Annotated in this window: 94 protein-coding genes and 1 pseudogene (2 of these 95 only partly in view); 49 read left to right on the top strand and 46 right to left on the bottom strand. The window is 74.5% G+C overall.

Annotated elements, in window-relative coordinates:
* Positions 1-1,701 carry the 5' portion of an alpha/beta fold hydrolase gene (locus ACZ4XJ_RS02390; RefSeq protein ID WP_468494995.1) on the bottom strand. The gene continues 1,014 nt to the left of window position 1, outside the view, so the window shows 1,701 of its 2,715 coding nt (coding positions 1-1,701); it begins with the start codon at positions 1,699-1,701; its stop codon lies off the left edge, out of view.
* 164 nt (positions 1,702-1,865) lie between these two features.
* On the opposite strand from ACZ4XJ_RS02390, the gene ACZ4XJ_RS02385 reads away from it, so the two are divergent.
* The 3 genes from ACZ4XJ_RS02385 (at position 1,866) to ACZ4XJ_RS02375 (ending at position 4,591) form a co-directional block, all read left to right on the top strand.
* Positions 1,866-3,449, top strand: a complete 1,584-nt coding sequence (locus ACZ4XJ_RS02385; protein ID WP_468494994.1) for an ATP-dependent DNA ligase — start codon at positions 1,866-1,868, stop codon at positions 3,447-3,449.
* Positions 3,450-3,507: 58 nt separating this feature from the next.
* Positions 3,508-4,206 (top strand): helix-turn-helix domain-containing protein, encoded by a 699-nt coding sequence (locus tag ACZ4XJ_RS02380; protein WP_468494993.1) that lies wholly within the window; start codon positions 3,508-3,510, stop codon positions 4,204-4,206.
* Positions 4,207-4,324: 118 nt separating this feature from the next.
* Positions 4,325-4,591 carry a DUF6126 family protein gene (locus ACZ4XJ_RS02375; protein ID WP_468494992.1) on the top strand — a complete coding sequence of 89 codons (267 nt, stop codon included), beginning with the start codon at positions 4,325-4,327 and terminating at the stop codon, positions 4,589-4,591.
* Positions 4,592-4,879: 288 nt separating this feature from the next.
* On the opposite strand, the gene ACZ4XJ_RS02370 is transcribed toward ACZ4XJ_RS02375, so the two are convergent.
* Positions 4,880-6,364, bottom strand: coding sequence for an MFS transporter (locus ACZ4XJ_RS02370; protein ID WP_468494991.1), 1,485 nt, complete (start codon positions 6,362-6,364; stop codon positions 4,880-4,882).
* A 191-nt stretch (positions 6,365-6,555) separates the two neighbouring features.
* On the opposite strand from ACZ4XJ_RS02370, the gene ACZ4XJ_RS02365 reads away from it, so the two are divergent.
* From ACZ4XJ_RS02365 to ACZ4XJ_RS02345, 5 genes are all read left to right on the top strand, one after another.
* Positions 6,556-10,119, top strand: a complete 3,564-nt coding sequence (locus ACZ4XJ_RS02365) for a S8 family serine peptidase (RefSeq protein WP_468494990.1) — start codon at positions 6,556-6,558, stop codon at positions 10,117-10,119.
* 149 nt (positions 10,120-10,268) lie between these two features.
* Positions 10,269-11,018 carry a serine hydrolase domain-containing protein gene (locus ACZ4XJ_RS02360; RefSeq protein WP_468494989.1) on the top strand — a complete coding sequence of 250 codons (750 nt, stop codon included), beginning with the start codon at positions 10,269-10,271 and terminating at the stop codon, positions 11,016-11,018.
* A gap of 24 nt (positions 11,019-11,042) precedes the next feature.
* Complete coding sequence (locus ACZ4XJ_RS02355) at positions 11,043-11,558, top strand: protein-tyrosine phosphatase family protein (protein ID WP_383998410.1); 516 nt, start codon at positions 11,043-11,045, stop codon at positions 11,556-11,558.
* Between the two features lie 125 nt (positions 11,559-11,683).
* A complete protein-coding gene (locus ACZ4XJ_RS02350) occupies positions 11,684-12,817 on the top strand; it encodes a hypothetical protein (protein WP_362876273.1) in 1,134 nt (377 codons plus the stop codon).
* Between the two features lie 43 nt (positions 12,818-12,860).
* A complete protein-coding gene (locus ACZ4XJ_RS02345; RefSeq protein ID WP_362876274.1) occupies positions 12,861-13,112 on the top strand; it encodes a hypothetical protein in 252 nt (83 codons plus the stop codon).
* Positions 13,113-13,151: 39 nt separating this feature from the next.
* Here ACZ4XJ_RS02345 and ACZ4XJ_RS02340 read toward each other — a convergent pair whose 3' ends face one another.
* Positions 13,152-14,549, bottom strand: a complete 1,398-nt coding sequence (locus ACZ4XJ_RS02340; protein ID WP_362876275.1) for a GntT/GntP/DsdX family permease — start codon at positions 14,547-14,549, stop codon at positions 13,152-13,154.
* On the bottom strand, positions 14,546-15,121 hold the full coding sequence (locus tag ACZ4XJ_RS02335; protein ID WP_468495438.1) for a gluconokinase: 576 nt from the start codon (positions 15,119-15,121) through the stop codon (positions 14,546-14,548). Before ACZ4XJ_RS02335 ends, ACZ4XJ_RS02340 begins: the two co-directional genes overlap by 4 nt.
* Before the next feature lie 105 nt (positions 15,122-15,226).
* Between ACZ4XJ_RS02335 and ACZ4XJ_RS02330 the strand changes: the two genes are divergently transcribed.
* Entirely contained in the window at positions 15,227-15,937 is a 711-nt protein-coding gene (locus ACZ4XJ_RS02330) for a FadR/GntR family transcriptional regulator (protein ID WP_362876277.1), read from the top strand.
* 355 nt (positions 15,938-16,292) lie between these two features.
* Here ACZ4XJ_RS02330 and ACZ4XJ_RS02325 read toward each other — a convergent pair whose 3' ends face one another.
* Both ACZ4XJ_RS02325 and ACZ4XJ_RS02320 read right to left on the bottom strand, forming a co-directional pair.
* Positions 16,293-16,949 (bottom strand): hypothetical protein, encoded by a 657-nt coding sequence (locus tag ACZ4XJ_RS02325; RefSeq protein ID WP_468494988.1) that lies wholly within the window; start codon positions 16,947-16,949, stop codon positions 16,293-16,295.
* A gap of 254 nt (positions 16,950-17,203) precedes the next feature.
* A complete protein-coding gene (locus tag ACZ4XJ_RS02320; protein WP_468494987.1) occupies positions 17,204-18,262 on the bottom strand; it encodes a DNA polymerase III subunit beta family protein in 1,059 nt (352 codons plus the stop codon).
* Between the two features lie 247 nt (positions 18,263-18,509).
* Between ACZ4XJ_RS02320 and ACZ4XJ_RS02315 the strand changes: the two genes are divergently transcribed.
* Genes ACZ4XJ_RS02315 through ACZ4XJ_RS02300 form a run of 4 tightly spaced genes read left to right on the top strand, consistent with a single transcriptional unit; the run spans position 18,510 to position 25,355 of the window.
* The gene (locus ACZ4XJ_RS02315) at positions 18,510-19,994 is read left to right on the top strand and encodes a hypothetical protein (RefSeq protein ID WP_468494986.1); all 1,485 of its coding nucleotides are present in this window, start codon (positions 18,510-18,512) and stop codon (positions 19,992-19,994) included.
* A gap of 5 nt (positions 19,995-19,999) precedes the next feature.
* Entirely contained in the window at positions 20,000-20,647 is a 648-nt protein-coding gene (locus tag ACZ4XJ_RS02310; RefSeq protein WP_468494985.1) for a hypothetical protein, read from the top strand.
* A 5-nt stretch (positions 20,648-20,652) separates the two neighbouring features.
* A complete protein-coding gene (locus tag ACZ4XJ_RS02305) occupies positions 20,653-21,306 on the top strand; it encodes an RES family NAD+ phosphorylase (protein WP_362876282.1) in 654 nt (217 codons plus the stop codon).
* Between the two features lie 14 nt (positions 21,307-21,320).
* Complete coding sequence (locus ACZ4XJ_RS02300; protein ID WP_468494984.1) at positions 21,321-25,355, top strand: CHAT domain-containing protein; 4,035 nt, start codon at positions 21,321-21,323, stop codon at positions 25,353-25,355.
* Here the strand turns inward: ACZ4XJ_RS02300 and ACZ4XJ_RS02295 are convergent.
* Positions 25,336-27,291 (bottom strand): caspase family protein, encoded by a 1,956-nt coding sequence (locus ACZ4XJ_RS02295; protein WP_468494983.1) that lies wholly within the window; start codon positions 27,289-27,291, stop codon positions 25,336-25,338. The two genes, ACZ4XJ_RS02300 and ACZ4XJ_RS02295, sit on opposite strands and share 20 nt — an antisense overlap.
* Positions 27,292-27,448: 157 nt before the next feature.
* Between ACZ4XJ_RS02295 and ACZ4XJ_RS02290 the strand changes: the two genes are divergently transcribed.
* From ACZ4XJ_RS02290 to ACZ4XJ_RS02270, 5 genes are read left to right on the top strand one after another with little or no spacing between them, the layout of a single operon-like run.
* Positions 27,449-27,946, top strand: a complete 498-nt coding sequence (locus tag ACZ4XJ_RS02290) for a hypothetical protein (RefSeq protein WP_362876285.1) — start codon at positions 27,449-27,451, stop codon at positions 27,944-27,946.
* Positions 27,943-29,715, top strand: a complete 1,773-nt coding sequence (locus ACZ4XJ_RS02285; protein WP_468494982.1) for a hypothetical protein — start codon at positions 27,943-27,945, stop codon at positions 29,713-29,715. Before ACZ4XJ_RS02290 ends, ACZ4XJ_RS02285 begins: the two co-directional genes overlap by 4 nt.
* Positions 29,712-29,897 (top strand): hypothetical protein, encoded by a 186-nt coding sequence (locus tag ACZ4XJ_RS02280; RefSeq protein ID WP_362876287.1) that lies wholly within the window; start codon positions 29,712-29,714, stop codon positions 29,895-29,897. Before ACZ4XJ_RS02285 ends, ACZ4XJ_RS02280 begins: the two co-directional genes overlap by 4 nt.
* 2 nt (positions 29,898-29,899) lie before the next feature.
* Positions 29,900-30,493 carry a hypothetical protein gene (locus ACZ4XJ_RS02275; protein WP_468494981.1) on the top strand — a complete coding sequence of 198 codons (594 nt, stop codon included), beginning with the start codon at positions 29,900-29,902 and terminating at the stop codon, positions 30,491-30,493.
* Positions 30,494-30,510: 17 nt separating this feature from the next.
* On the top strand, positions 30,511-32,076 hold the full coding sequence (locus ACZ4XJ_RS02270) for an AAA family ATPase (RefSeq protein WP_468494980.1): 1,566 nt from the start codon (positions 30,511-30,513) through the stop codon (positions 32,074-32,076).
* Positions 32,077-32,135: 59 nt separating this feature from the next.
* Here the strand turns inward: ACZ4XJ_RS02270 and ACZ4XJ_RS02265 are convergent, their stop codons facing one another.
* Entirely contained in the window at positions 32,136-32,516 is a 381-nt protein-coding gene (locus tag ACZ4XJ_RS02265) for a VOC family protein (protein ID WP_468494979.1), read from the bottom strand.
* Between the two features lie 47 nt (positions 32,517-32,563).
* Positions 32,564-34,465 (bottom strand): ABC transporter ATP-binding protein, encoded by a 1,902-nt coding sequence (locus ACZ4XJ_RS02260; RefSeq protein WP_468494978.1) that lies wholly within the window; start codon positions 34,463-34,465, stop codon positions 32,564-32,566.
* Positions 34,466-34,615: 150 nt separating this feature from the next.
* On the opposite strand from ACZ4XJ_RS02260, the gene ACZ4XJ_RS02255 reads away from it, so the two are divergent.
* Entirely contained in the window at positions 34,616-36,685 is a 2,070-nt protein-coding gene (locus ACZ4XJ_RS02255; RefSeq protein ID WP_468494977.1) for an AMP-binding protein, read from the top strand.
* Here the strand turns inward: ACZ4XJ_RS02255 and ACZ4XJ_RS02250 are convergent.
* Complete coding sequence (locus tag ACZ4XJ_RS02250; RefSeq protein ID WP_468494976.1) at positions 36,640-38,490, bottom strand: GNAT family N-acetyltransferase; 1,851 nt, start codon at positions 38,488-38,490, stop codon at positions 36,640-36,642. The genes ACZ4XJ_RS02255 and ACZ4XJ_RS02250 overlap by 46 nt on opposite strands.
* 108 nt (positions 38,491-38,598) lie before the next feature.
* On the opposite strand from ACZ4XJ_RS02250, the gene ACZ4XJ_RS02245 reads away from it, so the two are divergent.
* Positions 38,599-39,021: a DUF350 domain-containing protein gene (locus tag ACZ4XJ_RS02245; RefSeq protein ID WP_281205358.1), complete on the top strand. Its 423-nt coding sequence runs from the start codon at positions 38,599-38,601 to the stop codon at positions 39,019-39,021.
* Between the two features lie 73 nt (positions 39,022-39,094).
* Here the strand turns inward: ACZ4XJ_RS02245 and ACZ4XJ_RS02240 are convergent, their stop codons facing one another.
* The 4 genes from ACZ4XJ_RS02240 to ACZ4XJ_RS02225 form a co-directional block, all read right to left on the bottom strand.
* On the bottom strand, positions 39,095-40,306 hold the full coding sequence (locus ACZ4XJ_RS02240) for an acyltransferase family protein (RefSeq protein ID WP_468495437.1): 1,212 nt from the start codon (positions 40,304-40,306) through the stop codon (positions 39,095-39,097).
* A gap of 5 nt (positions 40,307-40,311) precedes the next feature.
* Positions 40,312-41,355, bottom strand: coding sequence for an alpha/beta hydrolase (locus ACZ4XJ_RS02235; RefSeq protein WP_468494975.1), 1,044 nt, complete (start codon positions 41,353-41,355; stop codon positions 40,312-40,314).
* Between the two features lie 172 nt (positions 41,356-41,527).
* Positions 41,528-42,208, bottom strand: a complete 681-nt coding sequence (locus ACZ4XJ_RS02230) for a response regulator (RefSeq protein WP_468494974.1) — start codon at positions 42,206-42,208, stop codon at positions 41,528-41,530.
* Positions 42,205-43,593, bottom strand: coding sequence for a sensor histidine kinase (locus ACZ4XJ_RS02225; protein WP_468494973.1), 1,389 nt, complete (start codon positions 43,591-43,593; stop codon positions 42,205-42,207). Before ACZ4XJ_RS02225 ends, ACZ4XJ_RS02230 begins: the two co-directional genes overlap by 4 nt.
* 434 nt (positions 43,594-44,027) lie before the next feature.
* Here ACZ4XJ_RS02225 and ACZ4XJ_RS02220 point away from each other — a divergent pair, with 434 nt between their 5' ends.
* A complete protein-coding gene (locus tag ACZ4XJ_RS02220) occupies positions 44,028-44,543 on the top strand; it encodes a hypothetical protein (protein WP_468494972.1) in 516 nt (171 codons plus the stop codon).
* Here ACZ4XJ_RS02220 and ACZ4XJ_RS02215 read toward each other — a convergent pair.
* The 4 genes from ACZ4XJ_RS02215 to ACZ4XJ_RS02200 form a co-directional block, all read right to left on the bottom strand.
* Positions 44,497-46,230 (bottom strand): serine protease family protein, encoded by a 1,734-nt coding sequence (locus ACZ4XJ_RS02215; protein WP_468494971.1) that lies wholly within the window; start codon positions 46,228-46,230, stop codon positions 44,497-44,499. The two genes, ACZ4XJ_RS02220 and ACZ4XJ_RS02215, sit on opposite strands and share 47 nt — an antisense overlap.
* Before the next feature lie 28 nt (positions 46,231-46,258).
* Entirely contained in the window at positions 46,259-47,767 is a 1,509-nt protein-coding gene (locus ACZ4XJ_RS02210) for an FAD-binding oxidoreductase (protein ID WP_468494970.1), read from the bottom strand.
* 185 nt (positions 47,768-47,952) lie between these two features.
* Positions 47,953-48,612, bottom strand: coding sequence for a class I SAM-dependent methyltransferase (locus tag ACZ4XJ_RS02205; RefSeq protein WP_362876301.1), 660 nt, complete (start codon positions 48,610-48,612; stop codon positions 47,953-47,955).
* Positions 48,613-48,643: 31 nt separating this feature from the next.
* Positions 48,644-50,155, bottom strand: a complete 1,512-nt coding sequence (locus tag ACZ4XJ_RS02200; RefSeq protein WP_468495436.1) for an IucA/IucC family protein — start codon at positions 50,153-50,155, stop codon at positions 48,644-48,646.
* Positions 50,156-50,367: 212 nt separating this feature from the next.
* Between ACZ4XJ_RS02200 and ACZ4XJ_RS02195 the strand changes: the two genes are divergently transcribed.
* Both ACZ4XJ_RS02195 and ACZ4XJ_RS02190 read left to right on the top strand, forming a co-directional pair.
* Entirely contained in the window at positions 50,368-51,915 is a 1,548-nt protein-coding gene (locus tag ACZ4XJ_RS02195) for an IucA/IucC family protein (RefSeq protein ID WP_468494969.1), read from the top strand.
* Positions 51,916-52,049: 134 nt separating this feature from the next.
* Positions 52,050-52,841 carry a GntR family transcriptional regulator gene (locus ACZ4XJ_RS02190; protein WP_468494968.1) on the top strand — a complete coding sequence of 264 codons (792 nt, stop codon included), beginning with the start codon at positions 52,050-52,052 and terminating at the stop codon, positions 52,839-52,841.
* A 64-nt stretch (positions 52,842-52,905) separates the two neighbouring features.
* Here the strand turns inward: ACZ4XJ_RS02190 and ACZ4XJ_RS02185 are convergent, their stop codons facing one another.
* Positions 52,906-53,274 (bottom strand): hypothetical protein, encoded by a 369-nt coding sequence (locus ACZ4XJ_RS02185; RefSeq protein WP_468494967.1) that lies wholly within the window; start codon positions 53,272-53,274, stop codon positions 52,906-52,908.
* Positions 53,275-53,524: 250 nt separating this feature from the next.
* Between ACZ4XJ_RS02185 and ACZ4XJ_RS02180 the strand changes: the two genes are divergently transcribed.
* The 3 genes from ACZ4XJ_RS02180 to ACZ4XJ_RS02170 all read left to right on the top strand — a co-directional run bounded on the left by ACZ4XJ_RS02180 (position 53,525) and on the right by ACZ4XJ_RS02170 (position 57,839).
* Positions 53,525-54,484, top strand: a complete 960-nt coding sequence (locus ACZ4XJ_RS02180; protein WP_362876305.1) for a SigB/SigF/SigG family RNA polymerase sigma factor — start codon at positions 53,525-53,527, stop codon at positions 54,482-54,484.
* Positions 54,485-54,984: 500 nt separating this feature from the next.
* On the top strand, positions 54,985-56,046 hold the full coding sequence (locus ACZ4XJ_RS02175) for a quaternary amine ABC transporter ATP-binding protein (RefSeq protein WP_362876315.1): 1,062 nt from the start codon (positions 54,985-54,987) through the stop codon (positions 56,044-56,046).
* A complete protein-coding gene (locus ACZ4XJ_RS02170; protein ID WP_468494966.1) occupies positions 56,046-57,839 on the top strand; it encodes an ABC transporter permease/substrate binding protein in 1,794 nt (597 codons plus the stop codon). The genes ACZ4XJ_RS02175 and ACZ4XJ_RS02170 overlap by 1 nt, the downstream gene beginning before the upstream one ends.
* A 73-nt stretch (positions 57,840-57,912) precedes the next feature.
* Here the strand turns inward: ACZ4XJ_RS02170 and ACZ4XJ_RS02165 are convergent, their stop codons facing one another.
* Positions 57,913-60,108 carry an MMPL family transporter gene (locus ACZ4XJ_RS02165; protein ID WP_362880087.1) on the bottom strand — a complete coding sequence of 732 codons (2,196 nt, stop codon included), beginning with the start codon at positions 60,106-60,108 and terminating at the stop codon, positions 57,913-57,915.
* 277 nt (positions 60,109-60,385) lie between these two features.
* On the opposite strand from ACZ4XJ_RS02165, the gene ACZ4XJ_RS02160 reads away from it, so the two are divergent.
* The 3 genes from ACZ4XJ_RS02160 to ACZ4XJ_RS02150 all read left to right on the top strand — a co-directional run bounded on the left by ACZ4XJ_RS02160 (position 60,386) and on the right by ACZ4XJ_RS02150 (position 62,652).
* Complete coding sequence (locus ACZ4XJ_RS02160) at positions 60,386-61,615, top strand: sensor histidine kinase (RefSeq protein ID WP_468494965.1); 1,230 nt, start codon at positions 60,386-60,388, stop codon at positions 61,613-61,615.
* Entirely contained in the window at positions 61,612-62,280 is a 669-nt protein-coding gene (locus tag ACZ4XJ_RS02155; RefSeq protein ID WP_362880085.1) for a response regulator transcription factor, read from the top strand. Before ACZ4XJ_RS02160 ends, ACZ4XJ_RS02155 begins: the two co-directional genes overlap by 4 nt.
* A gap of 141 nt (positions 62,281-62,421) precedes the next feature.
* Positions 62,422-62,652 (top strand): hypothetical protein, encoded by a 231-nt coding sequence (locus ACZ4XJ_RS02150; protein ID WP_362880083.1) that lies wholly within the window; start codon positions 62,422-62,424, stop codon positions 62,650-62,652.
* Here the strand turns inward: ACZ4XJ_RS02150 and ACZ4XJ_RS02145 are convergent.
* A complete protein-coding gene (locus tag ACZ4XJ_RS02145) occupies positions 62,642-62,941 on the bottom strand; it encodes a hypothetical protein (RefSeq protein ID WP_362880081.1) in 300 nt (99 codons plus the stop codon). The genes ACZ4XJ_RS02150 and ACZ4XJ_RS02145 overlap by 11 nt on opposite strands.
* A 144-nt stretch (positions 62,942-63,085) precedes the next feature.
* On the opposite strand from ACZ4XJ_RS02145, the gene ACZ4XJ_RS02140 reads away from it, so the two are divergent.
* On the top strand, positions 63,086-63,427 hold the full coding sequence (locus tag ACZ4XJ_RS02140; protein ID WP_362880079.1) for a hypothetical protein: 342 nt from the start codon (positions 63,086-63,088) through the stop codon (positions 63,425-63,427).
* A 74-nt stretch (positions 63,428-63,501) separates the two neighbouring features.
* Here the strand turns inward: ACZ4XJ_RS02140 and ACZ4XJ_RS02135 are convergent, their stop codons facing one another.
* Positions 63,502-64,239 (bottom strand): hypothetical protein, encoded by a 738-nt coding sequence (locus tag ACZ4XJ_RS02135; RefSeq protein WP_362880078.1) that lies wholly within the window; start codon positions 64,237-64,239, stop codon positions 63,502-63,504.
* A gap of 208 nt (positions 64,240-64,447) precedes the next feature.
* On the opposite strand from ACZ4XJ_RS02135, the gene ACZ4XJ_RS02130 reads away from it, so the two are divergent.
* Entirely contained in the window at positions 64,448-67,852 is a 3,405-nt protein-coding gene (locus ACZ4XJ_RS02130; protein WP_468494964.1) for a CARDB domain-containing protein, read from the top strand.
* Between the two features lie 23 nt (positions 67,853-67,875).
* Here ACZ4XJ_RS02130 and ACZ4XJ_RS02125 read toward each other — a convergent pair whose 3' ends face one another.
* On the bottom strand, positions 67,876-69,225 hold the full coding sequence (locus ACZ4XJ_RS02125) for an MFS transporter (RefSeq protein WP_468494963.1): 1,350 nt from the start codon (positions 69,223-69,225) through the stop codon (positions 67,876-67,878).
* Between the two features lie 70 nt (positions 69,226-69,295).
* Between ACZ4XJ_RS02125 and ACZ4XJ_RS02120 the strand changes: the two genes are divergently transcribed.
* Both ACZ4XJ_RS02120 and ACZ4XJ_RS02115 read left to right on the top strand, forming a co-directional pair.
* On the top strand, positions 69,296-70,366 hold the full coding sequence (locus tag ACZ4XJ_RS02120) for an AI-2E family transporter (RefSeq protein WP_468494962.1): 1,071 nt from the start codon (positions 69,296-69,298) through the stop codon (positions 70,364-70,366).
* Positions 70,367-70,431: 65 nt separating this feature from the next.
* A complete protein-coding gene (locus tag ACZ4XJ_RS02115) occupies positions 70,432-70,674 on the top strand; it encodes a DUF6158 family protein (RefSeq protein ID WP_362880072.1) in 243 nt (80 codons plus the stop codon).
* 123 nt (positions 70,675-70,797) lie between these two features.
* Here ACZ4XJ_RS02115 and ACZ4XJ_RS02110 read toward each other — a convergent pair whose 3' ends face one another.
* Positions 70,798-71,940 carry a CobW family GTP-binding protein gene (locus tag ACZ4XJ_RS02110; RefSeq protein WP_468494961.1) on the bottom strand — a complete coding sequence of 381 codons (1,143 nt, stop codon included), beginning with the start codon at positions 71,938-71,940 and terminating at the stop codon, positions 70,798-70,800.
* Between the two features lie 117 nt (positions 71,941-72,057).
* On the bottom strand, positions 72,058-72,222 hold the full coding sequence (rpmG, locus tag ACZ4XJ_RS02105; protein ID WP_362880068.1) for a 50S ribosomal protein L33: 165 nt from the start codon (positions 72,220-72,222) through the stop codon (positions 72,058-72,060).
* Between the two features lie 129 nt (positions 72,223-72,351).
* Here rpmG and ACZ4XJ_RS02100 point away from each other — a divergent pair, with 129 nt between their 5' ends.
* Positions 72,352-74,046 carry an MFS transporter gene (locus tag ACZ4XJ_RS02100; RefSeq protein WP_468494960.1) on the top strand — a complete coding sequence of 565 codons (1,695 nt, stop codon included), beginning with the start codon at positions 72,352-72,354 and terminating at the stop codon, positions 74,044-74,046.
* A gap of 36 nt (positions 74,047-74,082) precedes the next feature.
* Here the strand turns inward: ACZ4XJ_RS02100 and ACZ4XJ_RS02095 are convergent, their stop codons facing one another.
* Complete coding sequence (locus ACZ4XJ_RS02095; RefSeq protein WP_468494959.1) at positions 74,083-75,501, bottom strand: helix-turn-helix domain-containing protein; 1,419 nt, start codon at positions 75,499-75,501, stop codon at positions 74,083-74,085.
* A 151-nt stretch (positions 75,502-75,652) separates the two neighbouring features.
* Between ACZ4XJ_RS02095 and ACZ4XJ_RS02090 the strand changes: the two genes are divergently transcribed.
* Positions 75,653-76,999 (top strand): M64 family metallopeptidase, encoded by a 1,347-nt coding sequence (locus ACZ4XJ_RS02090; RefSeq protein WP_468494958.1) that lies wholly within the window; start codon positions 75,653-75,655, stop codon positions 76,997-76,999.
* Positions 77,000-77,015: 16 nt separating this feature from the next.
* Here ACZ4XJ_RS02090 and ACZ4XJ_RS02085 read toward each other — a convergent pair whose 3' ends face one another.
* Together ACZ4XJ_RS02085 and ACZ4XJ_RS02080 are read right to left on the bottom strand one after the other, a co-directional pair.
* On the bottom strand, positions 77,016-77,174 hold the full coding sequence (locus tag ACZ4XJ_RS02085; protein WP_468494957.1) for a hypothetical protein: 159 nt from the start codon (positions 77,172-77,174) through the stop codon (positions 77,016-77,018).
* 250 nt (positions 77,175-77,424) lie between these two features.
* Entirely contained in the window at positions 77,425-79,146 is a 1,722-nt protein-coding gene (locus ACZ4XJ_RS02080) for a carboxylesterase/lipase family protein (RefSeq protein WP_468494956.1), read from the bottom strand.
* Positions 79,147-79,375: 229 nt separating this feature from the next.
* On the opposite strand from ACZ4XJ_RS02080, the gene ACZ4XJ_RS02075 reads away from it, so the two are divergent.
* On the top strand, positions 79,376-80,710 hold the full coding sequence (locus ACZ4XJ_RS02075; protein WP_468494955.1) for a hypothetical protein: 1,335 nt from the start codon (positions 79,376-79,378) through the stop codon (positions 80,708-80,710).
* 81 nt (positions 80,711-80,791) lie between these two features.
* Here the strand turns inward: ACZ4XJ_RS02075 and ACZ4XJ_RS02070 are convergent, their stop codons facing one another.
* From ACZ4XJ_RS02070 to ACZ4XJ_RS02060, 3 genes are read right to left on the bottom strand one after another with little or no spacing between them, the layout of a single operon-like run.
* A complete protein-coding gene (locus ACZ4XJ_RS02070) occupies positions 80,792-81,820 on the bottom strand; it encodes an NAD(P)/FAD-dependent oxidoreductase (protein ID WP_468494954.1) in 1,029 nt (342 codons plus the stop codon).
* Positions 81,817-82,365 (bottom strand): isoprenylcysteine carboxyl methyltransferase family protein, encoded by a 549-nt coding sequence (locus ACZ4XJ_RS02065; RefSeq protein ID WP_468494953.1) that lies wholly within the window; start codon positions 82,363-82,365, stop codon positions 81,817-81,819. Before ACZ4XJ_RS02065 ends, ACZ4XJ_RS02070 begins: the two co-directional genes overlap by 4 nt.
* Before the next feature lie 13 nt (positions 82,366-82,378).
* The gene (locus ACZ4XJ_RS02060; RefSeq protein WP_468494952.1) at positions 82,379-83,440 is read right to left on the bottom strand and encodes a type III polyketide synthase; all 1,062 of its coding nucleotides are present in this window, start codon (positions 83,438-83,440) and stop codon (positions 82,379-82,381) included.
* Between the two features lie 88 nt (positions 83,441-83,528).
* Here ACZ4XJ_RS02060 and ACZ4XJ_RS02055 point away from each other — a divergent pair, with 88 nt between their 5' ends.
* Positions 83,529-84,458 carry a UbiA family prenyltransferase gene (locus ACZ4XJ_RS02055; RefSeq protein WP_468494951.1) on the top strand — a complete coding sequence of 310 codons (930 nt, stop codon included), beginning with the start codon at positions 83,529-83,531 and terminating at the stop codon, positions 84,456-84,458.
* Positions 84,459-84,480: 22 nt separating this feature from the next.
* On the opposite strand, the gene ACZ4XJ_RS02050 is transcribed toward ACZ4XJ_RS02055, so the two are convergent.
* Positions 84,481-85,518, bottom strand: a complete 1,038-nt coding sequence (locus ACZ4XJ_RS02050) for a PHP domain-containing protein (RefSeq protein WP_362880054.1) — start codon at positions 85,516-85,518, stop codon at positions 84,481-84,483.
* A gap of 119 nt (positions 85,519-85,637) precedes the next feature.
* Here ACZ4XJ_RS02050 and ACZ4XJ_RS02045 point away from each other — a divergent pair, with 119 nt between their 5' ends.
* Positions 85,638-86,477 carry a class II glutamine amidotransferase gene (locus ACZ4XJ_RS02045; protein ID WP_362880052.1) on the top strand — a complete coding sequence of 280 codons (840 nt, stop codon included), beginning with the start codon at positions 85,638-85,640 and terminating at the stop codon, positions 86,475-86,477.
* A 40-nt stretch (positions 86,478-86,517) separates the two neighbouring features.
* Here ACZ4XJ_RS02045 and ACZ4XJ_RS02040 read toward each other — a convergent pair whose 3' ends face one another.
* The 3 genes and pseudogenes from ACZ4XJ_RS02040 to ACZ4XJ_RS02030 form a co-directional block, all read right to left on the bottom strand.
* Positions 86,518-87,306, bottom strand: coding sequence for a VOC family protein (locus ACZ4XJ_RS02040; protein WP_468494950.1), 789 nt, complete (start codon positions 87,304-87,306; stop codon positions 86,518-86,520).
* A gap of 95 nt (positions 87,307-87,401) precedes the next feature.
* Complete coding sequence (locus tag ACZ4XJ_RS02035) at positions 87,402-87,596, bottom strand: hypothetical protein (RefSeq protein ID WP_362880050.1); 195 nt, start codon at positions 87,594-87,596, stop codon at positions 87,402-87,404.
* A 201-nt stretch (positions 87,597-87,797) separates the two neighbouring features.
* Positions 87,798-88,109: pseudogene (locus tag ACZ4XJ_RS02030) on the bottom strand (sulfite oxidase); the annotation flags it as partial.
* Positions 88,110-88,330: 221 nt separating this feature from the next.
* Between ACZ4XJ_RS02030 and ACZ4XJ_RS02025 the strand changes: the two are divergent.
* From ACZ4XJ_RS02025 to ACZ4XJ_RS01980, 10 genes are all read left to right on the top strand, one after another.
* Entirely contained in the window at positions 88,331-88,864 is a 534-nt protein-coding gene (locus tag ACZ4XJ_RS02025) for a GNAT family N-acetyltransferase (protein WP_362880048.1), read from the top strand.
* 160 nt (positions 88,865-89,024) lie between these two features.
* A complete protein-coding gene (locus ACZ4XJ_RS02020) occupies positions 89,025-89,666 on the top strand; it encodes an ankyrin repeat domain-containing protein (protein ID WP_468494949.1) in 642 nt (213 codons plus the stop codon).
* A complete protein-coding gene (locus ACZ4XJ_RS02015) occupies positions 89,663-90,805 on the top strand; it encodes a YncE family protein (RefSeq protein WP_468494948.1) in 1,143 nt (380 codons plus the stop codon). Before ACZ4XJ_RS02020 ends, ACZ4XJ_RS02015 begins: the two co-directional genes overlap by 4 nt.
* 165 nt (positions 90,806-90,970) lie before the next feature.
* Positions 90,971-92,332 carry an FAD-dependent oxidoreductase gene (locus ACZ4XJ_RS02010; protein WP_362880043.1) on the top strand — a complete coding sequence of 454 codons (1,362 nt, stop codon included), beginning with the start codon at positions 90,971-90,973 and terminating at the stop codon, positions 92,330-92,332.
* 246 nt (positions 92,333-92,578) lie between these two features.
* Complete coding sequence (locus tag ACZ4XJ_RS02005) at positions 92,579-93,241, top strand: NADPH-dependent F420 reductase (protein ID WP_468494947.1); 663 nt, start codon at positions 92,579-92,581, stop codon at positions 93,239-93,241.
* 243 nt (positions 93,242-93,484) lie between these two features.
* Positions 93,485-93,688: a cold-shock protein gene (locus ACZ4XJ_RS02000; RefSeq protein ID WP_030228921.1), complete on the top strand. Its 204-nt coding sequence runs from the start codon at positions 93,485-93,487 to the stop codon at positions 93,686-93,688.
* 143 nt (positions 93,689-93,831) lie between these two features.
* The gene (locus ACZ4XJ_RS01995; protein WP_362880040.1) at positions 93,832-95,265 is read left to right on the top strand and encodes a VWA domain-containing protein; all 1,434 of its coding nucleotides are present in this window, start codon (positions 93,832-93,834) and stop codon (positions 95,263-95,265) included.
* A gap of 36 nt (positions 95,266-95,301) precedes the next feature.
* Entirely contained in the window at positions 95,302-95,910 is a 609-nt protein-coding gene (locus tag ACZ4XJ_RS01990; RefSeq protein WP_468494946.1) for a HutD/Ves family protein, read from the top strand.
* A 52-nt stretch (positions 95,911-95,962) separates the two neighbouring features.
* A complete protein-coding gene (locus ACZ4XJ_RS01985; protein ID WP_468494945.1) occupies positions 95,963-96,853 on the top strand; it encodes an RNA polymerase sigma-70 factor in 891 nt (296 codons plus the stop codon).
* A gap of 345 nt (positions 96,854-97,198) precedes the next feature.
* Positions 97,199-97,438, top strand: a complete 240-nt coding sequence (locus ACZ4XJ_RS01980; protein ID WP_362880035.1) for a DUF6296 family protein — start codon at positions 97,199-97,201, stop codon at positions 97,436-97,438.
* Between the two features lie 218 nt (positions 97,439-97,656).
* Here the strand turns inward: ACZ4XJ_RS01980 and ACZ4XJ_RS01975 are convergent, their stop codons facing one another.
* A complete protein-coding gene (locus tag ACZ4XJ_RS01975; RefSeq protein ID WP_468494944.1) occupies positions 97,657-98,916 on the bottom strand; it encodes an amidohydrolase in 1,260 nt (419 codons plus the stop codon).
* Between the two features lie 176 nt (positions 98,917-99,092).
* On the opposite strand from ACZ4XJ_RS01975, the gene ACZ4XJ_RS01970 reads away from it, so the two are divergent.
* A complete protein-coding gene (locus ACZ4XJ_RS01970; protein WP_037917023.1) occupies positions 99,093-99,266 on the top strand; it encodes a thiazolylpeptide-type bacteriocin in 174 nt (57 codons plus the stop codon).
* A 68-nt stretch (positions 99,267-99,334) separates the two neighbouring features.
* Here the strand turns inward: ACZ4XJ_RS01970 and ACZ4XJ_RS01965 are convergent, their stop codons facing one another.
* The 10 genes from ACZ4XJ_RS01965 to ACZ4XJ_RS01920 form a co-directional block, all read right to left on the bottom strand.
* Complete coding sequence (locus ACZ4XJ_RS01965) at positions 99,335-101,293, bottom strand: TOMM precursor leader peptide-binding protein (RefSeq protein ID WP_468494943.1); 1,959 nt, start codon at positions 101,291-101,293, stop codon at positions 99,335-99,337.
* Entirely contained in the window at positions 101,290-102,045 is a 756-nt protein-coding gene (locus tag ACZ4XJ_RS01960) for an ABC transporter permease (RefSeq protein WP_468494942.1), read from the bottom strand. The genes ACZ4XJ_RS01965 and ACZ4XJ_RS01960 overlap by 4 nt, the downstream gene beginning before the upstream one ends.
* Complete coding sequence (locus ACZ4XJ_RS01955; protein ID WP_468494941.1) at positions 102,042-103,004, bottom strand: ABC transporter ATP-binding protein; 963 nt, start codon at positions 103,002-103,004, stop codon at positions 102,042-102,044. The genes ACZ4XJ_RS01960 and ACZ4XJ_RS01955 overlap by 4 nt, the downstream gene beginning before the upstream one ends.
* Positions 103,005-103,143: 139 nt before the next feature.
* Positions 103,144-104,241, bottom strand: coding sequence for a peptidase M50 (locus ACZ4XJ_RS01950; protein WP_468495435.1), 1,098 nt, complete (start codon positions 104,239-104,241; stop codon positions 103,144-103,146).
* Positions 104,242-104,267: 26 nt separating this feature from the next.
* A complete protein-coding gene (locus ACZ4XJ_RS01945; protein ID WP_362880026.1) occupies positions 104,268-105,350 on the bottom strand; it encodes a lantibiotic dehydratase C-terminal domain-containing protein in 1,083 nt (360 codons plus the stop codon).
* The gene (locus ACZ4XJ_RS01940) at positions 105,338-108,139 is read right to left on the bottom strand and encodes a lantibiotic dehydratase (RefSeq protein WP_468494940.1); all 2,802 of its coding nucleotides are present in this window, start codon (positions 108,137-108,139) and stop codon (positions 105,338-105,340) included. Before ACZ4XJ_RS01940 ends, ACZ4XJ_RS01945 begins: the two co-directional genes overlap by 13 nt.
* A 30-nt stretch (positions 108,140-108,169) precedes the next feature.
* Entirely contained in the window at positions 108,170-109,729 is a 1,560-nt protein-coding gene (locus tag ACZ4XJ_RS01935) for a SagB family peptide dehydrogenase (protein WP_468494939.1), read from the bottom strand.
* A 40-nt stretch (positions 109,730-109,769) separates the two neighbouring features.
* Positions 109,770-111,737, bottom strand: coding sequence for a TOMM precursor leader peptide-binding protein (locus ACZ4XJ_RS01930; RefSeq protein ID WP_468494938.1), 1,968 nt, complete (start codon positions 111,735-111,737; stop codon positions 109,770-109,772).
* The gene (locus tag ACZ4XJ_RS01925; protein ID WP_362880019.1) at positions 111,727-113,928 is read right to left on the bottom strand and encodes a TOMM precursor leader peptide-binding protein; all 2,202 of its coding nucleotides are present in this window, start codon (positions 113,926-113,928) and stop codon (positions 111,727-111,729) included. The genes ACZ4XJ_RS01930 and ACZ4XJ_RS01925 overlap by 11 nt, the downstream gene beginning before the upstream one ends.
* Positions 113,929-114,038: 110 nt before the next feature.
* Positions 114,039-114,307, bottom strand: partial view of an AfsR/SARP family transcriptional regulator gene (locus tag ACZ4XJ_RS01920; RefSeq protein ID WP_468494937.1) — the 3' portion only. The gene runs 1,462 nt beyond the window's last position; the window shows 269 of its 1,731 coding nt (coding positions 1,463-1,731); its start codon lies off the right edge, out of view; its stop codon occupies positions 114,039-114,041.

Genomic DNA, 114,307 nt, shown 5'->3' with positions numbered 1-114,307 from the left:
GCCGAGCGGCAGCCACCAGGTCCAGGCGGGCAGGTCGGTCGCGGCTGTGGCGACCCCGGCCGCGACGGGCACGGCCAGCGGCCCCTCCGCCGAGACGGTGTACGCGGCCGGGGCGGCCGGGGACGCGTAGCCGAGGTCGGTGGCGGCGACCACCAGCCGCAGCCGGTGTCCGGCCCGGACGGCGTGGTCGATGGCCGGGAGCCGCAGCCGTACGGTCGCGCTCTCCCGGGCGTCCTCCACCCGCACCGGGGCGACCAACTGGTTCGGCAGCACCTGTTGGCGCCCGTCGGGGCCCACGTCGTACACCTTGCCGAACAGGACGGCCGCACCGTCGGCAGCCGTCGACCTCACCTTCAGGGTCACAGCCGGGGTCCCGGTGATCCGTACGTCCTCGGTCAGCGGCTCCGATTCGAAGCGGGCGTTCTGCCCGGGGAAGTCGAGCGCGACGCCGGTCCCGAGCGCGGCGAGCTGCCCGCCGATGCCCGGCAGGGCCGACAGCGCGGGCGGTGTCCCGCCGGCCGGATTGGCGAAGGTCTGCTCCCGGCCCGACAGGGCGAACTCGCGCGGCGCGGAGCCGAGTCCCGGGTAGGTGTCGCCGGTCGCGCCGCGGAGTTTGACCTGCCCGTCGGTGGAGTCGATGCCGCCGGAGCGCGAGACCCGGAAGGCCGGGCCGGTGTCCACGCCCTCGTCGCCCTTCAGGTAACGGTCGAACCAGGCCGAGGTCCGGGCCTCGATCCGGGCGGATTCGCGCATGCCGCCGTCGTGACCGCCCGCCGCCCAGTCGACGGCGACGGGCGCGCCGTTCGCCGCGATGGCCTTGGCCATGGCGTCGGCCTGGTCGAGGGGGAAGAGGGAGTCGTCCTGACCCTGCACGATCAGCGCCGGAACCTTGATCCGGTCGCCCACGGCGGACGGACTGCGCTTCTCCAGCAGCTCCCGGGCCTCGGCGTCGGGCTTGCCCGCCACCGCGACCCGCTCGTACATGGCACACAGCTGCGGCTCGAACCGGCCGCAGCCCGCAGCCGCGGGCGGACCCGCGGGGGTGGCGGCCGGGGCCTGCGGACCGGCCTGGAGGCCGCCCGCCGCGCCGGTGGTGAAGAAGATCCCGGTCCACAGCTTCTTGAACACGCCCTGCGGGAACAGGGCGTCGGCCAGGTTCCAGTACGTGATCTGCGGGGCGATCGCGTCGACCCGCCGGTCGTACCCCGCGGCCAACAACGAGACCGCGCCGCCGTACGAGGCGCCCGCGACGCCCACCCGGGGGTCACCGGCGGCGTCCAGGCGCACCTCGGGGCGCTTCGCCAGCCAGTCGACGAGCGCGGAGACGTCCTTGACCTCGTGCTCGGGATCGTTCAGCCCGATCAGGCCGCCGGAGCGGCCGAATCCGCGCGCCGACCAGGTCATGACGGCGTATCCGTCGCGCGCCAACCGTTCGGCCTGCGCGCGGACGTCGTCCTTGCGGCCGCCGAAGCCGTGGCCCAGCAGGACCGCGGGCCGCTTCCCGTCCCCGCCGCCGGCCGTGAAGTAGGAGGTGTCGATCCCGGCACCTGGCAGGGCCAGGACCTGGTCCTGGCGGCGCACGGCCGGCGCGTCCCCGGACGCGGCGGCCGCGGTCCAGGTACCGGCGCCGGCCAGGACGGCGAACGCGGTGACACCGGAGAGCAGGCGGTCTCGGCGGCGCCGTGGCAGTCGGAGCTTCATACCGGAACCCTAAAGCCCCTGGTCTCCCCACCCGAGCTCCTCCAGGCGTAGCCCCCCACCTTCTCCAGGACTACACCCGGTCACCGCCGTACCGCGCCTGCGGTACACGGCCCCGCCGGCACGTCGGGCTGCGCCGCGGAGCCGTCGGCGGCAGGATGGACCCCATGCTGCTCTCCGAGGTCGCGCGCGTGTCCCTGGAGGTGGCCGAAACCTCCGCCAGGTCCCGGAAGACCGCCCTGCTGGCCGAGCTGTTCGCCGCCGCGCCGCCCGAGGAGGCGGCCCTGGTCGTCTCCTACCTCGCCGGGCGGCTCCCGCAGGGCCGCCCGGGCGTCGGGTGGCGCACCCTCGGCCGGACGAGCGAAGCCGCCCCCGAGCCGTCCCTCACCGTGTCGGGGGTCGACGCCGCCGTCACCGACCTCGCCGCCGTCGCCGGACCCGGCGCGCAGGCCGAGCGCGCCCGGATCGTCGACACCCTGATGGGCTCCGCGACCGGGCCCGAACAGCGGTTCCTGCGCAGCCTGCTGTCCGGGGAGGTCCGCCAGGGCGCCCTGGACGCCGTGGCCCTGGACGGGGTGGCCGCCGCGGCCGGGGTGCCCGCGGTGGCCCTGCGCCGGGCCGTGATGCTCGACGGGTCGCTGTCCCGGGTCGCCGCCGCCGTCCTGGCCGAGGGCGCCGTCGCGCTGGAGCGGGTGACGCTGCGGGTCGGGCGGCCCGTCCAACCCATGCTGGCCGGCACCGCCCCGTCGGTGGCCGCCGCCCTGAGCGCGCTCGGCCCCTGCGCGGTCGAGGAGAAGCTCGACGGGATCCGCGTGCAGGTGCACCGGGACGGGGACGACGTACGGATCCACACCCGCTCCCTCGACGAGATCACCGACCGGCTCCCGGAAGTGGCCGAACTGGTCCGCACCTTCCCCGGGGAGCGGTTCATCCTGGACGGCGAGGTCATCGGACAGGCCCCCGACGGCCGCCCGGTGCCCTTCCAGGAGATCGCGAGCCGGGTCGGCTCCCGGTTGGACGTGGCCGCCGCCCGCCGGACGCTCCCGGTGACCCCGTACTTCTTCGACCTGCTCCTCTCCGGCGACCGGGTCCTGCTCGACCTGCCCGTGCGCGAGCGGTACGCGGAACTCGCCGCGCTGGTCCCCGAGGCGCACCGGGTGCGCCGGCTGGTGGCGCAGGACCCGGCGACGGCGACGGCCGGGGCCGAGGAGTTCTGGACGCGGACCCTGGGCCGGGGCCACGAAGGGGTCGTGGTCAAGGCGCTCGACTCCGGCTACGCGGCCGGCCGGCGCGGCAAGCAGTGGCTCAAGGTGAAACCCGTGCACACCCTCGACCTGGTCGTGCTCGCCGTGGAACGCGGCAACGGGCGCCGCACCGGCCTGCTGTCGAACCTGCACCTCGGCGCCCGGGCCGCCGACGGCACCTACGCCATGCTCGGCAAGACGTTCAAGGGCCTCACCGACGCCATGCTGGCCTGGCAGACGGAGCGGTTGACGGAGCTGGCGGTCGAGGACGACGGGTACACCATCCGGGTCCGCCCGGAACTGGTCGTCGAGATCGCCTACGACGGCCTCCAGCGCTCCACGCGCTACCCGGCGGGAGTGGCGCTGCGCTTCGCCCGCGTCCTGCGCCACCGCCCGGACAAGACGGCCGAGGAGGCGGATACGGTGGAGGCCGTCCTCGCCCAGGGCGCCACCGCCCCGTCTTCCGAGGGGTCCGCAGTGGGGGAGGCGGAGGCCGGGGACGGGTGATTTTGCCCCGGAGGCAAGGGAGATTGCCAGAAAGGCAAGTCTCTGGCTCAATCGGGGTATGACTCCCGCCCCCGGTGTCGGTTCCGTCGACGCGGTCGACCCCGAGACCGCCCCGGACCCCGACACGCCCGACGGCCTCGTCGCCGAGCTGCCCACCGTGGCCCCACAACTGCGCGACCTGCGCCGACGCGCCGGACTGACGCTGGAGGCGGCCGCCGCGCGGGCGCGGCTCTCGCCCGCGCACCTGTCCCGCCTGGAGACCGGTCGCCGTCAGCCCTCGCTCCCGCTGCTGCTCGGACTCGCCCGGACCTACGGGACGACCGTCTCCGAGTTGCTGGGTGAAACACCGGCCACGGCCGATCCCATCGTACGGGCCGGCGGTCCGGGGGCCCGCGAGGCCGACGGGTGGACGTACTGGCAGGCCGGCGGCTCCGGCCGCGGCATGCAGGCGCTACGGGTACACGTCCCCGCGCCGGCCCCCGTCGGCAAGGGGGCGCGGGAACGCGGGCAGGGCGAACTGGTCCGCGTCCATCCCGGGGAGGAGTGGCTGTACGTCCTCGGGGGGCGGCTGCGGCTGCACCTGGGGGAGAGCGAGCACTTCCTGGAGCCGGGCGACAGCGCGCACTTCGACTCGCTCACCCCGCACCGGATCGCCGCGGCCACGGCTGACGGAGTCGACCTGCTGTTCGTCCACACCCTGCTGCAGAGCAGCCTCGCGGGGCTGTGCCTCGGCGGCGCCGAGCACCACCCCCGCTGACCGAGGAGCCGCATCCGTGTCGTCGTCGCAGCCCCACTCGCAGAGCCGGCCCCCGTCGCCGGCCCGGCCGCAGTCACCGGCCCCGTCGAAGAACCCGTCACAGTCCGAGGGAGAGAACGTGCCGCACGTCACCGGGACCACCGCGAGGACCGAGAGCGCCACCCCGGCGGGGGCCGCCACCCCGGCAGGGGCCGCCGCAGCCGCGAACGTCGCCGCACCCGCGGAGGTCGCCGCGCAGTCGACGGGTGCGCCGACCCTGATCAGCCGCATCGAGTCCAAGTTCCCCCGCGGCCTGATCATCCGACTGATCGCCTACCTCTTCGTGGGCCACCTCTTCGCCTTCTTCGTCTACCTGCTCTTCGTGCTGGGCGCCGAGAACCAGTAGGCGCAGCGCGGCGACGGGCAGGTCACGGGGCGGCCGCACGCGCGCCAGGCACACCACCCCGACGCCGGAGACAAGCGTGCCCGCCGTGAGGTCCGCCGCCGCGCTCCAGCACACGGAGTCAGCCGCCGGTGGGAGTCGGCGTCAGCGGTGCGCGGGTCACGGCGCCCCCGATCGGCCGTGGACCGCGTCCGGCAGCCACCGCCGCGGCGTACGGTCCGGGCGGGCGACGCCGAGGCCGCGGGCGCCGCGGGCCGGCGCCGGCGCGGACGGCCCCCGCCCGGCTCCCCTTCATCGGGGCGGACCCGTCCGCACGGTTCCCGGGGGCTCCAGCGGTGGCGCGGTCATCCCGCACTGGGTGCGGCACTGCGGGTGGGGGGCGCCGGGCGCGGGGGAGCGTACGGTGGCCCAGGCCAGCGCGGATCCGGCCACCAACACCCCGGCGCACCAGGGCATGGCGCGCCGGAACGCGCCGTCGAAGGCCTCGGCGGACAGGTACGCGTCCGGGCCCATCCCCGCCAGCAGCGGCAGTGCGGCGACGGCCAGCAGACCGGCGGCGCGGGCGGCGGCGTTGTTGATGCCGCTGGCCAGGCCCGCCCGCCCGGGGTCCACCGAGGCCAGCACGGTCGCCGTCAGCGGGGCCACCAGGGTCACCATGCCGGCGCCCAGGATGAGCAGGGCGGGCAGCACGTCCCGTACGTAGGACGCGTCGGGTCCGGCCCGCATCGTGAGCAGCATGCCGGCCGCGCACAGCAGCGGGCCCACCGTCAGCGGGATCCGGGGTCCGATGCGTTCCCCGAGCTCTCCGGAGCGGGCCGACAGCAGCAGCATCAGGGCGGTGGTCGGCAGCAGGGCGGCCCCCGCGGCCAGCGCCGAGTACCCGGAGACGACCTGGAGCTGGAGCACGATGAGGAAGAAGAACCCGCCGAAGGCCGCGTACACGCAGACGGTGACCAGGTTGACCGCGGTGAACTGGCGGGAGGCGAAGATGGCGGGCGGCACCATCGGATCGGCCCGCCGTCGCTCGACCGTCACGAACGCCCCAACCAGGACGAGCCCGCCCACGGCCGCCGCGACGACGAACGGGGATCCGGACCGGGCCTCGATCAGCGCGTAGGTGATCAGCGCCAGCGCCGCCGCGCCCAGTACCGCGCCGAGCACGTCGAACCGCCCGTGCGCCTGCGGATCCCTCGACTCCGGTACGTGTCTCAGGGCGACGGGCACGCACAGCGCGGCCAGCGGCACGTTCAGCAGGAACACCCACCGCCAGCCCGGCCCGTCCACCAGCCAGCCGCCGAGGAAGGGCCCCACCGCCGCGCCGACACCCCCGAGGCCCGACCACAGGCCGACCGCCCGCCCCCGGTCCTCCGCCCGGATGGAGCCCTGGATGAGCGCGAGGGAGCCGGGGGTCAGCAGCGCGCCCCCGACCCCCTGGAGGGCGCGGGCGGCGATCAGCACGCCGGCGTTGGGCGCCAGCCCGCACAGCAGGGATCCGGCCGCGAACCACACCACGCCGAGCACGAAGATCCGACGCCGTCCGAACCGGTCACCGAGCGCCCCGCCGACCAGGATCAGCCCCGCCAGGGTCAGCAGGTAGGCGTTCACCGTCCACTGCAGGACGGCCAGGTCGGCGTCGAGATCCCGCCCGATGCGCGGCAGCGCCACGTTCACCACGGTCGAGTCCAGCATGGCCATGGCCGATCCGAGGACGGTGGTGAACAGGATCCACCGGCCCCGAGCGGAAGCGAGGCGGACGTCGGGCGCGGGTGAGGTCATGACCCCAGGCTGGCGCGCGCGGTGGCGGAAGGCCACCCGGCGAACGCGCGCGCCACCAGGCCGCGAGGCCCTCCGGGACGGCTCATAAGGCCCTCTTGTAATGAGCATGGCATCTCATTCAGCATGACCCGCGCACGTCACATGCGCACGTTCCGCACAACCTGTCCACAAGGCGTACGAGGAGACCCCACGTGGCCCAACGCAACAGACGATCCTTACGCACGGCGCTCGCCGCGCTCACCTCGGTCCTGCTCCTGCCCGTCGGCGCGGGTGTCGCCGCCGCCGCGCCGGAACCCGGCCCCGTACCGAGCGCGGCCGAGCGCAAGATCGAGCCCGAGCTCCGCACCCAGCTCGACGAGTCGGCCAAAGCCGTCTTCTGGGTCTATCTCGACAGCGCCGCCGACCTGACCGCCGCGGGGAAACAGCAGACCCGCGCCGCCAAGGCAGAAACGGTTCTGCGCCTGAAGAAGGACCACGCCGCCCGCAGTCAGGCGGAGGTGGTCAAGGCCCTGGCCGGAGCGAAGGCCGAGTACACCTCGTACTGGATCGTCAACGCGGTGCGCGTCGTGGGCAGCCAAAAGCTCGCCGGGACGCTCGCACAGCGACCCGAGGTCTCCCGCATCGACGCCGACGACAAGGTCACCCTCCCCGAGCCCGCCGAGGGCCACCGGGAGAAGGCCCTGGCCGACGCCGTCGAGTGGAACATCGACCGGATCAAGGCCCCCCAGGTGTGGGAGCAGACCGGAGTGCGCGGGGAGGGCATCGTCGTCGCGAACATCGACAGCGGCGTGGACCACACCCACCCGGCCGTGAACAACCAGTACCGCGGCAAGAACGCGGACGGGTCCTACGACCACGCCTACAACTGGTTCGACCCGGCGGGCGTCTGCGACACCGCCGCGCCCTGCGACAACAACGACCACGGCACCCACACGATGGGCACCATGGTCGGCGACGACGGCGGCGCCAACAAGATCGGCGTGGCCCCCGGGGCCAAGTGGATCGCCGCCAAGGGCTGCGAGTCCAACTCCTGCTCCGAGGCCTCCCTGCTCGCCTCCGGCCAGTGGATCGTCGCCCCGACCGACCTGAACGGCCAGAACCCGCGTCCCGACCTGGCCCCGCACGTCGTCAACAACTCCTGGGGCGGCTCGGGCGGCGACACCTGGTACCAGGAGATCGTCAACACCTGGCGCGCCGCCGGAATCTTCCCGGCCTTCTCCAACGGCAACGCCGGACCGGGCTGCTCCACCAGTGGCTCCCCGGGCGACTACGCGAGTTCCTACAGCTCCGGCGCCTTCGACATCAACAACACGATCGCGTCCTTCTCCTCGCGCGGCGCCGGCCCCGGCGGCATCGTCAAGCCGAACATCGCCGCGCCCGGCGTGAACGTCCGGTCCTCCGTCCCGGGCGGCGCCTACGAGGCCTTCTCCGGCACCTCCATGGCCTCCCCGCACACCGCGGCCACCGTGGCGCTGCTCTGGTCCGCGGCCCCCGCCCTCGAAGGGGACGTCGCGCAGACCGAGTCCCTCCTCGACGGCACCGCGGCGGACACCGACAACGGCCAGTGCGGCGGCAGCGCGGTCGACAACAACGTCTTCGGCGAGGGCCGGCTCGACGCCCTCGCCGCCCTGAACGCCGCCCCGCGCGGCGCCATCGGCGCGCTCGGCGGCACCGTCCGCACCGCCGGCGGCGAGCCCGTCGCCGGTGTCAAGGTCACCGCCGACGGCCCGATCGACCGTACGGCCACCACGGCCGCCGACGGCAGCTACCGGTTCACCGCCCTGTCCGTCGGCGCGTACGCGCTGACCGCGTCCAAGTTCGGCTACGGACAGCGGACCGCGACGGCCACGGTGACCGAGAACGCCACCGCCACCGGCGACTTCACCCTCGTCCAGGCCGCCTCCGGCAAGCTCACCGGTACCGTCTCCTCGGCCGCCGGGCCCGCCGCCGGCGCGACCGTCACCGTCGCGGACACCCCCGTGAGCGCCACCACGGACGCCCAGGGCCGCTTCGAGGTCACCCTGCCGCACGGCACGTACGACGTGAACGCCGCGCACCCCTCCCGCTGCGTCACCGCGGGTACGGCGAAGGTCACCGTCGGCGGGGACACCACCACCGCCATCGACCTCCCCGAACGCACCGACGGCTACGGCTACGCCTGCGCCGCCGCCGGGGACCGCCCGTACCCCGCCGGGAACCGGCAGCTCGCGCTGACCGGTGACAACACCACCGAGCGCGTCGACCTCCCCTTCCCGCTGCCGCTGTACGGAAAGACGTACGCCCAGGCCTGGATCGGGACGAACGGCACCGTCAGCTTCGGCGGCAACCACACCGGCGACATCAACGGTGACCTGCCGAGCACGGCCACGCCCAACGCGGCCCTGTACCCCTTCTGGGACGATCTCGTCGTCGGCGCGGCGGGCAGCGGCTCGGGCGTCTTCACCGCGGTCACCGGCACCGCCCCGCACCGCAGCTACGTGATCGAGTGGCGCGAGGTGTCCCACTGGTCGGCGCAGACGGAGAAGTTCTCCTTCGCGGCGGCCATCGGTGAGGACGGCGCCGTGACCTACTCCTACAAGGGCACGGGCGGCACCGGCATCAAGGGCGGCTCGACCGCCACCGTCGGCCTGGAGAACGCGACCGGCACCGACGCCTTCAAGTACTCCTTCAACACCCCGGTCATCACCGACGGCCTGTCCATCGGCTTCCGCACCACCAAGAGCGGCGTGGTGGCCGGCCGGGTCCTCGACGCCAACGACGGCAACGGCGTCGGCGGCGCCACCGTGACCGTCGGCAGCGGAGACGGCGCCGTCTCCGCCGTCACCGCGGCGGACGGCGGCTACGTCGTCCAGAGCCCGTCCGGGAACCGGCCGCTCTCCCTGACGGCCCCGTCCTACGAGTCCGCCCAGGCGCCCGTCGACGTCAAGCCGGCCGACGTCACGACCGTGACGCGGACCCTGCGCACCGGCAAGGTCACCGCCGCCAAGAACGCGGTGGAGATCGTCCTGCCCGCCGGCCAGAAGCGCACCCGCACCCTCGACCTCACCAACCCCGGCCTCGGCACCGCGTTCACGGTGGCCGAGGACGCCGCGTGGCTGACCGTCACCCCGGCCGAGGGCAACCTGCCGACCGGCGGCAAGGCGGCGCTCAGCCTCGCGGTGGACACCGGGGGCCTGGCCGCCGGCACGGTACTGACCGCCGACCTGAGGATCAACTCGGCCAGTGGCCGCAGCCCGGTCCTCACCGTCCCGGTCAAGATCGTGATCCCGCGCTACCAGCTCGCCCTGGACGCGGGCTCCGACTACCCCGCCACGGACGCCGCCGGTGACGCCTGGTCCCCGGACCGCAAGTACACCCCCGGCTCCTACGGCTACCAGGGCAACGCCACCGTCCAGTCCACCGGCCGAGCCATCGCCGGTACGGACGACCAGCGGCTGTTCCGAAACGCCCGCGAGGGCATGTACGAGTACCGCTTCGACAACGTGCCGAACGGCACCTACACGGTGGAACTGGGCTTCGCGGAGCTCTCCGCCGCCAAGCCGAACAAGCGCGTCTTCGACGTCCTGGCCGAGGGCGCGCAGGTCCTGCCCTCCCTGGACATCTCGCTGGAGGCCGGCACCTACGCCGCCCTGACCAAGAGCTACACGGTCACCGTCATGGACGGGGTGCTCAACCTCCGCTTCGTCACGCACAGCGGGTTCGGCAAACCCCTGCTGAACACGCTGCGGGTGACCGACCGCCCCGACCGGGGCTGACGCCCACCCGCTGGACGGGCCGGAACGGAAAGCGGGCGGGGCGTCCGGGCGGTTGCCCGGGCGCCCCGCCCCCGGCATTCGGGTGGCGGACGGCGACTTCGCCACCACCTGCCCGGCGCTCCGCGCGGGGCGACGTAGCGTGGCCGACCATGACCACCCCGCACAGCGAGCAGGGCGCCCGGATCGAGGCCCTGGTGCGCCGCGCCGACCCGGACGCGGTCTGGGCGGTCGGCTCGGCGGAGCCCGACCCCGCGGCCGCGGACGGCGAGGACGAGAGCCCCTTCGACGCCGGCGCCCTGACGGGCGTACTGGCCGTGTGGCCCGTGCTCGGCAGCCTCGTCACCCGTGGCGAGCTGGCCCTGCACACCCCCCTCGGCGTCTACGGCGGACCGGCCGCCGACGGGCTGCCCGGCGCGACCACCGCCCACCACCTGCTCACCCACGCCGACGCGCCGGCCGCCCTGGCCGCGCTCACCCGCCTCGCCGAGCACCTGTGCGGCGTCCCGCCGACCGAATTCGCCGCCACCCGCATCTGGGCCCCCCTCGGCATGACCCGTACCCGGCCCGCCGGCGGGACCCTGCACACCACCGGCGCCGACCTCGGCCGGTTCCTGCGGCACCTGCTGTCCGGCGCCGACCGGCCCATCGCCCGCGCCTGGACGGCCGAATCGCTGCGCATCCGCACCGGCGAACTCACCCCCGCCCGCGGCCTGCTCTGGCACCCCGCGCCCGCCGGGGTATGGGCCCACCACGACCCGTCCGGGACCGGGCCCGCCCTGTGGATCTCCCCCCGCCACGGCCGCTGGGCCACCCTGCGCACCACCCCGGGACCCGGCCGCGGCAGCTCCCTGCGCGCCGCGTTCCGGGGAGCCGTGTTTGGGGCAACTCCCGTTGACTGAACTGCTGTTGTACGATCCGAAAGCATGACCAAGACCAGCCGGAAGCCCTCCGACGTGCCCGACCCCAAAACCCGCTGGGACGAGATCACCCCCGGCCTGTGGATGGGCGGGCACATCTGGGCCGACGACACCGGGGGCCTGCGCACCGCCGTCGTCGCGAACGAGTTCGACCTCGTCATCAGCCTGTTCACCCTTCCGGGCCACGGACCGGGTCCGGACGCCGAGCACATCGTCGGCGAGATACCGGACGCCGCCCTCACCACCGTCCAACTGCGCGACGTCCAACACCTCGCCCGCGCCGCCGGACAGGCCCTGGACTCCGGCCGCCGCACCCTCGTGCGCTGTTACTCCGGATACAACCGATCGGGACTCGTCGTGGCCCAGTGCCTCGTCGACCGCGGCGTGCCCGCCGATGCCGCGATCGAGCTGATCCGCCGACGTCGTTCGCCCTGGGCCCTGCACAACCCCGTCTTCACCGAATACCTCACGGCGGGCCTCGACACGGCAGCCCTGCTCGGCGGGCTCGACCCACTCCCGTAGCGCAGTCGGAGCGCGCGCCCCGGGAGGGCGACGTACGGTGATCCGGAAGTCACCATCCGTGGACCGCCGACGTTGCGGGGGTCCCCGGTTGCCCCCCGCCCCCTGCGCACGACGCGAGGAACCCCATGTCCGACGCCGTGACCGTACCGGCCACCGACCCGGATGCCGAAACGCTGGACGCCCTGTGCCGGGAGCTCGCCGAAGCAGCCGACGCCGTCGGCGAGGCCGCCCGGTACGCATCCGGACTCGCTCTCGGAGCCCGGATGCCGGCGGCCGCGCTGCTGGGCCGGGGAGGCCGCCGCCGGGCCTGGCGCACCCTGCTGCGCATCCTCACCGACCCCGCCGGACTCGGTTGGGCCCCGCGCGGGCGGGGCGTGGCGAGCGCCGGTTGGCTCGCCGGGATCCTGGCCGGCCGGGAGAACCTCGCCGTGAGCACCGCCGTGTGCGGTCTGAAGGCCCGGATCCGGGTAGCCGGCCTGGACCGGCCCGAGCTGTACGCCGACCCCGACTGCGCGGCCGTCCTGCTGGCGGTGGCGCAGGACCGGCAGGCCGAGGCCACCCGCGCGTTCCGGGCCGTGGTCCGCGAGCGGGGCACCCGGTACGCCTTCACTGCGCTGGCGCCGTCCTTCGCCGACATCCTGGCCTGGCGGGCCCTGACCGATGAGAACCCCTTCAACGACCACGCGGGCTGGCAGGTCGCCACCGGCCGGGCCGTGACCGCCCGTCCCCTCCTCGGCCTGGGCGCCGCGCTGCGCGCCTTCTTCGACCCGGGCCCGGTACGGGAGGATCCGCCGGCCCCGGGGGAGGGCGCGCCGTTCGGCGCCGATACCACCGCCACCCTGGCCGGCTACGTACGCAACACCGGATTGATCGGCGGCCTCGACGCCGTGCTCGTCCAGGAGCTGACCGGTACGGACGGCACGCTGCGGCACGTGGTCCACCTCCCGGACCGGGACCGCGTGACGCCCCGCGCGGTGGCGCGGGCCGTGCGCGGCGACGTCCCCTCGGGCGCCGAACTGGCCCTCGTCGGCCGGGGTCTGGGCGCGGCCACCGCACTGGAACTGTCCCGGGACCGGGATTTCACCGCCGTCTACGCCGTCACGCACGTCGTGGCCGTCGGCCTGCCCGCCGGGGTGGCGGCGCACGCGGGTCCCCGTACCCGGCTCTGGTGCGTACCGGGGGCGGGAGCCGCGGACGCGGCGGACCTCGGCGGCGGGATCGCGCTCTCGCGGCTGGTCCCGCTGCCCGACCGTGACTGATCCCGGCCGGCTCCCCGCCGACGACACTCCCTTGGAGGAGCCCGTGAGCGACCGCCCCCGGCCGGTTCCGGGTCCGTCCGCCCCGGCCGACGGCCTGCGCACCCACTGCGCCGCCCTGCGCTCGCACGCCCGACGGTTGCGCGCGGGTGCCGCAGCGCTGGACTGGCGCGGTCCGCAGGGCGACGCGTTCCGGGCCGAGGTCACCGCGCTCGCGGACCGCCTCGCGACGGCGGCCGACGGGTTCGCGCTCGCCGCCGCGCAGTTGGACGGCGGCCGGCGCCGCCCGCGCGGCTGATTCCCGCGGGCGGCGCCGGACTTCGGTGCGGCGGAACGCTCAGAGGACGAGCGAGAGCAGCATGACGAAGCCGAGGCCGACCACCGAGATGATGGTCTCCATCACGGACCAGGTCTTCAGGGTCTGTCCGACGGTCATCCCGAAGTACTCCTTGACCAGCCAGAACCCGGCGTCGTTGACGTGGCTGAAGAACAGCGAACCCGCGCCGATGGCCAGGACCAACAGGGCGGTCCCGGTGGTGTCCATATCGGCGGCGAGGGGAGCGACCAGGCCCGCGGCGGAGATGGTGGCCACGGTCGCCGATCCCGTGGCGAGCCGAATGGTCACGGCGATGAGCCAGGCCAACAGCAGGGTCGGAACGGCCCAGTTCTCGGACAGTTCCAGGATCATCCGTCCGACGCCCGCGTCGATCAGGGTCTGCTTGAAGCCGCCGCCCGCGCCCACGATCAGCAGGATGCCCGCGATGGGCGCCAGCGACTTCTCGACGGTGGTCGAGAGCCGCTCCTTGGTGAAGCCGGCGGCCCGGCCGAGGGTGAACATCCCGACGAGCACCGCTGCCAGCAGGGCGATCAGTGGGGAGCCGGCGACGTCGGTGACCCGCTGGACGCCGTTGGCGGGGTCGTTGATGACGATGTCGACCAGCGCCTTGACCAGCATCAGCGCCACCGGCAGCAGCACGGTGAAGACGGTCGCCCCGAAGCGCGGTCGGTGTGCGGGATCCACGGAAGGGCTCTGCGGGATCATGTGCTCGGGCGCGGGAATGTCCACCCAGCGGGCCGCGTACCGGGCGAACAGCGGACCCGCGATGATCACGGTCGGGATGGCGACGAGCACACCGAGGGCGAGGGTGACGCCGAGGTTCGCGTGCAGCGCGTCGACGGCGACGAGCGGACCGGGGTGCGGCGGGATCAATCCGTGCATCACCGAGAGCCCGGCCAGTGCCGGGATGCCGATCCGCATCAGGGAGTAGTTGCCGCGCTTGGCGACCAGCAGCACGACCGGGATCAGCAGGACGATGCCGACCTCGAAGAACAGCGGCAGGCCGATCACGGAAGCGATCAGGACCATGGCCCAGGGCATGGCCCGGCCGTTCGCCCGGGCCAGGATGGTGTCCACGATCTCGTCCGCGCCGCCGGAGTCCGCCAGCAGTTTGCCGAGGATCGCGCCGAGCGCGATCAGCACGCCGACGCCCGCGACCGTGGAGCCGAGCCCGGCGGTGAAACTGGTGACCGTCTTGGCGAGCGGGGCTCCCGCGAACACGCCGAGGGCGAGCGAGCCGATGGTCAGGGCCAGGAAGGCGTGCAGCTTGAGCCGGGATATGAGCAGGACGATGACGGCGATACCCGCGAGGACGGCGAGGCCCAACTGGGTGTTCCCGGCCGAGGTGATCGGCTCGGTGGTGGCCGCTGCCAGTGTCTCGACGCTGAGACTGGTCACGGTGACGGATCCTCGAATCTCTGGGGGCGGTGCGGCAGGGGGAGCGCGGCGAGCGCGGCCACTGCCCGGGCGGTGATCTCTTCGGGGGACCCGGACACGTCGACGACGACGCCCGGCTCGTCCGCCCGGAGCGGTTCCAGCGTGGCGAACTGCGAATCGAGCAGGGCGGTGGGCATGAAGTGGCCCTGGCGCGCCGCCATCCGGCGCTCGATCAGCGGACGTTCACCGGCCAGGTGGACGAACACCGTCCCGGGAGCGGCGGCCCGCAACCGGTCGCGGTAGGCGCGCTTGAGCGCGGACGCGGCGACGACCCCGCCGGGGGTGCCGGCCCGACCGCGCATCCACTCCCCGATGGCGTCCAGCCAGGGCCACCGGTCGGCGTCCTCCAGCGGGGTGCCGGCGGACATCTTGGCGACGTTGGCCGCCGGGTGGAAGGCGTCGCCCTCGGCGTAGGCGAGACCGAGCGCGCCGGCGAGCAGCCGCCCCACGGTCGTCTTGCCCGTGCCGGCGACGCCCATCACCACAATGACGCGCTGGGAGCTCACGTAGTACCTCGCTGTCCTCGTCGACATCGGTTCGTGTGGCACCACTGAAACCTATTAAGTACTACTTATTCAAGAGTCGGAGGTAAAACATCACACCAGTCGTTCGTCCGGCCGTCACCGTACGCTTACGGCATGACCACCGACGGCAGCCCGGCGCAGGGCCTCCACTCCCTCGTGCTGGACACCCTCGGCCTCGCCATCACGGCCGGTGAGCACCCCGCGGGCAGCGTGCTGCGCACCGACGAGATCGCCGAACGCTTCGACGCCTCCCGCACCGTCGTCCGCGAGGTCGTCCGCGTCCTGGAATCGATGCGGCTCGTCGAATCCCGCCGCCGCGTCGGCGTCACCGTCCGGCCCGCCGACGAATGGAACGTCTACGACCCCCGCGTCATCCGCTGGCGCCTCGCCGGCACCGACCGGTCCCGTCAGCTCCGCTCCCTGACGGTGCTGCGCTCCGCCGTCGAACCGGTCGCCGCCGGCCTCGCCGCCGAACGGGCCACCCCCGATCAGTGCGCCCAGCTCACCGAAGCCGCCCTCGGCATGGTCCGCACCTCCCGCGGCCACCAACTGGAGGGCTACCTCCACCACGACATCGCGTTCCACCGGATCGTGCTGAACGCCTCCGGCAACGAGATGTTCGCCCGGCTGGGCGACGTCGTCGCCGAAGTCCTCACCGGCCGCACCGAGCACTCCGTGATGTTCCACGACCCCGACCCGGCCGCCGTCACCCTGCACGTACGGGTCGCCGAAGCCGTCCGTGAAGGGGACGCGGTCGCCGCCGAGGCCCTGACCCGCCGGATCGCCCTCGGCGCCCTCGACGAACTCGACGTCCTCGCGCCCTGACACCGCCGCCGACGCCGACCGCGCAGCGTACGGACACCGGTTCGGGAGACCGTTCGGGACATCCGGGCCGACGAACGGCCTCGACCTGCTGGCCGCCGCCCGCGCCGCCGCCGGCGACGAGGTGGGCGCCGCGCACGCCTACGGCGCGGGCCACGATACTGGCAGGCCGTCGACCACCCCCAACGCGGCACCCCGGAACTCCGCCCGGTGCGGGCCGAGTTCCAACGCACCGCGCGGAGCGCGCTCGGCGACCGGGCCTACGAGGAGGCCTTCGAGGAGGGCGTCCGGCACGGCCACGCCCAGCGCGGCCGCTCCCACGCCACCTGACCCGGCGCCCGGCCGCGCCCGTCGGGTCCTACGCGGGGGCGGCCGGTTCGCGGGCGGCGATGACGTCGGCGAGCGCGGTCAGGTCCGGCCCGGGGAGCCCGCGTTCGGCGTGGAGCATCCGCAGGACCGTGGTGAGGCGCTCCTCGTCCCGGGGCCGGTGGAGGTTCGCGAGGTACGGGGGCAGCAGCAGGGCGAGCGAGGCGAGGTCGGCGCGGGCGCACAGCCGATCCAGCAGCGGCCCCAACGGATCGGGGCCGTCGGCCGGCCGGGGATCCGTCGCGCGCAGGCCGTCGGCGATGCGCAGGCGCAGCCAATCGGCGTAGGGGCCGGCGGGCAGGTCGTCGAGGCGGGCCGCCCCCGCCTCGAACTGGGCGCGTGCTTCGGCCCGTTCCCCGAGTTCGAGGAGGACGCGACCCAGCGCGCCGTGCAGCGACGGGTAGAAGGGGCGGACGCGTGCGTCGCCCACCCGGTCGGCGAGCTCCAGGCACGCGCGGTTCCAGCGCAGGGTGTCCTCGGGGGTGGACTGGTGTCGGGCCAGGTAGTGGGCGGCGACGCAGGACTCGTAGTCGTCGGAGGCCGCCTCCCAGGCCCGACGGAAGAGGGCGTGTGCCTCGTCGCCCCGACCGGCGGCCTCGGCGGTCATCCCCTCGGTGCACAGGCGGACGACGGTGTTGCGGGGGTCCATGGAATCTCCTTCGGGGGGCCGGTCGGGTGCTCGGGCGGGGCGGGCCCGGGCGGATCGGTAGGGCGGTCGGGCAGTCGGGGGGTCCGGCGGGACGCGGGCGGATCGGTAGGGCGGTCGGGCGGCCCGGCGGGGCCCGGGCGGATCGGTAGGGCGGTCGGGGGGTCCGGCGGGGCCCGGGCGGATCGGTAGGGCGGTCGGGCGGTCGGGCGGGGCCCGGGCGGATCGGCATGGCGGTCGGGCGGGACGTGGGCGGGTCAGGCGTCGGGGAGGGCGACGGGCATGACCAGGGTGGTGAAGCTGCCCTGGTCGGCGGAGCGCACCAGTACGGGCAGGGTCGGTCCCGAGACCTCCAGCAGCACGTCCGGCCCGACCCCGGCCTCCAGCGCCGCCGCCAGCACCGCCGGGTCGAAGGCGAGCCGCACCGCCTCGGACTCCTCGCGTACGGCGGCCAGTGCGACCCGCCCCACCAACAGCCGGTCCCGCCCCAGCTCGACGGGGACCGCCACCGCGTCGGGGCCGCTCTCCAGGGCGCCGAGCAACGCCGCCCGGTCCACGACCACCCGGTGGGCGGGCGCCGCCAACGCCGCGAGCACCTCGCGGTAGGCGGGGTAGGCCCCGGCCTCGACGGCCACCTCGCGCTCGCCGCCCGGATGCCGTACGAGCAGCGGTCTCCCGGCGGACCCCACCGACAGCACCACCTCGGCGGCGCGCGCGGCCCAGGCCCCCAGCGCCACCAGGGCCTGCGCCCCGATCAGCACCTGCCCCGGCGGCCCGCTCACGGCGGCGGGCCGCAGGGTGCGCACCGAGAGCCGGTAGCGGTCGGTGGCTACCAAGCGGACCTCGTCCTCCTCGAACTCCACCAGCACGCAGCCGAGCATCGGGTACGCGGGATCCCGCCCGGCGGCCGGGGCCACCTGCCGGGCCGCACTGGCCAGTTCGGCGCCGCCCAGGGTGAACTCGGTCCGGCCGGAGCCCCCGGGGAGGCCGTCCAGGACGGCGCGGATCGCCGCGTCGGCGGCCCGCCCGTTCTCCCGTACCACCGTACGGTGCCGCTCCAGTACCGCCCGGGCGCCGTCGGGGGGACCGTCGAGCACGGTCACCACGTCCGGCAGGGCCAGGCCGGCCGCGCGCAGGGACCGCAGGAGCACGGCCCGGTCCTGCTGCGCGGCGGAGTAGGAGCGGTATCCGGTCACTCCGTCGACCTGGGCGGGGTGCAGGACGCCGCAGTCGTCGTAGAAGCGCAGGGCGCTCGGCGCGAGCCCGACCCGCCGGGCGAACGCGCTGATGCTCATCAGTTCAGGGGTGCCGTCCATGACGTTGATTGTCGACTTTCATGCCGCTTGAAGGTCAAACGACGCCCGGTGGGGCGGTGACCGACGGCGCCGGGGGAACCGCGCACCGGGTTGTCGCGGTCTCCGTCCCCCGGGTCCGTGATCCGCCCCGAATGCGACCGGACGCGCCCACCGGACGCCCCGTCCGCGACCGGCCCGCCCCCCACGATGGAAGGAGAGGGCCGGAACCGGCTTGTAGGCGTGCGCGCGGCGGTGCGATCCTTCCGCCATGTCGCACACACAACTGCCGGACTACGGGGCGGTCCTCGCGGAGGTGAGGGAAGTGCGGCGGGCCGGCATCGTCCGATTGCGTGAGCTCGGCATACCCGTGCTCACCGGCCTGTCGGCCGGACCGGGGGAGGGGGAGCCCGGAGGGCCGCACTTCCCCGCCGTCGAACGACTCCTGCGCACGGCCGTCGCCTCGATGGGCGGCGGCACGCTCCAGGAGGCGGCCGAGTACAGCCTCGGCCTGGCCCGCGGCACCCGGGACTGGCCGCCGGCCGACCGGCGCAGGCGGGCCGCCCAGGTCTACGGGGTCAGCGTGGAGCGCTTCCGCAAGCACCACGAGCTGATGGTCCTCGGGCAGGTCGCCGAACAGATCGTCCGACGCGCGACCGACACCGACCCGTCCGAGCAGCCGGCGGAGGGACGGGCCCCGCACGGGTCGGACGCGGCCTCCGACGCCAGGAGCGCGGGCCGCCAACTGCCCGCCGGACACCACCGGATAGCCGTCCGGATCGGTGGCCGGGACCACGGGATCACCCTGCACGTGCACGCCGTGGACCTGCTGCGCGACATCGACGTCGTGGTGTCCTCGTCGAACACCCACTTCGCGCTGCCCGAGCCCTACAAGTCCTCCGTGGCGGCCTCGCTGCGCCGCACCGCCGCCCTGCGGGATCCCGCGGGACGCATCGTCGGGGAGCCGGTGCGCGACGAACTCCGGGCCTGGACGGACCGGTACGCGCCGCAGGGCCTGCCGGTCGCGCCCGGCACGGTGGCCGTCACCGGCGCGGGAGCCCTCGAACGCCAGGGCGTCCGGTACATCCACCACGCGGCGGTGGCCGTCCCGCGGCCCGGCACCAACGACTACGACGTCCAGTCCGTGGACGTCACCCGCGCCGTCACCCGCGTCTTCGCCCTGCTCGGCGAGGCCCGCGCGGAGGCGGAGGCCCTGGCCGGGACCGGGACCGGAACGGGCGCCCGCGCCGGAGGCGCCGCGTCGGGGACTGCGTCCAGGGCCGCGTCCGGGACCGTGCCTGGGACCGCGTCCGGGACCGCGTCCGGGACCGTGCCTGGGACTGCGTCCGGGACCGTGCCTGGGACTGCGTCCGGTCCCGGTCCCGGCCCAGGCCCCGGTCCCGACGCGGGGGCCGGGGGCGCCACCGGCGCCGGCGCCGTATCCGGAGTCGGCTCCGGCCCGAATTCCGGATCCGCCGCCGACGCCGCGATCCCCGCGCGTCCCGCGCGTCCCGCGCGCCCCGCGCCCCCCACCTCCGTCTGTCTGCCGCTGCTCGGCGCCGGTCGGGGCGGGCTCTCCGCGGCCGGGAGCCTGGCCGCCGTGTGGGCCGCCGTCGAGGCGGAGCTGGCCCGGGGCGCCGACTGGGACGTCCACCTCGTGGTCCGCAGCCCCGAACGAGCCTTACTGGTAAGGGAGTTACTCGGCTCCACCGTTGTCGACACCGCAGCGGTGGACGACCCCACCAGGGGGGCGTGATCGCGATGACCGACCCCTTGACCCGGCTGGCCGCCGCGGCCGCCGACTGGGACGCGCTCGCCCCCCGGCTGACCCCGGACGACCTGCACCGGCTCGCGCTCCGGCTCGGCGAGTGGCGTGCCTCGACCGGAGCCGCCGCCCGGGACGCCGCCTTCCGCGCGGCCCGCCTGCTGGGCGAGTTGCTGCCCGACCGGTTCCCCGCCGGCAGCCGGCTCGTCAGCACGCCCGACGCCCCCGCCGGCGGCCACCTGGGTTTCCGGGCCGAGGACCTGGCCGTGCTGCTCCTCGACGGCCACCGGATGGTCGGCCCCGTCCTCGGGGAGGTACGGGACCGGTTGCTGGCCGCGCCCTCCCTCGGCGACGAGGAGGTCCTCCTGGCCGGCTGCGACCCGTACGCCCCCGCCCTGATCCGGCTGCCCGCGACCGGCGGCCCGATCCGGCTGCCCGCCTTCCAGTTCGCCCCGGACGGCCGCCTCCGGGACACGGTCCGCGAGGTCAACCTGTTGCTGGACGCCGACGATGACCCCTGGGCCGCCGCCGACTGGTGGCTCTCCCCGAACGCCTGGTTGGACGCGGAACCCGCCCGGCTGCTCGGGACCGCCGACGAACCGCGCCTGCCCGACACCGCCCGGCTCCTCACGGAAGGGGAGTAGCGGACGTGCCCCACTACCGCCCGCCCGCCGCACCGCGGGCCACCCCCGTCAAGGCGACCCTCCCCGCGGGCACCGCGCTCTACCGGGTGCACTCGGCGCGCCGCGACGGCGCGACCTTCAACCCCGTGCCCTCCCACTGCCTATACGGCGGCGGCCGCTTCGACTCGACCTCCTGCGACCCGTACGGCTACCTCTACGCCGGACTGACCCCGGCGGCGGCCGTCGGCGAGAGCGTCCTGCACTCGCTTCCCTTCGACCCCTCGGGCGCGGCCCGGCTCGTGCCCCGGGTGGCAGTCACCGGACGCCGGCTCTCCGCGCTGCGGCTGACGACCTCCGTGGACGTGGTCGCCCTGGTCACGGGGCAGGATCTGGCCGCCGTCCACCAGGACAGCTGGCTGGTCCAGACGGAGGCCCGCGACTACCCGTACACCAGGGACTGGGCCCACTGGATCCGCCGGCACACCGACCCGTGGGCGCAGGGCTTCCTGTGGTCCTCCAAACGCGAACCCGGCGAGCGGGCCCTGGTCCTGTTCTCGGACCGCTGCCCGCCGGGACTGCTCGCCCCCACCGGGGAGGACCCGGTCGACTTCGCCACCCCGGAGGGCCGGCACTGGCTGGATCGGATCCTGCAGCCGTACCACGCGCGTCTCGCCCCCTGACTCCTGGAGCCGTCGTGTCCGCATCCGTGCCCAACGCCCGCGCCGAGCACGAGGAGGTCATGGCCGAACTCGCCGCCCTCCCGGCGGGTGACCCGAGGGCGCCCGAGCTGTGCGGGCGGGCCGGGGAACTGAGCTACCTGGCCCACAACCAGCTCGACGACCCCGGAGCCCCCCACGTCGAGGACCACGAGGACCTCGACCTCGCCGCCGAGGCCTTCGCGCACGCCTTCCGCCGTCCCGCGCACGCCTTCCGCCGTCCCGCGACCGGACCGACCTGGACACTGTGGCGGATCATGTACGGCCACGTCCTGGCCCTGCAGTACGACCTGCGGCCCGACGCCGACCTCGCCGCCCGGGCCCACGCCCTGCTCGCGGAGGGACTCGCGGAGCTGCCCGACACACCGCAGTTCCGGGACACGGCCGTCCTGGCCCGCCGGCTCCTCGCCAACCTCACCAAGATCCGGATCCAGGAGGGGGACTCCGACCCCGCCCTCCTCGACGAGGCCCTGCGGCGCGGCTCGGCCGCCCTCGAAGACCAGGACGGACGGGACGCCGACCTCCAGGAGGCGCTCGGCTACCTGTGGCAACAGCACGGAGTCCGCGCCGACCGACCCGACTCGTACGCCCGCTCCGCCGGCTACTACGCCCAGGTCCTGGCGGCCGGCGACCCCGACCGGGACCTGCCGCTGGTCCGCCAGTCCCGGGGCATGTCCCTCACCCTGCAGGGCTACCACACGGCCGACCGGGCCGTCCTGGAGGAGGCCCGCGACGAAACCCTGCGCGCACTGGCCGAAGCGCCCGGCATGCCCGTCTGGGAACGCGATGCACGGCTGCGCGTCGCGTTCGCCCGGGTGGTGCTCGCCGGGACCTGGCAGGACGAGGAGCAGGGTGCGTCGGCCGAGGCGGAACTGACCGCACTCCTCGGCAGCGAGGCGGAGATCGACGCGCTTCCCCATCTCTACCTCGACGTGTTCGGCCGGCTGCTGTTCGCACGGGGTCAGCCCAGGCTGGACGTGGACCTCCTCGACCTGTCCATCGCGCTCCTCACCCGGGCCGTCGACCGCCGGCAGGCGGCGGGCGCGGGCTCGATCACCATGGCGGCCTGGGCGCTCGCCGCGGGTCAACACACCCGGCACGAGATGGACGGGGACCGGCGAAGGCTGTCGGAGGTGGAACGGGCGGCCCTGCTGGCCCTGGACGACCCCGACATCGCGGCGGAGCTGCGCGACGCCGCGCGGCTCATGCTGGCCGACGTCCAACGCCAACTGGGCCCCGAGCATCCGCAGTCGGTGTCCGGAGAGGAACTGGAGCGCCTCTTCCATGAGCTCATGCGTCGGTTCGGCGACGAGATCCCCGCGGAGTTCGGTGACGACCACATCCTGCTCGGCGACACCGAGGAGGCGAGGCTGCGCTGGGAGCGCCGCTTCGCCCGCGAGTTCGAGGAATGGCGCACCGCGGAGCCGGGCAGCCGTCCGCACGCCGAGCGGGCCGCGATGCTGGTGTCCCTGCTGCCCGTACTCGACCCCCACCGCGACCGCGTGGGTCCGCAGCGCGAGGCGGAACTCGTCGACGCGGTGCTGCGCTACGCCGAAGCACACTCCGGCTGGTGGGGGACCGCCCACCTGGCGCTCGCCAAGCTGCGCCTCCACCAGGGCATGGGCGGAGACCCGGGCCGCCTGACCGAGGCGCTGGAGCACCTCGAAGGGGCGCGTCGGGCGGGTGTGGACTCCCCGTGGCTGGACTTCAGCGTCATGTTGGTCTCCGTCACGCTCGCCCAGGAACACGGCATCACGGCCGGTGTGTCCCCGGGCCCCGAGCAGTGGGATCGCATGGTGCGGGAACTGGGTCTCTCCCCCCGCCTGGCGTTGATCGCGCGGGCGCAGGAGGCGACCGGCCGGGGGATCACCGCCGCCAGGCGCGGTGATCTGATCGGCGCCGACCGGGCCGTGGAAGCGGCGGCCGAGGCCGTCGCCGGACTCGCCCCCGACGACGTCTCCCGCATCGAGTGCTGGGTGCAGCTGGAGACCGTGCGACTGGCCCGGGAGGACCTCGCGCACCGGCTCGGCGCGCCGCCCCTGCCGCCGCTCACCGGCCGCCCCTCCCTCACCGAACTTCGGCGCATGGCCTCCCGGTTGCCCCGTGACGCCCGGGCTGGGGTGCTGGGCAACATGGCCCTGGCGTGGGTGCGCGACGCGCTCCGGGGCCTGGACCTGCCGCGCGTCCGCGAGTGCCTGGCCCTGTTCGAGGAAGCCATCTCCCTGGCCGAGGAGGGGAGCGCGGACTGGATCCGGTTCGCCTCCGAGGCCGGAAGCCTCTCCTACGGGCTCGCGCTGGCCGGCGGGAACCTCCGTTCCGCCGCGGGGGCCCGCGACCTGGAGCGCGCCGTCACCCTCCTCGAAGGCGCCGCCTCGGCCGCGGGCGGGCCCGAGCACCGGTTGTGGGCCTTCACCGCGCACGCCCTCGCGGCCGTCTACCGGGACCGCGGCAGCCTGGCCCGCCGCGACCGCGACCGCGAGCGCGGTCGACGGCTCGGCCTGGAGGCGATGCGCGGCTTCGTCTGGTCCGCGCTCCTCCAGTCCGGCACCCAGGACGTCGCCGAGGCGGCCCGGTTGGCCGAGCAGCTCTCCACGGACCTCGTCGGCTGGTGCCTGGCCGACCGGGCCCCGCAGGACGCCGTACGGGCGCTCGACGCCTGTCGCGGCCTGATCCTGCACACGGCCACCACCAGTCGCTCGGTACCCGAACTCCTGGCCGCCGCCGGACACGCCGCGCTGGCCGCCGAGTGGGGGGCGGCCGGCGGCGACCCCGACGACGTGCCGAGTGACCTGCGCCGCCGCGTGGTGCAGGCCCTCACCGGGGAGGGCACCCGCCTGCTCGACCCGCCGGACCCCGCCGAGATCGGCGCGGCCCTGCGGGCCCAGGGCAAGGACGCCCTCGTCTACCTGGTGCCCGCCGGCGAGTCCTGCCCGGGCACCGCCCTCCTCGTCACCGCCACCGGACAGGTGCACGCGGTCCCGCTGCCCCGACTGCGCGAGGACGCGGCCCCGCTGCGGGACTACCGCCCGGCAGCGGGTGGCGGGCCTCGCAACATGGAACCCGCCCCGGGCCACACGACCTTCGGCCCGCCTCCCGCCCCGCCGCTGCGCGACCAGCTCGACCGGCTCTGCGCCTGGGCCTGGCGGGCCGCGGTCCAGCCGCTCCTGGAGGTGATGGACGTCCCCGCGCGGCCGGGCCGGGTGCCCCGCCTCGTCCTCGTCCCGATGGGCGCCCTCGGGCTCGTCCCCTGGCACGCGGCCTACGCCGAGCAGGGACGGGGCCGCCGCTACGCCATCGAACGGGCCGAGTTTTCGTACGCCGCCTCCGCGCGCCTGCTCTGCGAGGTCGGCGCCCGCCCGCCGGCCCCGCACACCGGCACCGCGCTGATCGTCGGCAACCCCACCGGGGACCTGCCCTACGCGGGGGAGGAGGCCGACGCCCTCCAGCGGCTCTTCTACCCCCACGGCCAGTACCTCGGCCTGCGCACGGGGGACGGCGAACCCGGTCAGGTCGCCGCCTGGCTGCGGGAGCGGGCCGACGAGGGCGCCGTCCTGCACCTGGCCTGCCACGGCACGGTCGAGGAGAACCGGCCCCGCAGCTCCTACCTCTCCCTCAAGGGCGGCGAGTTGACCGCGGAGGAGCTGGCGGGGGCCGTGCACGGCCGGTTGGGGCTCGTCGTCCTCGCCGCCTGCCGCAGCCAGGTCTCGGGGCGCGGCCACAACGAGGCGTACAGCCTGTCCACCGCCTTCCTGGTGGCGGGCAGCCGTTCGGTGATCGGTTCGTTGTGGCCGGTGCCGGACGACACGACGTCCGTCCTGATGTTCCTGACCCACCACTTCCTGCGCCGCGAACAGGAGCCACCCGCGCGGGCCCTGCGCCGGGCCCAGCTGTGGGTGCTGGACCCGGCGCGGACGGCTCCCACCGGGCTGCCCCCGGCCCTGGCCGCCCGGCTGGCGACACTCGACCCGCACGACCTCACGGCCTGGGCCGGGTTCACCCACCTCGGACAGTGAAGTCCTCGCCGGCGGGAAGCGCGGGCACCACCGTGCGCAGGGCGACGCTGCTCGCCGCCCACTGCCCGGGCGCGAACGGCCGGGCGGGCAGCATGTCCCGCCCGCCCGCCGGCGCGGGGGCCGCCCCGGCCAGCCGCAGCAGGCCTTCCGGGAGCGGGTTCGCCGTCGTTCCCCAGCGGTTGGTGATCGGGTCCCAGGCGGTCAGGTGGAACGGCACCGTATTGAGTTCCCCCTCGGCCACGATGAGCGTCAGCCAGTCCCGCGCCGAGGCCCCGGGCCGCACCGGCCGGGACGCGGGCAGCACCATCCGCACCTGCGCCCCGTCGAGTGCGTATCCGGTCATCCCGGGCCCGATGAACTGGCCGGGGAAGAGCGCCGACCCGGCGCCGAACTGGTCGTTGAGGTTGACGAGCACGCACCACAGCGGCCGGGGCCCGGAGTTGCGGATCCTGATGGCGACCAACGGCTCCTGCCCGTCCTCGTAGGAGAGGACGATCTCCCCGTTCCCGTCGGGGCGCAGAGGTTCCCCGTCCTGGTGCTCCCAGGGCAGCACCTGCACCCGGACGTGCCCGGTGAGCGGGGACAGGCCGGCGCTGAGGTCGCGGAGGCGGTGCCAGTGGGTCAGGCCGGTCAGGCAGTCGACGAGCCGTCGGGCGTCGGCGGGACCCGCCAGCGGCAGCGGCGGAACGTACGGGGACCCGTCACGGCGCAGGACGCGGGCCCGACCGCCCCGTACGTCGACGCGGAACAGCAACCCCGCCCCGGCCTCCTCCGGCGAGCCGTCCGCGACCTCGCGCAGCAGCGGCGAAGGGGGCAGCGCGGCGGCGTCCCCGGTCAGCACCACGGCCGCCGGGGGCAGCGCCAGCGCCGACAGGGTCACCGCGTGCACCGACCCCGGGTCCGGGATCCAGCCGTCCGGGTCGACGAGCGCCCGGTCGGTCCGCACCTCCGTGACCCGTACGGGGCCGCCCGCCGCCGTGAACTCCGTACCCGCACCCCCGCTCAGGCCGTGCACCCGCCCGCAGTCCACCTCCCAGCCCTGCGGCCCCTCCCGCAGCAGGTGGGCGCTGACCGGGCCCTCCCGCGGCAGGTCGCCGCGGAGCGCCGCGCTGAGCAGCGGCCGGTCCGCGAGCCCGCCCGGATCGGCGGGGAACAGGACGGGCTGCTGCCCGGACACCAGTCGCCGCACCCCGGCGTCCGCCTCCGCGAGCAGTTCCCGCGCGGTGGTCCTCGGACCGGCCCGGCGCAGGGCGCGGGCCAAGGAGTACGAGAACACGCCGCGGACGGGCAAGTCGTCGGACCATGCCGGGCCGTCCGGGTCGGTGCGACCGTCCGCGTCGTCGACGGGACGTTCGAAGGAGGGTTGTCCGAGCCGGCTCGCCGCCAACAGCAGGTGCCGCGGCGCGGTGTCGGGCCCGGTCAGGTCCCGGGAGCCGACGGTCGGCCGCCAGTGCGGCAGCGGGCGCGACGAACGGGGCACGTCCCCCTCACGGCTCGCACCGCCCGAGAAGCAGCAGTCGAGCACCGCGACGACCCGGCCACCGGCCGCCGCGGCCCCGTCGAGCAGCGCGCCCAGCAGTTTGTCGGGCAGCGGCCCGTCCGCGCAGACCAGTGCCTGGCAGCGGCCCGTCGGTTCCAGCAGCAGTTCCTGCGGGGTGCTCGCCGCGTACTCGGTCCCGTGCCCGCTGAACCACAGCAGCGCCGTATCCCCCTCCTCGGCCCGGTACAGGTGACCGCGGATGGCCTCCTCCACGGCGCGGGCCGTGGCCTCACCGTTGAGCAGCACCCGTGCGTCGAGCCGGCCCGGCGCCGACGCCTCCAACGCGGCGCGGGCATCGGCCACGTCGGCCACGCACCCGCGCAGATCGGCCAAGCCGTGCCGGACGGCCGTGCGGTACTCGTTGATGCCCACGAGCAGGGCGTACACCTTCGCCATGACCCAAGTCTGGCGCAGCCGTCGGGGCGGCCACTGGCTGAAAACCGGTCGCATCGAGGTCACTTGCGGGGTGTTGGTGGCGCAAATCCCTTTTGGGGTCGCACGATCGACGCAACGTCATTAGCCTGCGTGCTCCACGCGTCATTACGGGGAGACCATGGGTTACATCGAGCGTCCACGCCGTGTCGTAGGACCCGCACAGGACCTCCACCAGCACACCGGCCGGGCGGCCGCCGCGACCGGCGCCGCCAACGCGCCCGGACTCCAGGCCGATCGGCTGCGCAGCCGATCGCCCGAGCTGCTCGAAGCCGTGGCCCGGCTCGACGCGGGACTCGACGCCGCCGCCGGGCGCCGGCTCGCCGACTGGATCCGCGAACAGTACGAGGTCCAGCACCACAACGCGCCCATCGGGTTCCTCGCCCGCTGCCACCTCGGCCCGCCGTACGTGGACCACATCCTCAACCTCTTCGGCGCGATCCTCACCCACTACGCACCGGGTGACGTACTGCCCGATCCCTACGGCGCGGCCCGGATGCTGGCGCGCAACCCCAGTTACGCCTGGGTGGAGGTCTACTCCGACGGGCTGGTCCTGCCCGTACTGGAGAACGGTTCGGTGGTGCGGCCCAGCGGGCCGCGATCGGGGGAGGGCAAGTGACGGAAATCGACCACGGGCTGCACCGCAAGGTCGCCGAGATCAACCGACTGGTGGCCGGCGTCGCCGAACAGGTCGGCCACGTCTCGGGGCAGGTCAACTCCGTCGAGGCGAAGCAGCAGCAGACCCGCAGCGAACTCCAGCAACTGCGCGACGAGTTCCAGGCGTTCGCGGCGCAGGCACAGCTCGTGGCGGCGCTCCAGCGGGCGGAGACCCGCGTCGGCGTCATCCAGGACCGGATCGACCACGAGTTCGGCCACCACAAGGTGGTCCGGCGCACCGCCGTCGGCATGCTCCAGGCCTTCGACATCGGCCTCGTCGCCGAGGACACCGTCCGGATGGTCGGCGACCAGCTGATGCTCCAGAGCCCCCGGTACTGGCTCGCACCGGCGCTCGTGGCCCTCGCCGCCTGGTCGGCCGACGACCCCACCCTGTGCGAACGGGCCGTCCAGGAATCCTTCCGCCGCTCCCCGGACCGCACCTCGCTGTTCTTCGCCCTGGTCCTGCGCCGCCAGGGCCGGCACGCCGAATCGGCGCGCTGGCTGCGCCACTACCTGCTGGCCCAGGACCCGGCCGCCCTCGGCCGCGAGTTCGCCGTCATCCTGGAATCCGTGGCCCAAGGAGCCTTCGGCCCGGCCGGCCGGGCCATGCTCCGCGAGGCCCTGGACGAATGGCACGAGCTGCTCGGCAGCGACACGGCCGCCCAGGACGCCCAGATCGACCGCTGGCGGGCCGAGATCGGCTCCCTGTGCCCGACGGTGACCGGCGCCGAGTTCCCCTTCCTGCACCAGGTCTCGCCGCAGTGGCCGCAACTCGGCCAAGTGCTCTCCGCCGCCCGCACGCAGCAGGTCGTCCTCGACAAGTACACGGCCCTCCTGAACATCGAACCCGCCCCGACGCACCGCATCGAGGACGCCGTCGACGACATCCTGGACCGGCTCGTCTCCGAGTACGACAACGAGGAACTGCCCCTGCGCCGCGACCTCGCCTACCAGGAGGCCGTCGTCGCGCACGACGGCGACACCACCCGGGCGCGGGTCGACGCCGACGCCGACTCGGCCTCCTACGACGTGACCCTTGACTACCTCACCGTCCAGAGCACCGCCGCCCTCAACCCCGGCGCCATCGGCCTGTCCGAAGCCACCCGGCGGCTCGCCGTCGCCGCCTGCCGGGACTGGTTCCACCACGCCCACCAGGGCTTCTCCCGGGACTACCGGGCCGCCCTGCCGCAGGACGTCCAGGCCCGCTTCGAAGCGACCCACCCGGTGGCCGGACAGCACTTCGTCCTGCCCGTCTGGACGGGCTCGTACCACACCCCGCTGCCCGAACTGGAGCAGCAGCTCGGTGACCACTGGGACCGGCACACCGCCCCCTTCGTGGCCGCCCTCGGCTACAAGTACCCCGCGAAGGTGATCGCGCTCCTCGCCGCCGCCGTGATCGGCCTGTTCATCGGCAACGCGATCAGCCCCGCCGCGGCCGCCGTGATCCCCCTGCTCATCGGCGGCATCGGCTGGCTCCTGATCCACCAGGGCGCCTCCCGGACCCGCCAGGCGCAGGACTCCGCCAAGCTCCTGCTCGGCGAGGCCCGCCGCGACGCCCTGCACCGGCTCGTCGGCGCCGCCGCCGACCTCACCAACTGGCAACAGGCCTACCAGGAGGCCGACGCCGGCGAGAGCGGGGTCCGCGAGCTGATCGCCTCACTGGCCACCGCCACCGAGGGGAACTCCCCCTTCACCGGCCGTACCGTCACCCCGGAAGGGCGACCCTCATGACCACATCCGACTCCGAAGCCCCCCAGCCCCGCCGCAGGCTGTGGGCCGCCGGCGCCGAACCGGCCGAGGAGCGCACCACCGCCCGGCTGCGCCGCGTCGTCGAGGGCCTGCCCGCATGGTCCCCGCTGCCACCCGGGGAACAACTGGTCCGCCGCCCCGGCGCCCGACGGGACCAGCCCTGACCATGAGCAGCCTGTGGGGCCACGGCGGCGCCTACCAGCCATGGACGCGGTACCTGCGGGACTGGAGCGCGGGCGGGGCCGCCGCCACCGCCGAGGCGGCCGGCCGGCTCCCGCGACTGCGCCCCGACGACTACCACCAGGACACCTGGGCGCTCTTCTCCCAGCACCTCACCGACGCCTTCGACCGGCGCCTGCGCGACTGGGCGACCTCCCTGACCGCCGCCCTGGAGGCCGCCCGCGACGAGTTCGACGCGGGCCGCGCCCTGGTCCAGGCACGCACCGGCCTCGACGCCGTCCGCGCCCTCGCCGCGCACCAGTCCCTGCCCGAGGACCTGCGCGAACGACTGTCGGAGCTGGTCGAGGGCCAGATCACCGGCTTCCAGGAACAGTTGGAAGCCTCCCTGGACCGGGCCGCGCGCGGCGGCTCGGACCCGCGGTTCCTGGAGGACCGCCGCCGCACCCTGCGCGAGAACCCGCTGACCACGCCCGGCTCCGGCGCCCCCGGACCCGGGGCGGGCCGGCCGGGACCGGCGCCGGGCCAGGGCTGGTCGTACGACCCCGCGGCCCCCGCCCGCCGCCGCATCATCACCGACTGACGGAGACCGGTACCCCCATGTCCAACCACGCCGAATGCCATCGCGATCTCGACAGCTACATCTCCGCCCGGGTCCCGGTCATCTGCATCCGCACCATCGAACAACAGCGGGCGCTGCGCCTCGTACGCACGGCCGCCACCCACGCCCGGCGCGGCACCATGCCGTTCTGGATCTACACCAGGGCCACCGGGCTGCGCGACCTGCGGACCAACGCGCCCCTGATGGACGACCGTTCCCTCACCGGGGCCATGGAGTTCGCCGCGTCCCAGTTCACCTCACGCCCCAACGCCACCCTGGTCCTCGTCGAACCGGACGACCTGGACGCCGACACCCCGCTGACCCGGCACGTCGCCGAACTCGCGCGGCTCGCCGACACCAACATGGGCAGCATCATCCTGATCACCGACAGTCCGGTCTGGAGCGGCCTGCAACGCCTGGGCATGGGGCTCCAGTTGGACCCGCCCGACGCCGACGAGATGTACGCGACGATCTCCGCCTTCCTCGACGACCACCGGGGTCACATCCCTATCGCCTGGGACGAACGCGACACCCGGCGCGCCGCCGAGTTCCTGGTGGGGGTCACCGAGGGCGAGGCGATCAACCTGATGGCCACGGTCGCCGCGAAGGGATCCGTGGAGGCGGGGGACGTCGTGGTCCTCGCCCAGTCCAAGGACCGCATCTTCAACGACCTGACGGGCCTGCAGAAGGTGCCCCTGAAGGACGCCGACTACACGGTGGGCGGCCTGTCCAACCTCCGGGACTGGCTCAGGCGCCGGGGCCGGCTGCTCCAGGCCGACCTGCGCGACACCGACCTGCGGCCCCCGCGCGGCGTCCTGCTGGTGGGCGTTCCCGGCTGCGGCAAGTCCCTCTCGGCCAAGGCGATCGCCGCGCAGTGGCAACTGCCCCTGTACCGCCTCGACATGGGCTCCATCCACGGAAAGTACCTGGGTGAGTCGGAGGGCCGCTTCCGGGAGGCGATGGAGACCGCCGACCGGGTGGCGCCCTGTGTGCTGTGGATCGACGAGATCGAGAAGGGGCTGGCCGGCGCGGGCGACGGGACGGGGGTCCCGCAGCGGATCATCGGCCAGTTCCTGTTCTGGCTCCAGGAGTCCCAGTCGCGGACCTTCGTCGTGGCCACCGCCAACGACGTCCGCAGCCTGCCGCCCGAACTGCTCCGCAAGGGCCGCTTCGACGAACTCTTCTTCGTCGACTTGCCCGACGCGCAGGACCGCGAGGAGATCATCGGCATCTACTACCGCCGCTACCTGAAGACCGAACCCGACCCCGAACAGCTGGCCCGGCTGGTGGAGTTGTCGGACGGGTTCGCCGGCTCCGACATCGAGGCGGCGCTGCACGACGTCGGCGCCGAGGTCTACCTGGGCGGCGGCCCGCAGCACATGCGACCCGCGTTCGTCCTGGACACCTTCGCCAACACGGTGCCGCTCAGCCGCAACAACCCGGAGCAGATCGAGGAGATCCGCGCCTGGGGCCGCGAGCGGGCCGTCCCCGCCGGCCGGTTCACGGCGACGGCCGCCCAGGGCCCCTCCGGGCCGACCCGGCGCATCGTCTTCCTCGACGACTGACGAGGGCAGGGGGCGCCGCGGGACGGAGCGGGGACGGATCGACGCGGACGGCCGCGCGCTCAGCCGGTGGCGGCCGGGCGCGGCTTCGTCTGCTGGACGGCCCAGCCGTTGCCGTCGGGGTCGGAGAAGTAGACGAACGACCCCCATGGCATGTCCTGGATCTCGGTCACCTCGATGCCCCGGCCCCGCAGGTCCGCGTAGGCCTCCTCGATGTCGCCGACCACGACCTGCAGGTTGTCCAGCGACCCCGGGATCATCCGGGTGAGGCCCTTGCCCAGGGCGATCGAGCAGGCCGATCCGGGCGGGGTGAGCTGGACGAAGCGGATCTCCTCGCTGACCGTCACGTCGTGATCGGCGTGGAAGCCGACCCGCTCGTAGAAGGCCTTGGCGCGGTCCACGTCGGTGACGGGGACGGCGACCAGCTCCAGCTTGATGTCCATCACGCACTCCCGGATCGGTGACGGCCCGCGTCGGGGCCCCGCCGCCATCATGCTCCGGAGGCCGCCACGGCGCCGCCCGGCGCACGGCCCGTGGGCGCGAACTGGGTCCGGTGGAGCTCCTGGTACCGGCCGCCCGCGGCCAGCAGCTCGTCGTGCGTCCCGCGTTCGACGATCCGCCCGTCCTCCACCACCAGGATCAGGTCGGCGGCCCGTACGGTGGACAGCCGGTGCGCGATCACCAGGGCGGTCCGCCCGCTCAAGGCCTCCGCCAGGGCTTCCTGCACGGCGGCTTCGGAGGTGTTGTCCAGGTGGGCGGTGGCCTCGTCGAGGATCACCACCCGCTGGCGGGCCAGCAGCAACCGGGCGATGGTCAGCCGCTGGCGTTCCCCGCCGGAGAGCCGGTAGCCGCGCTCACCGACGACGGTGTCCAGGCCGTCCGGGAGCGAGGCGACGAGCCCGTCCAGGCGGGAGCGGCGCAGGGCCTCCCAGATCTCCTCCTCCGTGGCCGTCGGCCGGGCCAGCAGCAGGTTGGCCCGTACGGACTCGTGGAACAGGTGGCCGTCCTGGGTGACCATGCCGAGGGTGTCGCGGATCGAGTCGGCCGTGAGGTCCCGTACGTCGATCCCGCCGAGGCGCACCGCGCCCGCGTCGGTGTCGTACAGGCGCGGCAGCAGTTGGGCGATGGTGGACTTGCCGGCGCCGGAGGAGCCGACGAGGGCGACCATCTGGCCGGGCTCCGCCCGGAAGGACACCTCGTGCAGGACTTCGCTGCCGCCCCGGGTGTCGAGGGTGGCGACCTCCTCCAGGGAGGCCAGGGACACCTTGTCGGCCGACGGGTAGCCGAAGGAGACCGCGTCGAACTCCACCGACACCGGCCCCTCGGGCACCTGGCGGGCGTCCGGCTTCTGCGCGATCAGCGGCTTCAGGTCGAGGATCTCGAAGACCCGCTCGAAGCTGACCATGGCGCTCATCACCTCGACGCGGGCCCCGGCCAGGGCCGTCAGCGGGGCGTACAGCCGGGTCAGGAGCAGGGCGAGGGCGACGACGGAACCGGCGTCCAGGGTGCCGCGCAGCGCGTAGTAGCCGCCCAGGCCGTACACCAGGGCGAGGGCGAGGGCGGAGACCAGGGTCAGGGCGGTGATGAAGGCCGACTGGGCCATCGCCGTACGGATCCCGATGTCCCGGACCCGCGCCGCACGGGCCGCGAACTCCGCGGACTCGTCCGCCGGGCGGCCGAAGAGCTTGACGAGGGTGGCGCCGGGCGCGGAGAAGCGTTCCGTCATCTGCGTGCCCATGGCGGCGTTCAGCTCCGAGGCCTCCCGCTGCATGCCCGCCATCCGTACGCCCATCCGCCGGGCCGGCAGCACGAACACCGGCAGCAGCACCAGGGCCAGCAGGGTGATCTGCCAGGAGATGCTCAGCATCACGACCAGGGTCAGCGCCAGCGTCACCGTGTTGGCGACCACCCCCGACAGGGTGTTGCTGAAGGCCCGCTGGGCGCCGATGACGTCGTTGTTGAGGCGGCTGACGAGGGCTCCCGTCCGGGTACGGGTGAAGAAGGCGACCGGCATCCGTTGGACGTGGTCGAACACCGCCGTCCGCAGGTCGAGGATCAGCCCCTCGCCCAGCGTGGCGGACAGCTTGCGGGTCAGCAGGCCGAGGGCCGCCTCGGCGATGGCGATCACCGCGATGAGCAGGGCCAGCCGGGTGACCACCCCGCCGTCCCCGCCCTTGACGATGGCGTCCACGATCCGGCTGGCCAGGAGCGGGGTGGCCACCGCGAGCAGGGCGCCCAGCACGCTGAGCAGGAGGAAGAGGAGGAGCCCGCGGCGGTGCGGACCGGCGAAGGCCCCGATACGACGAAGGCTCGTCCGGTTGAAGGGGCGTCGGTCCTGCTGGGCGTTGATCGCGCTGTGGAGCGAGGTCCACGCGGTGACTTCCATGTCCATGGCGTCCACGGTAAAACCTCAACATTGGTTCAGGTCAAGGTGTCGGGGTCGAACCCACCCGTACGCGCCGCCAACTCCCGCCCGTACGAACGTCTTTCGGAGTCGCCCCGGCTCCTCGTGCCGCCCGGCCCGCGGTGCCATCATCAGGGGATGACGCAGGCACCGAAGTCCGCCCGCCCCGGCCGGCCCGCCCTCGACACGGTCCTGGAGCGGTTCGAACGGTGGGCCCGGGACACCCCCGACGCCCCCGCCCTCCTCGCCGGCCCGGACGGCCTCACGTACGCGGAGCTCGACGCGCGGGCCAACCGGCTGGCCCACCACCTCCTGGCGGCGGGCCTGCCCGCCCACCCCCTGATAGCCGTCGCCGGCGCCGCCCGGCCCGACCTGCTCGTCGCCGTACTCGCCGTCCTCAAGGCCGGCGGTACGTACGCCCTCCTCGACACCGGCGACCCGCACACGGCCGAGCACCTGCTCGCCGCCCTCGACCCCGACCTGCTGCTCACCCACACCCCGCACCACGCCCGCCTCGACCGGATCGACGGCCCGCGCACCCTGCTGCTCGACGCGGAATCCGCCCGGATCGCCGAACGGCCCGCCGATCCACCGGCCCGCCCCGTACCGGACGCCGCCCCGGCACCGCACGGAGCCGCGGCCGGCCCGCCCGCCGCCGTCCTGTTCACCGGGTCGGCCGCACCCCGCCCGGTCCGCACCGGCCACGCGCTGCTGCTCGCCGCCCACGAGGGCTGGGCCGAGACCGCCCGGCTGACCCCCGAGGACCGCCACCTGTTCACCTGCGGGCCCGACGCCACCGCCTTCGCCGCGGGCTGGACCCGTGCCCTGTGCTCCGGCGGCGCCCTCGTCCTGCCCCGGGACCCCGTGCGGCAGGCCGAGGAACCCGGGCGGCACGCCGAGGACCTGCTGCGGACCATCGCCGACGAACGGGTCAGCGTGCTGCACACCGACCCCGCCGGCGCCCTCGCCCTGCTGCCCGACCCCGCCAGGACGTCCCTGCCCGCGCAGTCCCGCCGCGACGCCGACCCCGGAACCGCAACGCTGCGGCTCGTCGCCGTCACCGGCGACCGGCTCCACCTCGACGAACAATCCGCCCTCCAGGCCGCCCTGCGCCCCGGCGCCCGCGTGCTCAACGTCTACGGTCTCGCCGAGTGCGCGGGCAACGGCACCTGGTTCGAACTCCCGCAGCTGCCCCGACCGCTCGACGACCCCGAGCGGCTCTGCCTGCTGGGCGCCCCGCACCCCGGCTGCCGGGCCGACGTGCACGACGGGGAGATCCACCTCGTCCCGCCCGGCGGCGGCGACGCCGTCCCCACCGGCGACCTCGGCCGGCTCCGCCCCGACGGGCTGTTGGAGTTCGGGGGACGGCTCCGCGACCGCTTCACCCTCGCCGGCCGGCCCGTCGACCCCCACCCCCTGGAAGCGGCGATCCGCACCCACCCCCGCATCGGCGCGGCCATCGTGGCCGCCGTCCCCTCGGGCAAGGGGGAGGACCGCCTCGTCGCCTACGTCGCCCCGCCGCACGACGACCCGCCCCGGACCCCGGGCACGACCCTCCCCGAAACCTGGGAACTCCGCGCCCACCTCGCCGAGAAGGTGCCCGCCGGCCTGGCCCCCCGCGCCGTGATCCGGCTGCGCACCCTGCCCCGCACCCGCGGCGGCCAGGAGGACCGGAAGCGGGTACCGCAGCCGCCGCTCCTCCTCGCCCCCACCCCGCCCGGGTACGGCACGCGCCCCGGCGCGACCAAGTACGGCGGCGCGAGCACCGGCGAGGGCTCGCTGTCGTGCGCCGTCGCCTGCGGCGCACTCGCCGTCGGGCTCTTCGCCCGTATCGTCACGAACCTGCTGTGGCCCGGATCGACCGACCTCACCGGCATCCCCTTCACCTGGGCGGTCCTCTTCGGCCTCCTGCACGCGCTCGAATGCGTGGCCTTCGGGCTGGGGGTGATGTTCCTGTTCAACGGCCGCCGCCGGATGCTCGCCCAACGGCGCGGCCGGCGCATCACCACGGCCGCGCACCTCGCGATCGTGTACCTGCTGGTCTCCTGGTGGCCGCAGGACAACCTCTACCGGCTGGCCGCCAAACAGGACTGGCCCCGCCAAGCCGCCCTCGTCTACGCCTTCAACGTCCCCCTGATGATCGCCGCCGGCCTCCTCGCCTTCTACGTCACCCGCAGACCGACGAGCCCGTTCGACTTCGACGACTGAACCCCGGCCGGTGCGAAGCCCTCGCCGACGGCGAGGGCCCGCGCCCGCACCAGTTCTTCGGCCGCGTCCAGCACCCCGGCCTCGCGCGCGGCGACCAGCATCCCGAACCACGGCGCCGGATCGAAGGCCGCCGTGGGGACGGACGGCACGAACACCGCGCCCAGCTCCGCGCAGGCCCGCGCCAGGCCCGCGCACAGCTCGTCCCACTGCGCCTGCGGCAGCCGGGCGCCGAGCTCCACCCGGTCAACGATCCGTACGAGGTGCCCGGCACCCCGCAGCACGTCGAGCCGCGCCGCCACCATGAACGCGACCGACGGTCCGGTCAGCCGCAGGTTGGTCTCCGTCGGCGCGAGCCGCCCCCGCCCGTCGACGACGAAGTCCACGTCGAACCAGCCCCGATAGCCGTACTCCGCCAACCCCCGGCCCACCGCCCGACCGAACGCCGACAGCGGTCCCTCCAGCGCCCCCGGCACCACCCCGGGCCCCACCGTCGCACCCCGGTAGGCGCCGTCGACCACGTCCATCACGGCCGCGCCGACCTCGTGCAGCCGGCCCGCCCCGTCCACGAAACCGTCGTAGGTGAGGTCCCGGGGGCCGGCGTCCGCCCCCGCCGGGCCCGGGACGTACTCCTCCACCAGCAGGGGCCCGCGCGGCAGGCCCCGCAGCACGGCCCGCGCCCCGCCCGCCGCCCGGACCCCGGCGGGCGTCACCACCGTGGTGCCCGAACCCCCCACGCCGTGCTCCGACTTGAGAACGGTGCTCTCGCCCGCCCGGGCCCGCCCAGCCAGCAGGCGTACCGCGGTCCGACGGGTACCCGCCCGCCACTGCCCGGGCAGCACGATCAGCGGATGCCCGCCGCCCGCCAGGATCCGGCCGAACAGTTCGTGCGCCGCCGACTTCGACTCGTGGCGCAACTCCCGCGGCCGCCACGGCAGGCCCGCCAGCTCGCTGAACGCCGCGGTCCGCCCCCACGGTACGAGGGGCAGCCCGCGCCCCGTGACCCGCCCGGCCAGCGCCGGCCGGGCCCGTACGGCGTCCGACAGCCCGGGATCCCGCTCCGCGACCCCGTCGTACACCTCCACCTCCGGCCCCCACCCCAACTGTCGGCCCAGCAGCCGGATCCAGCCCGGCGGCACCGCCCGGGGCAGGACCAGGACGGCGGGGGAGGGGCTGTAGAAGGCGGCGAGGCAGGCGTAGTGGTGCGCGGCGTGCTGCCGGTCGTCCAAGGAGGGGTCCTGGAACTGGGCGTTGAACTCCGCCACGTTGCCCAGGTGCACGGCCGCGACGCCGCCCGTCCAGGCCAGCGCCCAGCCGGCCGGCGGCACCGGAGCCACCTCGAAGCGGAACAGCCCGTCCGGCGACCTGCCCGAGGGCGCCGCGCCCATCGCCCGGTAGAAGCCCGCCGCGTGCGGATCGGAGTCGATGAGCAGCCGGCCGACCCCCAGGGCGGCGGCCCGGCGCACCGCGTCCCGGTACAGCAGCCGGCCGATGCCCCGCCCGATGGCGTCCGGCTCCACGAAGAGCAGCCCGAGCCGCGCCACCCGACCGCCCCGGGACTCCTCGGAGCCGGCCGGTTCCGCGCGCTCCCACGACCCCTCCAGGGAGGCGAGACCCAACACCCGCCCGTCGCCCTCGTCCTGCGCCACCACGATCCGCCGGGCCGCCACCTGCGCGCCCGCGATCCGCAACTGCGGGGCGCAGGCGGCGAGGAACTCCGCGTCGTACCCCCAGTACGCCTTGGACCGCAGGACCAGCGCCGTCAGCTCCGCCGCCTCCGCGGGCCGTGCGGTTCTGACCTTTGCCATTTCCTGACCTCCCCATGGTCCACCACCGGGCCGTGCGATAGATTCGGCCAGCCCACGGCAGGTACGCCCACCGCCACCCTTCCTACCCACCCGGAGACAGGCTTCTCAATGAGCGACATCATCAACGGACTCGGCCGCACCAGCGCGTTCGGCGCCCTCGGCCTGGTGCTGCTGATCCTCGGCATCGTCCTGGTGGACGTGCTGACGCCCGGGAAGCTCCCGAAGCAGATCTGGGAGGAGCGAAACCGCAACGCCGCCCTCCTGCTCAGCTCCGCGCTCCTCGGCATCGGCGGCATCGTCTTCACCTCGATCTGGACCACGTACGAGGACTTCGGCAAGGGCCTGTTGTCCACCGCGGCCTTCGGCCTGCTCGGCCTGATCCTGATGGCGGTGGCCTTCCTCGTGCTGGACCTCGTCACCCCGGGCAAGCTCGGCGCCATCGTCGTCGACCCGGAGCCGCACCCGGCCGTCTGGGTCACCGCGTGCTGCAACCTCGCCGTCGCCGCCATCGTGGCGGCCTCCATCGCCTGACCCGGCGCCCGCACGGCACCCACGAGAGCGCCGCTCCCCATCGGGAGCGGCGCTCTCGCCTTGTCCGCGGCTGCTATGCCAGACCCAGGGCGAACACCGCGAACCCCGCCGCGAGCAGCCCCGCCACGGCCCTGCGCGCCACCGAAGACCGCCGGCCGGCCGCGGGCGGCGCCTCGAAGCGGCGCGCGTACCGGGCGATGACCACCAGCAGCAGCGCGAACACCGGCAGCCACGCGGCCCGCGCCGCGATCCACCCCGCGGTCACGGGCGCCGTCGTCAGACCGGCCACCTCACCCACCAGGGAGGCGGGGACGGCCGCCAGCAGCATCGCGCTCTGGTGCCAGCACAGGATCGTCATCGCGCACAGGTTGACCACGACCACCGGCGCCCACAGCAGCGGCCGCGCCAGCAGCCCCGCCAACCGGTCCCGCAGCAGGATCGCCGCCCCCGACTGCGCCGAGGCCAGCGCCACCACCAGCAGCGACGGCGGGTGCGAGTTCGTCCGCGCCTCACCCGGCACCCCGACCATCGACGCCGGGTAGTGGAACACCACCAGCAGTACGGCGAACAGCGCGGCCCCGCCCGCCAGCAGCAGCCACGCCCCGCGCCGCCCGATCCGCCCCTCACCCCACGACACGCCCAGCTGGTACGCGAATAGCCAGCCCGGCAGCACGTTCAGCACCGGCAGCCAGGACGGCACGGCCTCCGCGAACGGCCCGTAGCGCAGGAGGTCCACCACCGCGACGGACACGAGCAGCGGAGCCGCCGCCCATCCGCCGAGCCGCCGCGCCGCCCGCACGCAGTACGGGGTCAGCGCCGTGACCACCACGTACACCCCGACGAACCACAGCGGCTGGACCACCAGCGTGGCCCCGGTCCGCAGGGTGACCTCCGGCACCCCCGCCGCGTACAACACCGGTGCGACCAGCGCCCACACGGCCGTCACCCCGAGCACCGGCCGCCCCAGCCGGACGATCCGCGCCTTCAGCCAGGCCCCGGTGGAGCCCGGGCGACGCCGGAAGGACAGCACCGAGGCGTAACCGCCGACCAGGAAGAAGACGCCGAGCATCTGGAGCACCCAGCTCGCCGGGGCGAGGCCCCCGAAGGCGGCGAGCGGGCTGGCGTTGTGCAGGCCGCCGTCGGCGTCCAGGGTGAAGCCGCCGAGCAGCCAGTGCCCGGTCGGCACCGCGAGCAGGGCGAGGGCCCGCAGCCCGTCGACGGCCCGGTCACGGTGCGACGGGGTCCGCCGCTCGATCCGTTCGGCCGCCCCGCGCACGAGGGACATCGCGCTCATCGGGACTCTCCCCGCGCGATCGAGGCGAACGCGGTCAGGGTGCGCGTGCCGGGGGCGAAGTAGCCGGTATGGCCCTCGACGTCGCCCGCGGGGATCCGGCGGGCGCCGAACCCCGCGGAGGCGGGGTCGGCGCCGTGCCCGATCCCGCCGACCTCCACGTTCGGTACGTCGGCGATCCAGTCGGAGGGGCCGCGGGCGGCCCAGACGCGGGCGCCGGTCCGCAGCGCGCCGACGTGGCCCGCCCGCATCCCCGGCGAGCCGAACACGACGATGTCACGGGCATCGGTGTGCCGGGCCGCCAGTCCGCAGACCACCGAGCCGTAGCTGTGGCAGAAGAGCACCGGATCCGGGGCGCCGACCGCGTCGAGGCCCGCCGTGAACCGGGCCAGCCGGACCGCGCCGGCCTCGGCGAGCCGGCCGGACGCCGCGTCCACGCCGACCCCGACCGGCGTCGTGTAACCGCTCCACGCGATGACGGCGCTCCGCCCGCCCGCCGCCGCCCGCAACGCGCGGGCCGTGCCCGCCGGGCCGGTGGCCGGCCTGCGCGGGGCGTCGTGGGACACGGCGTCGTTGTCCGCCCCGGGCACGATCACCGAGACGTGCACGGCCTGCTCCAGATCCCCGAACACCTCGACGACCTGACCCCGCCCCCGGGGGTCGAAGGCCAGGATCTGCCGGCCCGGAGCGGCGAGGGAGGCGTAGCGCGCCTCACCCGTGGCGGTGATGGCCAGCCGGTTGGCCTCGTACCGCAGGGGGAGAGGAGTCCCCTCCAGGTTGCCCACCACCAACGGGTGGCCGCGCAGCAACTCCCGCTCGCGGTCGGTGTCCAGTCCGCCGAAGAACCGGGCGACCTCGGCCGGCGTCGCCGTCCACGGATCGGGCAACGGCCGCTCCGCCGTGCCGGCGGCCCGCCATGCGGCGGTACCCGGTGGCGGCCCGGTGACCACGACCTGGCTGTCCCCCGCGGCCCAACCGGCGGTTCCCGCGACGACGGCCACGGCCAGCACGGCCGCCCCCATGGTCCTTGCGAAGCGGCGCATGCCCCTTCTCCTCTCCTCGTGACGAGGAGGAAGGTAAGAAGGAGGTACCGCCAGGCACGTCCCACCGGGGAGCCAACCCGAGGGTCATACCCCAGTAGGGGGTGGAGGAGACGACGCCGGTTCGGGTCCGGTGGCGGACCCGTTCGGACCCGGGTCGAAGGGCGTCCGCCGGTCAGGCGGAGTCGCCGGGGCGGACCAGACCGGCCTCGTACGCGAAGATGACCGCCTGCGCCCGGTCGCGCAGGTCCAACTTGCCCAGCACCCGACCGATGTGGGTCTTCACCGTCTGTTCCGCGAGGACCAGATGGGCGGCGATCTCCTGGTTCGACAGCCCCCGCGCGATGAGTTCCAACACCTCGGTCTCACGCGGCGTCAGCCCGTTCAACCGCAGCGCGGGATACTTGCGCGGCGCCGGCCGCTGCCGGACGAAGTCCGCGATGAGGCGCCGGGTCACGGACGGCGCCAGCAGCGCCTCGCCCGAGGCGACGATCCGAACCGCGGCGATCAGGTCCGCCGGCGGGGCGTCCTTCAGCAGGAACCCGGACGCGCCCGCGCGCAGGGCCTCGTACACGTAGTCGTCGATGTCGAAGGTCGTCAGCATCAGCACCTTCGGCCGGTGCACCACCCCGGGCGGCGGATCGAGCAGCTCGCGGGCCGCCGAGAGCCCGTCGAGTTCGGGCATCCGTACGTCCATCAACACCACGTCGGGGTGCACGGTCCGCGACACCAGCACGCCCTGGCGCCCGTCGGCGGCCTCGCCCACCACGTCGATGTCGGCCTGCGCCGACAGCAGCGCGGCGAACCCCGCGCGCACCATGGCCTGGTCGTCGACGATGATCACGCGGATGGTCAACTGCTGTCCTCGTTCGTCTCGGCGGACCCGTCCCCGCCGTGCAGCGGGAGGCGGGCGGCGACCCGGAAGCCCCCGTCGGGCAGCGGCCCGGTGTCCAGGGTCCCGCCGGTCAACCGTACGCGCTCGCGCATCCCCACCAGACCGTGGCCCGTACCCGAACCCTCCAGCTCCACCACGGCGTCCCGCGCCGGGCCGTTGACCACCAACACCAGCACCTCCCCGGCATCCCGGGTCACCGACACCCGGGTCCGCGCGCCCGGCGCGTGCCGCACCACGTTCGCCAGGGCCTCCTGCACGATCCGGTACGCCGACAGGTCCACCGCGGGCGGCACCCCCTCAGCCGCGCCGGCCGCCAGCGACAACTCCACCGGCTGCCCGGCCCGTACGATCGCCTCCACCAACTGCTGGAGCCGGTCCATCCCCGGCTGCGGGGCCCGTTCGCCGTCACCCGTCCCGTCACCGCGCAGCACCGTCAGCAACCGCCGCATCTCGCCCAGGGATTCACGCGCGCCGGCGGCGATCGCCTCGAACTCCGCACGCACCGGTTCCGCCATGCCGGGCAGCCGGTACGGCGCCGAATCGGCCTGCACCGTGATCACCGACATGTGGTGGGCCACCACGTCGTGCAACTCCCGCGCGATCCGCGCCCGTTCCTCCAGCAACGTCCGTCGCGACCGCTCCGCCTCGCTGATGCTCTCCTGCTCGGCGACGCGTTGCTGCGCGTCACCCAGCCCGCGCAGCACCCCGGTCACCGCCAACAGCGCACCGGCCAACACGAACAGCAACGCGCCGGTGTTGGTCACCCCGCCCGGTTGGAGGAAGCCGCCGAGCACCACCCCGACCGCGCCCGTGGCCAGCCACACCTGGACCAGCGTCCGGATCGACTCGCGCAGTCCCAGACAGGCCATCAGCACCAGGTACCCGACGATGACCATCGGGGGCCACGGCCAAGACCCTCCGGCCACCCGGTCGGCGCCCATCAGCAGCAGGGCCCCCACGACGTCCGCGAGGAGCACCATGCCCCACGCGGCCACCGGCCGGGTCACCGCGAGCAGCAGCGGCACCGTCTGCGCCACGCCCAGCGCACCCGCCCAGCCGCCGCCCAGACCGTAGTCGTTGATCAGCACGGCGATCGTCACCGGGATCAGCGTCACGACGAAGATGCCGACGACCACGTACGGCAGCATCCGCTGCCACCGCGCCGGCGCCCGCGCGAACAGCGGCTCGCCCGGCCGGGCGGGGGCCCGCAGCAGGACGGAGACCCGCGCCCGCGCGCCGGCCTCCCCCCGCCCGGTACGAGAACTCCTGGCGGCACGCTCGACCCCGACGGCGCGAGCCGCGTCGGGGGCGGCGCCGCGGGCACGGAACCGGTCTCTGAGACTCATGATCGGACCACCCTATGCGCCGGGGGCCCGCGCGGACGCGGGGAGAAGGGCCCGGTGTGGCGGAGGGCACGGACCCGCACGCGGCAGTGCCGGGCTCGGTACGACGCCAGGGGCGGCGGCCCGCCGTTCCCGTGGCCCGTCGTTCCCGTGGACCGCCGGTCCCCTGGCCCGGTTGTGCCGAGGCCCGAGCTGACCGGCGCTCGCCCGTCGGCTTCCGCCGGACCGCTTCCCGGGTACGGGGCCGTGTCCGGCCGGGAACCGCCCCGTCATCGTGCCCGGACCACTTCCGCGACCGGGGCGCGCTCCGCCGGTTCGATGAGGCGCAGGTCGTCCGACCCCGCGGCGAACCCCGGACGCGAACTCGGGGCGCGAACTCGGGGCGGATGCGACGCCCCGGGCTCGTTCCCCCGGCGGGTCCCGCTCGTTGAGCGGGCATGGAGCTGCTGCCGACCATCGCGGCGCCGGGCGTCGCAGAACGGGCCGACGCCGCGGCCGACGCCGCCTGTCACCTCTACGACGCCGTCCGGCTCTGGGGCGACGGCGGGCCCGGCGGGTGGAGCCGGACCGCCGCCGAGGACGCCGCCGAGACGATCGAGACGACCGCGCACGCCCTCGCCCTCATCGACCCCGGCGCCGAGGTCGCCCTCGCGCCGGTGCACGCGGCCCTCGCGGACCTGCGCCGCCGGCTCACCCTCGCGCCGGCCGACCCGCTGACCGCCGAGGGCGTACCGGCCACCCCGCGTTCGGTGGGCAACCCGCGCCGGACCCGCCGGGTACGGGGCCTGACCCCGCCCGTGCCCACCCCACGCGTGCTCACGCCACGCGTGCTCCCGCCACGCGTGCTCCCGCCACGCGTGCTCCCGCCACGCGTGCTCGGTCCACTCGTGCTCCCCCCGCCCGTGTTCAGCCCACCCGCGCCCCGGAGACCGCAGCCTGATACAGCTTCCTGACCTGCGCGCCGAAGTACGAGCTGTAGGAGATGTCGGGCGTGGTCCCGCCGGTCTTCCAACCGCCGATGACCCCGACCACGTCGCCGGTTCCCGTCCGCTGGTTGTAGCGCGTCAGGAACGGGCCGCCGCTGGTGCCGCCCGGGTAGCCGGTGCAGGCGATCCGCAGGAAGGAGCCGGGGATCCTCACCTCCTTGCTGGTGAACTTCGTCGTCCGGTTGAAACAGACGCGCGGGCGCGCCGCCGACGAGGGGTAGCCGATCAGGGTGACCCGGGAGTGGCCGAACGTGGCCCCGGTGACCAGCCGGTTCCCGCCGACCGCGTTCTCCACCGCCGTCCCGCGGGAGTTCGGGCCGACCCGGGCGAAGGCGACGTCGAGGGTGGCGGCCCGGTCGGGCCCCTCGCGCCGGTAGCGCGGGTCGATCCACATCCTCGGCCGACCGCCCGCGTCGCGCAGCACCGGGAACATGCCGTACGGCTGCGGCTTCGCCTTGGTGTAGCGCGGTACGAAGGCCACCTGGCGGGAGTCGGGTCCGAGCAGGCAGTGCGCCGCGCTGAGCACCAGGTTGCGGCCGGGGGAGGAGACCACGCTCGCGGTGCAGAAGTACGCGCCGCCGCCCTTCATGACGAACATCCGCCCGACGGCCGGGCTCCCGCCGAAGTCCTTGCCCACGCCGGCCCGGGCGGACGCCGGGATCGGCGCGGCGACCGGCTTCGGCGTCGGCTTCGGAGCGGGCTGCGCGGGCCGCGGCGCCGGCGCGGGCCGGGAGGGTACGGGGCCGGTGGCGCCGGGTGCGGGTTCCGCCGAGCCGGTCGGGGTGGCGGGTGCGGGTTCCGGGAGGGAGCCGGGCGTGGGCACGGCCGGGCCGGTCGGGGTCGCCGCTTCGGACGGGCCGGCGGGAGTGCCCGGGAGGGCGGGGGCCGGGCCGGTCGGGGTCGCCGCTTCGGACGGGCCTGCGGGAGCGTCCGGGAGGGCGGGGGCCGGGCCGGTCGGGGTCGCCGCTTCGGACGGGCCTGCGGGAGCGCCCGGGAGGGCGGGGGCCGGGCTGGGCGCGGTCGCTTCGGGAACGCCGGGGACGGATCCCGTCGCGGGGGTGGCCAACGCGGGAGCGGGCGGAATCGGTTCGCCCGGCCCGCCGCCCTGCCCGGCGGCTTCGGGCGGGACCGTCGGTGCGGGTGCCGTGGGGGCCGCGGGGGCCCCACCGGTCCGGCCCGATGCCGACGCCGACGTGGGTCCCGGTTCCGGGGCGGCCCGCCCGTCGGCGGACCCGGCCGCGGTGTCGTGTCCCTTCGGAGCCGCGGTCGGCGGATCCTGCCCCGCCGGGGGTTCTCCCGCAGGGCCGGACGCGGCAGGATCCGCCGGAGCGTCGGCCGTCGGGGAGCCGTCAGGCCCCGATCCGTTCGCGACCGCGCCGTCCCCCACCGGCTCCTGCGGCTCCGGCAGCCCGCCCCCCGCCGCCGGATCCGGTACGGGGAGTGCGGCCCCCCGGACGCCGGGCGGCGCGTCAGGGACCGGGTCGGGCATCGGGAGGGCGGAGGCCATCCGTTCCGGTGTCCAGAACGCGGCGGCCTCGCGTGACGACCAGAGTCCGGCGGCCGCCTCCGCGCTGGCCGACCCGGCGGCGGGCAGCGGCCCACCGGGCAGCAGCAGTGCGGCCGCGGCCGCAACCACCGTCAACGTACGTCGCATGCCTGCTCACTCCTGTTGGTGACGGGGGTCAGACGGCCTGGGGGAAACGGAACAGCCGGCCGGGGTCGTAGGAACGCCGGACCTCCTCCAGCCGGGGCAGGTTCGGCCCGTAGTAGGCCTCCCGCCAGGCCGTCAGCTTCGGGTCGGCGTAGTTCTGGTAGGCGCGGCCGCCCGCCCACGGGCGCAGGTCCTGCCAGAGTCCGTCCAGCCAGGCCCGGTGCGCGGCCACCTCGGTGGTGGACGCCGACTCGGGCCAATGGGCGAGGTACTGGGCGAGGAACGCGCTGTCACGGTGGACGAAGGCGGTCGCGTCGGCCCGCGTCCGGTTCACCGCCCCGCCGCACACCCCGTCGAACTGGATCACCCCGCGCCCGCCGGCGGGTACGGCGCGCCCGTACCGCCGAGCGGCGTCCAGCACCGCCGCCACCGCGCCCCGGGGTAGCCCGGGCGCACGCCAGAAGTCGGAGCGGGCCGCGTAGGACTCCCGGCCCAGGCGGCCCCGGGGGTCCCGGCCGGGCAGGGTGCCCGGCAGCCGGCACTGGGCGGCGGTCCGCTCCTGGCAGCCCGCCATCGCCCGCAGGGTGTCGCCGTGGCTCCGTACGACGATCCAGCTGTCCTGCGGTCCCCGGCCCACCAGGTCGGCGAGTCGGGTCAGGTGGCGCTCCAGTTCCGCGCGCCCGTCGAGACAGACGATCCGTACGGCCGGGGCGGGCACGGGACCGGCTTCCAGGGTGAACTCCACCTGGCTCCAGAACGGATCGGGGAGCGCGCCCAGCCAGCGCTGCCAACCGTCGAGCACCGCCGCGGATCCGGCGGCCGGCCAGTGCAGTTCGGCGAACGCGGCGTCGCCGACCGGATGGGTGCGGAACCGGAACTCGGTGACGACCCCGAAGTTCCCTCCGCCGCCCCCGCGCAGCGCCCAGTACAACGACGGGTCCGCCCCGGCGTCAGTCTCCCGTACGACCCCGTCCGGGGTCACCACCCGGGCCCCGAGGAGCCGGTCGGAGGTGGTGCCGTGGGCGCGGGAGGACAGGCCCAGGCCGCCGCCGAGGGTGAGCCCGGCGATCCCGACGGACGGACACAGTCCGGCGGGGATTCCCCGGCCGCGGGCGGCGAGGTCGGCGTTCACCTCGGCGAGTCGGGCGCCCGCACCGATCCGGACCTCGTCCCCCGCGAGGGTGATCCGGGCCATCGCCCCCACGTCGATCACCAGCCCGCCGGCCACCGTGGACCACCCCGGGTAGCTGTGGCCGCCGCCGCGCGGCACCACCGGGACGCCGGAGCGGCGGGCGAATTCCAGACAGACGGCCACGTCACCGGCGTGCGCGGGGTAGGCCACGGCCGCTGGGGCGACGGTGTCGTGGCGCGGCTGGAACGACTGTCGTGCCTCGGCGTAGTCCCCGTCACCCGGCAGGACCAGTCGGCCGTCCATCGCCCGGGCGAGAGCCCCGACGTCGGGCGCAGGGCCGGCCGCCCCGACCCCGGCCAGGACTGCGGCGGCCGCACCCGCGAGGACCCGGCGGCGTTGGAGGCTCATCCCTCCTTCCTGCCACCGCCCGACCGGATCGCGGCGAAGGCGGGACCGCGAACCGGTTTTTGCCGCCCGAACGGCTTATCGCACCAAGTGGCGCCGGCGAGCCCACCGGCGGACCGACGGGAAGCCCCACCGGCGGACCGACGGGAAGCCCCACCGGCGGACCGACGGGAAGCCCGACCGGCGGATCAGCGGCCGCTCGTGGGTTTGCGGAACAACAGGAAGGCCCGTACCGCGTCCTCGTCGGCGTCGGGTTGCCGCACGAGACGGGCGACCTCCGTCAGTCCGGCCTCGGTCAGCAGCCCGGCGATCAGTGCGGGCGGGGTCAGGTACGCGTCGAGGTCGACCGGCCGGCCGTGGGCGCGCAGCGGCCGGCGCCGTTCGTCCCCGACCTCGAAGGCGGTGAGCGCGTAGCCGCCCGGCGCCAACACGCGGGCGAACTCCGCGAAGGTGGGCGCCAGCTGCGCCGGCGGTATGTGGCCCGTCGCGTACCAGGCCAGTACGCCCCCCAGGACCCCGTCCGCGACGTCCAGCGCCGCCATCGGCCCGACTTCGAACCGCAACCCCGGATGGTCGCGGCGGGCCGCCGCCACCATCGCGGGCGACAGGTCCACGCCGAAGACCCGCACGCCGAGCCCGTGCAGGTACGCCGTCACCCGGCCCGGACCGCAGCCCAGGTCGGCGACCGCCCCGCCCCCGGCGTCGCCGCGCACGCATGCGGCGAACGCGCCCAGCATGGCCCGGTCCAGCGGATGGCCCGCCAGGGCCGGGCCGGGCTGCCGGGCATGATCGACGGCGACGGCGTCGTAGAACGCCCGTACGGCATGGAGGTACGAGGTCTCTGTCATGCCCCGAACGTAGCCCGACCGACCCCGCGACTCACCCCCGAGCGGACCCCGGAGCGAGGCGGCTCGCCGGGTGCGGGAGCTCCGCCCACTGGTCCCCGGGCACACCCGGGCTGAGCCGCATCAGGGTCAGCGCCTTCACCGGCAGCGGCCCGGCGCGCAGCGCCTCGGTGTCGGCGGTGGGCGGGGCCCCGTCGAGGGCGACGGCCAGGTCCTCGCCGAAGGCGGCCGCGGATCCCGCCGTCGAGGCGAGGGCCCCGGCGACCAGGGACCCGAAGAGCTTGCGCCGCAGCACCGACGCGTCGTCCGTGACGAGCCGTCCCGACAGGGAGGGCACCGCCAGCCCGTGCCGGGTCAATCGCTCCGGACTGATCCGGATGTCGGCGAGGTCCCGGTAGACCAGCCGCAAGGGTTCACCGGCGGGGGAGAGGACCACCAGGAGGTTCTGCCCGTGGCCCTCCAGGGCCACCCCGAGGTCCAGGACCCGCAGGCACACCGACAGCGCGAGCCGGGCGAACGCGGCCCGCCAGGACGGCGAGCGGACCAGCGCGGTCCCCGCCAGCGCCGCCACCGGAACCACCCGCTCGCCAGGACCCGCGTACGCCTCCGGGGGTTCGCGGAGCACCGCCGCCAGGTCCGGGCTGTGCGCGGTGGCAGCGCCCAGCGTGCGGGTGATGTGCAGTTGTCCGTCGAGGCGGGCGGTCAGGGCGTGGGCGAAGGCCGACACCACGGCCGCCGTCTCGATGGAGTAGCCCGAGATGTCCCGTACGGAGGAGGTCAGCCGGGTGCTGAGCGCCGTCTTCACGTGGGGGCCGCCGTCGGCCGGGGCGAGCGTGCGCAGCGCCATCAGCGGATGCGCCGGGATGCCGGGACGCGCCGCGCCACCCGTCCCGCCGCCCGGGCGACCGTCGCCTTTCAGTACGTGTCGCGCCTGCCACGGGTGCACCGGCACCAGGATCCGCCCGCCGTCCCGCAACTCGGCCGGCCACGCCCCGGTGACCAGGCACTCCTCGGCCCGTACGGGGACCAGCCCGAGCTCGACCAGCGGCCGGTGCTCCGGGGCGTACGCCAACTGTTCGGCCACCGAGAAGCCCGGCCTGGAACGGCAGTTGGGGTGGTACGGATGTCCGTCCACCACCCGCTGTTCCCACTCCCAGCCGGTCGTCGGCTCCTCCTGCGGCCCCGCCGGCTGCCCGGCCCGGGACAGTGCGAGGGAGGCCGTGCTGTCGTCGAGTTCGGCGGCGAAGGCGGCGCCGTGCGGCACGCCCAACGCCTCGACCAGCCGGGCGGCCCGCCGGTGGACGCGACCGTCCAGCCTCAGCTCGTCGACGTGGGCGGCGGTCGCGTACGGGTCCGCCGGCGGCCCCTCCAGCCGGCGGCCGTCCGCCAGCCGCAACGTCAACGAGCCGTGGCCGTGCTCGCGGCCCACCACCCACGGCAGCGGCTCGAAGGCCAGGGCGCGCCACAGCCGGGTGAGCACGGCCGCGCGGGCCCCGTCCAGCGCGGCCTCGTACGCGGATCCGAGCCCGGGCCGTACGCCGGCCAGCGCGGCGGCGACGGCCTCCTCGGCGGGTGAGGCGGGGGTGCCCGACGGGGTGAACGAGCCCGAGGGGTCCGGTGAGCCGGGTGGGTCGGGGACGTGCGTGCTGCGGTCCAGGGTCCCGTTCCTTTCGGATCGCTTTGCCGGATGATCATGTCATCATCGCCGATACTGAAGATCACGGCCGGCGGCCCCCGTACGGGTCTCCGGCACACCGGATGGACCGAATGGAACCAGTGGACCTCAACGCCGCCGCCGACGCATACGCCGCCACTCCGCTGCTGAACTGCCTGTTGCGGGAGGTGGCCGACGCGGAGGGCGGGGAGGTCCACCGGCTGCGCGGCAGCGGCCGGCTGCTGCGGGTGCGCGGCGGACGCCGCCCCACCGCACCAGAACTGGCCACGGAGAACGGCTGGCATCCGCTCACCCACACGGAACTGGTCAAGCTCACCTCCGACGAGTTGCTCCGCTACACCGGCGTTCCCAACGACGAGCTCCCCGGCGAGATCACCGACAGCCGGGACGCCGTCGCCGCGATCCTGGCCGCGCGGGCCGATGCCGCCGCGCCGCAGGACCCGTACCTCCGTTCGGAACAGGCCCTGGTGATGGGGCATCCGCACCATCCCGCCCCCAAGGCCCGCGGCGGGGCGCCCGCCGCGAGTTGGCTGCCGTACGCGCCCGAGGCCCACGCCCGCTTCCCGCTGGTGGTGCTGGGGATCCGCGAGGACGAGGTCGCCGAGGAGGGCGGCCCGGCCGCGGCCGACGCGCTCGACGCGCTCGTCGGGATCCTCGACGGCCCGCGCCCGCCGGCCGGCTACCGGGCGCTGCCGGCGCACCCCTGGCAGCTGGACCTGGTCGCGGGCCGTCCGGCGGTGCGCGAGGCCTTCGCCGACGGCCGGCTGCTGCGGCTCGGTCCGACGAGGCTCCCGGTGTGGCCCACCGCCTCGATCAGGACCGTCCACGCACCGGACCCGGCGGCGGACCTGTTCGCGAAGTTCAGCCTCGACGTACGGATCACCAACGACGTGCGCCGGTTGTGGCGGCACGACCTGCTCGGACTCCGGCGCGTCGACGCCGCCGTCGAGGCCGGGTTCGCCGAACTGCGCACGCGCACGGGCTCGAACGCCGTCTGGCTCCGGGACCTCGGTTACCGCACCGCCGCCTTCGCCTTCGAGGAACTCGCCGTCCTGATCCGCGACGGCTTGCGCGGGGCGGTGGTCCCGGGCGCGACGCCGCTGCTGGCCGCCGCCCTCGCCGAAGACTTCCCCTGTGGCACGCCGGCGGGCGGACCGGTCGCGCCGGATGCCTGGTGGCGGGCCTATGTGGGCCACGTGGTGCCTCCCGTGCTGGACCTGTTCGCCCGGCACGGGATCGTGCTGGAGGCCCACCTGCAGAACTGCCTCGTCGCCGTGGACGACCGGGGCATGCCGGTGCAGGCCCTCTTCCGCGACGCCGAGGGGGTGAAACTCCCTCAGGACGCGCCGCGCGCAGCCGCTTGGCAGCGGCTGGTGTACTGCTTGGTCGTCAACCACCTGGCGGAGATCGCGGGCGCCCTGGCCGAACGCCATCCGGGGTTCGCGGACGCCGTGTGGCCGGCGGTGCGCGAGGAGTTCCTGCGCTACGACGCCGCGTACGGGCTCCCCGAGATCGCGGAGTTGTTGACCGCATCCGGTCTTCCGGCCAAGACGAACCTGCTGCTGAGATGGACCCGGGCCGACGGGGCCGACGCGCGCTACCTGCCGCTGCCCAACCCCCTGCGCGGCTGAGGGAACGGCCCCGCGGAGTGCGATTCGGCCAAGCTCCCGCCGGTCGGCGGCACACCCGTACCGAAAGGTATAGACCAATGCTACGTTGGTCGGGCAGACCGCGAACTTCTTGACCACCCGTCAGAGGAGAAGTCATGCCCTCCCCCTCACGGGGCGGCGGCCCGGCCGCCACGCCCAAGTACCAGCGGATCGCCGCAGCGCTGCGCGACGAACTGGACCGCACCGACCCCGCCGGCGGCGGCGCGAGGCTGCCCTCCGAGCGCAGCCTCGCCGCCCGCTACGGGGTCAACCGGCAGACCGTCCGCGCCGCCCTCCAGGAACTGCGCGCCGACGGGCTGATCGTGACGGGCCGCCGGGGAACCCGGGCGGCGGGCGCCGCACCGACGGCCCGGCGGTGCGAGCCCGCGCCGCCCGCGGCACGTTCGACGCACCTTCCCGAGCGACAGGTCCCGCCGCCGAGCCCGCCCACGAGCACCCGGCTCACCCTGGTCACGGTGCCGCCCTCGCTCGCCACGCTGCTCGGCATGAGAGGCGGGCAGCGCACCCTGGTCCACCACCACCGCACGCACGGCCCCGCCGGGGAGACGCTCCAGCACGCCGTCACGTACCTGTGCCCGCGCACGGTCGCCCGGACCCCGGAACTGGCCGGCTATCTGGACCGGGAGGGCGCGCCCCGGGACGAGGACCTGCGACCGCTGCACCGTTGGCTGGAACGGGCCGCGACGCACGGCCGCTCGGCGGAGACGATCACCATGACCCGCACCAGCCCGCCCGTGGCCACGGCCGGTTCCTGCGGCCTGTCCGTACGCCGGACCCTGCACGACCCCAGCGGTCGGCTCGTCGCCGTCACGGACCTGGCCTTCCCCACCTGGGCCCGGCTGACCTTCCACCGGGACCCGGCGACCATCGGATTCCGCGTCACCTGAGCCCGCGCGCCCCGTACGGGGAGGCCGGCGCCGGGTCGGTGCGCGGGTGCGACGCGGCGCGCGCCTATTCGGCGGCGCGGCCCGGGGTCGTGACGTGGGGGTCGGGGGCGGCGTCGGGTGCCGCGTCGTGAGGGGCCAGGAAGTCCAGCGATCCGGGCGCGGAGTCGTCGGGGCCCTCCGAGTCGTCGGGGCCGTCGGGCTCGTCAACGTCATCCGCGGAGGACTCCGGATGGTCCGGTGCGGAGGGGGCTCCGGTGAGCAGGGCGAGGAGGCCGGCCACCTGGACGCCCGCTTCCGCCGGGTGCTTGAAGACGGCGCCCGGGGAGATCTCGTAGCGGTTGCGCCGACCGTCGCGCACGCGGCGCAGGTACCCGTCCGACTCCAGGTCGGCCACGATCGTCTGTACCGTCCGCTCGGTCAGTACGCACGTCACGGCGACATCCCTGAGTCGAACGGCCGGGTCCCGGGCGATGGTCACCAGAACGCGTGCGTGATTCGTTAGGAATGTCCAGTTTTGTCGGCGCGTCATACTCCCCATGGAGTCATGATGCGCCATTTGATTCACGTGACGCAAGACGCGAAACGGTTTTCCGGTGTTTCTTGACGTACGCGTCGAAGAAGGCCAACATCTACGGCAGTCAAGGTCCCGCGCCGCAAGCCGACCAGCCCAAGGAGCGAACCCCATGCCGGTACCCGCCCCCACCACCCTTACTACCGACCACGCCATCGACACCCGCGCCACCGCCGTCCCCGGCCCCCGCCGGAGCGCCGAGGCCGCGGCCCGCAGTGCGGGCCTGCCCCGGATCGACGAGCCGCGCGAAGTGGCTCCGTCGGACGCGAGGGAGCTGTCGAAGGCGTTCTTCAAGCGTCTGCGCGAGCTTTCCGAGGGCACGCCGGAGTACCAGTACGTCCGCAACACGCTCATCGAGATGAACGCCTCACTCGTCCAGTACGCCGTGCGCCGTTTCCGCGGCCGTGGTGACGGCGGCGACATCGAGGACATCGTCCAGGTCGGCACCATCGGGCTCATCAAGGCCATCGACCGGTTCGACCCGGCCCGCGAGAACGAGTTCTCCACCCTCGCCATGCCGTACATCACGGGCGAGATCAAGCGGCACTTCCGTGACACCAGCTGGGCCGTCCGCGTCCCGCGCCGGCTCCAGGAGCTGCGCATAGACATCGCCAAGGCGAAGGAGGAGCTGACGGTCAGGCTGGACCGCTCGCCGACCGTCTCCGACCTCGCCGCCCACCTCGACCTCACGGACGAGGAGGTCGTCGAGGGCCTGGTCGCCGCCAACGGCCACACCAGCGGCTCGCTCGACGCCCCGCACACCGAGCACGGCGACGGGCCCACCGAGGGCCACACCCTCGCCGACGTCATGGGCGAGGAGGAGCCGGCGATGGAACTCGTCGAGGACATCCAGACCCTGGCCCCGCTGCTCGAACAGCTCACCGACCGCGAGCGCCGGATGCTGCAGATGCGTTTCGGCGAGGAGCTCACGCAGGCCCAGATCGGCGCGGCCCTGGGCATCTCCCAGATGCAGGTCTCCCGACTGCTGACCCGCCTCCTGGCCCACCTGCGGACGTCCATGCTGGAGGACCCGGAGACGGCGGCGCACCCCGCCCTCGTCGGTCGGTCCTGACCCCGCACCACCGAGCCCCCACCGGGCGGGCGCGAGCCGGACCACCGGCCGCCCGCCCCGGCGGCATGTCCGGGGCCGAATCCACCCCGACGCCCGCCCGCGAACGCGCCCCCGGCCGTGAGCCGCACCACCCGCGCGGCCCGGTGCCTCGCGGCCCGCACCGTCCGTCGCCGCGCCCGTGCGTCGCGGCCCGCACCGTCCGTCGCCCCGACCGTGAGCCGCGTCACGTCACGCGCCGTCCGCCGTTCCGGGCGTGACCCGCGCCATTCGTCGTCCACCGCCCCCGGGCATGAGTCGACTCACCCACCCGCCGCCCGCGGCGTGAGGTGGATCACCTCCCCGTTTGCCCGGAGTTCGCCGGGGCAAACGGGCGGCTGGAGCGGAACCATGCACTCCGGCCGGTTGGTCGCGGGCGTGGCGCACGCGGGCCGATCCCGCACCGCTCCCCGCGCCGCCGGAGCCACCGTCGGGACGGATCCGGTACGACCCCCGAGGTGCATGTGTCCACGCTCCAGGCCGAACACGTCTACAAGGTGTTCGGAAGACACCCCGACGAGACCGCGGCAGCGGTCCGCGCGCTCGACCGCGGCGCGGACCGCGACGAGCTGCGCGCCGAGGGGACGACGGCAGCCGTGATCGACGCCACCTTCCGCGTCGAACCCGGCCAGATCTTCGTCGTCATGGGCCTGTCCGGATCCGGCAAGTCCACGCTGCTGCGCATGCTCAACGGACTGCTGGAGCCCACCGCGGGTCGCATCCTCTTCGACGGCGAGGACCTCACGGCCCTCTCCCCGCGCGAGCTGCGCCACGTCCGTTCCACCAAGATCAGCATGGTCTTCCAGCACTTCGCGCTCTTCCCGCACCGCGACGTCCTCGCCAACGCGGCCTACGGTCTGGAGGTCCAGGGAGTCCCCCGGGCCGAGCGCGAACGGCGCGCCGCCGAGGCGCTGGCGCTGTGCGGGCTCGGCGGTTGGGAGTCGTCCTGGCCCGACGAGCTGTCCGGCGGCATGCAGCAGCGCGTCGGCCTGGCCCGCGCCCTCGCCACCGACGCCGACCTGCTCCTGATGGACGAGTCGTTCAGCGCCCTCGACCCGCTGATCCGCCGTGACATGCAGGACCAGCTCCTCGAACTCCAGAAGCGCCTGAAGAAGACCATCGTCTTCATCACCCACGACCTGAACGAGGCCATGCGGCTCGGCGACGGCATCGCCGTCATGCGCGACGGCCGGATCGTCCAGCAGGGCACGGCCGAGGACATCCTCACCCGCCCCGCCGACGAGTACGTCGCCTCCTTCATCCAGGACGTCGACCGCTCCCGCGTCCTGACCGCCGACGCCGTCATGGACGAGGCCCCCGCCGACGCGGACGCCTGCGCCTGTCCGACCGTCACCGCCGGCACCCCGCTCGCCGACGTCTGCGCCGTCAGCGCCCGGGTCCCGCACCCGGTCGCGGTGACCGGCGCGGACGGTTCCGTCGTCGGCACCGTGCCCCAGGACCGCCTCATCGCCTTCATGGGCGACGAACAACGGCCCCCGCTGGCCTGCACGGAGGTGGCCGCCTGATGCCCCGCCTCAACCTCGGCGCCTGGGTCGACAGCGGAGTCGACTGGCTCCAGAGCCACCTGTCCTGGCTGTTCGACGCGATCAGCTCGCTCGTCACCGGCCTCTACGACGGCATCGACGCCGTCCTGTCCGCCCCGGCCCCGCTGCTGTTCGCGGGCATCCTCGCCGTCGCCGCCTGGTGGCTGCGCGGACTCCTGGCCGGACTGCTCGCCTTCGTCGGCTTCGCGCTCGTCGACTCACTGGGCCTGTGGGACGACGCCATGTCCACCCTGTCCCTGGTCCTCGTCGCGACCCTGGTCACGCTGGCCATCGCGGTCCCGCTCGGCATCCGGGCGTCCCGATCCGACCGGGTGAGCGCCGTCCTGCGGCCCGTCCTGGACTTCATGCAGACCATGCCGGCGATGGTGTACCTGATCCCGGGCATCATCTTCTTCGGCGTCGGCGTCGTCCCCGGCATCATCGCCACGATCATCTTCTCGCTGCCGCCCGGCGTACGGATGACCGAGCTCGGCATCCGCCAGGTCGACGCGGAACTCGTCGAGGCCGCCGACGCCTTCGGCACCACCCCGCGCGACACCCTGGTACGGGTCCAGCTCCCGCTGGCACTGCCCACGATCATGGCGGGCGTCAACCAGGTCATCATGCTCGGCCTGTCCATGGTGGTCATCGCCGGCATGGTCGGCGGCGGTGGTCTCGGCGGCGCCGTCTACCGCGCCATCGGCAACGTCGACATCGGCCTAGGCTTCGAGGCCGGCCTCTCCATCGTCATCCTGGCCATGTACCTGGACCGGATGACCGGAGCGCTCGGTCGGCAGGTCTCCCCGCTCGGCCGCCGCGCCCTGGCCCGCGCCCGGGCCGCCGCGAGCGGCGCCTCGAAGCTGTGGAACCACCGCCCCCAGCCGGCCTACGCGGTCACCGCCGCCGTGGTGCTCGCCCTCGTCGCCGGCGGTCTGAGCACCTTCGGCGGCTCCACGTCCGAGGACGGGCCCGCGGGCGCCGACGACATCGGCAAGGGCCGCAAGGTCTCCCTCGGCTACATCCCGTGGGACGAGGGCATCGCCTCCACCTTCCTGTGGAAGGAACTTCTGGAGCGGCGCGGCTTCGAGGTCGACGCCCGCCAACTGGAGGCCGGCGCGCTCTACACCGGCCTCGCCGGCGGCCAGATCGACTTCCAGACCGACTCCTGGCTGCCGGTCACCCACGCCTCGTACATGGAGAAGTACGGCAACAAGCTGGAGGACCTCGGCTCCTGGTACGGCCCCACGTCGCTGGAGCTGACCGTGCCCTCGTACGTGAAGGACGTTCGTTCCCTCGCGGACCTCAAGGGCAAGGCCGGGCAGTTCAAGGGCCGCATCATCGGCATCGAGCCGAGCGCCGGCGCCATGGGGATCCTCAAGGACAAGGTCCTGAAGGAGTACGGGCTGGAGGGCGAGTACCAGGTCGTCGACGGCTCCACCCCCGGCATGCTCGCCGAGCTCAAGCGCGCCTACGACAAGAAGGAACCCGTCGTGACCGTGCTCTGGTCCCCGCACTGGGCCTACTCCTCCTACGAGCTGACCAAGCTGGAGGACCCCAAGGGCGTCTGGGGCAAGGGCGACGGCATCCACACCCTGGCCCGCAAGGGCTTCGCCGCCGACGAGCCCGAGATCGCCCGGTGGCTGCGCTCCTTCAAGCTCACCGAGGAGCAGCTCACCGGCCTGGAGGCGAAGATCCAGGGGACCGGCAAGGGCAAGGAACAGCAGGCGGTCCGCGCCTGGCTGAAGGACCACCCGGAGATCGCCGCACTGAAGTGAGCGACGGGGGCGCCGGCGCGCGGGACCGTACGGGTCCCCGCGCGCCGGCGCCTTCCGGATCGGGCCGCTGCCCTCAGCCCACCGGGACCCGCTCCACCGGAGCGGCCCCGGCGGGCCGGGCGGCGGCCCGCGGCTTCACCGGCCACCACGTGGACCGGCCCAGCAGCGCGGTCACGGCGGGCACCAGCACGATCGACAGCACGAACGCGGACAGCAGGATTCCCACCGCCGTCGCGAAGCCGATCTGCTGCGTCCCGGGCTGCGGGCTCACCGCCAGGCTTCCGAAGGACGCGGCCAGCACCAGGCCCGCCGTGGCGACGGCCGGCGCGGTGTGCCGTACGGCGCGGGCCACCGCCGCTCGGGCGGAGCCGGGCCCGTCCATCTCCTCCCGGATCCGGTCGCCGATCAGGATGTTGTAGTCGGTGCCGAGCGCCACCACGAAGAGGAACAACACCAGCGGCAGCGTGAAGTCGACGCCGGGCCGCCCCAGTCCGTGCTGGAACACCAACGTCGAGGCCCCCAGCGTGGCCGCGAAACCCAGCCCGACCGCGATCATCAGCACCACCGGCGCCAGCAGGCTCCGCAGCAGCACGAGCAGGATGATCCCGATCAGGACCGCCGCCACCGGGAAGATCACCCTGAGGTCCTCGTCCACCGCCACCGCGATGTCGGCGAAGATCGCGGCCGTGCCCCCGACGTGCGCCGCGGTACCCGCCGGCAGGTGTGCGCGCACCGTCTCCCGCACCGGTCCCGAGACCAGGTCACGAGCCTGCTGCGTGCCCGAACCGGCCGTCAGCGACAGGTCGATGCGCGCGGCGCCCCGGTCCTCGCTGAGCACGGTCGGCGCGACCCGGCCCACGCCCGGCACCTTCGCCAGCGCCCCGGCGAGGGCGGACACCCGCTCGGTGCTCAAGGGGACGCCGTCCTCGGCGGCGACGAACACGCCGGTCGGATCCGAGACCCCGGCGGGCAGGGACCGGGCGATCTCCTCCGCCGTCGCCACGGCGCCCGTACGCTCGCCGCCCGCGCCGCCCTGCCCGTAGTCCATGCGCATCCCGCTCAACCCCGCCGCGAGCGCCCCGAGCAGGGCCACCGAGGCGAGCACCAGCGCCAACGGACGCCGCGCCACCAGAGCGCCGAGCCGTCCGGCCGCGCCGACGGGGGGCTCGCGCCGCAGCGATCGGGACGGCCAGAACATCCCGCGCCCGGTGACGGCGAGCAGCGCGGGCATCAACGTCAGACTGCCCAGCAGCATCACCAGCACCGACACCGCGATCGCCGGACCCAGCACGCGGAACTGGCCGAAGGAGGCGATCCCGAGCGTGGCGAACGCGGCCACGATCGTCAGCGCCGCGGACGTCACGGCCGTCCCCACCCGGCCCGCGACCTCCCGGGCCGCGTCGCGGCCCGACTGCTCCGGGTGCGCGCGCAACCGTTCGCGGAAGCGGAACAGGAGGAAGAGGAAGTAGTCGATCCCGATGCCCACGAGCACCACGCTGATCAGCCCCGGAGTGGAAGGGGCCAGCCGGATGCCCGTCAGCAGGGAGGCGCCGACGACGACGCCCGTCGCCGCGCCACCGATGACGGCCACCGCGACCAGCGGGAGCAGCGCGGCCGCCGGGCTGCGGAACACCAGCACGTGCAGCAGCACGATCAGCCCGGTCATCACCGCCCCCACCACCGTCGTACGCGTCTTCTCCGCGTCGGCCGTGTCCACGACCGTGGCCGGCCCGCCGGTGAAGCCGGTCCGCAGGCCCGCTTCCCCGAAGGCGTCACGGGCGTGGTCCCGGAAGGCCCGGTAGGTGTCCTGCACCCCCGGGTCCGCCGGGTTGCCCGTCAACTCCACCGACACCAGCCGGAAGGCGCGGTCCGGCGCCGTCAGGCGTCCGCCGAACACGGGCACCTGCGAATGGTCCTGCGCCAAGGGCATGGTGTCCTCGGTGACGGGCATCGTGATCCGCTCGCGCGCCAGTCGGTCGGTCACCTCGTCCACGCGCCGCTCGTCGGCGGCGGAGAGGGCGGCCCCGTCACCGCGGGCCACCAGGACCGTCAGCGGGTCGGAGTCCGGGCGCACCCCGAAACTCTCCTCGGCGATCTTCAGCGCGGCCGCCGAATCGTAGTGGGCGGGCAGGAAGTCGCCGTTGCCCGTCTGGGTCGCGCGGAAGACGAACGCCTGACCCATGATGGTCAGCGCGATGCCCAGCACCGCCCACAGGGCGATCACCTTCCACGGATTCCTCGTCGAGCATCCCGTCAGGGCGCGGATCACTTGTCTCCTCCGGTCCGTGAAGACCGCGCCGGACAACCCGGTCGGTCCCTTCAAGACCATCAGCGGACGGGCCCGTCGTCGTCCGGGCGCAGGATGATCTCCGCACCGGGACCACGGTCGTGGCGCCCGCCCCGACCAGGACCGGAGTCCCGGTCGCGGACCCGACCCCGGGCCGGTGGTCGGGGCGCCGGCCGGTGCCAGAATGGATCCACGGATTCCGGGCGCGGCGGGCCCGGCACCGGCCGGGCGCCGCGGCCCGTGGGGGAGGAACCGACACATGAGCACGCGCACCGACAAGCCGGCGTGGACGCGCAACGACGCCCTGGTGGCGGTCGGGGCCGCCGCCGCCGACCTGCTGGGTTTCGCCGTCACCAGCCAGTTCGACGGCAACCCCCTCGGGATACCGGCGGCGTTCGCGCTGGTCCTCTCCGGACTGACCCTGATCCTCCGTCACCGCCGGCCGGTGCTCGTCCTCGCGGCCGTCCTCGCCCTCGGAGTCGTGGTCAACACGGCCGGGCCGGTCGCACCGCACTTCGGCCTCGGCCTGGTCATCGCCCTGTACACGGTCGCCCGGAGCTGCCGGCCCGCCGTGGTGGTCGCGGCGGGCCTGGTGGCCGTCCCGGCGCCCTCGATGGGACAGGGCGGGATGCTGCTCCCCGGCGGGTGGGGCGTGCTCGCCAACGCGGCCGCCGCCGTGATCGTCGTCGGGGCCGCCCTGGTGGTGAACCACCGGCAGCGGGAGGCCGAGGTCCACCGCGCCCTGGGTGCCGAGCGGGCCCTCGCCGAGGAACGTCGGCGCATCGCCCGGGAACTGCACGACATCGTCGCCCACCACATCACCACCATGCAGCTGATGGCCGGCGGTGCGCGGGCCAACCTCGCGCACGACCCCGAGGCCGCCCGCGAGGCCCTCGTCACGCTGGAGGGCTCCGGGCGGATGGCCCTGGGCGAGATGCGCCAACTGCTCGACGTCCTGCGGGCCGGTGAGGAACCGGAATCGGGCCTGCCCGCCCCGCAGCCGGGGGCCGACGACCTGGCCCGGATCGTCACCGAGGCCCGGCTCGCCGGCATGGACACCGAGCTCACCGTCGACGGAACCGTACGTCCGCTGCCGCCGACGGTCGGCCTCACCGTGTTCCGGGTCGTCCAGGAAGCCCTGACCAACGCCCGCAAGCACGCGGGGAACTCCCGGGCCCGGGTACGGCTGACGTACCGCCCCGACGAGGTCACCGTCGAGGTCCGCGACGGCGGCACCGGCCGGGCCGCGGGGGACGGCAGCGGTCCGGGTACGAGCCACGGCCCGGGCGCCCAGGCCGGCCGGCGCACCGCGGCTTCGCGGGCCCCGGGACGCGGCGGGTACGGTCTGATCGGAATGCGTGAACGCGTCGCCCTGCAAGGCGGCACCCTGGAGGCCGCCCCGCTGGACGGGGGCGGGTTCCGGGTCGCGGCCCGGCTCCCGGTGGCACCGGGAGCCGGCGCCGCCGAAGGAGAGGAACACCACCGATGATCCGCGTGCTCATCGCCGACGACCAACCCCTCGTGCGGCGGGGCCTGGCCCTCATCCTGGCCCCCGAACCGGACGTCGAGGTCGTGGGCGAGGCCGAGAACGGCGCCGAGGCCGTCGACCTCGCCGTTCGACTGGAGCCCGACGTGGTCGTCATGGACATCCGGATGCCGGTCCTCGACGGCGTACAGGCCACCGAACGGCTCGCCGCCGCCCGGCCCGGCTCCCGGGTCCTGGCCCTGAGCACCTTCGACATGGACGAGTACGTGGTGGCCGCGCTGCGCGCCGGCGCCTACGGCTTCCTGCCCAAGGACGTGTCCCCGGAAGAGCTGATCGCGGCCGTCCGCACCGTCCACGCGGGCGAGGCCGTCGTCGCCCCCCGCCTGCTCACCCGACTCATCTCCACCTACGTACGGGCCCCTTCGCGCGAGCCCCGACCCGTGCCGGACGCGCCCACCGGCCTCACCCCCCGTGAGCTGGAGATCTGGCGGCTGCTCGCCCGCGGCCTCGACAACGCCGCCGTGGCCGCCGAACTCGACATCAGCGTCTCCACCGTGAAGAACCACATCACCGGCATCTTCACCAAGCTGGGCGTCCGCGACCGCGCCCAGGCGGTGATCGCCGCCTACGAGTCGGGGCTGGTCGAGGCCGATCGGAGGGCCACTTGATCACCATGTGCCCCGCAGGACCCGAATCCGTCCGGCGCCCTAACCGCTGACCAGCGAAAACACTGGACGATTCGCCCGTGCGGAGGAAGGGGCCCGCATGGCACAGTGCCAGGAGCACAACCGTCGTACCAGGGAGCAGCCATGCGTGACCCGCACTCCATGCCGTCGGTCCTCACGGCCGCGCCCGAAGGCCGGACCCGGCCGAGCCCGCTGCCCGACTGCCCGGTGTGCGTCGAGGTCCCGGAGCGGATCTCCTGGCGCCAACGGCCCGGCGAACCCGTCGTCCTGGTCTTCGAGCCCTGCGGCCACCGCCACACCTCACCGGCGCCCCCCGTTCTCGCGGTGACCCCGCCCCCACCGTTCACGCGCTGAGCGCGGCGGCGCCCCGCGGCGCGAAATCCTCCTCCCCGAGGACCTCGATCCCCGCCCCCAACGGGCGAGGGGCCGACGGCCCGGCGGCCCCGTCGCCGTCCACCCGGTCGGTGTGCTCCGGATAGTGGGCCTCGTAGGCCTGGATCAGGGACACGAGCAGCTCGAAGGAGGCGTCGTCGAGCGGGGATTCGCCCGAGCCGTAGGAGGCGGCGGACACCCGGACGACCGCGGCGATGGCGTCGGCGTACTCATCACGGTCGGCCGTGTCGGGAGCGGTGGTGTGCGTCATGTCGTGATGCTGGCGCAGTGGTCTGACAATCGGCCCGCAGGCGGCCCGCGTCCGCCGCGGTGCCCCTGGTCCGTCGGGCACGCCCGGTCCTCGTATCGTGTACCCGAGCCGCTCACCGGCGCGGCAGAAGACGGAGAACCCCTGATGGACGTGCAGCACTTCGAGCGGATCACCGCGTTCATCGAGGCGCGGCTGACGCCGCTGTTCGACGCGGAGACCGGAAGTGAGCGCGGTTTCGCGATGGACGACACCTCCCGGGCCCTGCGCGCCCTGCGCAACAGCGTCCTGGAGGCCGGCGCGGTGAAGGGTCTCATCGAGAAGCGGGAGACGGCCGAGCCGCGTCTGCGCACCGTCATCGACCAGTCGGTGGAGCACCACTGGGACGTGCTGCGCGGCATCGCCCGGCAGTGGGAGGACCACACCGACTTCCGCCGCGAGTTCAAGCGGCACGCCTGGGAGCTCGACGAGGCCCCCGCGCAGGTCTGAGAGCGCGGCTACGAGGACCCCTGGACGCAGTGCGTCCGGGGGTCCCGTCATGGGATCGTCACCGGCCGGGGTCGTCACTGGCTGGGGGCGCCGCCGATCAGGTAGTCGACGCGGCGTCGCAGACCGCTCCAGCGGCGGTCGTGCCGGTACGCGCGCTTCATCGTGCGGGCCCGCGCCCTCGGCCGGCGCCGGTAGAAGCGGCGGGCCCAGGGGGACACCGGGCGGGCCAGTCGCAGCGCCGCGACCATGGCGATCAGCGGCACCACCGCGCCGAGCACGGCCATCCGGGGCTTGCCCTTGAAGAGAGCCACCACGGCGAACAGCAGGTTGAGCACCACCGTCGACACCAGCGTCATCCGGCTCTGCTTCTCGTCCGGGGTGAGCCCGTCCACGCCGAGCGGCAGGAACCCGCAGAGCAGGAACGAGGCGAGGGCCGTGGTGAGGATGACCACCTCGATGCTGATCGTGCCCTCCTTGGTCCAGTAGACGTCGCTCAGGTGCAGGATCAGCGCGAACTCGTCGAGGACGAGTCCCGTCCCCATCCCGAAGAGCACGGCGGCGAGCGCCGACCCCCAGCCCGTGCGGCCGCCGCCGATCGCGGTGAACCCGCCGACGGTCATCAGCACCACGCCGGGCACGGCGTGGTGGACGTGCATGCCGCCCGGCGTGACGTTGCGGAACGGCCCCTTCCCGGCCCGGATCATCCGGGTGATGACCCGCGTGATCGCGAACGTCAGCACGAAGGCGGACAGGGCCAGCAGCAGGGGCAGCTTGCCCGGTTCGAGGATGTTTCGGTACCACCAGTCGCCCATGCCGTCACCCTCCCGGGCGGGGTCCGCGCGCGCATCGCGGAAGCCGCCGTTCGGGCGCGCCGTGTGAGGACCGTTGACAAACCGGTGACCTGATAGAAACCTGTCACCCTGATCCACGCAAGGAATCAACGAGATCCCTCAAAATCTTGCGCAGAGATCGAGATTAGTCGGCAGGTCCTCGCCCCACCCTTCTGGAACAGAGGCCCCCATGAGATGGAAACGACACGGCCGCACGCTCGTAGGCGGCCTGCTGCTCGGCGCCCTGACCGCCCTCGGACCGACCCCCACCGGCGCCGCGGCCGGACCCGCCGCGCCCGCCGCGGGCACCGTCAACCTCGCCCTGGGGCGCCCCGCCACGGCCGGCGGCTCCCTCGGCGGCTACCCCGCGACCGCCGTCACCGACGGCAGCCAACAGACGTACTGGGAGGGGCCCACCGGCGCCTTCCCGCAGTGGCTCCAGATCGACCTCGGGGCCGGCACCACCGTGGACGAGGTGGTGCTGAAACTGCCCACCGCCTGGGAGCGCCGCACCCAGACACTGAGCCTCCAGAGCAGCGCCGACGGCGCCACCTTCACCACGCTGGCCGCCTCCGCCCCCAAGGTCTTCGACCCCGCGCAGGCGAACAAGGTGTCCCTCGGCCTCGGCTCGGCCCCCGCCCGCTACCTCCGCGTGAACGTCGCCGCCAACAGCGGCTGGAACGCCGCCCAGATATCCGAGTTCGAGATCTACGGGGCGAGCGACCCCGGTGACCCGGGCGATCCCGGCGACCCGCCCCCGACCGGCACCAACCTGGCCCGGGGCAAGCCCATCGAGGCCACCTCCACCACGCAGTCCTACGTCGCCCCGAACGCCAACGACGACAGCCCGAGCACCTACTGGGAAGCCGCCCAGCAGAGCTCGTCGCTGACCGTCCACCTCGGGGCCAACGCCGACCTCGCCGGAGTCGTCGTGCGGCTCGACCCCGACGCCGCCTGGGCGGCACGGACCCAGAACTTCGAGGTCCTCGGCCGTGAGCAGGCAGCCACGGCGTTCACCACCCTGCGCGCCCGCGCCGACCACTCCTTCAACCCCGGGACGAACGGCAACACGGTGACCGTGCCGGTCAGCGGCCGCTTCGCGGACGTCCAGCTGCGCTTCCACGGCAACACCGGCGCCCCCGGGGCCCAGGTCGCCGAACTCCAGGTCGTGGGAACGGGCGCCCCCAACCCCGACCTGACCCTCACCGACCTGACCTGGTCACCGTCGGCGCCCTCCGAGACGGACGCCGTCACGGTGAACGCCACCGTCCGCAACGCGGGCAACGCCCCCGCCGCGGCGACCACCGTACGGATCAGCCTGGAGGGCGTCGTCGCGGGCGGCGCCCCCGTCGCCGCGCTGGCGGCGGGCGCCTCCGTCACCGTGCCGGTCGCCGTCGGCAAGCGTCCCGTGGGCCGCTACACGGTGTCCGCCGCCGTCGACCCCGAGGGCACCGTCGCCGAGTCGGACGACAGCAACAACAGCCGCAGCGGCGCCGGCCCGCTGGTGGTCGGCCAAAGCCCCGGCCCCGACCTGGAAGTCACCGGGATCACCCCCGACCCCGCCACTCCGGCCGTCGGAGCCAAGGTGACCTTCACCGCGGCCGTGCACAACCGCGGCACCGCCCCGGCGCCCGCCAGCGTCACCCGGCTCACCGCCGGCGCCGTCACCCTGAACGGGAACACCCCGGCCGTGGCCGCCGGGGCCACCGTCACCGTCGCGCTCGACGGCAGCTGGACCGCGACCGGCGGCGGCGCGACCCTGACCGCCACCGCCGACGCCACGGGCGTCGTCACCGAGACCAACGAGAACAACAACGTCCACTCCCGCTCGATCGTGGCCGGCCGCGGCGCCGCCGTCCCGTACACCGAGTACGAGGCGGAGGCCGCCCGCCACACCGGGACCCTGCTGCGGAGCGACCCCGAGCGGACCTTCGGCCACACCAACTTCGCCACCGAATCCTCCGGCCGCGCCTCGGTCCGGCTCTCCGCGACCGGCCAGTACGTCGAGTTCACCTCCACCCAACAGGCCAACTCCATCGTCGTGCGCAACTCCGTGCCCGACGCCCCCGCCGGCGGCGGAGCCGCGACCACCCTCAGCCTCTACGCCGACGGCACCTTCGTCCGCAAGATCGACCTGTCCTCCAAGCACAGCTGGCTGTACGGCGCCACCGACAGCCCCGAGGGCCTCACGAACACCCCTCAGGGCGACGCCCGCCGCCTGTTCGACGAGTCCCACGCCCTGCTGGAGCGCAGCTACCCGCCGGGTACCAAGTTCCGGCTCCAGCGGGACGCCGGGGACGACGCCGCCTACCAGATCGTCGACCTGATCGACCTGGAACAGGTCGCCCCGCCGACCGCCAAGCCCGCCGAGTGCACCTCGATCACCGCCTACGGGGCCGTCCCCAACGACGGCATCGACGACACCGACGCCCTCCAGCGCGCCGTCACCGACGACCAGAACGGCCGCATCGACTGCGTGTGGATCCCGGCCGGCCAGTGGCGTCAGGAACAGAAGATCCTCACCGACGACCCGCTGAACCGGGGCCAGTTCAACCAGGTCGGCATCCGCGACGTCACCGTCCGCGGCGCCGGAATGTGGCACTCCCAGCTGTACGCGCTGACCCCGCCCCACCAGGCCGGCGGCATCAACCACCCGCACGAGGGCAACTTCGGTTTCGACATCGACGAGAACACCCGGATCTCCGACCTCGCCATCTTCGGCTCCGGCACCATCCGCGGCGGCGACGGCAACGCCGAGGGCGGCGTGGCACTCAACGGCCGCTTCGGCAAGAACACCAAGATCACGAACGTCTGGATCGAGCACGCCAACGTGGGTGCCTGGGTCGGCCGTGACTACGACAACATCCCCGAACTCTGGGGACCGGGCGACGGCGTCGAGTTCACCGGCGTCCGGATCCGCGACACGTACGCGGACGGCGTGAACTTCGCCAACGGGACGAGGAACTCCACCGTCTTCAACTCCTCGTTCCGCAACACCGGCGACGACGCCCTCGCCGTGTGGTCCAGCCGCTACGTGAAGAACACGGCCGTCGACATCGGCCACGACAACCACTTCCGCAACAACACCGTCCAACTGCCCTGGCGGGCCAACGGCATCGCCGTCTACGGCGGCTACGGCAACACGATCGAGAACAACCTGGTCTCCGACACCATGAACTACCCGGGCATCATGCTCGCCACCGACCACGACCCGCTGCCGTTCTCCGGGCAGACCCTGATCGCCAACAACGGCCTCCACCGCACGGGCGGCGCCTTCTGGGGCGAGGCCCAGGAGTTCGGCGCGATCACCCTCTTCGCCTCGGGCCAGGACATCCCCGGGGTGACCATCCGTGACACCGACATCAGCGACTCCACCTACGACGGGATCCAGTTCAAGTCCGGCGGCGGCAGCGTGCCGAACGCCGTGATCGACCACGTCCGCATCGACCGGTCGAACAACGGAGCCGGCATCCGGGCCCACGGCGGCGCCCGCGGCAGCGCCGACCTCACCGGGGTGACCATCACCGGATCGGCCGACGGCGACGTCCTGGTCGAACCGGGATCACAGTTCGTGATCCGCGGCCGAGCCGGGTAGCGGACACCCGCACGGGACCCGGGTCAGGCCCTCGCGCCGCTCGGGTCCTCCCGCCGGGCCGCCCCTTCCCGGGCGGCCCGGCGGCGCAACGCGTCCTCGTCGGTGGCGGCGTCGTACGAGATCAGCTTGGGCAGCAGCGCCGCCAGCACGGCCACGGACGCCACGCAGGCGAGGCCGCCGCTCCAGAACGCCGGCCGGGTCCCGGTCCACCCGGCCATGGTGCCCGCCCGGACCTGGCCGAGCTGCGGACCGACGCTGTACGAGAGCACTTCGATCCCGGCGAGCCGCCCCCGCAGCTCCTCGGGGATCGTCTGGTTCCAGATCGTGGCCCGGCCCAGCCCGCTGAGCATGTCGCCCGCGCCCGCCACCGCCAGGCAGGCCAGCACGATCCAGATGCCGGAGAACCAGCCGGCCGCGGCGATCGCCAGCCCCCAGACGGCGGCCCCGAAGACCACGAGGAGTCCGTGCCGGCGCACCCGGGACACCCAGCCGCTGGTCATGCCCAGCAGCAAGGAGCCCACGGCGCCGGCGGCGTACATCAGACCCAGTGCCCACACCGCGTCCAGCTCGTCCGCGAGGAAGGGGAGGATCGCGTTCGGGAAGGCGAAGAACATCGCCGCCAGGTCCACCGCGTACGTGCCGAGCAGCACCGGTCGGCTCCACGCGTACCGCGCGCCCTCCCCGATCGCCCGCAGGGACGGCCGTACGGCGCCCCCCACCGGCGGCGCCGGCCGCAACCGCAGGCACAGCAGCACCGACACGAGGAAGCCCGCCACCGTCACCGCGTACGCGGGGGCGTAACCGGCCCAGGCGACGACCACACCGGCCAACGCCGGCCCGGCGATCGCGCCGAACTGGTAGCGGAGCCCGTTGAGGGCGGCCGCCGCGGACAACTGCTCGTGCGGCACGATCCGCGCCATCAGCGAATCCAGCGCCGGCCGCTGAAGACCGGTCAGCGCCGACACACCGGCCGCCACCACGTACAGCGGCCACAGCAACGGATCCGGGAGCAGTGCGTTGACCAGCAGGATCAGCGCCAGCAACCCCAGCCCGGCCTCGGTCAGCAGGATCAGCCGCCGCCGGTCGACCGCGTCGGCCAGCGCGCCCCCGTACAGCCCGCAGACCACCAGCGGGACGAGTTCGACGGCGCCCATGGCGCCGACCGCGAGCGGCGAGTCCGTGAGGTGCTTGATCTGGAGCGGCAGCGCGATCATCGCCATGAACGAGCCGAAGAACGTGACGGTGCCCTGGTAGAAGAGCAACCGGAAGTCGCGGCTCGACCGCCAGGGGGCGAGATCGGGCAGCACGGCGCTCCAACGGGAAGTACTCACGACGGGCCATCGTCCGTGTCCCGGCGCGCCCCGGCAAGGCATTTTCTCCCCGGACGGGCGAAATCAGCCGCCGCCGCGTGGCAGGTCCCACCCGACGTGGCAGGCATGAACCATGCCGACGGTGTCCCCGCTCCTGCGTACGGTCGCGTCCTACGCCTGGCGCCTACTGGTCGTCGGCGCGGCCGTGTACGCGGTGTTCGCCCTGCTGGGCCGCTTCCACGAGATCGCCGTGGCGCTGTTCCTCGGGCTGATCCTCACCGCGCTGCTCGGTCCGCCCACCCGCGGCCTCACCCGCTTCCTGCCCGGCTCCCTCGCCGTCGCGAGCACCCTGGTCGGCACCGCGGTGCTGCTCGTGGGGGTGCTCGCGCTGGTCGGCGAGGCGGTGGCGGGGGAGAGCACCACCTTGGTCCGCGAGTTCCGCGAGGGCCTCGACAGCATCGAGGAGTGGCTGGAGCGGCCGCCGTTCCGGGTGAACCCCGAGGCGCTCTCCGACGTCCAGTCGAAGGTCGGCGCGTTCCTCTCCAGCCACCGCTCGACGCTGCTCAGCACCGCCGTCAGCGGGGCCGGCCATCTGGTGCAGGTGCTGACGGTGCTGGCCCTCGCCGCCTTCTCGTCCGTCTTCTTCCTGCACGGCGGGGACCGGCAGTGGTCCTGGTTCTGCGCGCAGCTGCCCGAGCCGGCGCGCGAGCGCGTGGGCGTCGCGGGACGCGCCGCCTGGCGCACCTTCACCGGGTACACGCACGGGATCGTGCTGGTCGCGGCGACGAACGCGGTGCTCGTCGGGGTGGCGCTGTACTTCCTCGGCGTGCCGCTGGCGGTGCCGCTCGCGCTGCTGGAGTTCTTCGCCGCGTTCGTCCCGCTCGTCGGATCCCCCGTCGCGCTGGGCGTCGCCGCCGTGGTCGCCCTGGCGGCGAAGGGCCCGTTCGTCGCGGCCCTGGTGGTCGCGCTGATCGTCGTCATCGGCCAGATCGAGGGCCACCTGCTGCACCCCCTCGTCATGAGCCGGGCGGTACGGCTGCACCCGCTGGTCGTGGCCGTCTCCGTGGTCGCCGGGGCCATCGCCGCCGGCGTGGTCGGCGCGGTGGTCGCCGTCCCGCTGGTGTCGGTGCTCTGGTCGGTGCGCACGGCCCTGCGCGCACACGCCGCGCTCAACCCGGCTCCGGTGGCGGGCACGGATGGCTGAGCGGGCGCCGGCCCGCGCGCGCGGGGGAGGAGGACTCCCTACCGTAAGACGTGGAGGTGGTCGTGATGGCCGAGCACGGTGGTGGACCCGCGGCGCGCGAGCTGGAGGACGGCAGGCTGCTGAGGGAGCTGGAGACGATCCACCGCACGCGCCACGAGACGCTGCTGCACGGGTCGGACGAGGCGCTCGCCACGCACACGCAGCGACTCAAGGAGCTGGAGGACGAGTACCTCCGCCGCCATCCGCGGCGCGCCCCGGCCGCCGCCCGCACGCGCTCGGGCGCCCGGGCCCGAGGGGCGGAGGACTGACCGGAAACTGGTCCGCCCCGCGAATGCGCGGGGCGGCGTTCGGCTTTTGCCCGTCGGCGAGCCGCCCAAACCAGGGCCCGCCCCGGAGGGAACCGCACGGGGCCGGGGGAGAACCGGCGGCGGCTACCTGACCGGGGCGAGCAGGGCGTCGAAGACGGCCGGCAGCCGCTTCCACCCCTCGCGCCCGGCGTCGTACTCGGCGTCGGTCAGCAGACAGGAGTCCAGCAGCTCGCGCAAGCCGTCCCGGTCGAGACCGGGGGACGTGAACACGAGGTGCTGACAGCGGTCGCCGTGCTCGGGATGCCAGCCGAGGGCGGCCGCCGCCCGCCGGACGGGGGGAACCAGCTCCCAGGCGGCGTCCGGGAGGGAGGCCAGCCAGGGCCCGCCGTCCTCCACGCAGAGCGCCCCGCCGGCGGCGTCCCAGGACAGCAGCGCGTCGGGCCGGTCGGCGAGCCAGAACCGGCCGCGGCTGCGGGCCGCGCCGGCGGCGAGGTCCTCCAGGGCGGCGTGGAGACGTTCCGGGTGGAAGGGTCGGCAGCGGTGCCAGACCAGGGTGGCCACCCCGGCCTCGTCCGCGTCCTGCGGCAGCAGCGCGCAGGCCGGGTGCTGCGAGGCCGCCGCCGCTTCGGTGTCGAATCCGGCGAAGGCGAGCCGGGTCAGCTCCGGTGACCCGGCGGCCACCCGCTGGGCGGTCGGGTGGAGCTGCGTCAGCAGGGCGCGGTCGGTGGGGTCGGCCGCCGGGTTGTCGACGAGGGCGAGGACGGCCGCGTACTCCAGCTGCCGGGCCCAGGTGTCACCGACGGTCCGTCGGTCGGTGGTCGAGGCGGCCAGACCCGCCTCCACCAGGTCGTCCCCGTTGGTCAGGCAGGGCAGGACCAGCGCCGGGTCGACGGCGGTCACCACGTTGGACAGCTCCAGGTGGCCCCTGCCGTGCACGGCGATCACCTCGGCCATGGCCCGGGGCTCGACCGAGTCCCACAGTTCGAGCACGGCCAGCGGGGTCGTCCCGCCGGCCGCGAGCCGGAGCAGCTCGGGAACCAAGTCCTCGCGCAGCGCGCAGCAGGCGCAGCCGTTGACCAGGGGGGTCTGCTCGCAGGTCCGGGGACCCGACGCGTCGCGCACGGTGCGCCGTACGGTGCCCCGCGCGGCGGCGGAGAGGTCGTGGTGCAGGGCGACGCTGCCGGAGACGGCGGCCAGCAACCCGTCCACCACGGCGGTGCGGGCTTCGGCGTGCAGGCCGCCGACGATCAGTACGGGCAGGCTCACGCGCCGCTCCCGTACCGACGGCGGGAGGGGGAGGGGTGGAGGGATGACGGCACGAGGTCTCCTTCGGGGTGGTCGGGCGGGGCAGGGACGGAAGGGCGGCGCGGGCGGGCGCCGGGGTCAGCGGTCCTCACGGAAGTCGACGTGTCGGCGGGCCACCGGGTCGTACTTGCGCAGGGTCAGCCGGTCCGGGTCGTTGCGGCGGTTCTTGCGGGTGACGTAGGTGAAGCCGGTCCCCGCCGTGGAGCGCAGCTTGATGACCGGGCGTACTTCGTTGCGAGCCATGGAACGAGTATATGGCAATGACAGTCGTTTTCAATAAGCCGTCTTGAGGGCTTCTTGGGAGCTCTAAAGTGAGCGCCCTTTGCATCGGATGAGACAAATTTGTATCATCCGAGTCGAAGGAGGCTCATCATGGCGAACGAAGAACGGCTACGGGAGGACGCTCCGGCGCGCTCCCGCACGGGCGAACGCACGTCCGGGCCGGGCCCCGATCCCGCCTCCCCCACCGCCCGCGGCCACACCTCGGCCCGTCACCACACCTCCACCCGCCACCGACCCGTGCACCACACCGAACGGAACCCCATGCGCACCCCCACGCCGGACCCGCGTCGCTGGATCGTCCTCGCGATCCTGTCCGGCAGTCTCCTGCTCATCTCGATGGACACCACGATCCTCAACGTGGCGTTCCCCTCGCTCGTCGCCGACCTCCAGCCCGGCGCCGTCCAGCAGCTGTGGATCATCGACATCTACGCCCTGGCGCTGTCCGGCCTGCTCGTGACCGCGGGCGCCCTCGGCGACCGCTGGGGCCGCAAACGGCTGCTCATGGCGGGGTTCGGCATCTTCTCCGTCGCCTCGCTCATCGCCGTGTTCTCCACCGAGGCCTGGCACGTCATCGCGGCCCGCGCCCTGCTCGGCATGGGCGGCGCGGCCATCATGCCGTCCACCCTGTCGATCCTGCGCAGCGTCTTCACCGACGCCAAGGAACGCGCCTTCGCCCTCGCCGTGTGGGCCGCCGTGTTCGGTGGCGGCATGGCCTTCGGGCCCGTCGTCGGCGGCTTCCTGGTCCAGGACCACGGCTGGCACTCCGCGTTCCTCCTCAACCTCCCCGTCGCCGCGCTCATCGTCGCCGCCGGACTGCGCTACCTCCCCGAATCGCGCGCCCCGCGCGGCGCCGGCCGCTGGGACTGGTGGGGCGTCGGCCAGTCGATCGTCGGCATGCTCGCCCTCGCGGGCGGCATCAAGCAGCTCGGCAAGAGCGGCGTCGCCGACCCGCTGCCCTGGGCCCTGTTGATCCTCGCCGCCGTCGCGCTCACCGTGTTCGTCCGCCGCCAGCTCCGGCTGGAGGACCCGCTGCTCCAGGTCCGGCTGTTCGCCAAGCCCGCCTTCAGCGTCGCCGCGACCGCGATCTTCCTGCCGATGGTGGGCATGGGCGCGATCCTGTTCCTCGTCACCCAGTGGTTCCAGTACGGCCAGGGCTACACCCCGCTGGAGGCCGGGCTGCGCCTGCTGCCCGCGCCCCTCGCACTGATCTGCGCCTCGATGGTGGCCCCCACGCTCATGCAGCGCTTCCCGATCCGGCACGTGCTCGGCGCCGGACTGCTGGTCCTGGCGGCCGGCATGGCCCTGCCCTGGGCCGTCCAGCAGTTCACCGCACTCGGCTACCCCGCCTTCGCGGTCGCGCTGACCGTGATGGGGCTGGGCGCGGGCATGGCGACCACCGTCGCCTCCGTCACCCTGGTCTCCGCCGCCCCCGCGGAACAGGTGTCCAGCGCCGCCGCGATCGAGGAGACCTGCTACGAACTGGGCTCCGCGATGGGCGTCGCCATCCTCGGCAGCACGGCAGCCGCCCTCTACCGGGGCAACCTGCCCACCCTCCCCCTCGACGGCCCCACCACGAGCGCCGTACGGGACTCCGTCGGCGAAGCGGCGCACGTCGCCGAGCAACTCGGCGGCTCCGTCGGCGAGGCCCTGCTCCACACGGCCTCGCAGGCCTACACCCTGGCCATCACCCCGGCGTTCCTGGTGGCCGGAGCCCTGGCCGTCGCCGCGGCCGCGACCACGTGGGCGATGATCCCGCGCGACCTGCGGCCCACCGACGACCACTGATCGGCCTCCGCGCCCCGCCCGCTCCCGTCGCCACCCTCACCGCGGCGGCGGGAGCGTCTTCGTCGAGGGCGCGTACGGGGCCACCGGTGGCGCGTACGGCGCCGACCGCGGTCGGAACGCGGGCGCGGCCGGCGCCGGACCCAGCGTGGTCGTCCCCGGCGCCGCCCGGTGCCCCAGGCCCGTGCGGTACGCGTCCAGGGCCGCCTCCGTGCGCCCCGTACGCCGCAGCAGATCGCCCAACAGTCGGCACAGATCGGCGAGGTCCCCGCCCGCGCCGCTGCGCTCCAGCAGGGCGAGCGCCCGTACGTAGTGCTCCTCCGCCTCCTCCGTCAGCCCCCGCTCCTCCGCGATCAGCCCCAGCAGCCGGTGCGCGCCGCCCGCGTGCACGCCCCCCGGGCCCGCCACCGGCCCGGCGCCCGGCCCCAGCAGGGCCGACACCAGCTCGGTGGCCTCCGCGTACCGGCCCAGCCGCCGCAGCACGTCGGCGAGCTCGACCTCCACCTGCGCCGTGTACAGGGCCGCCCGCTTGGCCGTGAGCATCTCCCGCGCCGTACGCAACTCCCGCTCGGCCGACTCCAGTTGCCCGTGCTGCGCCTGGACGTAGCCGCGCATCCAGTGGCAGTGCGCCAGATCCGTCCGCAACCGCAGCTGCCGGTAGACCGCCTGTGCCTTGGCGAGCGAGGCGTCCGCGTCGGCCACCCGCCCCTCCGCGAGGAACGTCCGAGCGACCTGCCGGTGCAGGCCCGCCACCAGCGCCGGGTCCCCGACCTGTGGGGCCAGTGCCAACGCCAACTCGGCCGCGTGCGCCGCGCGGGCATGGGCGCCCATGTCGATGTACGGCCCGATGACCGCGGCGTAGAGCAGCAGCAGCGCTTCGGGATCGGCCAGCCCCTCCGCGTTCAGCGCGTCGATGGCCGACTCCAACAGGTAGCAGGCGTAGCGCAGTTCGCCCGCCAGCAGGTGCGCGACGGCCCGGCCCCGGATCGGGCGGGCCCGGCGGGTGAGCGGCTGGTCGGCCAGCAGTGCCTCGGCCTGTTCGAAGCGGGCGATGGCCCGAGGCAGCCGGCCCGCCTCCAGCGCGCAGTCCCCGAGGCCCAGCAGCGCCTCGACCCGCTCGTCGGACAGCTCCAGTTCCTCCGCGTCGGCGAGCAGGCGCCGGAAGTGGTCGGAGGCCTCCTCGGCGGACCCGGTGGCCAGGGTCCGCTGGGCGTCGGTGAGTCCCAGCCGCAACTCCGTCGCCAGCCGGGCCGGACGCCCCGTCGCCAACTCCTCGTACGAGGTGCCCAGGCGCTCGGCGAGGAACCGCAGGGCGGTCTCCGAGGGGCGGACCTTGCCCGCCTCCAGGGTCGACACGTACGCCGGGGTGTAGGCGGGCTCCGCCAACTGCCTTTGCGTCAGCCCGCGTTCCGCGCGCAGCTGTTGCACTCGGCGTCCGATGTCGACCGGTTCATCCATGAAAACCCCCTGCTGTGCGGCGTGTCGTCGTGCGCCCACCAGTATTCAGCCGCGGTGGACCATTGCGCACGCCCCGCACGCCACCTAATTTAAGCAACCACTTCAACAGACTTACCTCTTCGTTTAACTTCCTTTTTCCGTGGAGGACTTGATGAGACCGGCCATCCGATCGACCCTGCGCGCGGCCCTCGCCGCAGCCTGCGCCGGCGCCGTCCTGCTGAGCGCCCCGACTCCCGCACTGGCCGCCGACCCGCCCCGCCCCGGCGGGCGCGTCGAGGTCGAGATACCCGGGCCCGAACACGGAGCCGAAGCCGGATCCGGCCACGTCCTCGTACCGGCGACCACACCCGCCCCGGCGTCGCCCCGCCGCTCCGCGCCGCCGCGGAGCGGCGACGGCCGGGTCACCAAGATGATCGACCACGGGCCCACCGCGGACCGGCTCGACGTGGTCGTCGTCGGCGACGGCTACACCGCCGACCAACTCGACCGGTTCCACGCCGACGCCCGGGCCAAATGGGCCGAGGTCGAGGCCGTCGAGCCCTACGCCACCTACCGGACCCTCTTCAACGTGTGGACCGTGGACGCCGTGTCCGCGGAATCGGGGGTGTCCGGCGACCCCGACCCCGGCGCCGTCCGCGACACCGCGCTCGGCAGCCACTTCTGGTGCGAGGACATCGAACGGCTGCTCTGCGTGGATCAGCCGAAGGTGGACGCGTACGTCGCCCGGGCGCCCGAGGCCGACCTGGTCATCGTCCTCGCCAACAGCGCCAAGTACGGCGGGGCCGGCTACAACGAACCGAACCCCGCCCTCGGCTACGAGGGCATCTCCACCGCCTCCGCCGGCCACCCCAAGTCGGGCCAGGTCGCCATCCACGAGACCGGCCACTCCCTCGGCAAGCTCGCCGACGAGTACTTCTACCCGGGCGTCCCCGAGTACGAGCGGTACACGGGCCGCGAGCCCACCGACCCCAACACCTCCACCCTCGACGCCGTCCGCATGAAGGACCAGGGCGCCAAGTGGCACCGCTGGCTCGGCGAGACCTCGCCCGACGGTGGCACCGTCGGCGCGTACGAGGGCGGCGGCTACTACGCCGCCGGACTCCACCGCCCCACCGACAACTCGTTGATGAGGATCCTCGGCAAACCCTTCAACCTGCCCGGCGTCGAAGCGATGATCGCCGGCTTTCACCGCCACGCCAACGTCGTCACCCCGCTCACACCGACCGGTCGCACCCTGCGCCTGGGCCACACGGCACGCGCCGCCGTGCCCGACCTGGCCACCACCGACGGCCGCCGGATCGAGGTGCGCTGGTACCTCGACGGCCGCGAACTGCGCCGCTTCGCGGGCCGCACCGAGGTCCGCGTCGCCGAGCTGTGGCTGTTCGACCTGCGCGGGCACAAGCTGTCCGTGACCGCCCGGGACCGCACCGATTCCGTCCGCGATCCCGCGATCGCCCGAACCCTGAGCTCCACCGCCACCTGGGACGTACGCCTCTGAGCCGCCGGCCCGGGCGTCAGGCGCCGGCCGCGTACCGCCCGAAGTCGCGCGATAGGGCGGGCGGGGTCGGCCCGCCCGGTTCCAGCCGGCTCAGCAGGACCGTCACCGTCCCGGAGGACGGAACGACGTGCGCGGCGGTACCCGTCCCGCCGACCCGGCCGTAGCGCCCGGGCACGTTCCACGGGTCCCGCGGTACGACGTCGACGGAGCCGCCGAAGCCCCGGCCCTGGCCCTCCAGGACAGTTCGCCGCCCGACCGTTGGGCCGGCGTGAGCCGGGGCGAGTCCCGCGCCATCGGGGTCCCGCCACCGTGCTCGGCGTCACCGACCGCGACACCTGCGGTCCGCCCCTCCCCGGCGATCAGGGCCACCGCACCCGGCGGGCCGCCGTCACCCACGTGCGCTTCCAGGACCTCACGGAGACCGGTCATCGGATCACCTCCCATCGGGGAGTTCGGGGGGTCTCGGCGGCATCGGGCCCGTCGGTTCCCTCGGGCCCGCCGAACGGAGGCAGGGAGTCCCACAGGGCGCAGTGGTGCTCGGCCCGCGCGTCCACCGTCCGGATGCCGTCCGCGCCGGCCGCCAGGGACAGTACGGACGCCGGAGCGGGGGAGGGAGCGGCCGTGAGGGGCGGCCACGCGGGCGCGTTCGGCCCGTTCGGCGAACCGGTGCGGGCGAAGCGGGTCCAGTACTCCGTCATCCGCTCGGACAGAGCCTGTTGGGGCGGTGCCAGGTCGACGACACGGAAGAGATAGGGAAGTTCGAAGCCGTGCGTCGCGCCGAACGGGAACTCCGGGGACTGCGGCAGCGGCACGAAGACCGGCGCGTCCCGGTCGCTGAACCGGTAACCGTAGGTGGGCACATGGCGGGCCAGCGCCCCGCTGTCCCGCAGCGCGGGGCAGGTGAACGAGGCGTCCGAGAGCAGGCCGGCCCAGGCGAGCGCGGCCGTCGGGTACCGGTTCGCCGGGTACGCCGCGCCGACGGCCGGCGCCGACGCCCCGAAGGACCGCACGAGCCGCTCCCGGTAGGCTCGTTCGTCGGGCACCGGGTACGAGGGCAGCACCTGGGACAGGAAGAGTCGCATCTCGTCCCGCGCAGTGCCCTGGACCACCGGCACTCGGTGGAACCGGCCCGACTCCAGCGCCCGGCGCGGGGCCAGGGGCAACGACCCGTTCCCGTACGACAGGGCCGAGAACCGCTCCATCAGCTCCGGCGTCGCCAACCGGGCGGCGTCCAGGCCGCGCAGGCAGTCGAGCGCGGTGCTCGACGGCCCGGCGCCGCAGCCCAGTTCACGCGCCGCCCCGGCGCCGGCCGCCACCGTGCGCCGCTCCGGGACGAACGGCTCGTAGACGGCGGGCGTCGGCAGCAGTGCGTACGGCGGCATCGTGGTCGAGCAGGACCCGCTCTGGGCTACCGCCCGCCCGAACAGGCCGGCCGAGGCGGGGGACACCAGGTGGGCGCAGACACTGAGGCCGCCCGCCGACACCCCGAACACCGTCACCCGGTCCGGATCGCCGCCGAAGGCGACCGCGTTCGCCCGGACCCAGCGCAGGGCGGCCTGTTGGTCGGCGAGGGCGAAGTTGGGGGCGCCGTCCAGCTCCGGATGCCCGAAGAGGCCGAAGACGCCGAGCCGGTAGTTGACCGTGACCACCACCACGTCGCCCCGCACGACGAGCGGCTCGGGCCGGTACGCGGCCCCCGAGCCGTCGCGGAAACCACCGGGGTGGAACCACACCATGACCGGCCGGCCCCGCCCCCGGCCCGCGGGGGTGGTGACGTTCAGGAACAGGCAGTCCTCCGAGCCGGTCGCCGCGGCCGGTCCGAGCGGCGGGAGCTGTACGCACGACGAACCGGGCGCCCCGGCATCGAGTACGGCCGGCCTGTGCGGCGCCGGGAGCGGCAGCCGCCAGCGCAGCGACCCGGTCGGCGGAGCGGCGTACGGGATCCCCTCGAAGGTCTCGTACGACCCGTGGGGGCGCCCCCGTACGGGCCCCTCGGAGGTGTCGACGACCGGTCGCTCCCCGCCCCGGGCCTGCGCCGCGGACGGGGCGGCCGCGGCGGCGCCGAGCAGGAACGCGGCGGCCAACAGCACGGTGGGCACCCTCGACCGGAGGGATCCCGGCGGTCGGGCGGTTCCGGGCAGCGGCATGGTCTGTCCCCTCCTGAGTGGGTGCCCCGCTCACTGTGCGCGAGCACCGTGCCCGGGTCGGGGTCGGGGGCGGCGTGTCCGGCGGGCGGTTGGCCCGACCCCCGTTTGCCCGCCCCGAATGGCGCAGTGCGCGGACGTCCGGCTGAATGTAACAAAGCGTGCGCTTCCCGTGACGCACGATGACCGGCGCGCGACGTGTAGACCCGTGCGTTGGCGAACGGAGCTTGCGATGAATGACCCCAGCACCCTCGCGACCACGGCACACGACGACCGCGACGGGCCTCCCCTCGCCCCGTACCCGACCACCGGACCGGCCGCGGCCGCGGTCCCGTCCGGGCCGCCCGATCCGGTGCCCGTGGGCATGGCGCCGCTCGAAGCGGTCACGGCGGGCCTGGCGCCGCCCGCGGTGGTGGCGGCCGGCCCGCTGCCGACGGCCCCATCGGCGCCCGCGCCCCAACCGGCCCTGACGCCCCACCCGGCGGCACCGGCCCCGGTCACACCGGTCACACCGGTCACCCCGGTCACGCCGGTCGTCCCGGTCACGCCGGTCAACCCGGTCGCGCCGGTCAACCCGGTCGCGCCGGCCACCGCGACCGCGCCGACCCCCGCGTCCACACCGACCCCCGATCGGGCGGCCCCGACGGGCCCGGCCGATTCCGTCGTGCCGAGCGGCGAACCCGCCGCATCGGACCACGACGCCCACACCGAGGCCATACGGACCCTGCTGGAGACCGCGGCCACCTGTCGTCCCGTCGAAGAGGTCATCGCGTTGGTGAACCTCCTCAAGCAGACCGGCCAACTCCCCAACCCCGGACACGAGGCGCTCCGCGCGGCCGCCGTGTCCCGGCCCGTCCACGAGGTCCGGCACCTGCTCGCCCTGCTCGGCGAGCCGACGCACGACGAGGGCGAGGCCGACATCACGCTGCGCGCGGCGGCCGTCGGCCGGTCCATCGAGGACGTGGCGCTGCTGGTCAGCATCCTCGGACCCGACGCCGAAGCCGACGCCGAGGGCGAGGCCGTCCCCCGGACGGACCGCGCGCGGGCGGCGGCCCCGCAGCCCCCGTCGGAGCGCGACCGGGCGACACCGGTGAAGCGTGAACGCAATCCGCGCCCCACCGCCCCCCGCCCCGCGCCGGTCCGGTCACCGGAGCGCCCGCAGGGGCCACTGCGGCACGTGCTGCGCTGGCCGGCCGCCGCGGCCCTGCTGCTGTGCGGCGTCGTCCACCTGCCGGGTGACCTGACGGCGGGCCGCCCCGCCCCGGCCCTCGGTGACCTGCTGCCCCTCGCGGTCTCCCTGCTCTGCCTGGGCGTCGGCGCCCTGCTGGCGGTGCGGGACACCGTCATGGCGTGGCGGGCCGCGGCCGTGACCGCGCTGGTCGTGGTCACGCTCCACGTGGTCGGGGGCGTCGTGTTCTACGACCCCCTGGAGCACGCGCTCGGCGGACCGCACGCCTGGGCCGGCGTCGCGACGGTGCTCTGCGCCGGCGCCGGAGCGGTCATCGCCGGACTGGCCCTGAGGTACCGGCCCGACCGGGCCCGCACCGAGTCGGGCGCCGGCGTCTGACCGGGAGCACACCGGGCCCCGACCGCGTTCCGACGCGGCCGGGGCCCTCCCGCGTTCGCCGCCCGCCGCCCGCCGCCCGGCTCAGCGGGCGAGCAGGTTCACCGCCCCCGTGAACACCCGGGGCAGGCGGGCCGCCGCCGGGACGATCCGGCCCGCGAGCGGGGAACGGCGCCGGGCCCACAACAGCGACCCCGTCAGGGTGCGGTAGCCGAACGACAGCCGCCGCCACGCCCTTTCGTACTCCTCGGGCCGGCCCGCGCGCACGCACCGGACGAGTTCCCGGGCCGCCGTCACCGCCAGCGTGAGCCCCTCTCCGGTCAGCGCGTCGACGTACCCGGCGGCGTCGCCCACGAGCAGGACCCGCCCGGCCACCCGCGTCCGCGCCCCCTGGCGCAACGGCCCCGCCCCGCGCACCGGTCCGGCCGGACCGGCCGCCAACCGTTCGGCCAGCAGCGGGAAGCGGGCCAGCTGGTGTTCGTACGGCCCCTGCTCCGAGGTCAGCACGGCCACCCCGATCCGGTCGGGCCCCAGCGGGGTCACATAGGCCTCCGACCCGTGCGACCAGTGCACCTCCACCAGGTCGCTCCACGGGGCCACGGCGTAGTGCCGGCGCAGCCCGTAGCGGGCCGGCGTGCCCGGGGCGGCCGGGGCGGTGAGGCCCAGGGCCCGGCGGACCGGCGAGTGCAGTCCGTCGGCCGCGACGAGGTACCGGGCCGCGAGCCCGGCCGCCCGAACCCCGTGGGTGTCCTGGTGGACCTCGCCGACGCGGCCCGCCACGGTCCGGACCCCGAGCGCCGCCGCCCGGGCCGCGAGGGCCTCCTGGAGATCGGTACGCCGGGCGCCGCGCCCGGGGCCGGACCGGAACAGCCCCTGTGCGCGCAGCCCCGTCACGGCGTCGACGTAGCCGATGCCGCGGAACTCCCGGCCGCCCACCGACACGCCCAGCTCCTCGAAGCGGCGTACGGCCCCCGGCATCAGCCCTTCCCCGCAGGCCTTGTCGACCGGGGTGGGACGCGGCTCGACGACGACGGCCTCCAGCCCGGCCAGCGCGGCGTGGATCGCGGTCGCCAGGCCGGCCGGACCACCGCCCGCGACGAGCAGGTCGATCACGGGGTCGCGCCCACGAGCCGCGTTCGCGTACGGGAGTCCGCCAGCGCCGCGTCCTCGCAGCGGATCCGCACCCTCAGCAGCACGGCGTTCGCCGCGGTGAAGGAGGCCGCCGTCCACCACGCCGAGTGCACCAGCGGCAGGGCGAGCCCCTCGACCACCACCGCCACGTAGTTGGGGTGGCGCAACAGCCGGTACGGGCCCGCGGCCACCAGCGGCAGCTCCGGCACCACGATCACCCGCGTGTTCCAACGCGGGCCGAGGGTGGTGACACACCACCAGCGCAGGCCCTGCGCGGCGAGGGCCGCCGCGAGCGCCGTCCAGCCGAGGACGGGCAGGAAGGGCCGGCCGGCCCACCACGGCTCCAGCACGCAGCCCGCCAACAGCGCCGTGTGCAGGGCCACCATGGTCGGGTAGTGGCCGCGCCCGTACTCCCGGCCGCCGCGCCCAAGGCTCCACGCGGCGTTGCGACGGGCGGTGACGAGCTCGGCGATCCGCTCGACCGCCACGAGCGCGAGGAGGATCAGGTACAGGGTGTACGCGGTCATCGGCATCAGTCCCTCACCAGCGCAGCAGGACGAGTTCGGAGGCGAAGCCCGGCCCGAAGGCCAGCATCAGGCCGACCGATCCGGGTGCGGGCGGCCCGGCGGCCTGGACGTCGCCGAGGATGTGCAGCACGGACGCGGAGGACAGGTTGCCCACGGCCGCCAGGGACCGGCGGCTCGCCGCGAAGGCGCGCTCCGGCAGGCCGAGGGCCTCGCTCAGGACGTCGAGGATCTTGGGACCGCCGGGGTGGCAGATCCAGGCGTCGACGTCCGACGGTTTGAGGTCGTGCCCGGCCAGGAACGTCTCGATCTCCTCCGCCACGTGCAGCCGGACCAGCTCCGGCAGCTCGCGGCCGAGCACCATGCGGAACCCCCAGTCGCCGATGTCCCAGCCGAGGAGGTGCTCGGTGCCCGGGTAGAGGCGGCTGCGGGAGGCGATCACCGAAGGCCCGGACGCGAAGTCGCGCAGGGGGTGTTCGGCGCCCACCGCGAGCAGGGCGCCCGCCCCGTCGCCGAAGAGCGCCCCGGCCACCAGGTTGGCCATCGAGGTGTCCTTCGGCTGGAGGGTGAGCGAACACAGCTCGGTCGACAGCAGCAGGGCCGCGTCCCCGGGGCGGCCCGTCAGGTGGTCGTGCAGCCGCCCGAGGCCGGCGGCGCCCGCCGCGCAGCCGAGTCCGAACAGCGGCACCCGCCGTACGTCGGGCCGCAGCCCGACACGGGAGGCGAGTCGGGCCTCCAGGGAGGGCGTCGCGAGTCCGGTCACGGTCGTCGACATGACCAGGTCGATGTCCCCGGCGTCGAGCGTGCTCCGGGTCAGGGCGCGGGCGACGGCCAGGGCCCCGAGGTCCAGGGCGGTGCGGACGAACCGGGCGTTGGTTTCCCCGAAGGAGGGATCCGGGCCGTAGCGCTCCAGGGGCAGCGCGAGGTGACGGGAGTCGACCCGTACCGATGCGTGGACCCGGCGCAGCAGCGCGGCGTCGGAGCCCGGCGGGAGGAATCCGGCGAGCGCCTCCGTGATCTGCGACTGCCGGTACAGGTGGGGCGGGAACACGCTGCTCACTGCCAGGACACGTGTCATTGGCCCAACATAGGGAAGAACTGACGCCGCATCACGAATGACGCGGGGTGTGCGGGCCCGACGTGCCGCCACGGCGTAGCGTGAAGTGGTGCCCGCCCGCGCCCGACATGCCCGAGCCCGCTCCGCCCTCCACGACGCCCGCCCCGAACCCCACGGGGGTCCGCCGCCCGTCGGCGCCGCGGCCGCCCGGCCGGCTGCGCGGCCCGGCGCCGTGTCGGTCGGCCTGCTGAGGGCCTGCCATCCCGCGCCGGCCGCCGCCGTGACCCTGTTCGCCGCCGCGCTGGCGGCGGCCTCCGGCCGCGGGGTCGCGGGCTCCGCCCTCACCGCCGGCGCGGTCGCCGCCGGTCAGCTCTCCGTGGGGTGGTGCAACGACCGCGCCGACCTGCGCCGTGACCTGGTGACCGGCCGCCGCGACAAGCCCCTCGTCACGGGCGCCGTGCGGCCCGCCGCGGTGACCGCCGCCGCGCTCACCGCCCTGCTCGTGTGCGTCGGGCTCTCGGCCGCCTGCGGGCCCGCCGCCGCGACGGCGCACTTGCTCGGCGTGGCTGCCGCCTGGGCGTACAACCTGCGGCTCAAGGCCACCGCCGCGTCCTGGTTCTCGTACGCCCTCGCCTTCGGTCTGCTGCCCGCCTTCGTGACGCTCGGCCTGCCCGGAGCGCCCTGGCCGCCGGTGTGGCTGATCTGCGCGGCGGCCCTGTTGGGCGCCGGGGCCCACTTCGCCAACGTTCTGCCCGACATCGCCGACGATCTCGCCACCGGCGTCCGCGGCCTGCCGCAGCGGATCGGCGCCCGGTGGTCGGCCGCGGCGGCGGCGCTGCTGGTCGGCGCGTCGACGGTGTGCCTGGTCGCGGGGCCCGCGGGGCGGATCACCGGCTACGGCTGGGGCCTGCTCGTCCTGACCGCCGCCCTGCTGCTCGGTACGGTCCGCGCGCCCGGCCGGACCCCGTTCCTGGGCACGATGGCGGTCGCCGGGGCCGACGTACTGCTGCTCCTGCTGCACGGAGCGGGGCCGCCGTGAGTCCCTCGCGCGGCGCGGCCGGCTACCCGGGCGGTCGCCGGGTCCGCGTCCAGGCGAGGAGGTCGTCCGCCGCCCAGGTGTTGATGACGCGCTCGGTCGCGACCCCGCACTCCGCGGCCCGTTCGCAACCCAGGACCTGCCAGTCGAGCTGGCCCGGGGCGTGCGCGTCGGTGTCGATCGCGAAGAACACCCCGGCCGCCACCGCCCGCCTCAGCAGTCGGCGGGGCGGGTCCAGCCGTTCCGGCCGACTGTTGATCTCCACGGCCGTCCCGGACTCCGCGCACGCCGCGAAGACGGCCTCGGCGTCGAACTCCGACTCCGGGCGGGTCCGACCGGTCACCAGCCGGCCCGTGCAGTGCCCGAGCACGTCCATCAGCGGATTGTCCACCGCCTTCAGGAGCCGCCGCGTCATCGCGGGCGACTCCATCCGCAGCTTCGAATGCACCGACCCCACGACGAGGTCGAGCTCCTCCAACAACTCCGGCTCCTGGTCCAGCGATCCGTCCGCCAGGATGTCGCACTCGATGCCGGTGAGCAGTCGGAACGGCGCCCACGCCGCGTTCAGTTCCGCCACCACCCCCAGTTGTTCGCGCAACCGCTCCGGCGAGAGCCCCCGGGCCACCGTCAGCCGCGGCGAATGGTCGGTGAGCACCGCCCACGCGTGCCCCAGCTCCGCGGCGGCCCGCCCCATGGCCTCGATCGGGCTTCCACCGTCCGACCAGTCCGAGTGCAGGTGGCAGTCCCCGCGCAGGGCCGCGCGCAACGCCACGGCGGCGGGGGAGGGCGGCGGCCCCTCAGGGAGCGCGGCGGCCTCGTCCTCCAGGGCGCTCAGGTACTGCGGAACGGCGCCGTCGAGCGCTTCCAGGACCACCTGCGCCGTCTTGGGCCCGATGCCCCTGACCGCTTCCAACGAGCCGGCCGCGGCCCGCTCGGCGACCTCCGCGGCGCCCATGCGCACGAGCGCCGCCGACGCCGTACGGAACGCCTTGACCCGGTACGTGGGCGCCTGGGCCCGCTCCAGCAGGAAGGCGATCCGGTCCAGTGCGGCCACCGGGTCCATGCGCCCACCTCCTCCCGGGCCCCCTGTCGCAGGGCCCGCGCTCAGTGTCGCAAGGCCGCCGCAGCCCGGCGACCGCGGCCGCGTTACGCTCGGTACTGGCTGTGAAAGGGATGATGCCCATGTGTCGCTGGCTTGCCTACTCCGGCTCGCCCATGCTGCTCGACGCCGTTCTCTACCGTCCCGAGCACTCGCTCATCAACCAGAGCCTGCACGCCCGCATGGGGGTGGAGTCCACCAACGGCGACGGATTCGGCATCGGCTGGTACAGCCCGGACGGCGACGGCACGCCGGCGGTCTTCCGTGACATCGGACCGGCTTGGAACAACCGCAACCTGCAGGAACTGGCCGGGCACGTCCGCTCGCCGCTGTTCTTCGCGCACGTCCGCGCCTCCACCGGGTCGGCGATCCAGCAGACCAACTGCCACCCGTTCCGGCACGGACGCTGGCTGTGGATGCACAACGGGGCGATCACCGACTTCCAGCGCCTCCAGCGCGACCTGTGCATGGCGGTCGATCCGGCGCTCTTCCCGTCCATCGAGGGCTCGACCGACTCGGAGGTGATGTTCTACCTCGCCGTCACCTTCGGCCTCGACCAGGACGTCCCGGGCGCGGTGGCCCGCATGGCGGGCCTCGTGGAGCGGCTCGGCAAGGAGCACGGGGTGACCGACCCGCTCCAGATGACCGTCGCGGTCAGCGACGGCGAACGCGTGTGGGCGTTCCGCTACTCCAGCGAGGGCAAGTCCCGCTCGCTGTTCTACAGCGCCAGGGCCGAGACCGTACGCCAGCTCCACCCGGAGATCGACTTCCTGCGCGACCTGTCGGACGCGTCCCGGCTGGTGGTCTCCGAACCCCTCGGCAACCTGCCCGGCGTGTGGAACGAACTGCCCGAGGCGAGCTACGCCGTCATCCCGTCCGATCCGGGACAGGACTACCTGCCGTTCTTCCCCGAACCGCCGTAGCGGCCCGCGGGGGCGCCGATCGTCCGCGACACGGCCGCCGTCACCCGACGGTGGTCGTGAGGGTGAACAGCGCTCCGTCCGGGTCGCGGAGGGTGACCGAACGGTCGTGGCTGGTCGAGGTGACCTCGGAGACGGCGCTCCCGCCCAGGGCGACCGCCGACGCCACGGCTTCCTCCAGCCGTGGCACGCGGAAGTGCACGTGCCAGCGGGGTCGGGTGTGCGGGGCGTAGGTGGCGGCCTCCACGGGCCCGCTATTCAAGCGGGCGACCGGCTCCCCGCCCTGCCGCAACACCACCTGGTCCTGCTCGTACGCGACCTCGCAGCAGCCCGCGCGTCCGGTCGCCCACTCCAGCACCTCCCCGTAGAACAGCGCCGCGTCGAACGCGTTGCGGGTGCGCAGCTCCAACCAGGCGGGCGCCGGTCCCACGCCGACGCGCCAGCCCGAGGAGACGGCCCCGTCCCAGATCCCGAAGACGGCGCCCTCCAGGTCGGCGACGAGCGCGGCCCGGCCACCCGAGGGGAAGGAGACGGGGCCGACGGCGACGGTGCCGCTGCGCTCGCGGATCCGGCCCGCCGCCACGTCGACGTCGTCGACGGCGAAGTACGGGGTCCAGGCGATCGCCCCTCCGAGGTCCGAGGCGGGCGCCCCGATGCCGGCCACCGGGGCACCGCCCATCACGGCCACCGAGAAGGCGTCGCCGAGGGGGGCCGGGCGGAACTTCCAGCCCACGACCGCACCGTAGAAGCGCTGCGCCGCGGCCATGTCCCGGGCCATCAGGCTCACCCAACAAGGAGCCCCGAACACGTCCTTCGTCGTCATCTCAACCATGCGTGTCGCCTCTCGTCCGCCACCGCCGCCACTGCGCCGTCCCGGACTACAAGTAGCGCCCGGGCCCCCTCGGCCGGTGCAGGCGCGCCCGCAGGTCACCACCAGTAGGCGGGGTACCTCGGGGCCTTGCGGCGGATGCGGGAGCCCGCGTACCCGGTCAGGACGAGGAGCAGGGTCGAGCCGAGGAGCAACGGTACGAAGCGGGCGGGCGCCGGGGTCTGGAGCACGGTCACGACGGCGGTGGCGACGGCCGGCGAGTGCGGGGTACGGACGGTGGTCGCCGCGCTCACGCTGTGGAAGGCGGCGGCCGCGCCGGGGCGGGCCGACGCGATCCGAACACGACTTTATCGGGCACGCGCACGAAGCCCTTGGTGGGGGTGCGACCGTGGAGGAACAAGGCACCGATCGGGCCCGGACGAAGCCCCGGGTCGGTGTAGGACTGCGAGGGCACGCGCAGTGAGCAGGGAAGGACCAGCACCCGGCCGACGCGGTCACACCACCGTCACGGGGTGGCGCACCACCGCGTCCAACAGGTAGCCCTGCGTGTTGAACGCCGCGGTCGCCGGCCGCGTACGGCCCGTGGCGTCCGTCGCCCGGGCCGGCAGGGCCGTCGGCCCCGCCGTGCGCGGGGTCCACGGCACCGACCAGCGCACCCGGCCGCCGCGGCGCGGGGCGTCGTGCAACCGGGCCCGCTGCCGGCGGGCGCCGCCGTCCGTGCTCACCTCCACCCGCTGCACAGGCGCGGCGCCCGACCAGGAACGCCCGGTGAGAAGCCGCGTCCGGTGCGCGGGGACGCTCGCGCCCACGACCCCCCACTGCCGCAGGCGCGTACGGTCGTACCGGCTCCCGTCCGAGAGGTCGAGGGACATGGGCGGGACACTCCTTCGCGACGGGTTCCCCGCGCACCGTAGGACCCCGCACCGGCCCCGTGTCGGATCGGCCGCGGATGGCCACGAACCCGCAACGTGGCCGCAATGAAGGACCCGATTACCGCTGGTCGGCCGCGTTCGGCAGGATGTGGGGCATGACCGAGATCCGCACCCCCCGCCTCATCCTCCGCCGCTGGAGCGACGACGACCTCGTCCCCCTTTCGGAGATCCACGCCGACCCGGAGGTGATGCGCTGGATCGACGACGGCTCCACGCTCGACCTGGACGGGACCGCCGAAGCCATCGAGCGCTGGGAGGACGAGTGGGACGAGGAGGGCTTCGGCCTCTTCGCCGTCGAGCTCCTCGCCTCCGGCGAGCTGATCGGGGCCGTCGGCCTGTCCGTCCCCGAACACCTGCCGAAGGTGATGCCCGCCGTCGAGATCACCTGGCGCCTCGGACGCTCCTACTGGGGCCAGGGCTACGCCTCCGAGGCCGCCCAGGCCACCCTCGAATTCGCCCTCCAGGACCGCGGCCTCGACCGGGTGATCTGCGTCAACCGCGCGGGCAACGAGGACTCGGAGAACGTGATCCGCAAGCTCGGCATGGCCGACGACGGCACCCTCAACCACCCCGAGTCCGGCGCCCTCCTCACCCTCCACAGCATCGACCTCACCGAGTACGAGGCCTGAGCCCACCCGGCGGCGCATCGACCGATCGGATGACCCGGGGGTCCACCGGAGAGCCGGGAGGCCGCCTCCAGGGGGCGGACCGCCGCACCGGGGGAGCGGGACCAGCATGGAACCGGGGAACGGGCACGAGCACCCCCCGCCCCGGAGCCGGAAGGACACCATGAACCCGCACGACCGACCGTTGCTGGACGCCGCCGCCCGAGGTGACGGGCCCGCGGTGAGCGCCGCCCTCGCCGCCGGAGCCGCCGTGGACGCGCGGGACGACCACCTGCGCACCGCGCTGCTCCTCGCCGTGACCGGCGACCACCTCGAAGCGGCCCGCCTCCTGCTCGCGGCCGGGGCCGACCCGGACGCCCCCGACGCCCGAGCGGACAGCCCGTGGCTGGTCACCGGAGTCACCGGCAGCGTGCGGATGATGCGGCTGCTCCTGACGGCCGACCCCGACCTGAAGCAGCCCAACCGCTTCGGCGGGATCTCCCTCATCCCGGCCGCCGAACGCGGGCACACCGGCTACGTACGGGCCCTGCTGGCGGAGACCGCCATCGACGTGGACCACGTCAACCGGCTCGGCTGGACCGCCCTGCTGGAGGCGGTCATCCTCGGCGACGGCGGCCCGCGCCACGAGGAGATCGTCCGACTGTTGCTCAGGGCGGGCGCGGACCCGACCCTGGCCGACCAGGCCGGGGTCACCGCCCACCAGCACGCCGTCCGCCGCGGTTTCGACGGCATGGCCCGTCTCCTCGCCGCGGCCGCCGCGAACCCCCGGCCGCGCTCCGCGCCGGAGTCGGGGACCGGCCGGTGACCGGGGACCGGCCGCTGAAGCGCCGCGCCCGCACACCCCGCACACCCCGTACGGTCCTGGTCGCACTCGCCGCCGCCCTGCTGCTCGGCGCCTGCACGGGCGCGGACCCCGGCCGGGCGGCGCCGCCGGCCCCGGTGACGGCCCCGCTCCCGGCGGCGACCCCGACCCCGGAGGGCACCCTCCTCGTCGCCGACTTCGGCGCCGGCGGCGTCACCTTCGTGGACCCCGCCCGCGGCCCGGTCGCCTCCGTCGCCGTCGGCCGGGCCCCGTACGGCCTGGCCGTCGGGGCGGACGGCCGCGCCTGGGTGGCCACCGCCGAGGGCGTCGCCGTCGTCGACACCCGCGGCCGGACCCGTACGGCACTGATCCCGTACCGGACCGACACCGGCCCGGTCACCGACGGCGAGTACCGCGGCGGGGGCATGGGCATCGCGCTGGCCCCGGACGGCGCGCACGCGTACGTCGGGGTCAACGTGCCCGGAGCCCGGGGCGTGTTGGAGGTCATCGACACCGCCACGGCCAAGGTCACCGCGACGGTCCCCGTCGGCCGGCGCCCCTTCGACGTGGACGTCTCCCGCGACGGTGGCGAGGTCTACGTCACCGGCCACGACTCCTTCGACGTCACCGTCGTCACCGCGGACCCGCTGCGCCCGCGCCGCATCGAGGTCGCCCCGTACGGCACCGAGGGCGGCCTCGGGTCCTGGTTGAAGCCGCACTACACCGCCGTCCGCCCCACCGACGGGATGCTGCTGCTCCCCTTCGAAGGGGAGCGGCTCGCCGTCGTCGATCCGCGCACCGGCCGCACCACCGTCGAGCCGATGACGGCCGACACCCACCAGCACGGTGCGACGGTCACCCCGGACGGCACCCTCCTGGTGGTCGGCACCGGGGCGGTGGACCCCTCCGACGGCCGGGGCCCCTCACTCACGGTCCGCTCCCCGGACGGGACCGAGCGGGTCCATCCGCTCCAGGGCCCGCACGAGGACGTGGCCGTCTCCCGCGACGGCAGGACCGCCTACGTGAGCGGCGGCTTCACCCGCGACGGCTACTGGAACGGCGTCACGGTCGTCGACCTGAGCACGGGCGGGACCCGACGCCTCGCCGCCGGCGACCGCCCGCTGGGCATCGCCGTGCTCTGAGCGGACCGGCCGGCCGACGCCAACGCCGTCAGCCCAAAGTCAGACTTTGGTAAGCCATAGGTTCGGCTTATGGGGTCATAAACCAGGGGCGGGTGCCGGGTTAGGGTGGCCTTAGTTTAGGGTTTGCCTTGATCAGTCTGATTTTCGGTCGAAGGGAACCCAGTCATGCCTCGCTCCCTGCGGGTAGCAATCGTCGGTGCCGGCCCCGCCGGCATCTACGCCGCCGACGCGCTGCTGAAGTCCGAGGCGGCTGTCGCTCCCGGCGTGTCCATCGACATCTTCGAGCGGATGCCCGCGCCCTTCGGCCTCATCCGCTACGGAGTGGCACCCGACCACCCCCGCATCAAGGGCATCATCACCGCCCTGCACCAGGTGCTCGACAAGCCCCAGGTCCGCCTCTTCGGCAACGTCGACTACCCGAACGACATCTCGCTCGACGAACTGCACTCGTTCTACGACGCGGTGATCTTCTCCACCGGCGCCACCGCCGACCGCGCCCTGAGCATCCCGGGCGTCGAGCTGGACGGCTCCTACGGCGCGGCGGACTTCGTCTCCTGGTACGACGGCCACCCCGACGTCCCGCGCACCTGGCCGCTGGACGCCGAGAAGGTCGCCGTCCTCGGCGTCGGCAACGTCGCCCTCGACGTGGCCCGCATCCTCGCCAAGACCGCCGACGAGCTGCTGCCCACCGAGATCCCGGCCAACGTCCACGACGGCCTCAAGGCCAACAAGGCCGTCGAGGTCCACGTCTTCGGTCGCCGCGGCCCGGCGCAGGCCAAGTTCAGCCCGATGGAACTGCGCGAGCTCGACCACTCGCCCAACATCGAGGTCATCGTCAACCCCGAGGACATCGACTACGACGAGGGTTCGATCGCCACCCGCCGCGGCAACAAGCAGGCGGACATGGTCGCCAAGACCTTGGAGAACTGGGCGATCCGCGACATCGGCGACCGCCCGCACAAGCTCTTCCTGCACTTCTTCGAGTCCCCGACCGAGATCGTCGGCGAGGACGGCAAGGTCGTCGGCCTGCGCACCGAGCGCACCGAGCTCGACGGCACGGGCAACGTCAAGGGCACCGGCGCGTTCACCACCTGGGACGTCCAGTCCGTGTACCGCGCGGTCGGCTACCTCTCCGACGAACTCCCCAAGCTGCCCTGGGACGTCGAGACGGGTACGGTCCCGGACGAGGGCGGGCGGGTCATCGAGAACGGCTCGCACCTGGCCTCCACGTACGTCACCGGCTGGATCCGGCGCGGCCCGATCGGCCTCATCGGCCACACCAAGGGCGACGCGAACGAGACCGTCGCGAACCTGCTGGCCGACCACGCGGAAGGCCGCCTGCTCGCCCCGTCCACGCCCGAGCCGGCCGCCGTCGAGACCTTCCTGTCGGAGCGTCAGGTCCGTTTCACCACCTGGGAGGGTTGGTACAAGCTGGACGCCGCCGAGAAGGCGCTCGGCGCGGCCGAGGGTCGCGAGCGCGTGAAGATCGTGGAGCGCGAGGGCATGCTCGACGCGAGCGGCGCGTAACCTCCGCCGGGCCCCAGGGCCCGTGGTGTCACCGTGGGGCCCGCCGATGGCGGGCCCCACGGTCGTCTGCGGCCGTGGAAGTCCGCGATCGGGTGGAACGCCCCTCCCGTCGGTTCCGTAAGCACGCCGGCCGAAATGCGGCCGATCGGGGATCGGGGAAAATCGGGGGCGAAGGGGCGGAATGCGCGGGCCGCCCGAACGGTTCGAACGGACGTCATGCACGATCCCGTACGCACTGGAGAGCTCATGAAGATCGGCATCATCGGCGCCGGCAACATCGGCGGAAATCTCACGCGCCGGCTCACCACCCTCGGACACCAGGTCGCCGTCGCGAACTCCCGGGGTCCCGAGACCCTGGCCGCCCTGGCCGAGGAGACCGGCGCCACCCCGGTCACGGTCGCCGAGGCGGCCCGCGACGCCGAGGTCGTGGTGGTCACCGTCCCCCTCAAGAACGTCCCCGACCTGCCCCCGAACCTCTTCGCCGGAGCCGTCGACGGCTTCGTCGTCATCGACACCGGCAACTACTACCCGCAGCAGCGCGACGGCCGCATCGCCGCCATCGAGGACGAGGGCCTGACCGAGAGCCGCTGGACCGAGGGGCACCTCGGCCACCCCGTGATCAAGGCCTTCAACGGGACCTACGCCGAGGACATCCTGACGCGACCCCGGCCCGCCGGGGACCCCGAGCGCGTCGCCCTCCCCGTCGCCGGGGACGACGACAGCGCCAAGAAGACCGTCCGGCACCTGATCGACGAACTCGGCTTCGACAGCGTCGATGCCGGCGGGATCGACGACTCCTGGCGCCAACAGCCCAACACCCCCGTCTACGGACTGCGCGCCGGCACCGACGCCGTCACCGCGGCGCTGGCCGAGGCATCCCCGGTCCGCACGGACGAATTCCGCGCCTGAGCCGGACGATGTGCAGCCGGACGGAGTACGCCCGGAGGTGGTAACTCTCCGCTGTGACCAGGGATCCCTGTGCTACGGTGAAGTCCAGTTGCGGGTGTGGTTCCCAAATATTTCAAGTGCTCCTTCCGGATTCCCCGGGGGCGCACTTTGTATTTCCGGATGCTTTTCGGACGGGTCAAACATCACGTCGACTCCCGGTGTCCGCACAGTGCGGCCCCGGGTACAGCCCCGAAGGAGAATCAAATGGCATCCGGCACCGTGAAGTGGTTCAACGCGGAAAAGGGTTTCGGCTTCATCGAGCAGGACGGCGGCGGCGCCGACGTGTTCGCCCACTACTCGAACATCGCCACCCAGGGCTTCCGTGAGCTGCAGGAAGGCCAGAAGGTCAACTTCGACGTCACGCAGGGCCAGAAGGGCCCGCAGGCCGAGAACATCGTTCCCGCCTGACCTTCGGGACGCGCGACACACGAGGGCCGGGGCCCGCACCATCGGTGCGGGCCCCGGCTCTTCGCTGCCCCGCACCACCCGACGGTCCTTCTGTTGCCCCGAGCGCTACCTGGACCGGCACCCCTGCGGGCAGACTGTGCCTCGTGACGACACTGAGCAAAGGCGCCAACCTGCCCGTCGCGGCCCCCTCCGTCCGCGCCGTCCTCGGCTGGTCCGCCGGACCAGGCGTACCGGACGTCGACGCGTCGGCGCTCCTGCTGACCAGCGGCGGGCGGGTCCGTTCCGACGGTGACTTCGTGTTCTACAACCAGCCGCGACACGCCTCGGGTTCCGTCCGCCACCTCGGCAAGCAGCCCGGTGCGGACGCGCTGGAAGTCGACCTGGCGGCCCTGGAGGCCGACGTCGAGCGGATCGCCCTGTGCGCCTCCGCCGACGGCGGCGTGTTCGGGCAGGTCCCCGGGTTGCACCTGCGGCTGCTCGACGCGTCCTCCGGAGCCGAACTGGCCCGCTTCGACATGAGCGCAGGGCCCGAGACCGCCTTCGTCACCGGCGAGCTCTACCGCCGGGCCGGAGCCTGGAAGTTCCGGGCGGTCGGGCAGGGTTGGGCGAGCGGCCTCGCGGGCCTGGCCACCGACTTCGGGATCACCGTGGACGACGAACCGCCCGCCGCGGTCACCCCCGCGCCCGCCCCGGCCCACCGGCCCGCGCCGACTCCCGCCCCGGCCCGCTCCCCGTACGCGCCGACCACGCCGTACCCGCCCGCCGGACCGCCCACCCCGGCCGGCGGGCCGCCCACCGAAGCCGCCGTACGGCTCGTCAAGGGCGAGGAATGGCTCCCCGTCGACATGCGCAAGCGCCTCTCGCTGCGCAAGCAGCAGGTCGCCGTCAGCCTGAGCAAGGCCGGGGCCACCGGGGTGACCGCGCGGGTGATCCTCGTCCTCGACGCCTCCGGCTCGATGAGTGCCCTCTACTCCAGGGGCACGGTGGCGAACGTCGTCGAACGCATGGCGGCCGTCGCCGCCCAGCTCGACGACGACGGCGAGATGCAGGCGTGGACCTTCGCGACGAACCCGGCCCGGTTGCCCGACCTCGCGATCGGCGACCTGCCCGAATGGCTGCGCCTGCACGTACGCGTCGGTCAGATGAGCCTCTTCGGGCGCAAGAAGCCCCCGAAGGGACTCCAGCCGGGCCAGGTCGACATGCGCGCCGTCGGCTTCCAGAACGAGGAGCAGAAGGTCATCGCCGAGGTCCGGGACTACGTGCGCACCCAGTCGCAGTCCGTCCCGACCCTGGTGCTGTTCTTCTCCGACGGCGGGGTCTACCGCAACGACGAGATCGAACGGGAACTGCGCGCCGCCGTCGAGGAACCCGTGTTCTGGCAGTTCGTCGGCCTCGGCCGCGCCGGATTCGGGGTGTTGGAACGCTTCGACACCATGGCGGGCCGCCGCGTCGACAACGTCGGCTTCTTCGCGGTCGACGACATCGACAAGGTCTCCGACCCCGAGCTGTACGACCGGCTGCTGTCCGAGTTCCCCTCGTGGCTCCGCGCCGCCCGACAGGCCGGCATCCTGCGCTGAGCCGAACGCGCCCCGTCCGAAAGAAGGAACCCCCTCGTGAGCACCCCCGCAGGCGCCCGGATCCTGCGCGCCGCCGACCGCGCGGCCGCGCCGTGGAAGAACGGCGGGGGAGTCACCCGCGAGATCGCCGCGTGGCCCGAACACGCCGGTACGGATGACTTCGCCTGGCGCGTCAGCCTCGCCGAGGTCGACGCCGACGGGCCCTTCTCCGTCTTCCCCGGCGTCGACCGGACCCTCACGCTCGCCGAGGGGGCGGGCATGGACCTCACCGTCGCGGGCGAGCGCCGCCTCGTCGACGAGCGCTGGGCTCCGCGGCACTTCCCCGGCGACCGGCCCACCGACTGCCGGCTCCTCGACGGCCCCGTCGTGAACTTCAACGTGATGTACCGGCGGGACCGCACCGAAGCCCGAACCGCCGTCGTGCGCGGCGAGTTCGGGCTCACGGTCGCACCGGACGAGACCGTCCTCGTCGTCGCGCTGGACGGCCCGCTGACCGTGGAGCCCACGGACGCGCGGGGCGGCCCGCCCGCCCGACTCACCCCGTACGACGCCCTCCTGGCCGACGCACCCCTCGCCGCGCTCGTACGCACCACGGGCAGCGCGGTCCTGGTGCGGTTGCGGGCCCGAGGGGGCCTCGGTAGGTAACCCGGCCGGGAACGTTCTTGCCGGTGGGGGGCCTTGCGGGCACAATCGGCCGGTGACCGAAACCCCAGCGGACCAGGACGTCTTCGCCGAGCACCGCAGGCTGCTGTTCGCCACCGCCTACCGCATGTTGGGCAGCGTCGCCGACGCCGAGGACATCGTCCAGGACGCGTGGCTGACCTGGCACAAGGCCGACCGCTCGGACGTTCGCCACCCCCGGGCGTACCTGGTGCGCACGGTGACGAACCTGTCCCTGAACCGGCTGACCTCCGTGCGGGCCGTGCGGGAGGAGTACGTCGGCCCCTGGCTCCCCGAACCGCTGCTGACGGAGCCCGACGCCGCGCGGGGACAGGAACTCGCGGAGAGCGTGTCCACGGCGATGCTCGTCGTCCTGGAGACCCTCGCGCCGGTGGAGCGCGCGGTGTTCGTCCTGCGCGAGGTGTTCGGCTACTCGCACGCGGAGATCGCCGAGGTGCTGGAGCGCCCGGAGCCGACAGTCCGGCAGATCTCCCACCGCGCCCGCAAGCACGTCCAGGCCCGCCGCCCCCGCTACGACACCGACACGGCGCAGCGCGAGCGGATCACGGAACGCTTCCTGAGCGCCTGCGCCGGCGGCGACCTGAACGCGGTCATGGAGATGCTCGCCCCCGACATCACCGCCTGGTCCGACGGTGGTGGCAAGGTCCGCGCCGCGCTCCGTCCGCTGCACGGCCCCGACCGGGTGGCCCGCTGGCTGCTTGGCGTCCTGGCGAAGCCCACCCCGGCCCCCATCAGCACGGTCCCGGCCCTGGTCAACGGCGAACTGGGCCTGCTCGCCCTCGCCGGCGACACCCCGATGGGCGCGGTCACCTTCGACTTGGAGGACGGCAGGATCCGCAACCTGCGCCTGCAGATGAACCCGGACAAGCTCCGCGGCCTCCGACCGCCGGGCCCCGACCGGGGGTGACCGCGGGCCGGCGCGGGGTCAGGGGGACGCCGCGCCGCCCGTCAGGCAGTGCGGGATGCGTTCGGGGCGGGCGCGCCCGGCCCGGGGCGTGAGGGCCTGGAGCAGCGGCAGGATCAGCCGGTGGCGTCCGGTCCAACGCCTCGTACGCCTCCCGCGCCCGGGGCGCGGCGTCGAACGCGGCCACCAGGTCCGGCGGCGGCTCCGCCGTCTTCTGAGGTGCGTACGCCGCCTCCCCCCTGCCGGGCGCGGGGGCGTACCGGGCCCGATCCGACCGGCCCATCACGCCGTGCGGGGCCGGAGGACGACAGCCACCATGGGAGGGCGGACGGCGACGGGAGACAGTGGATGAGCGCGCAACGGTACGAGCTGGTGTTCCCCGAGGACGGGGGGACGGAGCAGGACGTGGTGGTCGTGGACCGCACCGAACTGAAGGGCCCCGGCGGCCACCCGGTCTACGCGGACGCGAGCGGCATCGTGCGCGCCGAGATCAGCGATCGGGGCGAGGTGCGCATGCTCGCCTCGGGAGGCCAGCAGGCGCCGATGCGGCGGGTGGAGGCGCGGCTCCTGCCGGAAGACCCCGTTTGACTTCACCGGGGCATGGCGATTCGGTACGGGTTGCCCGCGCCGGGTCCTTCGTGATGAGCCGATGAGGGCGGGGCCCCGTGACGGCCGGCGGCTGCGTCGCCGACTCCCCGATCGTGTACTGATCCGGGGCACGGCCGGTCGTCACGACCGGGGGTCGGCCGGTGGTCGCCCCGGGCCGCGTCCGGCAGGACGGAGCGGGTCACCGGCCCCCGGCCGGCTCAGTCCCGTCGGGTCAGACAGGTCAGGGCGGCCTCCGTCAGCGCGGTGATCCCCGCCGGGAGCGCCGTACGGATGTCCGGGGCGAAGTCCGGGGCGTGGTTGGCGGGCAACGCCGCCATCTTGCCCGCCGCCCCCTCGCCCGGCGCCGCCGCCCAGGCCGCCGGACCGATCGCGCCGAGCATCCAGTAGGCGAGCCGTACGCCCCGCGCCCCGTGCACGTCCAGCCCGGCGTCACCGAACAACCCGAAGTCCTCCGTCGCGAGCGACGGCGGCCACATCGCCACCCGGTGCGCACCGAACAGTGCGGCGTGCGCGTCCCGGACCGCCGCCGTCGTCGCCGGATCGGGATGGGTGACGGGCGAGACGCGCTCGCGGACGATCTCCGGCTCCCGGGGGCAGTCCGAGGCGGCGCACTCCGCGCGGACGATCCGCTCGACCGCGGCGGCCGCCCGCCCGAGCGCCGCCTCCCCGGCGGCCCGTACGGTGATGCCCAGTTCGGCCCGGTCCGGCACGACGTTCGCGCGCTCGCCCGCCCGGAACGATCCCACGGTGACGGCCACCTGCTCGGAGGGGGCCGCCTCGCGCGCCACCACCGTCTGGAGCCGCGTCACCAGGTGCGCGGCCGTCACCACCGGGTCCACCGTCAGGTGCGGCGCCCCCGCGTGCCCGCCGCGCCCGTGGACGACGACCCGGAAGGTGACGCTGCCGGCCGTCATGGGCCCGTATCCGTGCGCGACCATCCCCGCCGGCAGCGGGGCCGCGTGCTGCGCCAGGACGGTGTCCGGCCGGCCGGCGCGTTCGTACAGCCCGTCCGCGAGCATGGCCCGCGCGCCCTCCAAGGTCTCCTCGGCGGGCTGGCCCACCACGATCAGCGTGCCCTCCCAGTGCGGGGCGTCCGGCCCGGCCAGCAGTGCGGCCGTCCCGGCGGCCGCGGCCAGGTGCAGGTCGTGCCCGCAGGCGTGCGCCACGGGGCCCTCGCTCGCGTACGCCAGCCCGGTGGTCTCCCGCACGGGCAGCGCGTCCAGCTCCGCGCGCAGCATCACCGTCGGGCCCGCGCCCCGACGCAGCACCCCGGCCACGCCGTGGCCGCCGATCCCGCGTACGGTCTCGTACCCGTCGGACTCCAGCCGGTCGGCGAACCGGTCGGCGGTGCGGGCTTCCTCGCCGGACAGCTCGGGGTGCCGGTGCAGGTCCAGGTAGAAGGCCGTCAGCGGCCTGAGGAGCGCGGGCAGTCCGGCGTACGCGGTGGTGACGGTCATACCGTCATCCTCGGACACCCGCTCCGGCGGCGGACGTCAGGGCGCTGACACTTCATGTCAGCGGTGTGACAGGGAGGGGAGGGGCGACTTGACGGCCGGACGGGCTTTCCTGGAGACACGCCGAAGAACCAAGGCAGCGGTCGCCCACCCGGTGACCGCCTACCCAAGGAGTCCCCATGCAGAAGTCGCCTCTGGCCTCGCTCGCCGACGAGATCCTGGAGCTGGAGTCGGAGACCTTCGAGATCTCGGACTACTCGGACGCCAGCGAGGTCGTGCTCGCCGGTTCCACGAGCTGCAGCTCGACCTCGACGTGTTCCTCCACCACCAGCACCACCTCCTGCAGCGCCTGACCCCAGCGCCACAGCGATGCCCCGGACCCCGCACCCGCGGGGTCCGGGGCATCCGGCGTACCTCCCGGTCAGGGGAACGGGTGCGGAACCAGGCGGATCTCCTCCCGCGTCAGAACGGTGTCCCGCAGGCCCGCCCGCCGGGCGGCCGTCCGCAGCCGCGGCATGTGCGGGGCCCGCTGGCGCGACCAGCCGAAGTCGATCGGCAGCAGCCCCGGCACGACCGCGCAGACCGTCCGCAGCCCCATCGCGCGCTGCTCGGGCGTCGTCTGGTCGACGACGATCACATCGTGCCCGGCGCCCGTCAACTCCGCGACGCACAGCAGGAGATCGTCCCGAAGGTCCCCGCTCGCGGGTCGAACGCCGGACTCCCACTCCCGGTAGAGGTCCGCCATCGACGCGATCGCGGTCGGCTCGCGGTACGTCCGCACGTGCTCGGCCATGGCGGGCAGCCCGTACAGCTGGGCGTGGTCCTTGAGGTGCTTCACCAGACCGAAGTCCCGCCTCATCGCCTCCAGTTCACCCTGCCGCTCGGCCACCTGACCGGGCAGGTGCGGAATGTAGGTCAACACCTCGGAGAGGGCCGCCTCCACCGCCGTCGCCGGATCCAGCGCCGCGCCCGCACCGAAGGAGTACAGGCCCGGGCCGCCGTCGCGCCGCACCGCGAGGCCCGTGACCACGGGAACCGCCAGGTCGATGCGGTTGTCGAAGGCGTGGACGTCGTACCCCTGAAGCGCCGCCCGGTCCACCATCGTCCGCACCGCCGGACCCGGTACGGAGGCCAGGTCGATCTCCGTCAGGCGCTGCCCGCCGTACCAGGCGAGCAGGAAGGCGTCCCGCTCGATCAGCTCCAACAGGGCCCCGAGCAGGGCCTCTTCGAGGCAACTGCCGATCGCGCAGCCGTTGGAGCACTCGAAGACGAAGTTGTCTGACGCGAGCCCGGCGCTGTAGTAGGCCAGCCGGGCCGGCACCAGCACCGGCCGGTCGTCGCGCAGGGAGTGCCCGTACACCCAGGGGATCGGTCGCTCCGGGTCGAAGGGCGACACCAGCGGGTCGTCCCGGTAGGTCTCCTCCGGGTAGAAACCGCACTCGGCCGGATCCAACGCCCGCTCGCCCAGCTCCGCGTACGAGGCGGTGAGCACCGAGGCGCCGGTGCGCCGGTGGGTGCCCGCGTAGCGCTCCAGCCCTTCGAGGAAGGCCAGGTCGCGGCTGGCCGCGAAGCTGTTCGCCTGACCGCTCCAGGTGACGTCCGTCAGCCCGGCGTAGCCGCGCATGAAGACGCTCCCGGCGACCGGCGCGGTCGTCGGCGAGGTCACGTTGAGCCAGGTCCCCCCGCCGAGCACCCCCGTCACCGGATTGGCCAGCGCCGCCCGCGGCATCGGGTACGAGGACGCCTTCCGCAGCCGCTGCGCGCCCGGCTCGGGCTTGGGGCGCGAGGCCGGCGTGAAGGGTACGGGCCCGTCGGCGCCGCCCGGTCCGCAGTCGGGGCAGAGCGGGTCGGCGGCGAGGGGGTACGTCCGCACCTGGAGGGTCTCCAGGTCCAGGCGGGACACCTGGGGAAGGGCCCGGTCGGCGTCCGACGGACCGGGCGCGACGGCGCGGGCGCCGGGGCCGTGCACGGCGGCGTGCAGGGCGGCCGTCGCGTCCAGCGCGTACGGGGACAGCCGGGGCCAGTCCGCCGCGACGGCGGTGACCGGTCCGCTGCCCGTCTCCAGCGCGTCCCGCTCGCTGCGGCTGCGCAGCCGCTGCCAGCGCATGGCCAGGCACTGCCCGCAGGCGGGGGCGGAGCCGTCGCCGCCCCACGGACCGATCAGCACGGCCCGGGCGGTGAGGTGGACGGTCGCGCCCGGCCGCACCACCGAGAAGGGGTCGGCGGCGCGCGGACCGAGGGCGTCGTGCACGCCGAGGGTGACCACCCGCGCCGCCGGGTCGGCGCCGGCCAGGGCCCCTTCCAGGTGGCGCCGGGCCGTCTCCAGGGGGGAACCGTCGGGGGCTTCGATCCGGGCGGGGCCCAAGTCGGTCGCCGTCATGACGAGTTGCTCCAGCGGAACGTCTTGAGCCCGATGCCGCCGAACAGCAGGGCGAAGCCGAACAGCGCGGCGCAGCCGATCCCGATGGCGGACATCGACCCCGATCCGGTGAGGGCCCCGGTGCCCGCGTCGTTGAGATAGCGCAACGGCAACACCCGTGAGACACCTTGCAGCCAGGACGGCATCATGTCGAGGGGCAGGAAGGACCCCGACAGGAACGCCATGGGCACCATCATGCAGTTGGCGATCGCGGCGACGGCTTCGGGAGTGTTGGCGTACGTCCCGACGATCACCCCGATGGCCATGAAGGCCGTGATGCCCAGGACCAGCGCGGGCAGCACCAGCGGCCACCGCCCGTCCAGCTCCAGCCCGAAGCCGGGCAGCATCGCGACGGCCACGAACACCATCGCCTGCACGACGCCGACCACCAGGGCCAGTACGTAGCGGGAGGCCAGGACGGTGGTCAGCGGTGTGGGCGTCAGCCGGATCAGGCGCAGCAGGTCATCGCGCCGCCACTGCATCAGGGTGAAGGCGATCCCGAAGACGGCGGCGTTGGCGACGCCCCACGACATCACGCCGGGCGCGATGTACGAGATGTAGGGCCGCCCGCTCTCCTCCACGTCCTGGCCGCTGAAGATCAGGCCGAAGACGACGAGAAAGATGAGGGGGAAGGCGAAGGTGAAGAAGAGGGTCGCCTTGTCCCGGACCTGGGCCCGGTAGCCGGCGGCGGTCAGTGCCGTGTATGCGCTCATGCCCGGTGCTCCGTGGTGGTGTGTGCGGTGGTCCGGCCCGCGGTGTGGCCGGTGAGTTCCAGGTAGACGTCCTCCAGGGTCGCCGTCCGGGTCATCACCCCGTCGAGGCCGGTCAGGGCGTCGACGGCCTGCAGGACCCGGCCGGGTGCCGAGGTCTCCAGCACCATCGAGCCGCCCTGCTCACTGACCCGGTCCACGCCGGGCAGCGCGGCGGCCGCGTCCGGCGCGATCCGGCCCGCCGGAACGAGGAGCCGGGCCGGCGCCCCGGCGGCGCTGACCAACCGGTGCGGGGAGTCGAGGGCGGCGATGCGGCCGGCGACCAGGATGGCCACCCGGTCGCACAGGGCCTCGGCCTCGTCGAGGTGGTGGGTGGTGTAGACGATGGTGCGGCCCTCGCCCTTGAGGGCGCGCAGCACCTCCCACAGGTCGCGGCGGGCCTGCGGGTCGAGTGCGGCCGTCGGTTCGTCGAGGAAGATCAGCTCGGGGTCGTGCACGAGCGCCGAGGCGATGGCGAGCCGCTGGCGCTGGCCGCCCGAGAGGTTCTCCACCATGACGTCGCGCTGCTCGGTCAGCCCGACCGACTCCAGGGTGCGGTCGGCGGCGGCCGCGTCCTTGCGGTAGAGCCCGGCGACGGTGGCCAGGTGCTCGCGCGCCGACTGCCGGACGAAGAACGCCGAGGCCTGCGTCTGGACGCCGATGCGCGGCAACAGGGCCGTGTTGCGGGGCCAGGGGCTGTTGCCGAGCACCTGGACCGTGCCGGAATCGGCCTGCCTCAGGCCCTCGATGATCTCGATGAGGGTGGTCTTGCCCGCACCGTTGGGACCGAGCAGGCCGAAGAACTCGCCGCGGCGCACGTCGAGGGAGATCCCGTCCACGGCCTGCCGGTCGCCGTAGCGCTTGCGGACCTCGTGGACGGAGACGGCGGTGGATTCGGGCGGTGGGGTGTGGTGAGTGGTCATGGGCGGTGCGGTTCCCTCGGTGTCGGGACGGGTGTCGGGCGGGAGGTCGTGATGGTGGACGGGACGGGGACGGGGACGGGGACGGGCATCGGGACGGGGACGGGGGCAGGGGGGCGGGGGACGGTGCCAGGTCGCGGGGTCAGGGGCCCGAGCGGCCGATGGCCAGGAGCACGGCGGTCACCGGCGCCCCGATCAGGAGCAGGACGAGTACGGCGGAGCCGACCCCGTAGCCGAGGTAGAGCCGGCGGGCCCGCGCCGGGTACGCGGCCGCCGCCGCCCGGTCGCGCAGCCGTAGCCGCAGGTAGGCCGAACTGGCGGGGGCCAGCCGGGTCACGCGCAGCGCGTGCCCGAGGATCGTGTACCCGTCGAGCGGCGGCAGCGGAACCAGGTTGACCAGGGCCTGCGCACTGCCGAGCAGCAGCAGCGCGCCCAGCACCCGGCCGGTGGGGTCGCCCTGGGGGAGGGCCGTCCACCAGGCGAAGAAGGGCAGCAGGAACAACAGGTTGGCGAAGGCGCCCGCGCCGGCCACGGCCAACTGGTCCCGACGGCGCCGCAGGTAACGGTAGTTGTCCACGGTGCAGTACATGATCGCGACGGGCAGCCGCCAGCGCAGCCCGATCTCCCCGACCGTGCCCCCGACGTGGCGGGCGGCGACCCCGTGTGCGAATTCGTGCAGGGCGGTGCTGAACCACAGCAGCGTGGCCACCGCCACGAGCGGCACCGGCCGGCTCAGCAGCCACCACAGGTCGCCGAGGAGACCGCCGCCCGAGGCCGCGAGGACCCCCACCATGGCCAGGCACACCAGCAGCAGGAAGCCCAGCACGACCGGCCGCAGCACCGGCCGCAGGAACGCGTGCAGCCGGGCCGTCGTCGCGTCGGCGTCCGCGACCAGCCGCAGGGTCCCCTTCAGCAGGTTCCCGGTGCGCTGCGGGCCCGGCCCGGCCGCCGGCTCCGGGGCCGGACCACCGGCGAGCAGCCGGCGGCTCCCGAGCAGTCCGAGCAGCTGCTTCCAGTTGCCCTCGCCGAGCCGTCGCCCGAAGGCCTCCCCGTACGCGTCGCCGATCTCCGCCAGGCTGCGGGAGCCGTCCAGGCGGGAGACCAGGAAGTACTCCTTCGGCCCGATCTCGAACGAGGCCCCGGACTCGGGGTCCTTGACCAGGTGCACGAGGGCGGCGCCGTTCAGCAACGGCGGCGACAGCAGGATCCCGGCCCGCAGCGCCGGCCGGTGCTCCAACATCCCGGAGGGCGCCGGCGACGGGGCGGTCACGACCCGACCGCCCCGGCCGCCGCACCCCCGGCGGAGCCCGCCGCGACGGCCCCGCCCTCGCGCAGGACCCGGCCCAGCAGGTGCGCCAGGTAGGCCTCGTCGCGGATGGTCACGTGCAGCCGGTTGTTGGTCATGTGCATGTACGGGGACAGCAGCAGCGGCAGCGCCACCGCCGGGTCGGTCACCTTCTCGTCCCGGCTGCCGTCCCAGGACCGGAACACCAGCTCGCCCGAGACGGCGAGGGCCTCGGCCCGCCGGCGCAACTCGCGGCAGTGCTCGGCCCAACCGGCCAGGAACCCGGGCAGCCGGCCGGTCTCGCCGGAGCCGACCGCCTCCAGGACGGCGGCGAACCGCCGCCCGAGCCCGGGGCCGGTCTGCGCGTAGGTGCGGTCGTACTCCGCCGACCCGATGAACCCCGTGCCGGGGAAGGCCTGGTGCCAGAACTGGTAGTAGCGGTCGAGGTAGCCGCCGAGCTCCTCCCGGTCGGGCAGGAACACCCCGGCCATCACCATCATCAGCTGGGCCGAGGTCCCCAGCAGGACCGTGCGCACGTGCAGGTTCATCCCGCTCAGCGCCTCCATGACCAGGTCGCTGGAGTGCGCGAAGTGCCACTCGGCCAACTCGACACCGGCCGGGCCGCCGTACTTGCCGTACTCCGGCTCGTACGGCTCGTAGCTGAACGAGTTGTTGGGGCGCAGGTTCATCCGGCCGTCGGCGCCCATGAAGGCGGCGCGGTCGCCTTCGGGGAACTCGATGTCGAACAGGGTGTTGTAGAACTCGTTGAGGAAGCCCGAGTCCACCTCGTAGAGGGCCGGCCGGGCCTTGAGGAACGCCGACACCGCCTCCTGCGCGCGGCGCCGGACCTCCGGCTCCGCCTCCGGACTCACCGGCCGCAGCCGCAGCCGCACGTGCGGGCCCTCCAGCCAGTAGTTGATGAAGAAGTGCCCGGCCAGCAGCCCGTCCTCGGTGAGCGAGGCGATCAGCGGACGCACGCAGTTGACCAGCAGCGGCTGCGGGTTGGCGGCGTAGAAGACGTGCATGGCCTGCCACGCGCCGCGCGTCGGGGTCATCTCTGACATCGGGGACCGTCCTCCGGGCTCGGGGTGATTGCGTTGGTGGTCGTCGTGAAGGTCTCCACGGCGAGCTCGGCGACGTGCGCTCCGCGCGCCGAACGGGTGTGCAGGCCCCCGGGATCCGGGAGCATCTCGCGGAACACGACCCGGTGACCCGGCTCCCGCAGGAGTGGCTCGAAGGCGGCCAGCGAGAGCAGGCTCGCGAAGTCCACGTACTGCGGTTTGGCGCCGAGCGCGGACGGACCGGCCGACACCGTCGCGAAGACGCGCTCCGGCAGCCCGTGCGCGCGCCGCCACCGCTGCCACTCCAGGAAGTGCGACGCCTCCTGCGCGCCGCGCGCCGGCAACTCGCCGGCCGTCGTGCTCCAACTGCGCCGGCTCAGCACCAGATCGCCGTGCACGACCCGGGGCCGCCCGCTCACCCCGCCGTGCGACACGGCCTCGGGCACGCCCGCCCACACGTCGAGCGGGGACATCGACGACGGTGACAGGAGCAGCAGGGTGCGCGGTACGGCGGGCAGGGCCAGCGGCACCAGGTACCCCAGGTAGACGGGGATCACCTCCACCCCGAGCCGCCGCGAGCGCAGCACGACCCGGCCGGTGGCCGGCACGTGCTCCGCGTACAGGTCGTCGAGCCGCAGCAGCCGGTCCTCCGGCAGGGTGCCGCTCTCGCCCGGGCAGACGATCTCGTAGTCGGTGAGGCGCCCGTGCAGGTTCAGGTTGGTGGTGACGGGACCGCCGGTGACCTCCGCGAGCACAGCCCCGGGCGGGGTGACAGCGGCGGCGGTGTCCCGCAACTGCCCGTCCAGCGCGGGCCGGCCGTCCTGCTCCTCGTACACGTGGGTGAAGCGGCTGAAGGGGAAGGACAGGCCGCCGTAGGAGCGGTTCAGTACGGTCAGGCGCTCGCCCGTGTCCGGGTCGTCGGCGAACTGGAGGTGGTGACAGCGCGGCGCGAACCCCGGTACCACGGACTCCAGTTCACCGGCGACGGCCGCCATGTCGATCTCCGTCAGACGGAGTTCCTCCCCGTCGTGCTCCTGGAACGCCGCCCAGTGCTCCCGCATCCGGCCGACGAACGTCCGCCGGGCCGCGTCCAGGGCGCGGATGCCCGGCAGGCCCAGCCAGTTCTCCTCCGGCACGTACTCGCCCTGCGCGTCGAAGGGGGTGCGCCGGGCCGAGAACGACAGGTACTGGTCGAAGAAGTCCTCGTGGAAGTCGTGGACCAACCCCAGCAGGTCCTCGCAGCGGCCGCCCTGCCCGTAGCGGGCGGTGAAGAACCCCTCGAAGGTGATCCGCTGCGCGAGCGTCAGGTCGAACGCGGGCAGGATCCGCTCCACCGACCGCAGCGCGCCGCCGTCCCCGGCCCGCGCCCAGGCGGGTCGCGGCGCGCTCAGGTCACGGCCCGCGCTGACGTCCTCGTAGACCAGGGTCTGCGGCAGCGGGGTGTCCGCGGCCGCGCCCAGCTCCTCCTGCGCGCGGCGCAGACCCGCGCGCAGCGCCGGCAGGAGCTCCGCGCGCTCGTCCCGGTCGGCCCGCGGGTAGCGCTCCAGCACCCGGGCGGGCGCCTCCAGCAGATCCGCGAGGTCATCGGCCCAGGGCCGTTCCAGGCCCGTCAGCGACCGTTGGAAGGCACGCAGCGGATCGCCGCCGTGCACCTCGGTGTCCAGGCAGGGCACCCGGACCATGCCGAGTTGCAGCAGGGCGTCCACGTACGCCTCGCAGTCGGCCGGCTGTGCGTCGTGCTCGCGCGCCAGCCAGTCGGTGAGCTCCCGGTGGCGCAGGTCGCCGCCGCCGGGCTGCTCCGCCCGCTCGGCGAACAGGGCCAGCAGCCGGTCCAGGGTGCCGCTGCGCCGCAGGAAGAACAGCCGGTCCTTGACGGCGTCGAAGGTCACCGCGGCCGCGTCGTCCCCGGCCGTGACCTGCCGGCGCACGTACCGGATCCGGTCGTCCTCACGTCCCCAGCCCGAGGCCGGCCGCAGCGGCAGGTCCCGACGCCGCACCGGGTCGGCGAGGATCAGCTCGGCGAGCCGCGCCAGCACGACCACGTTGAGCCGTACGTGGCTCTCCCACCGGTCCTCGACCCGGATTCCGTCCGTCCGGTCCTGCGCCGTCCCCTCCCCGTCCGCGAAGCGGCCCGTCGCCACCCCGGTGAAGGTGCTGAAGGGGCTGGTCTTGCAGGCGGTGCGGTAGAGGTACGAGAGCACCGACCGTTCCGCCTTGCGCGCCCGGCCGCCCGGCACCCGCCCCTCGGCGGTGGCCGCCGCGTAGGCGTCCAGCTGCCCCTCCAGGACGGGCGAGGCGAGTAGCAGGCCGTGCCGCAACCGCTCGTCGCCGAGCAGTTCGCGCAGCGCCTCGCGGCCCCGGCCCAGGTCGGACGCCAGCAGCGGCTCGCCTTCGGCCAGCAGCTTCTCCAGTTCTCGCGACCGGTTCAGCCAGCCGGCCAGCCGCTCGCCGACGGTGTCCGCGTCGGATCCGCCCAGGGCCGCCAGGGTCCGCAGCGCGGCGTCCGGATCGGCGGGCAGCCGGCCGTTGTGGATCTGCCGGCGCAACTTCAGCAGGTCCCGGCGCAGGGCGGCGCCCGCCCCGCCGGGCTCCGGGTCGGTCGCCCCGACCGCCCGGTGCAGCGCCTCGCTCAGGCACTGCGCGTCCGCGCGCAGCACCTCCTCCGCCGCGAGGACGTCGGCCGTCCAGCGGACGGTGTCCGGGCAGCGCAGCGCGTCGGCGGCGGACAGCGGCAGGCCGGCCACGCGCAGCATGAAACGGTCGCCGGCGTGCCATTGCGTGGTGGTGTTCATCCTGGTCTTCCTGCTTCTCTCGTCGCCCGCTCAGGCGATCTCGTGGCGGAAGTCGGCGGGCTGCGGCCGCTCGTGACCGAGCAGCATGATCAGCAGCGGGGCCTCGTCGGTCTCCATCAGCCCCAACCGCTCGCGGTAGGCGATGTTGTCGAAGCCGAGCGCCACGCCGGCGCCGAGTCCCTGGGCGGAGGCGGTGGTGTAGAAGGTCTGGGCCACGGCTCCGACGACGGCCCCGACGAGCCGGTAGCCGCGGTCGCCCACGGCGTCCAGGACCGCGGTCGTCCGTACGGTCGGTACGAGCACGGCTCCCGCCTGTTCCAGGTTGTAGTTGGACAGGAAGTAGTTGCTCTGCAGGAAGGGGCCGGGCGCTCCCGGCACCACCAGCCGCAGGGTGTGCTCCCGCGGGTCGTAGGCGTAGCTGCCCGGCGCGATCCCCTCGACGTGGTTGACGAACACGTACAGCGAGGTGAGCCGCGGCCCGTCGGGCCCCTCGACCTCGCTGCCCACCGCGGTCGCGGCGCAGTCGGCGAGGGTGGCCGCCAACCGGTCCGCCGCGAGCGGCCGGGTCGCGTCGAACCGGCCGAAACTGCTGCGGCGGGCCCGCAGCGCGTCCGCCACCGACAACCCGGCCGCGGCCGGCGCGGGCAGCGCCACCGGGTCCGCGCCCCGGGGCGGGTGGGCGGCCGCCGCGTCCAGGGCGCCCGGAGCCGGACGGTCCGCGGCCCGCCCGAGGGTGGCCGCGTGGATCCGGCGGAGCGTCTCGAAGGTGAGCACCTCACGGGAGCGCTCCGCGTCCCGGTGGCGCACCCGCGGCCGCTCGGCCGGTACCGCGCCCGCGACGGCCCCGACGGCAGGCGCCCCGCCCTCCCACTCCAGCGGGACCACCGCGAAGACCCCCTCCTCCTCGGGATCCACGCCCAGCAGCCCGGCCAGCCGCTCCTCGTCGAACCAGAGCGCGGGCGCGATCCGCAGCCCCTGCTCCCGCGCCCACAGCCGCCAGGTCTGCAGCACCGTGCCGACGTCCATGCTGACGGCGTGGAAGGAGAAGCTGTTGTACTTGAACGCGTTCTGCCAGTACTTGACGCTCAGCACCAGGTACTGCGAAGCGCCGTGCGCGCCCCCGCCGAGCGCCTCGCGCACGTCCCCGGTCACATCGCCCGTCAGCAGCCGGCGCAGCCCGTGCTGGTGCGGCGCGTAGTGGTACACCCCGGGCGTGAGCGGCCCGCCCGGCCCGGCGGCCCAGTACACCCCGACCGGGTAGAGCCCGCCCCCGGAGGAGGTGCCCCGCGACCAGTTCGCCTGTGTGTAGTGGGGGAGCGCCGCCAGGTCGGTGTTGGCCTGCACGCCGAGCCGGCGCCCGCTCAATCCGTACGAGTCCTGCAGCATCCCGGACAGCAGCGGCAGGCTGAACCCCCCGGCCGGTACGGGACCCGCCGCCCGCGCCGGCTCCGGAAGCGGCAGGGTCTCCGCCTCCGGATAGAACTTGGCCTTGCGGGGACGGTCGGCCCAGTCGGGCACGAAGTCGACGGGCTCCATGGGAATCCGGCCCCGGTGCATGATGGCGCTGGCGTAGTCATGGGCGTAGCCCACAAGTCCTCCTCGGTTCATGTCGGACACGACGGCTGCCGGGTCAGGGGAAGGGGTGCGGGGCGGGGTTCAGGTCGGCGGGCTCCAGGTCCCGCTCGCGCAGTCCCGCCTCGCGCAGCGCGGTCCGCAGCCTCGGCATGCCGAGCGCCCGCTGCCGCGACCAACCGAAGTCGATCGGCAGCAGACCCGGTACCAGCACGCTCACCGTGTGCAGCCCCAACGCCCGCTGCTCCGGCAGCGTCTGGTCGACCACGACCACGTCGAACCCCTTGGCGGCGACGGCCTCCACGCACCGCTCCAGGTCCTCCCGGACGTCGGGCGCCACACCCCCCGGAGCGGCCAGCGCCGACACGGGCCGCAGCGGGGCACCCGTCCCGCCGCGCAGCAGGAAGTCCGCGTGCGCGCCCATCTCCGGCACCCCGTACACCAGCGGGTGGTCGTGCAACGCCGTCACCAGATCGAAGTCGGCGGCCATGGCCCGCAGCCGGGCCTCGTCCCGCTCGGTGCGCCCGGCCAGGTTCACGGCGTCCGTCGCGATCTCGCACAGCGCCGAGTCCAGCGCCGACTCCGGGTCCAGCCCGGCGCCCGCCCCGAAGCACATCCGGCCCGGGCCGCCGTCGAACCGTTCCGCCACCGCGGTCACCACCGGTATCGGGAAGCTGATCCGGGTGTCGAAGAACCGCGCCCGGTACCCGTACAGCGCGAGCCGGTCGACCATGGCCCGGGTCGACGCCCGGGTACTGGTCGCCGGGTCGATCTCCGGCAGGGGCTGGCGCCCGTACCAGGCGAGCAGGAAGGCGTCGCGTTCGACGACCTCCATCAGCCCGAAATAGCAGGCCTCGGCCGTGCTCCCGCCCGAGGCGCACCCGTTGGAGCTCTCCTGGACGAAGCGGTTCTCCAGGCCCGGCGCGTGGTAGTACGTCAGCACCTCCGGCACCAGGCGCGGCTCCCGGTCGCGCAGCGACCACCCCCACACCCACGGGATCGTCCGGTCCGGGTCGAAGGGACGCACCCTAGGGTTGTCCCGGTGGAACGCGTCGCTGTACAGCCCCACCTGGCGCGGGTCGACCGCCGAGGCCCCGAACTCCCGCAAGGATCCGCTCACGCTGGTCGTACGGGACCGCGCGCGCATGCCCGCGTACCGCTCCAGCCCCTCCAGCACCCCGACGCGCGCGCTGCGGTCGAAGGTGTCCGTGTGGCCGCCCCAGAACGTCTCGCGCAGGTACTCGCCCGAGCGCATCGAGAAGCAACCGATGGTCGCGGAGGTGGACGTCGAGGAGACGTCCTGCACCAGCGAGGGCCCCAGGGCCCCGCACAGCGGGTTCGCGAACGCCGCGACCTCGATGTCGTACGCCTCCACCGGCCGGGTACGGAACGCCCCCGGCCGGTACTTGGGCGCGGGCTCCGGCGCGAAGGCGGTGGGCACGTCCACCGTGGGCGCGCCGCACCCCGGGCACTCGGGGTCGGGCACCAGCGGGTAGCGCCGGACGGCGCCGTCGCGCAGGTCCAGCAACCGCACCTCGGGGAACACCCCGCGATCCGGACCGGGGCCGCCGGCGGCGTTCCGGTCGGCCACCACCAGCGCGACCAGCGCGGCCAGCGCGTCGGCGGCGAAGGCGTGCGCGTACGGCCACTCGCCCGCCGGCCGGGTCCCGCCGCCCAACTCCAGGGCGTCGCGCAGCGCGACGGACCGCACCGCCTGCCAACGGCGCTCCAGACACCGCGCGCACCCGGGGCCGCCCGCTGCCGGCAGTGGCCCGACCACGGCCTGGTGGCCGTACAGGCTCACCGGCACGCCGCCGTCGCCCGCTCCGTCGCCCGCTCCGGCCGCCGGCGCCGGGGCGGCGAAGGCGTTGCGCAGGCCCAGCACCGACAGGACGACCGACGGGCCCTCCAAGGCCGACAGGGACCGCTCCAGCAGGGCCGTGAACCGTTGCGCGGCGCCCGCCCCGAGCCCGTCGGCGACCGCGGCCCCGACCCGCACCGGCGGGCGGCCGCCGTTACGCGTCATCGCCCGGCTCCCGCACCGCCGCGAGCAGCACCCGCACCGTGTGGACGCCGGCGCCCGCCGTCTCCGGCGAGCCCGTCACCGCGACGTACGCGTCGAGCCCGGCGGCGGCGAGCCGCTCCAGCACCCCGTCCCAGGAGCGCGCAGGCTCCGCCGCCAGGGCGCCGGCCGACCCCGATACCGCCAGGGCCCGCGCGTCGAGGTCGCTCACCAGCGGGTCCCCGGTGTCGACGGGAAGGCCGCCGCGGGCGTCGTCCGCCTCGTACTGCGCCACACCCAGCAGCTCCCGCAGGGCGGCGACGGCCGCCGAGCGCCGGTCCAGGCCCTCACCGAGCGCCCAGCGCGCACCCGACCGGGCCAGCAGCACCTCGACCCCGCTGCGCGCCCCCTCGCCGAGGTCCAGCAGCTCCGGTTCCATCCCCAGCCGGTCCGCCGACCGTACGAGGAAGCCGAGTTCCGCGTCCTCGCCCGCCGGGTCCGGCAGTGGCACCAGGGCGGCCGCGGCGCCCCGTACCGCCCTCAGCAGCGCGGCGTGACCCAGCGCCGACAACAGGCCCGCCGCCGCGGCGTCGGCGGGGGTCGGTCCCGCGCCCGCCCCGGCCCGGGTGCGCTCGAAGAGCCGCTCCGCGTTGTGCGGTCCGAACGGCCGCACCGCGCCCGCCGGAACCAGTACGGACTCCTTCGTCAGCAGCGAGAACACCCGCTGGAGCGCCCCGGCCGAGCCGGGGATCCCGGTGGACGTGGTGAGCGCCGAGGGGGCCACGGCGGGCCCGTCCGCACCGTCGGTGACGAGGTCCCGCGCGGGCACCACGTGCTCGGCGTAGACCAGGGCCGCCGCGTCCAGGGCGCGCATCCGGGCCCCGGCCACGTGGTGGATGTCGAAGGCGGCCACGGAGCGCGGCCCGGCGTGCCCGATGCCCAGCTCCACCACTGCGAGCTTGAGCGGGATCTGCGTCAGCTCCTCGTCCGCGTACCGGGTGAACACCCCGGCGAGCGGCCGCACCAGGGCGGAACGCCGGTTCAGTTCCGCGACGAGGGCGTCCGCGTCGCGGGCCGTCTCCAGGGTCGGCAGCGCCGGCGTGTCCGTGGCGCCGGCTGCGGCCAGGTCGATCGGAGCGGCCGGTTCGGCCTCCGCGCAGAAGGGGCAGCGGGGGTGTGGGAACAGGGGCTCGGCCGTCACGTCCAGCGAAGCCGTGTCCTGGACGAGGAGCCGTCCGGCGGTCTCGGCGGGCAGCGCGCCCGACGTCGCGCGGAAGACCTCGTACCCGAGCAGGTTGCCGAGCATCGCGGCCAGCGGCCGCCCCGGCACCGGACCGGCCGGCGGCGCCGCGTCCGGGAGCGCCAGCGAGCTCCACAGGTCGGCCGCGCCCGTACCGCCGCGTGCCGCGCCGAGGCGCAGCGCCGCGCAGGCCCAGCAGCCGGTGGTGCCCGGCGTCATCAGCGGGCCGACGACGCAGTCGTCGCCGTACGACCAGGCCGGGAGCAGGGTGCGGCCCTCGGGTATGCCGGCGCGCAGCAGCGGGAGGAGCCGTCGTGGAGCGGTCGTCCCGCCGGTCACCACGACGAAGTCGTAGCCCTCCAACCGGTCCCAGTCGAGCGGGCCCCGTACGTCGGGCAGGGTACGGACGTTCACCGGGGCGCCGTCGGCGCGGGCCTCCTCGGCCTCGGCGAGGATCTCGGCCGGCTCCAGGGCGGGCATCAGGCCGATCTCGGCGCAGCCGTTGCGGACCAGGCTCAGGGCGCACCAGCGGGCGACCGCGTCCTCGCCGAGGACGGCCACGCGGGTGCCGCGGAAGCGCAGGAAGCGGGCCTCGGCGTCATCGGCGTAGTGGTCGGCGTAGGCGATCTGCGGCGCGAACCGGCGCGCGACGTCCGGCTCCGCGGCGGCGGCCCGCGCCGCCGGCTCCGGTTCCGCGACCGATCTGGCGAAGTCCCGCTCGTACAGGGTCTTGACGAGGTCGCCGACCATCGCGCGCTGGGGTTCGCCCAGCCCCTGGCAGAGCTCGGCGACGGAGTGCTCGCCGGTCAGGTGCGGGACGATCAGTGTGGCGAAGCGGTACGCCGTTTTGGCGTTGAGGCGGAACCCGCCGTCGGAATTGTGGAACAGCACACCCTCGGGGGTCTGCGTGAAGAGCACGTCCCGACGGATCCGGGGCCGGGACGTGGCGACGGCTTCGTAGCTGGCTTCAGACATGGAACACCTCTGTTTGCGGTCTGGTGGGACGGTGGTGCGAGGTGGGAAATGCCGTGGAAAGGGTGTGCGGGAGCGGCGCCCGGCGTACGGAGAAGGGCACGGGGGGTCGGTCAGCGGGCCGTGGGTACCGCGGCCGCGCCGTCGCGTTCGCGGGCCAACCACCGCGCGTAGACCCGCAGGAAGGCATGGATCCGGTACGGCTGGCCGGGCGGGCCGTCCTCCAGCAGTCCCGCCTCCACCAACTGTTCGAGCACGGAACCCGACCCGGCGGCGCAGACGCCGGTTCCCGGGTCGAGCGAGCCGAACCGCAGGAAGGTTTCGCGGAGTTCGGGCGCCAGGGTGCTGAGTGCCTGCCCGAAGACCTCCGGTACGGAGAGCC

The sequence above is a fragment of the Streptomyces sp. NPDC029836 genome (assembly GCF_055574495.1).
The sequence above is the reverse complement of the archived record's forward strand: the minus strand, read 5'-3'. Positions and strand labels throughout refer to the sequence as shown.

What these genes read in the sequence shown, in the direction of transcription:
- ACZ4XJ_RS02385 (WP_468494994.1), top strand. Translation starts at nt 1,866, where the DNA reads ATGCTGCTCTCCGAGGTCGCGCGCGTGTCCCTGGAGGTGGCCGAAACC.
- ACZ4XJ_RS02380 (WP_468494993.1), top strand. Translation starts at nt 3,508, where the DNA reads ATGACTCCCGCCCCCGGTGTCGGTTCCGTCGACGCGGTCGACCCCGAG.
- ACZ4XJ_RS02370 (WP_468494991.1), bottom strand. Translation starts at nt 6,364, where the DNA reads ATGACCTCACCCGCGCCCGACGTCCGCCTCGCTTCCGCTCGGGGCCGG.
- ACZ4XJ_RS02360 (WP_468494989.1), top strand. Translation starts at nt 10,269, where the DNA reads ATGACCACCCCGCACAGCGAGCAGGGCGCCCGGATCGAGGCCCTGGTG.
- ACZ4XJ_RS02355 (WP_383998410.1), top strand. Translation starts at nt 11,043, where the DNA reads ATGACCAAGACCAGCCGGAAGCCCTCCGACGTGCCCGACCCCAAAACC.
- ACZ4XJ_RS02350 (WP_362876273.1), top strand. Translation starts at nt 11,684, where the DNA reads ATGTCCGACGCCGTGACCGTACCGGCCACCGACCCGGATGCCGAAACG.
- ACZ4XJ_RS02335 (WP_468495438.1), bottom strand. Translation starts at nt 15,121, where the DNA reads ATGTCGACGAGGACAGCGAGGTACTACGTGAGCTCCCAGCGCGTCATT.
- ACZ4XJ_RS02330 (WP_362876277.1), top strand. Translation starts at nt 15,227, where the DNA reads ATGACCACCGACGGCAGCCCGGCGCAGGGCCTCCACTCCCTCGTGCTG.
- ACZ4XJ_RS02325 (WP_468494988.1), bottom strand. Translation starts at nt 16,949, where the DNA reads ATGGACCCCCGCAACACCGTCGTCCGCCTGTGCACCGAGGGGATGACC.
- ACZ4XJ_RS02320 (WP_468494987.1), bottom strand. Translation starts at nt 18,262, where the DNA reads ATGGACGGCACCCCTGAACTGATGAGCATCAGCGCGTTCGCCCGGCGG.
- ACZ4XJ_RS02315 (WP_468494986.1), top strand. Translation starts at nt 18,510, where the DNA reads ATGTCGCACACACAACTGCCGGACTACGGGGCGGTCCTCGCGGAGGTG.
- ACZ4XJ_RS02310 (WP_468494985.1), top strand. Translation starts at nt 20,000, where the DNA reads ATGACCGACCCCTTGACCCGGCTGGCCGCCGCGGCCGCCGACTGGGAC.
- ACZ4XJ_RS02295 (WP_468494983.1), bottom strand. Translation starts at nt 27,291, where the DNA reads ATGGCGAAGGTGTACGCCCTGCTCGTGGGCATCAACGAGTACCGCACG.
- ACZ4XJ_RS02290 (WP_362876285.1), top strand. Translation starts at nt 27,449, where the DNA reads ATGGGTTACATCGAGCGTCCACGCCGTGTCGTAGGACCCGCACAGGAC.
- ACZ4XJ_RS02280 (WP_362876287.1), top strand. Translation starts at nt 29,712, where the DNA reads ATGACCACATCCGACTCCGAAGCCCCCCAGCCCCGCCGCAGGCTGTGG.
- ACZ4XJ_RS02275 (WP_468494981.1), top strand. Translation starts at nt 29,900, where the DNA reads ATGAGCAGCCTGTGGGGCCACGGCGGCGCCTACCAGCCATGGACGCGG.
- ACZ4XJ_RS02270 (WP_468494980.1), top strand. Translation starts at nt 30,511, where the DNA reads ATGTCCAACCACGCCGAATGCCATCGCGATCTCGACAGCTACATCTCC.
- ACZ4XJ_RS02265 (WP_468494979.1), bottom strand. Translation starts at nt 32,516, where the DNA reads ATGGACATCAAGCTGGAGCTGGTCGCCGTCCCCGTCACCGACGTGGAC.
- ACZ4XJ_RS02260 (WP_468494978.1), bottom strand. Translation starts at nt 34,465, where the DNA reads ATGGACATGGAAGTCACCGCGTGGACCTCGCTCCACAGCGCGATCAAC.
- ACZ4XJ_RS02255 (WP_468494977.1), top strand. Translation starts at nt 34,616, where the DNA reads ATGACGCAGGCACCGAAGTCCGCCCGCCCCGGCCGGCCCGCCCTCGAC.
- ACZ4XJ_RS02250 (WP_468494976.1), bottom strand. Translation starts at nt 38,490, where the DNA reads ATGGCAAAGGTCAGAACCGCACGGCCCGCGGAGGCGGCGGAGCTGACG.
- ACZ4XJ_RS02245 (WP_281205358.1), top strand. Translation starts at nt 38,599, where the DNA reads ATGAGCGACATCATCAACGGACTCGGCCGCACCAGCGCGTTCGGCGCC.
- ACZ4XJ_RS02240 (WP_468495437.1), bottom strand. Translation starts at nt 40,306, where the DNA reads ATGTCCCTCGTGCGCGGGGCGGCCGAACGGATCGAGCGGCGGACCCCG.
- ACZ4XJ_RS02235 (WP_468494975.1), bottom strand. Translation starts at nt 41,355, where the DNA reads ATGCGCCGCTTCGCAAGGACCATGGGGGCGGCCGTGCTGGCCGTGGCC.
- ACZ4XJ_RS02225 (WP_468494973.1), bottom strand. Translation starts at nt 43,593, where the DNA reads ATGAGTCTCAGAGACCGGTTCCGTGCCCGCGGCGCCGCCCCCGACGCG.
- ACZ4XJ_RS02220 (WP_468494972.1), top strand. Translation starts at nt 44,028, where the DNA reads ATGGAGCTGCTGCCGACCATCGCGGCGCCGGGCGTCGCAGAACGGGCC.
- ACZ4XJ_RS02215 (WP_468494971.1), bottom strand. Translation starts at nt 46,230, where the DNA reads ATGCGACGTACGTTGACGGTGGTTGCGGCCGCGGCCGCACTGCTGCTG.
- ACZ4XJ_RS02210 (WP_468494970.1), bottom strand. Translation starts at nt 47,767, where the DNA reads ATGAGCCTCCAACGCCGCCGGGTCCTCGCGGGTGCGGCCGCCGCAGTC.
- ACZ4XJ_RS02205 (WP_362876301.1), bottom strand. Translation starts at nt 48,612, where the DNA reads ATGACAGAGACCTCGTACCTCCATGCCGTACGGGCGTTCTACGACGCC.
- ACZ4XJ_RS02195 (WP_468494969.1), top strand. Translation starts at nt 50,368, where the DNA reads ATGGACCGAATGGAACCAGTGGACCTCAACGCCGCCGCCGACGCATAC.
- ACZ4XJ_RS02190 (WP_468494968.1), top strand. Translation starts at nt 52,050, where the DNA reads ATGCCCTCCCCCTCACGGGGCGGCGGCCCGGCCGCCACGCCCAAGTAC.
- ACZ4XJ_RS02180 (WP_362876305.1), top strand. Translation starts at nt 53,525, where the DNA reads ATGCCGGTACCCGCCCCCACCACCCTTACTACCGACCACGCCATCGAC.
- ACZ4XJ_RS02170 (WP_468494966.1), top strand. Translation starts at nt 56,046, where the DNA reads ATGCCCCGCCTCAACCTCGGCGCCTGGGTCGACAGCGGAGTCGACTGG.
- ACZ4XJ_RS02160 (WP_468494965.1), top strand. Translation starts at nt 60,386, where the DNA reads ATGAGCACGCGCACCGACAAGCCGGCGTGGACGCGCAACGACGCCCTG.
- ACZ4XJ_RS02155 (WP_362880085.1), top strand. Translation starts at nt 61,612, where the DNA reads ATGATCCGCGTGCTCATCGCCGACGACCAACCCCTCGTGCGGCGGGGC.
- ACZ4XJ_RS02150 (WP_362880083.1), top strand. Translation starts at nt 62,422, where the DNA reads ATGCGTGACCCGCACTCCATGCCGTCGGTCCTCACGGCCGCGCCCGAA.
- ACZ4XJ_RS02145 (WP_362880081.1), bottom strand. Translation starts at nt 62,941, where the DNA reads ATGACGCACACCACCGCTCCCGACACGGCCGACCGTGATGAGTACGCC.
- ACZ4XJ_RS02140 (WP_362880079.1), top strand. Translation starts at nt 63,086, where the DNA reads ATGGACGTGCAGCACTTCGAGCGGATCACCGCGTTCATCGAGGCGCGG.
- ACZ4XJ_RS02135 (WP_362880078.1), bottom strand. Translation starts at nt 64,239, where the DNA reads ATGGGCGACTGGTGGTACCGAAACATCCTCGAACCGGGCAAGCTGCCC.
- ACZ4XJ_RS02130 (WP_468494964.1), top strand. Translation starts at nt 64,448, where the DNA reads ATGAGATGGAAACGACACGGCCGCACGCTCGTAGGCGGCCTGCTGCTC.
- ACZ4XJ_RS02125 (WP_468494963.1), bottom strand. Translation starts at nt 69,225, where the DNA reads ATGCCTTGCCGGGGCGCGCCGGGACACGGACGATGGCCCGTCGTGAGT.
- ACZ4XJ_RS02120 (WP_468494962.1), top strand. Translation starts at nt 69,296, where the DNA reads ATGCCGACGGTGTCCCCGCTCCTGCGTACGGTCGCGTCCTACGCCTGG.
- ACZ4XJ_RS02115 (WP_362880072.1), top strand. Translation starts at nt 70,432, where the DNA reads ATGGCCGAGCACGGTGGTGGACCCGCGGCGCGCGAGCTGGAGGACGGC.
- rpmG (WP_362880068.1), bottom strand. Translation starts at nt 72,222, where the DNA reads ATGGCTCGCAACGAAGTACGCCCGGTCATCAAGCTGCGCTCCACGGCG.
- ACZ4XJ_RS02100 (WP_468494960.1), top strand. Translation starts at nt 72,352, where the DNA reads ATGGCGAACGAAGAACGGCTACGGGAGGACGCTCCGGCGCGCTCCCGC.
- ACZ4XJ_RS02095 (WP_468494959.1), bottom strand. Translation starts at nt 75,501, where the DNA reads ATGGATGAACCGGTCGACATCGGACGCCGAGTGCAACAGCTGCGCGCG.
- ACZ4XJ_RS02090 (WP_468494958.1), top strand. Translation starts at nt 75,653, where the DNA reads ATGAGACCGGCCATCCGATCGACCCTGCGCGCGGCCCTCGCCGCAGCC.
- ACZ4XJ_RS02080 (WP_468494956.1), bottom strand. Translation starts at nt 79,146, where the DNA reads ATGCCGCTGCCCGGAACCGCCCGACCGCCGGGATCCCTCCGGTCGAGG.
- ACZ4XJ_RS02075 (WP_468494955.1), top strand. Translation starts at nt 79,376, where the DNA reads ATGAATGACCCCAGCACCCTCGCGACCACGGCACACGACGACCGCGAC.
- ACZ4XJ_RS02065 (WP_468494953.1), bottom strand. Translation starts at nt 82,365, where the DNA reads ATGACCGCGTACACCCTGTACCTGATCCTCCTCGCGCTCGTGGCGGTC.
- ACZ4XJ_RS02060 (WP_468494952.1), bottom strand. Translation starts at nt 83,440, where the DNA reads ATGACACGTGTCCTGGCAGTGAGCAGCGTGTTCCCGCCCCACCTGTAC.
- ACZ4XJ_RS02050 (WP_362880054.1), bottom strand. Translation starts at nt 85,518, where the DNA reads ATGGACCCGGTGGCCGCACTGGACCGGATCGCCTTCCTGCTGGAGCGG.
- ACZ4XJ_RS02045 (WP_362880052.1), top strand. Translation starts at nt 85,638, where the DNA reads ATGTGTCGCTGGCTTGCCTACTCCGGCTCGCCCATGCTGCTCGACGCC.
- ACZ4XJ_RS02040 (WP_468494950.1), bottom strand. Translation starts at nt 87,306, where the DNA reads ATGGTTGAGATGACGACGAAGGACGTGTTCGGGGCTCCTTGTTGGGTG.
- ACZ4XJ_RS02025 (WP_362880048.1), top strand. Translation starts at nt 88,331, where the DNA reads ATGACCGAGATCCGCACCCCCCGCCTCATCCTCCGCCGCTGGAGCGAC.
- ACZ4XJ_RS02020 (WP_468494949.1), top strand. Translation starts at nt 89,025, where the DNA reads ATGAACCCGCACGACCGACCGTTGCTGGACGCCGCCGCCCGAGGTGAC.
- ACZ4XJ_RS02010 (WP_362880043.1), top strand. Translation starts at nt 90,971, where the DNA reads ATGCCTCGCTCCCTGCGGGTAGCAATCGTCGGTGCCGGCCCCGCCGGC.
- ACZ4XJ_RS02005 (WP_468494947.1), top strand. Translation starts at nt 92,579, where the DNA reads ATGAAGATCGGCATCATCGGCGCCGGCAACATCGGCGGAAATCTCACG.
- ACZ4XJ_RS02000 (WP_030228921.1), top strand. Translation starts at nt 93,485, where the DNA reads ATGGCATCCGGCACCGTGAAGTGGTTCAACGCGGAAAAGGGTTTCGGC.
- ACZ4XJ_RS01980 (WP_362880035.1), top strand. Translation starts at nt 97,199, where the DNA reads ATGAGCGCGCAACGGTACGAGCTGGTGTTCCCCGAGGACGGGGGGACG.
- ACZ4XJ_RS01975 (WP_468494944.1), bottom strand. Translation starts at nt 98,916, where the DNA reads ATGACCGTCACCACCGCGTACGCCGGACTGCCCGCGCTCCTCAGGCCG.
- ACZ4XJ_RS01970 (WP_037917023.1), top strand. Translation starts at nt 99,093, where the DNA reads ATGCAGAAGTCGCCTCTGGCCTCGCTCGCCGACGAGATCCTGGAGCTG.
- ACZ4XJ_RS01965 (WP_468494943.1), bottom strand. Translation starts at nt 101,293, where the DNA reads ATGACGGCGACCGACTTGGGCCCCGCCCGGATCGAAGCCCCCGACGGT.
- ACZ4XJ_RS01960 (WP_468494942.1), bottom strand. Translation starts at nt 102,045, where the DNA reads ATGAGCGCATACACGGCACTGACCGCCGCCGGCTACCGGGCCCAGGTC.
- ACZ4XJ_RS01955 (WP_468494941.1), bottom strand. Translation starts at nt 103,004, where the DNA reads ATGACCACTCACCACACCCCACCGCCCGAATCCACCGCCGTCTCCGTC.
- ACZ4XJ_RS01950 (WP_468495435.1), bottom strand. Translation starts at nt 104,241, where the DNA reads ATGTTGGAGCACCGGCCGGCGCTGCGGGCCGGGATCCTGCTGTCGCCG.
- ACZ4XJ_RS01945 (WP_362880026.1), bottom strand. Translation starts at nt 105,350, where the DNA reads ATGTCAGAGATGACCCCGACGCGCGGCGCGTGGCAGGCCATGCACGTC.
- ACZ4XJ_RS01940 (WP_468494940.1), bottom strand. Translation starts at nt 108,139, where the DNA reads ATGAACACCACCACGCAATGGCACGCCGGCGACCGTTTCATGCTGCGC.
- ACZ4XJ_RS01930 (WP_468494938.1), bottom strand. Translation starts at nt 111,737, where the DNA reads ATGACGCGTAACGGCGGCCGCCCGCCGGTGCGGGTCGGGGCCGCGGTC.
- ACZ4XJ_RS01925 (WP_362880019.1), bottom strand. Translation starts at nt 113,928, where the DNA reads ATGTCTGAAGCCAGCTACGAAGCCGTCGCCACGTCCCGGCCCCGGATC.